This window comes from Klebsiella terrigena, from assembly GCF_012029655.1.
GTDB classification, from domain to species: Bacteria; Pseudomonadota; Gammaproteobacteria; order Enterobacterales; family Enterobacteriaceae; genus Klebsiella; species Klebsiella terrigena.
In genome coordinates, this window is the sequence record NZ_CP050508.1 from 1938315 (window position 1) to 2053657 (window position 115343).

Sequence of the window (115343 nt, forward strand, 5' to 3'; positions counted from 1 at the left end):
TTTGGTATCAAGCGGTCTCGTACAACGGGTACAACGCTTAAACCCTAAATGTAAGTGGATCCGCTCGCAGTTGCTGCATTGCCAATAGGGATCGCCTGGTTTGGCTACCTTGAGATATAATTTACCAATATTGAATAAACCAGCTGAATGCCCTCGCATAGCAAAATTATTTAAGATTTGTGTTAAATTTTCTAGGTAATTATTCTCGCCAAATATAGCTCTAGCTATACGCTTTACTTTCTCTTTAGTTACATCTTTTCCTGTATTCCATTCGACAGCATTTTCGGGATCAAAATATTTATTTTCTTTGACGCGATAAATACCAGCAAATACTCTTAACCAAGCATCAAGCTCGGTTGTATCCTCTCTATCTGAAATGCATGGATACGCTAATCCCGTCTCTTCCAACGCGAAGAAGGTATTGGCAAAAATAACGTCATCAATTAATTCAGACTGAGTATCAAGTATCTTCTTTTTGAGATCCAATCGTGCAGATGAAGAAAGCTTCTCATGATATTTAACGATATTTTTCTCTTTTATAAAATTGGCATACCAGATGTCGCTGCCATCCCCATCAGCGTTTGGGTGATATTTGTAAGGCGATATTCCCAGCCCAGCCAGTTCGGAGGATACTCTTCCGATGGAATCGCCTTCTGGTTCCAGCAATTTATCGATTTTTACTCGCCTGTACTTACATAGATCAGCAATGCCCGCTTGGTTTTGTTTGAGTTCATGTAAGCGAACATACTCAATCATGTCTTTAACTTGTAGGGCTAAATCCATTTTCTCATCGATACTGTCTTCAGAAATATACTTGTTTTCAGCCTCTCGGATCATCTCTCTGGCGGCTGAGACCAAAATTTCCCTGCGCAGATCGCGTAAATGCAATCGTTCGATTTCCAGCGCCATCGATGCCGCATCCTGTCGACTATCGGAAAAAACAATACTCTTGGCTTCTGCACCGATCGAATGCAGCAATTCAAATAACTCTGTCGCCACAAGTTGTGATGACTTAGTCACACCAGTACGAAATGCGCGAATGGGGGTTCTGGAACGATTGCTGGCTGGTCGACTGGAATAATCGATACCGCAGTTCGGGCAACAAAAAGGCTGTGCGGAAGGTTTTTCCGATGGTTCGCCTTTTTTGCTCGGGGCCGGTTTCTGGAAATAAAGATATCCTCGAACCAAATCGGCATTCGTCGCTGATGTGTCTTGTCCGACAGTCACAATTCCGGTGATAGGATTAAGCGCTGCCTTTTCCCATACATCCCAATTTTTTTCGCTGCTTGCTGGATTTTCATCAACTATATCGACAGGCCAGAAAACCGCAAACTCATCCAGCGCCATATCATCGTAATATTCAGCGCCGGGGCGTTCCGGAAGATTTTCCAGATTGGTCGCTGATGGCAGTAGTTCAACCGTCGAGCCTTCATTTTTTCCCTTCTGACCGCCGAGCAGCAAGTCGCCACACGCTTCACAATACAGCATTTCGAACAAACGGCGACCACGTTTTCCGTCTGGTGTTGATGGCGTATGCGACATGCCTCGTTCCAGGCAAAAATCGGCGAATTTCGCCTTTTTGTCTCCCGGAGATACGGAAGCGAAGAAACCCTCGATATTTCTGACGAATGTATGCACACGAAAGGCTGGCGTAACATTGGCTGGCTTCTCGCAATCAATCCCGGACTCCGGCAGCGCGCGCGCCAGCATTAATCCACGTAGTGCCAATTCCGACTCATCTGGCTTACCCGGATCTTCCCTCAAAAATATCTTATCAATGATCAGTCCAGGTGGCATTGCTCGAGGCAATTCGCCGTCATTTTCAATGCAGGCGTTTGTCAGTAACGCGGCGGCGATTTCCGCCGCTTGTTTGATGCCTTGTGTGACATTTTGCTCTTTCACGCCGAGAGCCTGGAATATATCAAGTAACGCCTGTTTCAGCTCGTCCGTCATGTTCAGATTACGGACGACATTGCCTTGATCTGCAAGGGCAGCCCGCATTAATGCGGCAAAAGGCTGTACGGCGATTTTTCCGGATGGCTTCGACGGAATGAAAGGTTTTCCCTGAACGACGCAGTTACGCCAGAAATCTGGTTCGACGCAGCCAGGATCCAGAGAGTCTCGGCAAGTGCCGAAGGGGGCGAAGAGATCCCGCAGGTACTTCCGCGATTGCTCTCCATCCGTGCCGTCCATCGGTAGCGATGCGGAAGACGCTAGCAAACGCAGCTTGTAACGGTGTTTCGGTGCGTCAAGTCCGAGCTGAACAATTAGTGATTTAATCAGCATAGCGGTTTCCGTACCTGCGGAACCGCGCATTAAATGCAGTTCATCGAACACCAGATAGAAGTAAGCGTCGTCATTGTTCATCAGCCATTCGCGCGTAGCTTCAAAAATATTATTCTCGACTTCGCGCGAAAGCATTGCTCCCAGCATTGAGGCGTTGGTGACGAGAACATCAGGCGGGGTAGATTGCATATCCCAGCGAGAAACCATCTCCGCGCCGTCTGTCGAAGGGAATATATACCGAGTCTTTTCCGAAGAAGTTTCTTTTTCGTCGAATATGCGTGCGGCCTGTTGATCGTTATCAATTCGGTTCAACGCCTTACGCAATTTTTCAAGATTACGGGCACGACGACTTTTTTCCGAACTGGTGCTGGAAAGACGGGGATGGCTGGCGTAGCCGGTAACCGGTGTGGCGCTGGTATACTGCCCAAAGAAGATCCTGTTTCCGGCGAAACGCTGCTCCATAACCTCTCGCGCATCATCTGAATCCAATGTTTTACGCAAGCGCGCCATTTGATCTTCAACCAGAGCGTTCATCGGATAAAGCACCAGCGCCCTGACCGCCGCCGGGCGTTTTTCTCCTTCGCGACGAGAAACCCAGTTCTTTTCTGCGCCGTTCCACCATCGGTTTTGTAGATAGCCTCCGTGAGGCATGGTCCAGTTGACAGCCTCATTTGATAATGCTGCCAGAATAGGCAGCATAAAACTTTCCGTTTTTCCCGAACCTGTACCTGACGTCACTATGCCGGGACTGCCGGGACGCAGACCGCGTCCCAGCATTTGAGTCTGGTGGCTATAAGGCGCATGGACTGAACGACGCTGCCAGGTTGCATCGCCGGGTTGCGAATCGAACAGACCAGATAATGCCAGTTCGACGAACGCCTTTCGGCCTTCAGGAGACAGGCTATTCAGCGGCCCGCCGTCGATATCGACCAGATCTTCAAGCATTTTATCCGACGATTCATACCGTAAAACGGGTTCAATATAAGGTTCTGCAGCGAATTCCCCGCTACTGTTCAAAAGATTGCGTCTTGAAATCGCGACAAAAGGGTCGGCGATCCGGAAGTTGGTTTCTATGTATGAAATGAAGAAGTCTTGGATGCGGCGAAAACCGCCAATGGGATCTAACATGATTTCCCTCTCCTGTAATCTATTGGGCGCATATCTCGTTATTCTGTAAATCAGCGTATAAATCGACTAACCGCTTCTGAAGCATCACTTTGTTATCATCGTCGAGCAACCCGACTTCATGCGCAGTTCTCATCGCCTGTAGCGTGTTTGCCAGATTTAGACGCCCGGCTGACATTTTATTCGCGATTACGAGTTTGTCCGAGATCTCACTCAGCGGTGCCGCGCCAGGATTCAGCTCGCTATGATTTTCTGGGGAAAGATGCAGGGGAGACAACGCAATTGCATTTTGAATGACGACATTTTCCATCCGTAGACGAAGATGCCTCTCTTTCACTTTTTCCACTTCTTCGCAATCTTCATTTTCAATGGTACCGCAAATCAGAAAGCGTCGGGGCACATCACCGTCACGCACACTGCCTTTCAGCGCCGGTAACCAGAAACGCGCGCCGGAACATTCGACACGCTCAATAACGGCGAAAATCGTTCGAGGACGGGAGGCACCACTCAGTAATAATCCCTGGTAAAGCGGCGTTGCCAGATGATTTCCCGCGCGAACCCAAAGATCCTCGCTTGAAATCATCGTCGGATCGGCAACCAGTCGAATGGAGCGGCCTGAAGAAATCAGTGATTCGGCAATAGCAAGGAAGTCTTGTGTTTCCGGGCCATATAGCAACGGACACTCGCCGGCCAACATCAACGCCAGAAATTGCGTCATGAGTATCTTTCCGTCGGGCGTCAGCAACTTGTTCTCTCTGACGGTATGACCGAATTCTTCGCAGGATACGACTCTCGCTTGCGCCGGGAGGCGTACTTCGGGGATCGCTGAGTAAGTCATGCGACGAGCCTTCTCAGCAATAGCGATATCCATTTTTTCGAGTTCATTTTGCGCCTGAGTAGTACGTTCTTCGACATTTGTTAAAGATGCCAAACACACTTCACGCTCGCAGGTCAAGGAAGCCAGTATTTGATGCTGATTTTCGTTCTGAGCACATAAAACAGCGGTAGCGTCTTTCAGACGGCTAATTTCGCTTTCGAGATACGCTTTTTCCTGTTTGAGCGTTCGTTCTATATCCGCTTGCTTTTCTGCAAAATCAATCTGTAATTTTTCTTCTTCGAGAAGCCGTAATTGTGCGATCTCCTCTTCGATCTCGCTTTTCCTTGTCTTCTCAAAAACGGCCATTTCCGTTTCAATAGCTTCACGGCGTCGCAGTCGTTCAGTAGAAAACTCTTGATCGAGCGCCTTATGCTGTTCGACGCGCAACGCGACTCGCTCTTCTTCCGCAATGTTTTGTATCTGATGGTCGAGAAGGTGGGCGATATGCTGGTCCTTCAACACCGCTTCGGTAAACTGACGAGTCAGCGAATCCTCTTCCTCCAGTTTCTTAGCCAGCTCTCCTGCCCGGAGCGTTTGAGCAGCAGCCAGAAGAGCATCGACACCGGAAGCTAATTTCCCGTTTTGCTCATTTGTATGCACCCGAAGCCATGAAGCAATTGCGGCAGTCGAATCAGCGCAGGAAAGGAGTTGAATGACGTTTTCGATGTACTGCTTATCCGGCGTCCAGTCATGGATCCTGGTAGGTGACGCATCGACATCGGGCATATAAAACGATTTTCCCCTTTCAGATATGCCTGATACGGAAATAACGCCATATTCATGGAAATCATATTCATAAACGTTCTGGCTTTTGGACAGGATCAGATAACCTGATTTCAACTCAACCAAATTCGCCAGAATTAGACCATCCGGCCCAAAACGGATTGCCCATAATCCCGCTTCGCCATCTGTCGTTATGCCATCGAAACTCAATTGGCGACGCACTTCCAGCAGCGACTGGCCGGCAGATAAATCATAATAAGGATAAATACGGCGGGCATGTTTCGCCTGCGCTCTGTTGCGTATGCCGGGCCCAACATGAAAAGCGGCCCATTCGCCCTTACGAAGCGGCAAAGCATCAGCATCGTTAAACTCAACTTCTCCCGTAGGAGGGAACAGTTTCTTAGGGTTTTCGAGCGTACGCCAACCATCAGGCGTTTCCTGAGCGATGGCTTTGAGGTAAGACTGATAATTTCTGCGATCAAATTGACCAAGATACCAAGGGATTTTGCTCATCTTAATTTTCCTTATAATCCCGGAGTCAGCGTTAGCCGACCATTTCGCCATATCAGACGTATTTTTCCGCCGGAATGACGACTGGCGGAAACTAAGCGGCTTATATCGCCTTCGTCTTCTGGCAAGAGGGAATAGAAACATCCCGGAAGCAGTGATTCTAGCCAGAGGAAAGCGGCATCATCGACAGGATAGGCGAAGCCGGAGTCTATTGGGCCTCCGTTTCTTAGCGCTTGACGCCGTATTCCCGCGGCAAGCGCGTCGGGCAGGCCGCAATCCTTAATAAGGCATAGCAAATTATTTTTGGCCACGCGTTCAAACACGGGTTCCCGGTTTTTCGCGCTTGCGGCGATAATAGCGGCGGTTCGGGAAAGATAATTCATCGTTTTTCGTCCGGAAATGACCCGATAGATATCATGATCTCGCCCACCAGGATGAATATGAAGTGACAGGGACGCTGATTCTTTCTCTAGGGAACCATACTGCTGAAATCTTCCTGAACGCCAGTTCCAGACCGCCGCTGGCTCGTGTAGTTCAGCTGCGCGTTCCGTCGAGACCAGTGAAAGTGGTGTTGTATCGGATGACGACGGTGCTTCGATAAGCGGCCATCCCATACGTTGGGATAACGCAATAGGATTAGCTAGTACTGACCCAAATACAGGTGGCGACCAGGGGCTTACGCCGCAGCGACGAAAACTTTTTCCGCCCAGCCCGGCGACCGCTTTTTGAAAATCATCAATCAGACTGGCGCAGACTGCACCTTCCACAATAATCAGACTATTTTCTCCATTGCGAACATAAAGCAACGAAGGTTTAACGAGCGTCCATACCCGACCTTTCCACCCAGGGCGCAAACGTGGCTGAATCAGACCCGCATGATGTAAACAACGAATCAAATGCCATATGTTGATGCTGCCATCCACATGCTTGAGAAGCGCGAATAACTCTGCTTCTTCCCAGCCGCTGGCTCCGCTGGCGTAAATCGCCTCCAGAAGATGATCGCAACATGCTTCGCTATCTTCCCACTGTAACAGTTCTTCGAAATTAAACATCGGTGCCTTTGGTGAAGGCGTCGACCAGTCGCAAAGAGGTTCAAACCGGTATCTTGCGCTTTCGCCTAAAGTTGGGTGTGGTACGGCGCGGGTAAAAAAACGCGCGCGACGCCGCCATGGCGGCGTTTTTTCCCCCACTTCAAGCATCGGCTCGATGAAGAACTCACCACTAAGCGACACAAAAGAAATCAGACGACCATCTATTATAGAAACGTTAGTTCCTGCTCCATCATTCCGGGATGAATATATTTTGTAGCGTCGCGTATCTGACTCAACAGAAGGCAAAAACGCTGGTAATCCCAGCCATCCGCCAGCTACTCGTATTCCACCGTATAACTGAGGGCGCGTAACGTCATCATCCTGAATACTCAAACAGGATCTTAGTGAGCGAAATATATCCATCGCTGAAACTTGGTTCAGCGGCTGAGCCGTTAAAATCCAATCGGCCTCTGCAATATAACCGTTGAGGCGCTTGCTCATCTGTACGGAATGTTTACTGGATAAGGCGATATGAAACCGTTGCGAGTATACGTCGGGAGACGGTTTCGCTCTCCAGCGCCCGTGCCCAATCTCATAAAAAAATAGTAAACCGGCCTGCGTCGCCTTCCCCAGATTTTCGCTGCTCCCGGCGTCCCGGGCGTTAAGGGCTTTGGATAACGTAGGATGAAAAACGCTTTCGTCTCTCTCGCCTGCACTACTGAAATAACATCGCGAACCGTCGAAGTCGACATACATATCAATGATGGTCTGATGCTTCGTTATACAGGACGATATCCCGACCGCCCGTTGACGCAGGCGCCAGAAAGGCATATCGAACAGCGCGCGGCGCCCCAAAAACCACGCGTCTCTGAATTCGGCGAAAGCCTCTTTCAGCGCATGAGAAACGCTTTGTCTTTGAATAACAATCTGAAAGTATTCGATTAACTGGCGTGGGTTATCGGCGGCTTGCGGATAGCTTTCGAGACATTCGCTCATCAGGCGCAGATCTGCTTTATTCGGGAATGCAAACCGCAAGGTGTGACCGATCTGAACCCAGCGATCCCGCGGCGGAAGGATAAGACGCCTATAGGACTCGCCTTCCTGAATACGTTGGTTAAGCCATTCTGCTAATGCCTCCCACATCGCGTTGACGCCGGATAAGTTCTGAAAGCTATGCCCGGTTCGCAACCAGTTCTGTAGCTTCAGACGAAACTCATTACGTTCTTCCTGAGCGTCGAATTGACTGCTAATAAGCAAGGTCATGACAAGATAAGTAAAATATCCGGGCGATCGACGAGTCGACTTTTCCATCATGCCGCCTTCAAGGCGCTGCGGCAGATCCCGTATTTTTGACATACAGGTTCGAAACGCTTCTTCAATTTCATACGCGCTAACGCCGCTGTCGGCGAATGCCGCCGCGAGCGTCTCCGGCGTAACTTCAAACCAGCGAATATCCTGCGCATCGCCGTCGGTGCCGAACCGGAGAAAATAATCGATCAGTTTACTTTCCCAGCCATCTGGCGTAACGAGCGACGTCCAGTTCATTCGCGAATATCCTCCGTCCGGTGGGTATTAATTCGGATGGCCATAGCCAGTGGCTCCAGAATACGTTCGGCCAGAAAACGTACGGAAGGAACGGCGAGGCCGTCACCGATCACTTTAAACGCCGACTGATACGCCTCCGGGAGAATAAAATCATCCGGCAACCCCATTAACGCTGCCGCTTCTTTGACCGACAACAAGCGCGTTTTCACCTGATTGCCTTTGACAACGATAATGCGAGGACGAGAAGCCCCGCCTTTTGGCGTCCTAAGGCAACCAAGAACGGCCGAGAACGTAATTTCGGTCCGTTGCCGGTTGACGCCTCTTTCTTTGCGCATGCGTAAATAAAGGCTGCCTGTTATTGACTTGCCGGAGGCCTGCGCGTTTGCCAGGCGCACCAAGTTCGCCGGTGCCATCATACTGATAAGCCGTTGTGTCTCATCGACAGAATGCCATAGCGCGTTTTCGTCTTCAAAATCGATTAAGTCGTCCAGCTCCTTCGTTCTGGTGTCTGGCATATTGCCAGGCGACCACCAGATCCAGTCATTGCGAGCATCCTTCGCCAGCGCATCACAGGCGCGAAGGAGCGAAGGTGAATGCCATTGCGAGATAGGTTCTTCTGAAACCAAGCATTCGGGAATGGAAACATTGCGACTAATCGCCACAAGAAATACACGGGGCCTAGACTGTGGAAGAAAGTGCTTTGCATCAATAATTATTGCGCCATATCGGTAGCCCGTTTTACTTAACTGATGGCATATCGCGGCGAAATGACTCCCTTGATCCAGCGTCAGTAACCCAAGAACATTTTCAAGAACAAGAATCGGCGGTTTACGGTTTTCCTCACCTAGCCTGCTTATTAAATCGAGAAACGGCCATACCGCGCCGGAACGCGTGGTTTCATCCGCGCTGGAATCTCTTTCGCCAATTCCCAGGCCATTGCCAGCCAGCGATAAATCCTGGCATGGAAATGAGGCCCAGCTTAAATCAGCGTGGAGCGGCAGTTCATCGGGGGCAACTTCGCGTACATCGCGTATGTCGAAATGTTCGTCGCTCCAGTTTTCGATGTAGGTCGATGCTTTTATGGGGTCCATATCGTTGGCGAAAAGGCATTGCCACTGTTTACCCAGCCCAGCCCTGGCCATACCGCCGCCCGCGAAAAACTCATAGAAAGTGAATCCCGCCTCGTGAGGTTCCATTAAATTATTGTCGTTAGTGACGGCTTTAGTGCTCATGACCTGACCATAAAATAGTATTGCTGAATCGGGGCATCGATCAATTTCCTGAAAGGGATATTCTTAACTGGATATTCTATAAAATCATGAAGATAATATCTATATGGATAAATGTACGGGCTGTGTAGAAAAGTACAGAAACTGACTGAAAAAAAAGATAAATTTTTGCCTTCAGCAAGTGAGGCTGTTGATACGAATACGAAAAAATGCAAACAGTCAGCACCTGCGCTGTAAATTGTTTTTTTTTAAAAAAATTCACTACTGGAGCGGATAGCTAAAATGTCGTTTACCATTCTCCCCTGGTCTGAGCTAGCACCACGATACGATGGGACTATTTTACTGGGCAACGGCGCAAGCATCGCCGTCAGTCCTCGCTTTGCATATGGATCTCTGTTTGAAAACGTCACGCAAAGAGAGAGTCTGGAGGCAGATGTACGAAGACTTTTTGGCTTTTTTAAAACTAAAGATTTCGAACTTATTCTGCGTATTGTTTGGCAGGCGTCTAACGTCAATAAATCTTTAGAAATTGAAGATGCTCGCACCCATGAGGCCTACCTCCGAATCCGCGAATGCCTTATTCAGGCTGTACGAGATGTGCATCCTGAGCATGATGAAGTTGATGAACAACTGCCATACATTTACGAGTTTCTGAAAAGATTCAAAACGGTTATTTCGCTTAACTATGATCTGATCGTTTACTGGACAATGACATATGGTCTGGATATCAACGATCATCATCGATTTAAGGACTGCTTTCTTGCCAGAGGTCTTTTTGAGCAGGATTGGCAACGGTTAAGAGGAATGCTTGGAAATGAACAATCTAATACGCTTGTTTTTTATCCACACGGCAGCCTTATACTATGTCGAAACCGTGTTGAACAGGAACATAAAATCCATATCCGAGGATCTGGCTTACTCGAATCAATTCTGGAACGTTGGCAAAGCGAGGAAGTTGTTCCGCTATTTGTCAGCGAAGGAACGTATGAGCAGAAGGTTAGTTCTATTCAGAGTAGCTATTATCTTTCAACAGTTTACCGTGAAGTTCTCACCGAATCGCGTGAAAATCTGGTGATTTTAGGTTGGGGGATGGGTGAGCATGACGTACATCTGCTAAAACGTATGGCGAAAACAAGAATTCAACGCGTCGCCTTATCTGTTTTTCGGGGGGATCAGGCTTATTGCACCAGAGTTAACCAATTAATCAGAGATAATCTGGGACCACATGTCCGCATCGAGTTTTTCGACAGCGAAAGTCCGGGCTGCTGGAATCAGCCACCAGAAAATCTGATGCCGGGGGGCTAACTGATAACGGGGCATGGCTGAGGCGGCACGTTACCAGAGCCCAGCACCGTACAGCAATGCTTCTACAACGGAACTGTGATCAATCGAATCTGGCAGTCAACTCTGCGGCAGATGCGGACATTGCCACGCTGTATTCAGCAATATATTTTATTATATTTTTCATGTAAATACATTGATTTTTCATTACGAAAATCCCAACGCCGCATGGGAACTAACTTCACCTTTGCTTTCCTCTGAACGATCGTAATAAGTCGGTCACCATTATGTTCAGCATCGCAAGGTCATTAACGGGATGTTTTAGGTACTTGGTTCATGGAAAACTGCTTACGTACTATTCAACAGGTGCTGTAATCGGGAATTATTAATCTTAATTTCAACAACACGGAATCGTGGATAACCTCCTTTTATGAATATCTGAGCAAAATGGTCATTTAAGGATCTCTATCTCCCTTTAACAACATTACTGATCGCTATCAGCTATATTCCAATCCAAGCTCAAACCCTTTCACCGCTGTGGTCTAAGGGGCGCTACGCCCGAGTATGCAGGGGCATTTTTTTCTCCCGCGTGATTTCCATTCTCGTATCTGCTTCCGGTTAATCGTTTCCCAGCACAACCCTTCCCGCAAGGGTAAATGGCACGCATTCTGCGCCCTTGCTGGCCGGAACGATGCCGGGAAAACGAACCGTCAGGCGATACGAAGACGAAATTCACACCACTGACGGAGAAAAAACCATGACGATTTCCCTGCATACCCAGACTAGCGCCCCTAACACCGCAGCGGCGACCAGCGTATCCCCGCTGGACCCGTCAGGCTCCTCAAAAACGAAATTTTCGCAAACCAGAACCGACATTTATCAGACCGTTACTGACAGCATCATTTCTGCGCTAGAAGCCGGTGTAAAACCGTGGTCTTGCCCGTGGCAACGTGTAGATGGCATGTCTGGTCTGCCTTCTAATTACGCCACTGGTGTGGCTTATAGTGGCATGAATATCATGTTGCTGTGGTGCAGCGCATCTAAACAGGGTTTCAGCGATTCCCGCTGGATGACTTACAAACAGGCGCAAGTGGAAGGCGGGCAGGTGCGTAAAGGCGAACATGGCACAACAGCCATTTTCTATACGACCCTGGAAAAGGAAAATGACGACGGAGAAACTGACTTTATCCCGATGCTGAAGACGTTCACCGTGTTTAATGTTGAGCAAATTGATGGTTTGCCGCTGAGTGACGAAGCCGTTTTCCCGGCAGAGACCTTTGAGCCGTTACCGCAGGTGGAAGCGCTTTTCCGTAACAGTGGTGCAACCATCATTGAGAAGGGACAAAACGCCTTTTTTGCACCGTCAACCGATGAAATCCGTTTACCTGAACGTTGTCTTTTTACCGATGCCGCCAATTTCTACGCCACCGGACTGCATGAGCTGGTTCACTGGAGCGGGGCAAAAAGCCGGCTGAACCGTGAAATGAAAGGAAAGTTTGGCAGTGAGAATTATGCTTTTGAGGAGCTGATCGCCGAGCTGGGAAGCGCGTTCCTGATGGCGGATCTGGGGATTGTCGGAGAGGTCCAGCATGAAAGCTATATCGCTTCCTGGCTGAAAGCACTGAAGAACGACAAACGCTATATTTTCAAGGCCGCTAGCGCAGCCTCGAAAGCGCATCGTTATTTAATGGATAATATCTAAGCAGGAAAGAGCCGCAAAGGAATGCGGCTATAGGCTTAACCAGTAACGCAGTAGAGACATGAGTGAGGCGGAGCGCAGCCAGGCGAGCACCGAACAGTTCTGTCTCTACAGTGGAATAAAGCAAGTCACACAGATAGGACTGAATGGGCAGCTATTCTCTGTTACCAGCAACTGCCTGGAGCGTCTGCAGCCGCTGTTCCAGATTATCCAATCTTTCTTCGAGATCATGGCTCCGCTGCTCAATATCTTCCAGTGTTTCTGACAGAACATCACGCAGCAGCACAAAATTTGCGTGCAGGGCATAGACAAAATCGTGGCCGCGAACCAGTAATGCTTCGCGCGGTATGTCCTGTAATGCCGATTGCGTCATCCATGTCACCAGCGCTTTTGCGCTCATTTCGGTCAGTACGTCCGAAAGTCGGTCAGTTTCTCTGTTCATTCTGGAGTCCTGTCTATTCTGATGGTGGGGGAGTATTTCGAGGGGTATTATTTCAGGCAGTTGCACTGCTGGTTGGGTGGGTTGGGGCAGTAAGTGATAGAGAAGAACTATATGCCGTGGTCTACATCGAGCCGTTGCAGCTCGTCGAGCGTATAGATGCGGAAGACATTCCGGTGGCGGGTTTCCAGCGGGATGTGCTGGTGGTTAACGATGACGTGCCTGATGCTGTCAAAGAGCCGTTCAAGGCCGCGCTTTTTCTGCGGATCCGGCACAATATAAAAAACGTAAATCCAGTCTTTACGGGTTCGGGCAAGCAAATGACTGGCGATGATCGACTGATAACGGGCTTTGGTTTTAAGACGGCGCTCGGTCTCAATGGCGATCACGGTGCCGCCGGGGAGGGTGATCAACCCGTCCGGGCGGTGACTGACCTGATAACGATTGAGGAAGGTCGTGCGATCGCCGTTTACCCACCCGGATGCGCCTTTTTGCTCAAGGATAATCCGGGCCGCCTGATTATCAAGGTGATGCTCCAGCGTCCAGCCGGTGATTTTTGAAGGCTCAAACCGCGCCGGAAAAAGCACATCGTCGGGGGTTAACACAACGGCCAGTCCGTCACTGGTTATGCCCCACAATGAAATTTTCATGGTGCGCGATACCAGGACGTGCTTTTGTATTAAGCCCATGCCCTCGACTTTTGAAAGCAGGGAATACAGTGATTTATGATCCCGGAAGCCGAACAGCAGCATCAGCGTTTTAAAGTCACTGTACGTTTCTTCCTTCAGGAAATTCAGCAGTCGTTGTATTTTTTCGCGGTGTCGCGTCTGGCGTTCGCGGTATGCGGTGATGAGCATCATTTCCCCTTTAAAAATCCAGCCATGACGGGTTTTCTTCTTTGTTGGTATTCGGTGTTGTCGTGTTTTTTTCGCCCATCTCATCAAAAAAAAGATCGGGCCGCGTTGTGGTGATCTCCGGCATTGATACGGATACGGAGGATGTTTCCTCCTCGCTAAAATCCAATACGATGTTTATTGTTGCTGCGTTGGCGGCAATCGCGGGCGGCACGGCACAGATCTCCAGTTCGCGTTTCTTCACCCTGATGGGCGAAATCAGCGAAGCAGAGGGGAGAGTTTTTGTCGTGAAGATGAAGCTGACAAAATCGGGTAGGTTCAGGATCATATTGCTGTCGGTAAAGAAACGCTCGGCCTGCCTGATGGTGCGTTCACTGTCGATAGTCTCTGTCAGCACGGCGTCGGTTTTCGCTTTGCGGACCTCATCATCGACTAATATAGTGCCTGACATCCTCGCCACCCATTCAGCGGTATCCGGGTCCATAACGCGATAAACCAGTTTGAATTTGGCATTTTCAACGACCGCGCCGACAACGGCGTCGCCTTTCAAATCTGCCGGGCAGTCTTTTAAATCGGCAATCGACTGATGGTCCATAATAATATGCACGCCTTTATCGCGCGCCGCGCCTAAGCCTTCCAGCGCGGGCCTGGATAAATGGTATTTCAGTTCGGAAAGATAAATAGCAATGGGGCGGGGCACGTCTTTCACTCGCTCGCGCCTTTCTGCCAGCTGGTACAGGCGAACCAGTAGCATGCGCTGCGCGGTAATGATTTTGCTGTTGCGCATTGAGCCAATCACATAACAGCAACCGCCTTCCTCAAATATCGTATTAAGCGAAAATCCAGTGGGGGCATTAATGGCATTGAGTAAAGCCAGTTCTTCAATTTTCCCGAAGAAGGCTTTTATCTTATCGGCAATACCCTGAACGTAGTCGCCGTTATAAACATCCCGAATGGTTGAGGAAGTATTACGGTTGACAAACTGCGCGGCTATCCGGGCCGCTTTCCGGTCGTCAATGCGATAAAAGTCCGACTCCTGACCTTTCTCTGCCAGACTGAAACCGGCAACAAAAAGCTCTTCCAACTCATCGGCATTAATCTCTTCAATCAGGTTTAACTGGTATTGGGGTTTTCGCAGGTCAATTAAGGCAAAGGGTTTGCCTGCATCCTCGCAGGCTTTACGGTAAAGGTGGGGGGCCCATTCATCATCCTTGGGGTCCATAACAAATACCCCTTCACCGGCCAGGATACTTTGATAAAGTAATATCCCGGTGGCAACGCCCTTACCAGCTCCTGTGGTGCCGATAATATCCGCGTGTTGTTTTTGCCAGTCTTTTAACGGCAGATACATCGGCTGAACATCGCGGTCCATGCCGATAAATAACCCTTTGTTCAGGTCGATATAATCCAGCGGATTATAATGCAGTGTTTCCGGCAGCAGTGATTTCACCGTACGGACATCGGTGCGTAATTCCCGTTCAAGCGTGGTTTTTCTGACGAGGCGTTTCTTTATTTTGTCTAACTCAGGTGTTAATACCCTGCGCAGCAGAATATGCAAAATAAAACCCGTTACGGTAAAGGCAATCAGCACCGGCCATGCCAGAACGGGAATGCTGGTGACTACACGGCCTTTATAAAGCCGCTGGAAAATCCAGATAACAACCGGGGCCATCGTACCGCAAAGAAAACACAGCAGGGAAAAAGCAATAATCAGCTTTTGCCACAACGGGGCTTTTTGCCGTTCATCGCTTTTCATCGACGCGAAAAACGGCATCGTCAGCCCCGATAACAGCGCCAGCATCAGCTGATGCTGTTGCATAAAAGCAATGAAGCTCAGCGCGCCATTCACTATCGGCGACAGTGAAACGGCCAGCTTATTCAAAATCACGTTGCCTCCTTCGTCAGCGGTTCGCCCCATGACATCGCCCCGTCAGTTCGCCCCGTGGTGTCGGGCGAAAAGGCGGGGCGAACGTCCGGGACGAAGAAGGTGGCCGCATTGCGGCCATGTGCCGGAAAGCAAGCTTCCCGGTACGAAACGGCGTGCGCCAGTTCATGCGGGCTGGACGCCCTTATGAACTGGCGCATGGGGGTAATGTCGCGGCTGGACGCCACGCCAAAACCCCCAGGGTCAAAGGCGGCACACCGTCGCTCGCTACGCGCGACCACCCCCTTTAAGACGGTCGCTTTCGCCTTTTTCTTCCCTTTGCTCGTTCCTCGCAGCGGGAATAAAAGGGAAGCTGACCTTTAAAGAGGGTGGTCGCGCCACGCTACCGGCTTTTGGCCGGAGACTTAGCCGCGACGGTGTGCGGGGCTTACGCCCCCCAAATAAAGCGCTGTCGTGGGCGACAGCTTTTCGCTCGCTGGGGCGGCGAAATTTATTCGGCTCCCCCCGGCCGGCAAAATCCGCGTGGGCGCGGCTGTTTGCCGGTGAGGCGCGGTGCCTGAACTATTTTCGCTCCTTAACCCGCGAAAATAATTCTGTCCGCTGCCTCATTTTTACAGCCCGCATTTCTTCACGCCTTAATCCGCGAAAAATGTGCCGGGCCGTAAAAACCTGAAAACAGCCACGCCTTAAGCCTGATTCGGCTGAAATATTTTGGCGCTATAGGGGACCTGCGAATAAAATTAATACAGGGATTAATAGTGGCTCTCACGGACTTCCCTGATGATGTCGGAATAACACTGACGACTTTCTTTAATGCTGGTTTCATCCAGCGTAAAGCCACGTAGGTTAGCTTCCTCTGTCAGCGTTATTCTGTCGGTGGCGTTCAGCGTTTGCAGCAACTGCAATAACCTGCAGACAACCCGGTAGTGATAAATTTCATAATAAAGGCCGCATCCGTGCATCGCCTCATTTTCAATGTGCTCAATAACACAGGCTGCGCGCATGGAATCCCCGCGCTGATGTGTCCTGGGATGCTGAATAAAACCCGGTTTTGTCATGATGACTACCTCCGTTAATTAACCACGCATGCGGCCAAATTTACTGATTATCTGGCTGATAATTGCCGGGTCTGCCGAATCACACTCAAGTAAGAACGATTTTCTGGCATCGGCAGTGTGGTCCGGCAGAAAACCGTGCTTGTTCTTTTTGACGATATTAAAGAATGTGCGTTCAGCAGAATGGCATTCGTTGCCGCCGCCGTTCCCGGTGGCTTTACCGTACATGCATAACACCACTTCACAGGCGTCAGCGGCCATGCCGAAGGTTGAATATGACGCCATAATGCAGAATAATAATGCGGAGGGTATTACTTTTTTCATTTCGGTCACCTTCATATTTAAACGAGGGTTGTGTGTTTCGATATGTTATTTATTGAAGCCCTTTACTGAATATACCTTTCATGCCATTGAGATTAAGGGGTTTAAAATAAACATCACTCATGCGACGTATGTCACCGTGAATATCAATGCTGACTATCACATCAATGCTCTTAAGCACCTTGCGTAACAGCACGTCGAAAGGCATGTTCCGGCAGTCAGGGTTTTCATAGCAGCGGTCAATGAGCCCTTCAATGCATTCTTCCGGGCTGCCCGCATGCAGGGAGGTCATTAATCCCTCATGTCCGGAACCAACGATTTTCAGCGCATCCCAGGCTTCCCGACCGCGAATTTCTGCCAGTAATATCCGGTCAGGGTTCATACGATAATTGGCGCGTATCAGTCTGCCGGGCGTGACAATGGCATTATCCCCGGCATCCGCCGGATAAAAGAGATGGACATAATTGGTGTGGTGATAGAAGCGGATTTCGGGACTATCCTCGATGGTGGTCAGCCTGAGGTGCCGGGGAATATGGTGCAGCAGCGATTTCATATAGGTGGTTTTACCGGATCCGGTTTCACCGACGATAAAAATCGTCTTGCCGTATTCCACCGCTTTTTCCATAAAGCGGGAAATTTCCCCACCTTGAAAATAGCGGGTCAGTTCAACATCTTTGCCTTCCGTTCGCTCCTTACCGCTTACCCGGTTATAAAATCCCGCATCAATCCATGACTGATGCGTTTTCTGCCCGAATGAGGGTTTGCGCAGCGTAATAGACACGGTATTACGCTCACAGGCCGGGGGAATGATGGCCTGAATGCGCTCGCCTGATTCAAGCGTGGCGGAAAGGATCGGCGAGGTGTCGTCGATATTATCGTCCTGCCACGACGCCAGTGCTCTGGCAAAGGCGTAACACTGACGCAGCGTAACCGGGGAATCATGTTTTTGCCATTTCCCCCGGATTTTGGTATGGAGTTCACCCGGCCGGTTAACGGCAATTTCCGTCAGGCCGTCCTGCGCAATAAACTCACCAAACAGCTGGTTTTTCATAAAATCCAGCGACAGGTTTTCAGCGTTCATACCACCTCTTTTTCAGTCGCAGCTGCCAGACGGATGAGAAATCAATGTCGGTGCCGGTCATGATCCCGATGACATCACCCTGATTCAGGTACAGGGTGGGCGGGATATTGATGCTGTTGTCCAGCGTCGTTTTCGCCATTTCCGCCGTGGCTGCGCGGGTGTTTTCGGTGTAGTCGGTATTGCGGTCTTTCCCCGGGGCAGCATCCGACGCCGCCGCAACCACGTCCTGCACGGTACTGAGCATCAGGGCATTGCCGAAGCGCTCCCAGAAATGGTTGTCGATCCAGCCTGAGATCCCCGCTTCGCCGAGCGGGCCGCTGGCCTGCGTATCAGTTAGCGGGATTTGCAGGCTGCCGGGCTCAGGCGTGCGCAGCTCCGTCCACAGCACAAACATCCGGCTGCGTCCGTGTTGCAGCGCCCCGGTGCGGTAGATGCCACGGGCGACCGTTCCCGCCGGGATCAGCGTCACATGGTTGCTGGCGCTGTAAACATCTTCACTGACCAGGCAGGAAATATGCCCCCCGGCATCGGACACGAAGCGCCACATCATCGAACACGGGATATAGCGGTCCACCGGGATATAGAGATCAGGATCGAGACCCAACCGTCTGACGCCAGTGACTCGGGCGACGCCCGGATTGCCGTTGTTACCCGTTTCCGGCACGGCAGTATCCGTGCAGCGAAGGCTGCCATCCTTTCCTCGGGTCAGTACTGACGGGCAGGATGTGTACGTCGTGGATGATGACCCACTGTCGGATGTTTCTGCGTGGCTGCGCGTTTCACCCGGGGACGTGCGTGCATTATCACCCGGCATTGTTCGGGCGTTGTTCAGCCCGTCAGCCAGCGCGGCTGCCTTGTTCAGGGCGGGTGGGGCCGGTGGCAGGGTGGGTGCGGGAGTGACGGTCTGGCTGGCAGGGGCAGTGGCTTTCTGTCTTTCCGGCCCGAACAGGCCAAACGGGTTACTGTCCATGCCCAGATTTTTACGCTCCTGCTGCGCAGCCCCGGCAGAGTGTGGCGGCGCGGTGTCGGCTTCTTTCTCATTACCCCCTTTCAATGCACTGAAAATCCGATCGCCGCCGGATGCCAGGGCGATCACCAGCGCCAGACTCAGCAGGCTGACGATCAGCGTACGGCGACCGGATGCCTTACGAAAACGGCTCACTTCCGGCTGGCCGGGTGGTGTTTTCTGCTCCGGCTCCTGATACGCCATTGTCGCACGGGCGCGTTCGCGGGCTTCCGCTTCCCGCTCTGCGGTGGTTTTTTCCGGTTCATCCGGGACAGGTTTATCGGTCATTTCGCCTCCAGCGTAACGGACGGTGAAACAGTGTCGCTGCGGGTTATCGGGATGCGCCCGAATCCGTCGTTTTCGATCCCCACCACCGAGGTGCCGTAACGCAACACCAGTTGTGGCGCTGCCGGAACCACCATCACGGTGTAATTACCCTGCTTAACTGTCCGGGGCGTGACTGCCTGCTCCCGTCCGTTAACCACCCGGAAAACGGAAGGCAGGGTTCTGATGGGGGAAAAACCGATATAAGCAAAACGACCGTCGTCCCAGGCAAAATCCGGCGCGATGGAGGTCGAACCGGCGGCGACCCGTTTGGTGTAGCGCCAGTTGCGCGGCGTGCTGGGCTGTCCGAATGCTGCCGCTATCTGCTGCTTTTCCCGTCTTTCACGCTGCTGCGTCTGACGCGCGGCGCTGGCGGCGGCGGATTGCTGGAGAACCTCGGCCGGATAGTGGTAACGAATAACAAATGCCTGCGCGGGGGAATCGTGGTCCAGCACGTTCAGCTCCAGGCTGTAATCACGCTTTGAGGTCACCACGAAGAGGTTGGTCTTCCAGTCCTTTGCCGTGGGCAGGAACACCTGGCTGACGTTATTGCCGCTGGCGTCCGTCACCGGCTGGGTGATGGGGTTCGGGCTGACGCCTACCCGGTTATCACTCTTCGTTACCGTCCAGCCTTTGGGAAAACCCGCTTGCGCATCAATCACAGCTTCATCGTCGTCAAACAGCAGTGTGGTGACGTAGCCAGGGCGGGTATTCACCACGGTGGCGTTCTGGCTGTTATACGATACGTTCTGCATCCGGCTGTCATAGCCACTGCCACGCGGGGTGGCGGCACTCCATGCCGCGCATGATGCCAGTAAGCCTGTCAGGAGCAGGATGTTTTTCAGCATCATTCGTTCCTCAGTTCTTTATCGCGCTGGTAGCTGGTGACGATAAAGCCCAGCGGGTTCACTTCACGCTGGCTGTCCGTCAGTTGCTGATGCGGGACATAACGATAAGTGAGTCGGATATTCCAGAAGTCCGTTTTCACTGAATTATCAGAAATACGGCGAAGGGTACGCTTGATACGCAGGGTTGCCAGGTTATCCTGCCCGGTGGCAGGCGCGTGCACATTGGAAATAATGTCGATATAGACGACATATTCGGCTTTATTAAAAATAACGTCCGGAGCCTGGTCGCCGTTAAACCCATCCAGATAATCCCGGTTCACGTTGTCGCTGTTAAATAGCTGTACGTCGTCATAATCACGCTGGAGGGCGAAATAGTTATACCCTTCGCGGAGTCTGACATAGTGTGCCGCCAGTGAATGGGCCAGCGCTTTTTCAGACGCCATATCCCGCTCTTTAAGGCGGGTCATATACTCATAACGACCGGTCTGTTTGTCCACCGACCATAATTCAATGTCAGTGGTTTTCAGCGGCAGCAGAATAAGAATGGCCGTAATTGCCAGTGCAGCCAGAATCAGCCCGGCAGCGGCCACCCGCCAGGCAGTTTTGCGGGAACGCTCTTCTTTTTCCAGCAGGATGGATTCAAAAGAGCGCGAGACATTAATGATGTGCTGAATATCAGACATGGTGAGTCAGCTCCTGGATCATGGCGGGGGAATTCACCGGCTGGGGATCGCCGGACACCGGCGGAAGGTCGCCCTGATGCTGCGCACAGCCCGTAAGCGCGCACAGCACCAGAAGCAAGATGCTGAATTTCATGGAAGCCTCTTATCGGATTAATGCAGGAAGGCCTCACGGCTGGCAGAGGCCACGGCGTGACGGAGAAAAGAAATTAGCGGTCGGGAGGATTAACGATGGCGCTGCTGATTCTGGCGTTTCATGCTTTCAATGGCGGTGGCACGTTTCTGCCAGGCGCTCACGGTTTTGCCCGCCCCTGCGGCAATGAACCTGCCGGTTGTCGCTGCTGCGGCCATGCCACCTTTGGCGGTCAGTCGGCCCCCGGCCTTTATGCCGGGTCTGGCGACGTCGGCAGATTTGCCCGCCAGTCCGTTCAGTCCGCTCATGGCGGCACCCTGTAACACGGCCTGCACGGCGGCACCGCTCAGCGCAGTGGCTATTTTCGCTGAAAAATACACCACGACGCCTGCGGCAATCCCGGCCAGCAAACATTGCGCCGCCAGGGTGACCATATTGCTTTCAGCAGACGTTGCTGTGGCGGCATCCAGTATTTTATTCAGGTAGTTGATGGCGATCCGGACAGACAGGGCAGAGAACATGATCGTTAAGATTGCGGTAAATAGTGTTTTCAGCCAGTTATCAAACATGGGTTTAAGAAAACCGTACAGCAGGCAGAAAATAAAGAGTGGGGCGGTGGTGGTCATTAACAGAATGGTGATTTCGGCGAGCAGATTGACAAAGGTTGCAGCGAGTAACAGAACGATTGCACCGGCCCAGACCAACACCTCGGCAAAGCCGCCATTCACTTTAACGTAGGTGGCGGTATCGAGATTAAACAGCGTTTGCCCCAGCGCTTGTGCCTTTTCCCACACCGTATCGAGCAGTGCCCAGACATTATCATCGCCACTGATGCCGTCCTTAAGCCCTTCAATGGCCGCAATGATGGCATCCAGCCAGCCATCGCGGTTTAAAACAAAGGTGGTGATCAGCAACATGCGCCCCACATCCCAGACAACATCTTCAACCGGTGTCTGGAGTTTGCCGCCAAGCGTCTGATACCCGCGATACGTAATAAACAGGGTGAAGGAACTGACGATAATCGCACTGATCAGGGTGCCGTAGGTAGAAGACTGACCTTCTAACACGGCGTTAAGTCCATCCATGATGTTTTTGTCCATACCAACAAAAATACCACCGGACATGGTGCCTCTCATTAGTCAGGAACAGACAGGGGATAAAACAGGGAAGGATCCCTGTTTTTGTTGGCGGGGATCTTACTGAGTGACGGATTTTCTTTTTTGGGCTTCCTGCTGAAACAGTGTCTCGAATTTTTCCCTGATGCCGGGTTTTCCTGCCTGGGCAAACATGAGTGCTGCCCGGTGCGCAAACTCGCAGTTGTCGCTTGCCTCGCCATCCCTGAGGCATTGCGTATAGACCTTATAGGTGTCATCGGGATGTTCTTTATACCAGGCTTCTGATTTCGTCTCTTTACAACCGGATAAGACGAGAATGCCTGACATGACGCACAAGATTAATACGGGCTTTAACATGTTAACCTCCCTATAGAGAGTTCAGATCGGCAACGGGCGCAGTTAATTGCTGTTGCTCAAAGGCCTTCTGTTTTTGCTGCTCCAGCAGCGTTGTTCGCTGTTCAGCCTGTTTGACAGACATCTCCCACTGGCTGGTCAGCGCATTCAATTGTACGCTTTTGGCCGCGATGGCGTTAGCCAGGTCCTGTGACTCTTTCGAATCCTGCGCATTAGCAATACGGTCTGATAAATCTGATATATCACCGAGCGTGCCCGTGATCTTGTTTTCAACCTCGGACGTATTTTCTATTGCTACGGCTTGATTCAGGATCATCTGTTTGCAGCTGTCCAGATAGCGTTGTGAAGCGCTGGACGGGTTACAGGTATCGAACGTTTTATATTTGTTATACAAGCTATTCAGTTCAGACGAATATGACCCGCTTTGGTTGCTCAGCAGGTCATCCAGTGAAATACCGTTTTGACGAAGATTATCAATATCGGTTTTCAGACTTTTGGCCTCGCGGAGAAATGCCTGAACGTCCCGCACGCCCGTTGCCGTGGCTAATTGCTGCTTGTAGGCATCAAGTTCACTTCTGTAATGGGTGACGGTTTCCTGCCACTGCTGGAGTTTCTGGATCCACTGATTCATGGATTCGGTATTCTGTACGGCGTCGAATACCGGTATTCCGGCGCTCATCGCCTGGGTGGAAATAAACAACGATAATGCCAGTATGATATTTCTGAACCGCATTTTCATTACCTCCGTCATGAATATTACAGGGCTTGTTCAAGGAAGGCGGCTTTCCAGTCATCAGGCGGCATACCTTCCTGATACAGGGTGTCGAACAGCTTCAGGTTGTCTTCGCTCCCGCTCAGCATTTTGGTAAGTTTCCCGAGACCCGCTAAATCCATTTTCGCCATCGCCACAAAAGGCCGGGTTTCACCTCCGCGTAACGGCGTTTTCAGAACCACCATATAGCGCTCACCCGGATCGAGGTTTCTGACGATGTCGTACACGCTTTCCGGCACTTTCATCTTTTCCACGTAATCTGCCCGGCTGGCCTTCGGGTTGGCGAGAAAAATCTGCGTGCTGCACTGCTCGATAATCGCCGGGGCAATAGGGTGTTTGACGATTTCGTCAGGTGACTGGGTGGCGGGGACGAAGATGCCGTTCAGCTTGCGGATCACCTTCAGCATATTGAGCGAGAAGCGGGAAAATTCGACATCGGCCAGCCATTTCCAGAACTCGTCCATGAACATCACCAGCCGGCGGCCGTCCAGCAGGCTGGTGACGCGGTAAAGCAGATAAAACGTGATGGGGCCGCGAATATCGTCATCATCGAGAAATTCCGTACCGTCGATACCCACGTTATCAATGTTGCTGATGTTGAAGGTGTCCTCCTCATTGTCGAATACCCAGCCGAACTCGCCGCCCTGCGCCCACTGTTTAAGGCGAATACGTAGCCCGTTGAGGCGGGCGTCGGCGGTTGGCGGCTCCGGCAGGACTTCCAGCAGCCGGGTGATCCCGAACTTGCGGTATTCCGGCGGGTAGTCGAGCATAATGGTATCCACGGCGGCACTGATGCGCTCCTCATCGCGCGGATCGAGCGGCTTGCCGTTGCGGCGGCACAGCATGCGTACCAGTCGTTTGATAAAGCTGATATTCCGCCGGGTTGGGGCCAGCGAAAACGGGTTGAAACCGGTAGGCACGCCGGTGCGAATACGAAAATAACGCCCGCCCATCTGACGTATCGCCATCTCCGCTGCCCGGTCCTTGTCGAAATACACCGTGGTGAACCGCTGAATTGTGGCTGAGGCGCTGAACGTCGCCGGATTGCGGTACTTCTGCATCAGTTGCTGCATCATGGTCATCAGCATCGTTTTCCCTGAGCCGGTTTTCCCGATAATCGCCGTATTACCCGGCGTTTTTTCGTTGAAGTCATCCCGTCCGCTCTGGCTGTCGTGCAGGTTCAGGTAATACCCGCCACCGCCAGGGGATTTGAGGATGGCGATGGCATCGCCCCAGGGATTGCCGTTTCGTTTATGAGGATGAAAATTGTGCAGGCTCGCCAGGTCGGCAAAGTTCTGGCTGCTGACGGCCACCAGTCGGGGACGCAGCGTATAGATACCCGGCAGTTGCGCCAGGTACGCGGCGGGCAGCGACAGCGTGGACAGCGTCGTCATGATGCCGAGGTCGGCGAAAGGCTGCGCCAGCGCGTTGGTATCCTTCACCACCTGCTCGGGGCTGTCTGAAGATACCAGCAGGGAGAAGTGGTATTTCCCGCAGGACACATGCCCGGACTGGAGCAGGTCACGCAGGACAATCAGCTCTTCCCGCTGTGAAGTGGCGTCGTCATCCGCCGAATTCAGGCGCTTTTCCGCCAGGCGAATATGCTTCTGCGCCTCATCGCGGGCCATGCAGGTGAAGGATTGCGTCAGCACATACTCGCTTTCGGCATACAGCAGCGCGTCCAGCAGGCCGGTCGCGGTCTCCGGCGAGTAATCTTTGATTTCCAGACTGCGGAAAAAACGGGAGCTGCCGACGGTCTGGCACTCGGCGGTGTCGGTGGTAAAAAAGATATCCGGCGTGCTTAATGTTTCATAAAACGGCGCAGGCGTGACCGCCACCTTTTGCCACTGGCCGGTGAGCAGACGGTGATAAAAGGACAGCTGGGCGGAATACACCCGCCCGTTATCTTCATACATCCCCAGCGGCGTCGCCGTATAGCGGGACAGCGCCGAAGCCAGCGCATCCCGGTATTCCAGCATCACTTTCAGGGCATCATCCAGCGCCGCTTTGCGTTTACCGGACGGCTGCGCCTTCATGGCCTTTTTCTCCAGCGGAGAGAAGGCTACATAGCAGACGGTGAAAAACAGCCGGTGCCGCCAGAACGGCTTTTCGTTGATCGGCTGGGAATACAGCCGGGTCACTTCATCAGAAAAGGGAATACCTGAATTTGCATCAAAGGCATCGTGGTATTTTTCCCGGATACGGTGAAGATAGAAAGTGACTGGCAGGCCTTCATATGCACGAATCACGTTATTGAGATGCGTCGCCATTAACGTCAGGTGATGTTCGTCCTCGCATTCAAAAACGGAGCCCTCCAGCTCCCAGCTGGCAACCAAATCACCCTGGCGGTTTCTTATTACCTGGGGATGGATATGGGAGGAGTAGGGAATATGCTTATCCAGCGTAACGCGCTCGTTTAACTTCATCTTTTCAATAAACTCCGAAACGTCGACGGCGTCATAGCGGTTTGCCAGCAGGGCGTTGGCACCAAAATGTTTATTGGTGCCAAACCGGCCACGGGTTTTAAAGGCCAGCCAGAGCAGCCCGAAATAGTGAATATCGGTCCTGGCCTTTGCCTACATCTCCAGCCAGGCAGGAATAAGCAGTAATATCAGGTAATAGCTGACATAGACCGCCAGCAGGACGATGGTCCCGCTGACCATCACGAACGGCACGAGGGGAATACCGGCTATGGCGGCAGGCCGCGTCAGCGCTTTGTTCAGCGTACCCATCGTTACCTCCCTTATGACGCCCAGTAAGCACCGAAACCTGACGCACCGACGATAAGGATGGCGCCAATGATGACGTTGCGCATGTCATGCAGGCTCTTGCCGTCAAACAAGACTTTGTATCCCACCCACATGGTGGCCAGCGTGATGGTGACGGCGGCCAGTCCGAGCAGGCCGGTGGAGGTGTTGCTCAGCGTCTCATTGGCTTTATTAAATCCGCTGTCTGCTGCCAGCACCGGGCTTGCCATTAACAAGGAAGAGAGGACGGGCAAGTCAGTCTGTTTTCGTTTCATCATTGTTCCTCCTGGGGGCCGGGAATGGGTAACGCGCCGCGTATCACGGCGTTGGGGTAGCGCAGGGATGTCAGAACTGGCGTGGCGTTATCGGTAAGCTCGCCACGCATGACGGCGGTGGGGTAATGGATTTCAGGCACGAGCTTTTCGGTGGGAGGTCGCTGCCGGTCTTCCCGCGTTGACGGCACGGTGTAGCCGATGCGCTGGATGTAGCTGGTCTGGTTAAACGCGGATTCCGCTCGCTGACCGGTCGTGAAATTTCCTGAGTAATAGCAACTGAGCGCACGCTTGAGGGAACCGCCGCGGCGGTAGCAGTCGGTGAGGATGTGCTCAAACACGGACAGGTTGGTACAGGGGTCAAGAAGGTCACTGGCGGTCACGCCGTAATGACGGAAATTGGTGCTGGTGATTTGCATCAGCCCGACCGAATAACGTCGGCCCTTTGCCGCCAGCCGTCCGGTTAGACTGACGGCCTCATCCTTGCTTGTGGGGAAATGTGAAGTCACGCCTTTGCCACCGGGCAGAATTTCAGCGATGGCATACGGATTCAAACCGGATTCGACCCGCGCCACATCAAGTGCCGTCGACGGGTGAACGCTGGCGGAGCACTGCATCGACAGCGTAAGAAAGGCTGTGGTGGATAGCATGGTGGTCTCTTAACAGTCAGCCCGGCGGGTATAGACCAAGCCTCTGCCGGGGGAAGGATAAAAGCGGGTTAAGCGGAGGCGGTATCCTGCGAAATGTCGTTCTCTTCTCTGGGCTCAAGCAACACCAGCTTTCCGGAAACGGCAATGCCGGGCGTCAGTACCACATTCAGGCCGGGTTTACCGTGATGGGCAAAAGCCACACCGACTTTCGTCCACCAGGTGTTTATTTCACCCTGTGGGTCGGACTGACTTTCATGGGTGACAAATACGTGATAAATGGGTTTTCTCATGGAATATCCTTTAATTAAAATAACAGTGCATGAAATAAATAGGTCACATTCCAATTCTGCATTCCGGTTTTAACGGGTCAGCGAGAACATTCAGCGGCACCCTGAATTGTGGTTTCATGACAGCCCGAACCTTATTTTTAAAGAGCAGTGCCCGAACCAGGCGAATTAACGTCAATACGGGTAACTATTATGTAATGAGGTTTTCAGGATCAGATATCCGGGGCGGTATATGAACGATAAATTCAAAGTTAAAATGAGAGAGATAAATTAGCGGTGGAGGGGGATAAGCTTTGGGGTAAATAAAAGGAAGTGAAATATCTAATAAAGACGACTGTGGATTTATAGTTAATGATAGAGACATGCAGGGAAAATATTCCTGCATGTCTCTGTGACCATTATTAACGTCTTCGGCGTTCAAGTTTTTCCTGACATTCCGTGCAGGTGGTTATGCCCGGCAGTGCCAGCCGTCGCTTTTCAGGAATGGGCTTACCGCATACACGACAATGGAATAATGATGGCGTAGGCCCTGGCTTAAAACGACTCTGTTCAATCATCTCCTCCAGCCGTTGTTCATTAAATTCCTGATCGCGGTCGATCTCATCCGGCATGTGCGGCCCTCCGGTCTGACGCCTCCCGCTCGCAAAGTGCGATACGCTTCCAGACGATGGTCAGTGACAATCCTTCGACTTTCGCCAGCAGGGTTTGCGTTACCTGCATCATGGCGGCCAGCGCATCGGTCGATTCCAGGTTGGCCACCCGGCATTGTTGCCATTGCCGCCAGATGGCCGCATCCGTATCTTCGTCCGGCTCTGGCGTCCGGCCATAAGGCACACGGACGCCCAGTAACCGGCGGCGAAGGCAAACTTCGTTGGAGGTGAGGCCAAAATACTTGTTGAGTAGCGCAATTGACCCCCCAAGCCGGATGGCATGATTGATACGCTGTTGCTGCAGCACCTCCTCACGGGATTTCTCCAGAAGCAGGCGTAACGCGTCGTGATGAACCGTCACAGTCAAAAACTGCGCAGACTCCCGACTGATGATAAAAAGTTCGTCTAGTGATAATTGGTTGAGGGCATTCATTTCATCGAAAGTGAATCCTAGCGATTCGCAGTAACGAATGTTGCCATCCTTCAAGGCATGCAGGGCATCGGTTAATACGGCGTAATTCAGTGATGGGATAATCATGGTATTTTCTCCCTTCAGCCTATTGAGCGGCGGACTAATTTAATATTGATCCATTCGTCAATTTCCGATTCGAGCCAGGCGACACTGGCCGGGCCAATCTTTATTGAGCGTGGGAAGGTACCGTCTTTCATATACAGATAGATTTGAGAGCGCTTCAAGCCCGTTTTTTCTTCAACCTGTTTCAGACGTAATAACTGATGAGATGTCACGGTATTCTCCTGTGGCAGATATAACGCTAGCCGGGAGATAACACGACAACACAAAGTCGTGGTGTGGAGAAAGTTGATGAGCCCGTATTACGGAAAATACAATCCTTAATACGGACTTACACAGAAAAGGGACATCATCTTATTTTTGTGCCGATATGGAAGAGGGTGAGCCGCGTTCAAGGGCAGTCTTCAGTGTGTCACCACTCAACCGATCGGTAATGCCCTCGTCTGACGCCCACTGCTCGAAAATTGACAAAAGTTTATATGGTTGTGTGATTAATGGAGAAATTGTCCCATTATACTTACAGGCAAGCCAGAATAAACGGGACAACGGTGTAGATATGCGGGGTGAGCATATGGGTAACTTTTTGTTTTTAGTACATATGTTAACTAGTTTATCAAGTTCAGCATGCCGGATAACAAAACAAGCATCCGGAGGTAAGTCATAAACAGGGAAATATTCTTTATGATAAATATCATCTATGTATTTTGAAAAAACGTTCTCATTAAGATATTGTGTGATATTGTTAGGTAATCGCATTATTTGATTTTTTATTCTTTCTTCCCATGTAATCTTTTCGAATATTTGGAAGATCTCACCTAAGTAGATAACAGAAACACCAAAATTTATATCATTTGCTCCTTTTACAGGCAATGGGATGTTAAGTGAGTGAGATAATAATCGCTGAATTTCTATATACTCATACCCTGTCAAATTTGTATCGATAATCCTCTCTGTAGGTGAGATATATTCGCCTTCGGTACTGATAATTAAGCTATTTCCACTCAGGAAGCATTTGTTTTCGACTAAGCATAGCCTATGAATTGATGAATTTTTAACATGATGTAGTGTTATTTTATTGTGGGATATTTTAACTTTTCGAAGAATGATAGGTGATTGGAAATAAATGGAAAGACAGATATTCCCATACAAGGCGTGGCGGTAAATGTCGCTATCTTTAATGTTTAAATTTGTTTCTTTATTTGCTATTTGGACAGCTTCCTCTATGGTAATCCAGTCCTGCATATGATTTTTGGAATTCAAAAATAAATTATATTTTCGCATGGCACCATCTCCTTATTAATAATGAATCCCCCTGTTAAAATATTTAAATTTTACTGTAATTTAAGTTGATATTTTAGTTATAAAAATGGATGTGTAGTATGTAATTAAGCATGTGCTGAGGTGTTTTAGGAACTAAAGGTCATCTTAAAATGAACAATCCACATATGAATGGATTAGTTAATCAATTTAAATAAAATATTTTTCCTGAGGTGAGGTGTCTAATATAGAGGGCGGTTGATAAGTAGAGCTAATAAAAAATCGATCAAAGTGAAGGAGTACTATGACGTGGTTTGCTAGACGAAGCAGTGTGTGGCCTGAATGCATCTGCATAATCTGATAGGATGTAATGGTGACGCAGATATTGAGACCTTGGAAGAATAAAACTCGCCACTATAGATATTAACTGCATCATGATAATAACATATTCATGAGTGTGTTATTATGACCATATTTATGAATGTCTTGGTATGGAAAATTAATTATAAAGCCGATGCTTGACTGGGACTTAACGAGTAAAGTAACTAAATGGAATGACGGTATGGTGGCCGTTAGACTGCATCGGAATATAACCCTCTAGTTTAATTGTTTTTTACTGTAAATGTGATATGGAAGTCACACTTATTATAGGTTTAATTGATTTGTTGATTGATCAGAAACCGATCATTGCATTCATATTTTCTGATTAAATGCACCATTCTTATAACGTACAATGTCAGCCATGACAGCTAAGGCAATCTCAGCTGGTGTTTTACTGGCTATAGACATGCCGATCGGAGCATGAATTCGATTTAGTTGTTCTTCTGATAACTCTGCAATATCGCGTAACCTTTCAATCCTACGCTTACTATTACGCAATGAACCCATTGCACCAATATAAAAGGCTTTTGTATTTACAGCTTCCATCAAGGTTAGGTCATCAATACGTGGATCGTGTGTCAGAGAGACAATTGCAGTGCCTGGGTGGCAACCTTCTTTCTCAAGATAAATGGCTGGGAAAATACGTAACAGTTTGACGCCTGACTCGAGCCCATCGGTAAAATTAGCTAACAAGTCTTCGCGACTTTCACAAACCAATGTTTCAAAACCTAGGGCAAGAGCAAAATTAGCGCAATATATAGCAACAACGGAGAGACCTGCAATAATTATTCGTGGAGGTGAGGCGAGTGTCAGAGTAACAGTATTTTCATCGTAAAATGCCAGGGTGTTGCTGGCATACGGGCGAGTAAGGAGTAGAGAACAAGCATGTGGCAAACTGATTTTTTTTTCCAGAGTTTCCGCACCGCTGATGGCATTTAGCATACGGCGCAAATAAGCAATGCTTATTTGACCAAAGGGGAGTTTCTCTACCAAAATATCGAGGATACCCCCACAAGGCAGCGCACGATCAGGAACTAACCCACCATCACCATAACGTATTACCTGTGTGGCGAGGAGAATTTCATTGCGTGCAATTCGGCTGATGAAATCTTCTTCTATACAGCCACCCGAGAGCGACCCCTGATAGCGACCATCAGATTTAATGACCATCATCGTACCTGGTGGACGTGGTGATGAACCATAGGTGCTTAGTACTGTACATAACCAAATATCGTCTTGCTCTGCCCATTCGGCGGCCATGCTAAGTACATGAATATCAATATTTTGCACAATGACCATTTCCTATTGTAAGTATTATCTAGTGCCAATTTTTTCATTTAATTATAAACTACCCTGCCGAACGACAGGATATATAGTCCAACATTTAGTTGACGCTGATGATGTTAAAATAATGAAGTGTGTCGCAAATCGACTGATGATATCCCAACATTGCCAGCTAAAAGTAAATTGTCCTATAGTATTTTAATTTCAAGATGGACATTGAACTTTTTATGTAAAGCTCCTTGGCTAAACTATATCATTTATAGCTGTATTATGGGCGTGTTTAAACATATTCTGAACTTCTGAACTTCTGAACTTCTGAACTTCTGAACTTCTGAACTTCTGAACTTCTGAACGATGAAGTTGGCATTTTTTTTTCTGTTTGATACTGGTGTCAGAACTGAAATCACTACTGAAATTTACATTGTTTTTTAAAGAAATCATAGGGTGAGTTTTTAACAAATATAATTTATTATAAATCATATACCAACTTTCACGTTTATGAAAGGTTATGTAATTAAAAACAGTTATGAATAAAACTAATAACACATTATTTATGACGCTACGCTCACCAAAGATTATTAATCTAAATTACTCATATCTGATATGTATTCACCGCACTTAAAATGAGGGTTTAACTGAGTTAAAATTGTTAACCCAAGACTATTTTAAGCTGCTTTATCTATTGCTGTACAAACAGAAAATTGTTTTTCTGCGGCAATAAGCAAGCCACCGGCGGGCCAAGGTTACTGCTGCTCTCAGACGGTGCACATCACAATATTCGCCTGAAAAATATAAACGTTCTAAGAACGTACTGGAGGATTATGGAACTGCAAATCAATAACCAGATCTTTAAGGTTGATGCTGAGGGCGACACCCCTTTACTTTGGGTGCTTCGGGATGAACTGGCGATGACAGGTACCAAGTACGGTTGCGGTTTGTCGCAATGTGGCGCCTGTTCGGTAATGATTGACGGGAGAGTTGTGCGTTCCTGTGTCACTCCGATCGATACACTGGATGGCAAGAAAATCACTACGATTGAAGCAATTGAGGCAGATGATGTCGGAAAACGGGTTGTTGCTAGTTGGGTGAAACATCAGGTGCCACAATGCGGTTACTGCCAGTCTGGTCAGGTTATGGCGGCAACTTCGTTGTTAAAACAAGTCCCAAATCCTACAGATAAAGATATTGCGGATGCAATGGTGAACCTTTGTCGCTGCGGTACCTATAACGCCATTAGTGCAGCGATTCACGATCTGGCTGATGAAGGGATAAAAGGATGAAAATAAAGATGAATGGTGATCAGGAAAGCGAACTGCCTTTTCCAATGCTTACGCCCGTAAACCTTTCCCGTCGCAAATTTTTACTAGCATCAGTTGGTACTGCAACTGGTGCATTTGTTCTGGGTTGTGGGTTGCCTCTGGGCAAAGCCCGAGCTGCGCAAGTGGAGTTAAAACCAGGCACACGGGTCCCTGCATTTCTTGAAATTCGCTCTGATAATACGATCCGTTTCCAATGCCCATTTATTGAGGGGGGACAGGGGATCTTTACTGCGATGGCGCAAATCGTTGGCGAAGAACTAGATGCCGATCCATCGACGTTTATTGTCGAAAATGCCCCAGCTGGGACAGATTATAAAGTACTTGATATCGGCGCCCGTATTACGGGTGGAAGCATGTCGGTTCGACTGAGCTATACCACGATGCGTCGCCTTGGGGCGCTTGCACGACAGATGTTGCTTCAGACGGCGGCCAGAGCTCTGAATGTAGATATGTCTGCTCTCATTACAGAGCCAGGACGTGTGATACATCCTCCGAGCTCCCGTGAATTGACCTACGGTCAGCTAGCCCCACTGGCGATGGATTTGCCGGTACCCGATCCTGAAAGTGTACCTTTGAAGGATCCTACCCAGTTCCGATGGATCGGTAAGTCTATTCCTCGTCTGGATATGCATGGAAAATCGACCGGCCAGGTAATCTATTCCATTGATTGCCGTGTTGATGGCATGTTACAAGCTGCTGTTCAGCATGCGCCGCGCATAGGGCTGACCCCTGGTGATATTTATAACGAAGATCGTGTCAAAGAGATGAAAGGTGTCCATTCTGTACACCGTCTACCTGGGGCGGTAGCGGTAGTGGCAGAGCGCTGGTGGACGGCGAAACGTGCAGCGGAGGCGCTACAGGTCGAGTGGCGTGAGCCTGGTCCGGATGAAAACATGCGTTATATGCCAGCAGACTTTTCTTCCGAAGCCTTTGCCGCTGAACTGGCCGCCACTCAGGGGCCGGGGGAAACGGCGGAAGCAAAGGGTGATACCACAAAAGCATTGCTAGAGGCTGCCAGCACACTTGGTGCGACCTATCATAGCCAATATCTGAATCATGCGCAGTTGGAACCCCCTTCAGCAATCGCGCGTTTTAATGCTGACGGCACACTCGAGTTGTGGTTGCCCAACCAGGCACCGGAAATGTTCCAGGCGGATGCAGCCACAAGAACTGGACTCGAACCGAGTAAAATCATAATTCACTCCCCGCTGCTTGGCGGTTTTTTTGGTCGTCATTTCGTTTATGACACTGCGATGGTCTATCCACAAGCGATCCTGCTCGCGAAAGCTACAGGTCGCCCAGTCAAGGTTATCTGGAGTAGGGAAGAAGAGTTTCTACGTGATACGCGTCGACCAATGGCAGCGGTGCGTTTTCGAGCAGGACTGGATGCTGAAGGTTATCCACTAGCCATTGAAGCGATCAGTATTTGTGAAGGTCCAACGGAAGGCATTGCAGGCAAGCGTGGAGAAAAAATCGACGATACGGCGCTTGAGGGGCTAACCGGTAAAGTTTATGCCATTCCAAATACTCGTATCGCTCAGATTTACAAAAAAGGTCCAGTGATGCTTGGTTATTGGCGTTCAGTGGGCAACTCAATGAATGACTTTCTTTATGAGTCTTTCCTTGATGAAATTGCCGATAAGGGTGGGAAAGACCCATTAGAATTGCGTATGCGTTTGCTTCAGGGCAATGCGAGATTAACCCGACTTTTACAAGCGGTCGTTGATCTGTCTGGAGGCTGGAAAGCCGGCCCCTTTACAGCAGAGGATGGTAGCGTTCGCGCCCGTGGTGTGGCGATGGCCACAGCTTTTGGAACGGAAGCCGCAGCGATCGCTGAAGTCTCGATTGAGAATGGTCTGGTGAAAGTGCATGACATCTGGGAGGCCATAGATCCCGGTAGCATTGTTAATCCGGCGATTATCGAATCTCAGGTCAATGGTGCTGTAGCCCTCGGACTCTCTCAAGTACTGCTTGAAGAAAGTGTATTCGAACACGGTCAGCCGATGGCTCGTAATTACGATATGTATCCCATCCTTACGCTGACGCGTATGGCGAGGGTTCATGTCCGAATTATTGAAAGTGGTGAAAAGATGGGAGGTATTGGTGAACCGCCGCTGCCAGCAATTCCTCCTGCTGTCGCCAATGCGGTATCCAAGCTGACCGGACAACGTATCCGCAGTATGCCGCTATCGCGATACACTTTTTCATAACCAGTGGATTCTAATCTCGGGGAAAACTATGACGAAGAAAAGGATGGGGATCGTTCTTGTCGTACTGCTACTGGCCTGCATAGGTACGACGTTGTTTGTTATGCGGACACCCTCGTCACCTTTTGATGGTCAGCACGATGTGTCCGAACCATCGACTGAACTTATCCGGCAGGGGGAGTATGCGGCCAGGGTGAGTGACTGTGTAGCCTGCCACAGCACACCTAAAAGTGCCCCTTTCGCAGGTGGTCTGAAAATGGCCACGCCGGTTGGGGTTATTTATACCACCAATATTACGCCTGATCGCGCAACTGGGATTGGTGACTATTCATTGGCGGATTTTGACCGAGCAGTGCGGCATGGTGTTGCCAGAGATGGCCATCGCATGTATCCGGCCATGCCTTATCCCTCGTATGTCAAACTGAGCGATGAGGATATTACTGCACTATACGCCTGGTTTATGCATGGTGTCCGGCCAGTGAAGCAGGAGAACACGGCGAGTGAAATTCCATGGCCGTTGAATATGCGCTGGCCGCTAGCGTTTTGGAATAGTGTTTTTGTGCCTTCTCGAGACTTGCAACAAAAAAGTAGTAAAGATGCACTGTGGAATCGAGGTGCTTATCTCGTTGAAGGTCCGGGGCACTGCGGAAGCTGTCACACGCCGCGCGGATTGGCGTTTAATGAGAAGGGACTTGATGCTGACAGCCCACATTTCCTAGCTGGCGCTCTCCTGGATGGCTGGTATGCACCTAGCCTGCGTGGGGATGCTAACACAGGGCTTGCACGCTGGAGCGAAGAAGATATTGTAACCTTCCTGAAAACGGGCAGAAACAAACATTCAGTAGTCTTTGGCTCTATGACTGAGGCTTTTAATAACTCCACGCAGTTTATAAACAATGGAGATCTGCGAGCGATTGCGCATTATCTTAAATCATTGCCCCCTGGTAGTAATAATCAGGAGGTAGCATGGAGCTATCAGGATACGCCGGAAGAAGTTCTTTCAATCGGATCACGGCGGAATATTCCTGGGGCACAGACCTATATGACGCGTTGCGCAAGTTGTCACGGTGATAATGGTCGTGGTAAAGCACCGTGGATCCCTCCGCTAGCTGGAGCAACATCGATGATGGTGGATCCTGCATCGGCGATTAATGTGACGCTTAACGGTTCAGGTCGTGTAGTGGAGGATAGTGTTCCTGACGCATATCGCATGCCATCCTTCCGCAAACAGCTTTCTGATAAAGAACTTGCGGATGTTTTGACCTTTATTCGCGGTTCTTGGGGAAATAATGGCGATCCAGTAACGGCAAAAGAGGTCAGTGATATGCGCCCGCGAACCGATCCAGCGAGCAGTGATGTCATCATTTTGCAAATGCGATAAAGAGTAAATCCCATAAGAGGCCCGTTCAGAGTTAGAAGGGCCTCTTTTTTCTGAAGGAAACAATAGCTCATTATGTCTTACGGTATTCTTATTCTTGCTGCGGGGGAAGGCAGACGTTACCGACAAAGCGGAGGAAAGGGAGATAAATTGCTCGCCTGCTATCCTGATATACACGGACAAAGAGTACCCCTTCTGCAGTTAACGCTAAATAACGCCCTGAGTACAAACCTGCCTGTAATGGTCGTCTGCCGTCCAGAAGCTCAATCTGTTTACCGATTGGCCGAAAAATTCGAAGTGAACATCACTCAAATAGCCAGTTGTGGAAGTGGTGAGACAATCGCTACTGGCGTCCGGGCTACAATGCACTGGTCTGGTTGGCTGATTGTGCCGGGAGATATGGGATGGGTCAGGGCGGAGGATTATCAAAAAGTTGTTGTTGGTCTTCAACGGGGTTATCAGCAGGTTCGTCTATCGTGGAAAAAAGAACCGGGCCATCCGGTTGGTTTTTCTCACCACAACAGAGAAGCTCTATCTAATCTTCAAGGAGATACGGGGGCAAGAAGCCTGTTGCAACCCAACCTTCTGGTTACGTTTCAGGCTTCAGCAAGAGTTGTTCAAGATGCGGATTTTCCAATTTAATCGTTCGTTTCCATAAAATGCATAGGTAATTAATAAGCCTACATTATAACTTCTATTCCATTTAAGACAAAGTCAACTGGGACATTGTGACTTATCATGACACAAAAATGATAACCAATTGCTGTATCGGATTCGTATGCATTTCCGATAAATAGTGTTTCCAAGACAGGAGTTAGTCTTATTGGCCCGCGAAAATCTTAATGATCTTGCAGTGTTTGTTGTTGTTGCGCGTGAAAAAAACTTCACTAAAGCGGCGGCTCAGCTCGGTGTCTCGCAATCTGCGCTCAGTCATTGTATTCGTACTCTGGAAGGCCGCCTAGGCATAAAATTGCTAGTGCGAACTACGCGTAGTGTTTCGCTTACGGAAGTCGGAGATAAGCTGCTCAACGAATTAGGTCCCTATATTGATGGTATTCAGGACAAACTACAGTCGCTGAAAGATTCGAGCGATGAACCATCGGGTACAATTCGTATTTCTACTACTGATTATGCTATTAAAACAGTGATTTGGCCAAAGGTTCGCCAAATGCTAAAAGATTATCCAAAAATCCAGTTGGAATTAATTGATGAATATGCACTGACGGATATCGTATCTGGCCGGTATGACGCGGGCGTCCGTTTTGGTGAGCAGGTCTCAAATGGTATGGTATCAGTTCGCATTGGTCCTAACGTACGGTTCGCTGTTGTTGGTTCGCCAGACTATTTTAAAGGTCGTATGGTACCCCATCATCCCAGTGATCTGATGAAACACAATTGCATAAATCTGCGATTTCCTACATATGGGAACATTTATGCATGGGAATTTGAGAAAGATGGAAAAAGTTTGAATGTTAAGGTTAATGGGCAGTTAATTTTCAGCAGAATATATCAGATACTCAATGCTTCACTCGAAGGATATGGGTTAGCCCATGTTCCGCATGATATTGCTGAAGATTATATTTCCAGTGGAGAACTCGTCAGTGTGTTGGAGGACTGGTGTCCGAAGTGGGAAGGTTACTATCTATATTATCCTGACAGACGGCAACTTTCAAAACCATTTAAATTGCTACTCGAAGCACTTCGCTACTATAAATAAAAATCGAATAAATCGAAAATGGTGGACAGGGGGTTTTTGTTATTAATACGATGGATTAATACATTTATTTGTTCTTTGGTGCTATAACATAAGAAGTCAGCTTAGAGTGCTAAGGTTTTTTTGACTCTTTTTGATTATATATCGCTAAGAGTCATTTTTACTTAACTACACGCCAAATATTTTCTTTAACTAATAGCAATCTAAATGGCTCACGATTGTTTTCATTTTTATTTTAAATCCCATTGTTTGATATCTATAAGATGATAAAATTTACACGATTGTGGGGTTTTTAGAGGAAATATCAAGCCTTTCTTCTTAAGGCATCTACAACTAATGAAAAGGCCGGCGATGGTTGTTTTCTACTTGGGTAATAGAGGTAATACCCTGGGAAAGGTATACACCATTCATCAAGTACGCGAATAAGTTTCCCCTCTGAAATGTTGGATCCAAACTCTTCCTCAGGGAGAAAAGCAATCCCCAACCCGGCAAGTGCAGCATCAATCATATGAGCCGAAGTATTAAATGTCAGTTGCCCTTCAACCCGAACGTTTACCGGCCCTTTTTTATTATCAAACTCCCACACATATATTCCACCTGAGCTAGTCATTCGCATATTAATACAGTTATGATGAACTAAATCTTTAGGCGACAGAGGTTTAGGATTGGCGGAGAAATATTCCGGCGAGGCAACTGCTGCCATTCTTAACGGTGGTCCAATAGGGATGGCAATCATATCTTTATCTATCGTGTCACCCAACCGTACTCCTGCATCATACCTGTCGGCAACAATATTTCGAAAACCATGATTAGCATCAAATTCTAGTTTGATATCCGGGTATTCTCTTAATATTGGTGCCAATTTCGGTAAGAGAGTCATATGTAGCACACTTGGTCCACAGGTTATACGTACTGTACCTGCGGGTTTATCCCGGAGCTCCGTCACCATATCTAATTCTGTTTCAATTTCATCGAAACGTGTGCCAATTGTAAGTAGCAAGCGCTCTCCTGCACTAGTCAGTGAAACGCTACGTGTAGTACGTGTCAGTAACCGGATTCTCATGCGATTTTCCAGACCGGTAATTACCTGACTCAGTGCTGGCTGTGTCACACCTAGCCTAGCGGCCGCACGCGTGAAACTCCCTTCTCGCGCAACCGTAATAAATGAGAACAGATCATTAAAGTTACGTTTCATCAAGCCCCACTCGGTTATGATTGATAAGTAATACTTATAACTACTTTAAGTATCCATTAGCTCAAAGGATACCCTATCCCGTTACGTTTCATCAAGCGCCACCCCGTTAAGATTGATAAGTAGTGCTTATAACCATATTAAGTATTCATTAGCTTGTAAGCATATCCCATACATGTAGACTAATTACCAAAGTATTACATCAGAGTTGTCATTTTTTTCCTGAAGTTTCTTCAGGGACGCTGACAATCTTTAATTTAATCACACAATCTCTGCATCCTAATCCTATTAATCGGGGGGGGGGTGTTCTTCGCTAATACTTATCTCTTAATGAGGGTAACAACATGAGGATATCAACCATGCTATTAGGGCTGATAATTACTACATTCACTGCAACAGGCGCAGATATGTCAAAAGGCGCAGATAATTTTTACAAGAGTGATAAGGTGACCACAGAAAAGGTCTCTTTCAACAATCAGTATAAAATGAAAATCGTCGGCAACCTGTTCATCCCCAAGAACATGAACAGAAACGCCAAAAACCCGGCGATCATTGTTGGTCATCCGATGGGGGCGGTGAAGGAGCAGAGCTCCAATCTGTATGCTCAGAAACTGGCCGAGCAAGGGTTTGTGACACTGGCAATCGACCAGTCATTCTGGGGAGAAAGTGAAGGGCAACCACGTAACGCCGTAGCGCCAGACATTTATGCCGAAGCCTTCAGCGCTGCGGTAGACTACCTGGGCACTCAGTCTTTCGTGGACCGTGAGCGTATCGGCGTACTTGGCATCTGCGGCAGCGGCAGCTTCGTGATCAGCGCGGCCAAGATCGACCCGCGTATGAAGGCCATCGCCACGGTCAGCATGTACGATATGGGGGCTGCCAATCGTAATGCACTGAACCATTCACTGACGCTGGAACAGCGTAAGCAAATTATCGCCCAGGCTGCGCAACAGCGCTATGTTGAGTTCACTGGCGGAAAAACTGAATATACCAGCGGTACTGTGCATAAAATCGATGAAAATTCTCACCCTATCGAGAAAGAATTCTACGATTTCTACCGCACACCGCGTGGTGAGTTTACGCCTGAGGGCTCTTCACCTCAGTTGACAACGCATCCGACGCTGACCAGCAACGTGAAGTTTATGAACTTCTATCCGTTCAATGATATCGAAACGATCTCGCCACGCCCGATGCTGTTCATCACGGGTGACCAGGCGCACTCGAAGGAGTTCAGTGAGGAAGCCTACAAGCTAGCAGGTGAACCCAAGGAGCTCTATGTTGTAAAAGGAGCTGGTCATGTGGATTTGTATGACCGGACGGATCTCATTCCGTTCTCCAAATTGACAAGCTTCTTCCAAGCCAATTTGAAATAATTTTCATACTCTCAAGTCGTCAAGAAGGGCCATGCTAAGGCGTGGCCTTTCTGATTGCAGCAATGTAGCCCTCCGAGCTAAAAGGTGAAAATGGCGGACTATAAGTTGTAATGCCATACTCAGCACTACCAATTCAATGTAAAAAGCTGCTGTATTACCCTTCAAAATCAATCTGTATTTCGGTGAATTGTGGCTTTTCATCTGTACAACCTCCGTTTTGGGAAGTATTTATCATGCCGGAATTTTTTCTGAATGGCAGGGCTTTGGGTAATGATCAATTAACAACGTTTTTTTATTTTTAAAAAGTATTCAGTGTCAGGATAGGTAAAGTTTATTTGTTGGATTGTCAGTGCGCCTTCATATATTGCCTCAGAACCGCATTCCTGCGCATTGATGAGATTTCTTCATTATTATTTTAAATGAGGTGGGATAATCAATAGGCAATAACTGTGTTAATATATCTTTGCATTAACACTCTCTTTTTAGTTGTTCGCTTAAAAATATAATTCATCTGTAAGGACTAGATCATGTCAAAAAAAATTATTTTAACTTTTTTATTAGTAGCATTCGCTCAGTCGTCATTCGCTGCTCAAGAAACATCGGTTTGCAGTGATAAGGAAAAGCTTGGGTTTGTATCAATTACGGGGGCAAGTAATCTTAGTGATGTCACTCAGCAACTGAATACTAAAGCGGATAACGTTGGTGCTTCAAGTTTTCGTATTATTTCTGCTGGGGGTAAAAATCGTATGTATGGTGTTGCAGAGATTTATAAATAATCCTTAAGATACTTCTCATTATCATCTATGAAGTAGCAGCGGCAGCAGGTTAATTCAGATGATTCACCCGTTATGCTGAAAAGTTTAAAGTAATATCATGAATAGTATTCTAATAATCCTTCCTGTGAAAAAGGGTGGTACCCAATAATACAACTGCACGTGCCAAAGGGAAAGTTGAGCATAATTTCTGGACGGTGACAGCGGCTCATGAACCCTTTTTATCATTTTAGAAACCGGAAACAGTGCTGTGGGGCAATGCTGACTCTAGAAGTATCTGCTCTGCTATAACTCCCAGCGTCACCACGGTGAGAAATACTCACGTCTGTAGGACTGGTTGCCCAAGTACCGATGTATCACTAGTGGGGCTGCTGGAAGTCCGCAGATCTCAAGAAACGTTTTGTCGGAGCGATTCTGGCATTCGCGTTTACGATGAATATCTAGGAATATTTAATGCGAAATCTCACCATCATTATTGGTTCTGTCTTTCATTTGCTTCTAGCCATGCCATCTTCTGCGCAGCCTACTGCGCAAAGGGCCCCGGTACTTGTCGCGGTTCAGGAGAACATCGTTGCCCCGGCCGGGACTAAGATTCCGCGCTTTGCCGTTGATGCTGCGTGGCCGCAGATGCCGGAGACTATGCTATGGGGAGAGGTCAGTGGCGTGGCGGTCGACAGTGATGACAGCGTCTGGCTGGTGCACAGACCCGACTCGCTCACCCAAACCGATAACGGTCTCGCCCAATCTCCTTCCATCGCGCTTTGTTGCCGTGCGGCTCCGCCGGTAGTGCATTTTAGTTCGGACGGAAGGTTTCTAGGCGGATTCGGTAACCCTGAGTCCGCGCCGACCATCGACGGCGTCAACCAGTGGCCTATCAGTCTCCACGGTATCTCCGTCGACAGCGATGGAACTCTCTGGTTCGCCGGCATCGGCCGTGGCGACCATGTGGTGGTAAACTACACGCGCGATGGCAAGTTTATTCGGCAGATCGGGCGTAGGGAGCAGACTGGTGGAAACGCCGATGACGAGCACCTTGGCAATCCATCCGATGTGAGTCACATCGGCAGTAGGGTGATTGTTGCCGATGGCTACATCAACCGTCGCTTCCTCGGATTTGATGAGTCCAGCGGAAAAGCTTTCGGTATCTGGGGAGCCTACGGCGCTACGCCTACATCCCAGACGCGTCAGGGCAACTTCGATCAGAGTCAGGCTACAGCGGGCAGCGGCCCCGATCCTGAATCGCGTGAGTTCGGCACGATCATCCACTGCGCTGTGCCGACCGGTGATGGACAGATCTATGTGTGCGATCGACAGAACAACCGTGCCCAACTGTTCGACCTGGGTGTGGACGGCACGATGACTTTCGTGCGCAATATCGTGATCGAAGGGAAGACTGGCGGACTTGGTACCGTTACTGATGTGGCTCTCTCACCGGACAAGAAGTATCTCTACGTCGGTGACATGATGAACGGAAGAATCTGGATCCTGCTGCGCTCGACCCATCAGGTGCTAGGCTCATTCGGTCGTATCGGCCGGCAGGTTGGTCAGTTCACCTGGATGCACTCGATCGACACCGACAGCCAAGGCAATCTGTACGTCACTGAAGTCGGAACCGGACGCCGTGTACAGAAATTCGTGCTTACCGGCTTGCGATGATCGTTTGGAAATCGGCTGGGTGGCTCAATCACCGAGCCGATCGTGCCACGGAGTCGACCGAGGCATGCTCTACCCATCTCGATGATGCGGTGCTCATATCACCGTGCTGTGTAGGGCAATGCGACTTTATTAGGAACGTTACCTGGGATCCAAGCGCATCACTCGGATACGGAAGTCTTCGCTGACCAGCCCTGTGTGGAAAACGGCACTAGGGAATCTTCGTTGATCCGCGTGTGTGTCTTGGCACGCAGTAGACGTATAGCAGTTCGCCGTCGTTGAGTTCGATAGAGCTGTAGCCAGGTGGTACCCACTTTGGAAACTGATGAACACGTATGCCACAGCTGTGGGTTATGTCTTTGTAGAAGCTATCGCCTAAATATATGCTGGTGCGGAAGAAGCAATTGAGGTCGCTTGTAGCATTATGCAAACCTCATGTATGGATTACTAATTAGTGTGGCTTATAAGGATTATAAGAACTCATTAGCTAGTCATGAGCGCAGGGATGCGCGATGATTAGACATATGAATAAGCTAACCGATTAACACTTCGCGGGGCTAAACCACTATTTTCTATATGTAAGTATCCAAATATTCATTGTTTGGCTGAGTGAAGGTTGAATCGAAATGATGACATTTATGAATATGTCAGTACCGATTTTTTTACGCAGATTAAGAGGTAATAGCCTCTCTCTAATCGCTGGTTCGCTGCTAAGTGTGATGGCATGCGCAATTGGTGCCGCCTACGCTGAGCCTGCATTGGAGTCCACCATGAAAATTCGTCTAAATGTCGATGGACAGATTGCTACGGCTGTTCTGTATGACAACGCCAGTACCCGTGCTTTTGTTGCACAGTTGCCATTGTCTTTGACGTTGACCGACTATGCACAAATCGAACGTATTGCATATCTTCCTCGTAAGCTGCCGAAGGGAAATATCGATACTACGTTGCCTGTCAAGGCAGGTGATATCGCCTATTACGCGCCTTGGGGCAATCTAGCGATCTTTGCTGAGGATGGTAGCGGCAACTATTCGGGCGATCTGATGAGGTTGGGTTCCGTTGATACAGGGTTGACCGTCCTGCAGCATCATGGGCCGTTACAGGTTCGTATCGAGCGAATAACAGACTGAGTCTTTGCAACGCCCTCAGCCACCCCGTTACTTTAATTTGAAGGTATCGATTGGCAAGGGCTAAGTCTGACTAATGGTATCCGATGTTAACCTCAACATCTGTTCGTATTTTGTCCACTCCGAACAGAACGTGGAATTTAAATACACGACATATCCCGTGGCTCCAATGTCAGAGTACGGAAGCAGTTATGCCTGTCTCATTGTGGGGGGTTATGGCAACGTTTGGTAGTTATCGGCAGCTTAAAACAATGTGTGCTGCAATCGTTCTGCTCACCATTCCGCTATTGAGTCAGGGAGGTGAGCCAGAAATGACCAAAGCAGTGAGTTCGAATAATTTACTGGATTTTTTGTTAATAAAGGAAAATCCAGTGAAGTCGGATAAAGCAACCGGATTGCTCAAGGTCCAGCTGATCTTTAAAGGGGGCGAAGCTGTTGTAGATCTCTATGACAATCCATCAAGTCGCGACCTTGCATCGTTATTACCACTGACCTTGATGTTTAGTGATTATAATAATGTTGAGAAGGTGGCGTATCCACCGAGAAAAATTATAACCGAAAATGCTCCATTCGGATTGACACCTACTACTGGAGATTTCGCACTGTACGCGCCATGGGGAAATCTGGTTGTATATTACAGGGGATATCGCCACTCAAACGACTTAATACCTTTGGGGCATTTTGTCTCGGGCCTTCAGCAATTGGCTGCAATAAATGGGAAGTTTAGCGTGCGTATCGAAAAGTTTGAGGATTAGCAGTAATCACTTCTTTATTACTTTTACGTGATTATCGGTATTTTATCATGGTGTTTTTTTTGGGCGTAAAACATTTCCCCTAGATGGAATGATTCGTCTGTATATTTCACTGTCCAATATAACTTAATTAGCAGCTCGCAATCTGACATTATTCGGCCACAACCCACCGCGACATTCATTGGGCATGAATAAGAATAGTTATGGGGCTTCGGCAATGCTAACCGGTATGGAACCCGAATTCATGAATTGGTGAGGTAATTCGGTTCCAGGTTATCGACGATGACTGTTGGGCAAATACCTTCGGGTCATTAAGGCGCAATACCATCAGGTAGATTTTTCATTATTTAACAGGACACAAAAAGATTTCATGACTTCGCATACGTCGGACGCTTCTGGCGCCAAAAAACATGGCCGTAATGAAACAGAAAATCAACCAGCTTATTGGAGTGGTGTTTTTGCAATGACCATGTGTGTCTTTGCACTGGTGGCTTCTGAGTTCATGCCGGTGAGTTTGCTGACTCCCATAGCTTCAGACCTCCTGGTGACAGAAGGAAAGGTAGGGCAGGGCATCGCTATTTCCGGTGCATTTGCAGTTCTGACCAGCTTGTCAATTACCTCGGTTGTAGGAAGCATGGATCGCAAAAAGTTATTGCTGATACTGACTGTATTGATGGCTATATCCGGTGCTGTCGTGGCAATGGCGCCGAATTATCCGACCTACATGGCAGGTCGCGCGCTTATCGGAGTGGTTATTGGAGGATTTTGGTCCATGTCAGCCGCTATGGCCCTTCGATTGGTTCCCACACGTCAGGTGCCGCGTGCTCTGGCCATTTTTAACGGTGGTAATGCACTGGCGACTGTGGTAGCTGCCCCGCTGGGTAGCTACCTGGGGTCAGTCATCGGCTGGCGTGGCGCCTTTTTCGGTTTGGTGCCCGTGGCAATAATCGCGCTTGTTTGGCAATGGGTAGCTTTACCTTCCATGAAGCCAGAAGCACAAACATCTGGCTCCGGCAATGTCTTTAGGTTGTTCAGGAGTCGAACTGTCCTTTTGGGTATGGCTGGCTGCGGCGCCTTTTTCATGGGGCAATTTGCACTGTTCACTTACCTTCGGCCGTTCCTTGAAACGGTAACGCACGTAAATGTTTCAATGCTGTCGTTAATCCTGCTCGTGATTGGTATTGCAGGTTTCATCGGAACCACCATCATTGGCACTTTTCTCAAACGTGGCCTATACGGACCGTTGATTGTCATTCCGTTTTTGATGGCGGCGATTGCTTTTGCATTAATCTCATTTGGGGAAAGTGTTGTTCCTGTGGCGATACTGCTGGGCCTGTGGGGGTTAGTGGCAACTGCGGCGCCAGTGGGGTGGTGGAGCTGGGTTGCCCAAACAATGCCAAAGAATGCAGAAACCGGCGGTGGGCTTATGGTCGCAGTTGTCCAGTTGTCAATTGCATTGGGCTCGACTGTTGGCGGGTTGTTGTTTGATGCCCAGGGTTATCAAAGTACTTTCGTAGCGAGTGCCGCTGTGCTTGTGCTGGCGGCCGTCTTGACCTTCCTGACTGCGCGTTCACAAGCATCAAGAGGGAGGCAGCCTGAGTAGGCTATGAGCTCGTAACGGAGCCTGGGTTGATGATTATTTTGAATATGTATGAGGGCATTCTGAGCCGAGCCAATGTGATGTTAGCCAAGGAACCATGAGAAAAATATACCGTTACTTATGCTTTTTTTAGCAACCGGAGTGGTCATTTTTCATGGGGCTGACAATCATCACCGTAAGTAACTTAATGAATCTAAATAGAGCCAGTTCCAAGATGAAGAATGTGATTTTAATCGGTGCCAATGGGCACACCGCTAAGGCAATTATTCCGCTCTTATTGGAGCAGAGCGATGTGCGGTTGACACTTTTTTTGCGCCGTGCGGCTCGAGTGAATGACCGCAAAAATGATCGTGTAAATATTGTTGAGGGGGATGCCACAAATATGGCGGATCTCAGGAATGCTATCAGCGAACAGGATATTGTTATCAGCACCTTGGGTGGTCCTGATCTCGATCTCAAAACAGCCAATATTGTTAGTGTGATGAAGGACCTGGGTACCAAGCGCATTATCGCCATCAGCGCGGGAGGTATTTATGATGAATTACCTGAACCTTTCAATTCCTGGGACAAGAGCATTGTCGGCCATTATCGCCCTTCTGGTCTGAAAACGGCAGAGGTGGTCGAGCAATCATCACTGACCTATACCGTATTGCGGCCGGTTTGGCTGACGGACAAACCGACTGAGGAATTTGAGTTGACGAAAAAGGGAGAAGTTTACAAGGGCACAGAGACATCGCGTGCAAGTATTGCTCGGTTTGTCGCTGAGGTTGTCGAAAACCCTGATCGCTATGCGAATGAGAATCTGGGAATAAGTCAACCCAATACTGATGGCATCAAACCCGCAGCATACCGTTAGTTTCACTGTTGATGTAGATAGAGCTGAGCGTATTTATGGGATGAGCATCATGACGTTCAGCCTCGTTACCTTAGGTTTTTCCTCCGGTGAGGCAATCCCGCCTGCTCTACATATTTAACTGCAGTCGTAGCAAACGCTTCGTGATCGGCCTTGGCGGCAATATCAATTCACAGGAGATATTCATGCATATGACTTACGATTTCAAAAAGCACTCAGCTCTGGCTATGTATTGGCGTGTGGGTGCCATGCTGACCAGAAGTGCGCAGGCAATTATCGGGATTATATGTCTTGTTACTATAGCAGATACCGCCATGGCAGCCCCTGCTTCACAGCCGACTGCCCCTGTAAACCTAGCCTATGATGCTCAAACTCAGGGGGCGGAACCGATCCCACAGTCAGAGAGGAACCTTCAAACAGTGCTGGCAAATCCCTGGTTCACGGCCTCTAACGAAGGTTTTATTTTTGAGGGGGCAATCTTTGATCGCAACGGTAACCTGCAATCGACCAGCCTGAAGCTCCGTCCTGACACGAACGGCCTTGATTCGATGACCAGCGACGGTGCGACGGTTTTCCATGCCGGTGCCTTCGCTCATGAACTGCCGCAGGAGTCGACGAAATGATCTTCCGTCTCGCCAAAATTATCACAATCCTCGTCGTGCTCAGTGCGCTATGTATCGTGGTGTACCTGCAGCACCCCCTGTTTGGTGCACTGCCGCACGGCGATAGACTTGCCCGTATAGAGCATTCGTCGAATCAATCCGGGGGCACGTTCAGCAACCAGATAGACACGCCGATGTTGACCACGGACGAGTCGCAGGTATCGCTTATGCTGAACAATGCCTTTACCAGTACGGGGCAACCGACTCCGCCCGGCGCGATACCGATCGTCAAAACCGATCTTAACGCGCTGGACGTCTCTCAGGACCTGGTGATATGGCTCGGCCACTCTTCTTTCTACGTACAACTGGCGGGGCGACGTATCCTGATCGACCCGGTTTTCAGCACTAACGCATCGCCCGTGCCAATGACAAACGTGGCCTTTGAGGGTTCCAGTGTTTATACGGCAGATGACATGCCGGAGATTGACTTCCTGCTGATCAGCCACGACCACTACGACCATTTGGATTATCCGAGCATTCTTGCCTTGCAGCCGAAGGTCAGGCAAGTGGTGGCCCCTCTTGGGGTAGGCGCGCATTTTGAAGCATGGGGTTACGACATGCGGCGCGTGCAAGAGGCCGACTGGTACGAAACCATCGGGCGGGCACCCGACCTGCAAATCCACGTCACCCCTGCTCGACACTTCTCGGGACGTACTTTCACCAAGGACAAATCCCTGTGGGCGGGGTTCGCATTGGTATCCAAGCAGCATCGGCTCTTCTTCAGCGGGGACTCAGGGTATGCGCCGCACTTCGCCGAGATAGCAAGGCGCTATGGCCCGTTTGACTGGGTCACGCTCGACACCGGCCAGTACGACCCGCGATGGGCTAATGTCCACATGAATCCTGAACAGGCCGCCCAGGCAGCCGAGGATCTGCGGGCGCATGTCCTCATGCCTGGGCACGTTGGGCGGTTCTCCATCGCGCCACACGATTGGGACGATCCCTTCAAACGCATTGTCACGGCCAGCCGTGGGCGCAGTTACACCCTCTGGACACCAGAGATAGGTCAGCCTGCGTATCTCGATGGCCAGGCACAGGTATTTACTCCATGGTGGGAGGCCGTTAGGTCTGACGCTGCCCAAAAGGTAACAAACGATCATGAATCTTAAATCGATGACACGACGTCAATTCACGTTGCTGGGAGCTGCAACCATGCTTGCCGGTAAGCTGGCCATGGCGCAGGAATTACCTGGTACCCGCACTCAGGCATTGCGTACTGTTCGCCTGCCGGATGGAAGCTTTGCTCCAGCTCTGGGCATGGGATCGTGGCGTCTTGCCCAGGGGCGACGTCCTGTGCTCCAGGAAGAGGAAGCCATGCGTCTCGGGCTTTCGCTCGGGATGACGCTCATCGATACCGCTGAGATGTATGGCAACGGTGCTTCGGAGCAAATGATTGGCCGGGTCATCGGCGGTCGACGCGCAGACGTATTTCTGGTTTCCAAGGTGCTGCCTTCCAATGCCACCACGCGAGCGGGGATCGTGGAGGCCTGCACGCGCAGCCTGCGCAACCTCGGCACTGACTACCTGGATCTTTATCTGCTGCACTGGCGTGGTCAGGTGAGAGACCTGGAGCTGGTTGTGGACACTTTCGAAACGCTTAAAAGGGAAGGCCACATTCGCCGATGGGGCGTATCGAGTTTTGGCGTCAATGATATGGAAGAACTGTTCCGAGTTGAGTCAGGCAAGTCCTGCGCCGTCAACCAGGTGCTCTATAATTTGTCCGAGCGCGGGATTGAGCGTGACCTCATTCCCTGGAGCCGCGATCACGGGGTTCCGCTCATGGCGTATTCGCCCCTGGGCACGGGCGGAGTTCTGCTTAGGGATCCTGTATTGGCGGAAGTCGCCGGCAAGCATGGTGTGAGCCCGGCTGCCGTCGCCATCGCCTGGACACTGCGCAACGGAATAACGATCGCGATCCCTGAATCTGGCTCGGTCAATCACATCCGCGAGAACGCGCGTGCCATGTCGATATCGCTGGATGCGCAGGATCTTGCGCAACTGAACAAGGCGTTTCCTGTATGACAGGGGGAGGGGTAAATCGGCAGTTGTCGATCCGGCTGCAACGCCTGACGGGTGTGCAGAACGATGAGGCGCCTGCGGTCGTGTGGTCGCTGCTATACGTCATTGCGCTCTTCCTGGCTTACTACGTTCTGCGTCCTATCAGGGATGAGCTGGGCGTGGCAAGTGGCGTTGCTAACCTCCCGTGGCTTTTTACCGGAACGCTGATTGTGATGCTGGTGGTCAGCCCGCTGTTCGCGCTGGCAGTACGCAATCTGCCTCGCAGGCAATTTATTGCCTTGACCTACCGATTCTTCGCGGTGAACCTGGTCGTGTTTGCACTGCTGTTGCACTTTGCCGGACCGGATTGGCAGGTGTGGGTGGGGCGTGCCTTCTTCATTTGGGTCTCTGTCTTCAACCTCTTCGTCGTTTCTGTGTTCTGGTCTTTTATCGTCGATATCTTCGACAGCGAGCAGGGTAAACGGCTCTTTGGTCTGCTGGCAGCCGGCGCAACAGTGGGAGGACTTCTGGGTTCTGCGCTCACCTCTGTGCTTGTCGAGAATATTGGTCGCTCTTGGCTTATTGCCTTCGCCATCGTGTTTTTGGAAGTGGCTGTGCTGGCCTCGCGCAGACTGACATTCGTTGCAAAGTTCTTCGAACATCCTGCTCGTGACGGCGATACGAGCAAACCGCTGGGCGGAGGCATTTTTACTGGGTTAATCCACACCATTCGTTCTCCATACCTGGCCGGTCTTGCACTATTCATCCTGTTGTATTCCCTAACCTCGACATTTCTGTATTTCCAGCAGGCAAACATTGCTCAGGAATACTTTTCTGATCGCGCAGCAAGAATGGCTTTTTTCGCCAATATTGACCTTATGGTCAACGCCATGACGCTAGCCCTGCAGTTGTTCGTGACCGGCAGGCTGATCGGCTATCTGGGCGTAGCGGTAACGCTGTGTATCCTACCCGTGATTAGCGTGGCGGGTTTTGCAGCCTTGGCAGCAAGCCCGACTACGACGGTGCTGGTCATTGCTCAGGTCGGGCGAAGAGCCGCTAACTTCGCACTGGCGAGACCGGCGCGCGAAATCCTGTTTACTTCCAGTGTTCGTGAAGATCGCTACAAGGCGAAAAATTTCATCGACACTGTCGTATATCGCGGGGGAGACCAGGTCGCGAGCTGGGGCTATGCCGGTCTAATGGGTCTGGGATTAGGGCTGACGCAAATGGCTGTGATCGCTGTGCCCTTATCGGTCTTCTGGCTGGTATTGAGCATTTGGCTGGGCCGTTCGCACCAGCGGCAAGAAACGCTGGCGGTGTCGTCCGGCGAGGTTAAGCCACTGCTGTGTGCAGGGTCTAAATCACCACTGACAAAGAGGACACTCAAATGACATTCTCCCGACGTTCAATACTAAAATCACTCGGCGTAATGGTCACTGTTCCGTGGATACTTCCTCACATTGCTCGCGCCGGGTCGCCGACCCGGATTGGTGTGATCGGCTCAGGTTCACTGGGCGGGACAGTGGGCCGTCTCTGGATCAAAGCAGGCCATGAGGTCATGTTCTCGTCGCGTCATCCTGAGGAGCTTGAGTCGATGGTCCGCGAACTTGGCCCTCGTGCCTCTGTAGGTTTACCCGCTCAAGCGGCGGAGTTCGGATCCATCTTGCTGCTTGCAGTGCCTTTCGAGGCGCTGCCGCAAGTAGGGCGAGATTTGCACAGTTCATATAAGGGCAAGATTGTGTTGGATTCGACTAATCCGTGGGGGGAAAGCAGCAGCGATCTGTATCGCGAAGCCAGGGAGAATGGTGTGGCTCAAACGGTCGCCAAGTATCTGCCAGATGCTCGCCTGGTACGTGCTTTCAGTTGCGTTGATGCCTACATCGTGGAATCTTCTGGAACTCGGGCAGGTGGTAGGATTGGTATGCCGATATCCAGTGACGATGCTCAGGCTATACAGGTCGCGGTGGATCTTGTGCGCGATACAGGGTGTGACCCTGTGGTCGTCGGGGATCTGGCGTCGGCGGTTGCATTCCAGCCTGGCGGGCCTGGCTGGCGTGTTCATTTGACTGCGCCGGAGTTGCGTCGTCGACTCGGACTTCCCACAAAGGGGTGATTGAAAATCCATTTTTCCTGACTTGGGGTGCTTTTGATTTCCCTCAATCAAAGAGCTTAGCTTTGACTGAACGAAAGTAAGCGACTTTAGCCTTAAAGGTTAATATTTCAATATCCATCCTGCAGGCTACTATTTACAGTGGATACCGACAATAATGCAGAAATGGTTACATCAACTCGCAAGGCCTGAACGGCTTTACCACGTCTGTGGCCGGTTCATTCCCTGGTTCGGGATTGTGGGGCTTGCCTGCCTGCTGATTGGCTGGGTATGGGGTTTTGGCTATGCACCGCCGGATTACCAGCAAGGTAACAGTTACCGGATTATGTATATTCATGTCCCGGCGGCCATCTGGTCGATGGGGATTTACAGCGGGATGGCGATTGCGGCATTTATCGGCCTGGTGTGGCAGATGAAAATGTCCGATCTGGCGGTGGCGGCAATGGCACTGGTCGGCGCTGTTTTCACCTTTATCGCGCTGGTCACCGGCTCAGCATGGGGCAAACCGATGTGGGGCACCTGGTGGGTGTGGGACGCGCGTCTGACCTCCGAACTGGTGTTACTGTTTCTGTATCTCGGTGTAATAGCGCTGTACAACGCCTTTGACGACCGGCGCCTGGCCGGGCGTGCCGCCGGTATTCTGGTGCTGGTCGGCGTGGTGAATATTCCCATCATCCATTACTCCGTGCAGTGGTGGAATACGCTGCATCAGGGTTCCACCAACATGCAACAAACCATCGACCCGAGCATGCGTTATCCGCTGCGCTGGGCGATTTTCGGTTACCTGTTCTTCTTTATTACCCTGACGCTGATGCGTTTACGTAACCTGATTTTGGTGCAGGAACGTCTGCGCCCGTGGGTGGCCGGTCTTGTGAATAAGGAGCGTCGCGGATGAGTCCTGCATTCTCAAGCTGGCATGATTTCTTTGCGATGGGCGGTTACGCCTTTTATGTCTGGCTGTCGGTCGCTGCAACGCTGCTCTCGCTGATTGTGCTGGTCGCACATACCCTGATTCAGCACCGGCAGATCCTCGGCGAAGTCCGTCGTCGTCAGGCACGCGAAAAACGCATCAGTCAGTCTCAGTCTAAAAAACAGCCAGGCGCACAGACGTCACCGCTGGAACCGGACGCATCCCCGGAGAAGTTATTGTGAATCCACGTCGTAAAAAGCGGCTGTCGCTGGCGCTGGGGGTGCTGATCGGCCTTGGTCTGAGCATTTCACTGGTGATGTACGCGCTACGCTCGAATATTGATTTGTTCTATACACCCGGTGAAATCCTGCAGGGCAAAGGCGAGGACCACGAACTGCCGACGGTGGGCCAGCGCCTGCGTATCGGCGGCATGGTGATGCCCGGCTCCGTGAAACGTGACCCGAAAAGTTTGCAGGTGAGCTTTAAAATTTATGATGCGCGTGGCGCGATTGCCGTGACCTACAACGGCATCCTTCCCGACCTGTTCCGTGAAGGGCAGGGCTTGGTGGCGCAGGGTGTGATGGAACCGGGGAATGTGGTGAATGCCATTCAGGTTCTGGCAAAACACGACGAAAAATATGTGCCGCCGGAAGTTGCCGACGCCATGAAAGAAAACCACACAGGACCGGCTTCGGCCTACGTGGGTAACGATAAAGGAAACGACCGCTCATGATGCCGGAACTGGGAACATTTGCACTCTGTCTGGCATTAGGGCTGGCGGTATTGCTGAGTATTTATCCGCAGTGGGGCGCCGCACGCCAGGACGGCCGGATGATGGCGATGGCGCGCCCGTTGTCTTACGGCATGTTTGCCTGCATCGCGCTGGCGTTCATTATTCTGGTGCATGCGTTTGTGGTGAATGATTTCACCGTCGCCTATGTTGCTAATAATTCCAACACCCACCTGCCGGTGTATTACCGCGTGGCGGCGACGTGGGGAGCGCACGAAGGTTCGCTGCTGCTGTGGGTGTTATTACTCAGTTGCTGGACGCTTGCCGTGGCGCTGTTCAGCCGCCGTATGCCGCAGGATGCGGTGTCGCGCGTGCTGGCGGTGATGGGCATGATCACCGGCGGTTTCCTGCTGTTTATTCTGCTGACATCCAACCCGTTCATCCGCTCGTTGCCGAATTTCCCGGTGGACGGCAGCGACCTGAATCCGGTGTTACAGGACATCGGCCTGATATTCCATCCGCCATTGCTGTACATGGGGTATGTCGGTTTCTCTGTGGCCTTTGCTTTCGCGATTGCTTCGCTGATGGCAGGGCGTCTGGATACCGCGTGGGCGCGCTGGTCGCGTCCGTGGACACAAGCCGCCTGGGTGTTCCTGACCATCGGTATCGTGCTCGGATCGGCGTGGGCATATTACGAATTAGGCTGGGGCGGCTGGTGGTTCTGGGATCCGGTTGAAAACGCCTCCTTTATGCCGTGGCTGGCGGGTACGGCGCTGATCCACTCGCTCGCCGTCACCGAAAAACGCGGGACGTTCAAAGCCTGGACGGTGCTGCTGGCCATCACTGCGTTCTCGCTGTGTCTGCTCGGGACTTTCCTGGTGCGTTCCGGCGTGCTGGTTTCGGTTCACTCGTTTGCCTCAGATCCGGCGCGCGGCATGTTTATCCTGGCTTACTTAGTGATTGTGATCGGTGGTTCGCTGCTGCTGTACGCCTTTAAAGGTAACTCGGTGCGCGCACCAAGCCGTCATGAACTGCACTCCCGCGAAAGTTATTTGCTGGGCAATAACGTATTGCTGGTGGCGGCGATGCTGGTGGTGCTGCTCGGTACGCTGCTGCCGCTTATCCACAAACAACTCGGGCTGGGCAGTATTTCTATCGGTGAACCCTTCTTTAATACGATGTTTACCTGGCTGATGGCGCCGCTGGCGCTGTTGTTAGGCATCGGACCACTGGTGCGCTGGCGTCGTGATGAGCCCAGTAAACTGTGGCGTCGTCTGGGCGTGGCGCTGGTCGTCACGCTGGTCTTGTCGATTCTTCTGCCGTGGTTGTTGCAGGATAAAATCGTCGGTATGACCGTGGTGGGGATGCTGATGTCGGTGTGGGTGATTGTACTGACGCTGATGGAACTGCACGAACGCGCCACCCATCGTCATTCATTCTGGCGCGGTCTGACCAAACTTTCACGCAGTCACTGGGGCATGGTGCTCGGCCATCTCGGCGTGGCGGTGACGGTGATCGGCATCGCGTTTAGCCAGAATTACAGCGTTGAACGTGATGTGCGCATGAAGTCCGGCGATACCGTGGATATTCATGATTATCACTTTATCTTCCGCGACGTTCGCGACATCACCGGCCCGAACTATACCGGCGGTGAGGCGAATATTGATGTGACGCAGAACGGCAAGCAAGTCACCACGCTGCACGCCGAAAAACGCTTCTACAGCGTGGCACGCAGCATGATGACCGAAGCGGCCATCGACGGCAATCTGGCGCGTGACCTGTATGCGGCGCTCGGCGAAGAGATGGACGATGGCTCGTGGGCGGTGCGTTTGTACTACAAACCGTTCGTCCGCTGGATCTGGCTCGGTGGCCTGTTTATGGCGGCCGGTGGCGTGCTGTGTATTCTCGACCCGCGTTATCGCATGAGTAAAAAGCTTAAGAAGCAAGGTCTGACGGAGGCTGAAGAAGCATGAACCGTAAACTCCTCTTTATTCCGCTGATTTTGTTCCTGGCGCTGGCTGCGGCTTTTCTGGTGCAACTGACCCGCAATGCCAACGGCGATGATCCGACGCTGCTGGAATCAGCCCTGATTGGCAAACCGGTGCCGGTGTTCAAACTGGAATCGCTGGCGCAGGCGGGCAAAACCTACGATCAGTCGGTGCTGCGCGATGGCAAACCGATGCTGCTCAACGTCTGGGCGACGTGGTGTCCGACCTGCCGCGCCGAACATGATTATCTCAATACGCTGGCGGCGAAAGGTGTCCGTGTGGTCGGCCTGAACTACAAAGACGACCGGCAGAAAGCGGTCAACTGGCTGAACACGCTGGGCAATCCTTACATGCTGAGTCTTTACGACGGCGACGGCATGCTGGGGTTAGATCTGGGTGTTTATGGCGCGCCGGAAACCTTCCTGATCGACGGACAGGGCATTATCCGCTATCGCCATGCCGGTGACTTAAATGAAAAAGTCTGGCAGACCGAAGTTCTGCCGCTGTACAAAAAATACGGAGGCAATGTATGAGGCTGATTTCATCGCTGCCTGCGTTGTTGCTGGGCATGCTGCTGAGTGTCAGCGCGTTCGCCTCCATCGACACGTATCAGTTCAAATCGCCGGAACAGGAACAGGCTTACCGGGAGATCACGGCGCAGTTGCGTTGCCCGAAATGTCAGAACACCAATATTGCCGCGTCGGATTCGATTATCGCCGCCGATATGCGTACCAAGGTGTTTCAGTTGCTTAATGAAGGGCAGGACAGACAGCAAATCGTCGCGTATATGGTGGCGCGTTATGGCAATTTCGTGACTTACGAACCGCCGGTCACGCCCTCTACCTTTATTTTGTGGCTCGGGCCGGTGCTGGTCATTGTTATCGGCGCAGGCATGATTTTTATGCGTTCCCGCCGGGGTGCTGCGCGCACTGAAAACACGGCCACATCAATGTCAGAACAAGAGAGACAGCGCCTGGCGCAGTTACTTAAAGACAGCGACAGGAAAGGATCATGAGCATTTTTTGGCTGTGCATTGTAGTGATGCTGGTTATCGCACTGGCGCTGTTTATCGTGCCGGTTATTCGTGGCGACCGCGCGGAACACACTTCCCGCGATGCGCTGAATAAAGCGTTTTATCATCACCGTTTGACTGAGCTGGAAGAAGACGAAGAGCAGGGCGTGGTGGACGAACGTCCGGCGCATATTCAGGAATTGCAGGAAAACTTACTGACCGATATTCCGGCGGGTCAGGTGCCCGCCGCCATTCAGCCGATTGGTCGCTGGACGCTGGTGCCCGGTGCTATTTTGCTGGTGCTCATCACGCTGGGTTTGTATCTGTACGCCGGTGGTCTGGGGCAGGTGAGTGCGTGGAATCAGGTCATGCAGCGTATGCCCGATTTACGCCATCGCATTGCTGATGACCACGGCGCGCCGCTGACTGCCACCGACGTGCAGGATTTAGGGCTCGGATTGCGTACCGATTTGCAGGCAAATCCGCATAATATCCAGGACTGGGCGATGCTTGGCCGTGTAGGGATGGCGCTCAATAATGCCGCCACCGCCACGCAGGCTTATGCCCACGCTTATCAGCTCGCGCCGGATGATATGTCAGTCAAACTCGGTTATGCCGAAGTGTTAACCCGTTCGTCCGATCCGCAGGATAACCTTACCGGCGGCAACCTTTTGCGCAGTATGCTGGAAAAATCTCAGGGTGATCTGCGTGTATTAAGTCTGCTGGCCTATAATGAATATGAACAGGGACACTACCCGCAAGCCATTGGCGCGTGGGAAGTTATGCAGAAAATCCTGCCAGCCGGTGACAAACGCCTGGAAATGGTCAACGCCAGCATTGCGCAGGCAAAACAAAAAGCGGGGCTGGATCAGGTTAAACTGGCGGTCAATGTCACGCTTTCTGCTGAGGCTCAGGTGAAACTTCCGCAGAATGGTACGGTCTTTATTTCCGTGACAGATGGCAGCAGTCCGGTGCCGGTTGCGGTGAAAAAGCTGCCGCTGAGCCGCTTCCCGCTGGCGATCACCGTCGATGACAGTAACGCAATGATGCCGGAACGCTTGCTTTCTTCGCTGCATCAATTAAAAGTACGCGTTCGTATTTCACAAAATGGTCTGGCAACGCCAGCCTCAGGTGACTGGTACGGCGACAGTCCGCTGACTGATTTTTCCGGCAACGGTCAGGTCAGCATTGAGATTAATCAGCAGGTTCCTTAATCAGGACCGACGATCAAAAACAGGGAGATATCCATGAACTTACGCCTGACTGGGCTGGCGTTTGCGACAACTATGCTTTTAAGTAGACCCGTTTTAGCTCCATCCACTTTTTGAGCTTTATGGATTTTGATCCCTTCTCAATATTGATGCCAGGATAAATCACAGATCCGGGTCTGTTTGCAGGCTTCGGACAAATTCTTCCGGAGTCTGGTTATTTAATGAGGAATGTGGCCGGTACTGGTTATATTCCTGCCGCCAGTGCTCGATCTTCTCCTGAGCATCTTCCAGTGACAGGAACCAGTGCACATTCAAACACTCATCGCGCAGGCTCCCGTTGAATGACTCGACCAGAGCATTATCTGTCGGTCTGCCGGGCCGTGAGAAGTCCATTGTCACCTTATTTTCGTATGCCCATCGGTCAAGCGCTTTAGAGATAAATTCGCTGCCATTATCCGTCTGCAACCGGTGTGGTATACGGTGCTGCATTTGTTTCAGGCGCTCCATAACAGCCACCACATCCTCTCCACGCAGCCCCTGACCAACTTCGATCGCCAGGCATTCACGACTAAAATTATCCACTACAGTTAGGGCACGTATCCGACGCCCGTTGAACAGATTATCAGCAACAAAGTCCATGCTCCAGCACGGATCTAATGCGGTCACTTCTGGACGGGCGTGTCGGTGCCTGGCTGTAACATGCCTGAGTGGGCGTTTTGCTCGCAGATTCAGTCCTTCCTGGCAGTAAATTCGGTGGGTTTTCTTGTGGTTGACTAACCAGCCTTCCCTGCGCAAAAGAATATGAATGCGCGGGCAACCATAGCGGATCCGTGTCTCCGCAATTTCTCTTATCCGGTGAGTCAGGGCCCTGTCATCACGACAACTGCGATAGAGGTATACCGTGCGACTCTGCATCATTAAACGGCAACCACGACGCAGCCCGATACGATAGGCGTCCAGCAGGTAAGTCACCGCTTCACGCTTCTGAATGGGCCTCAGAACTTTTTTCGAATGACATCCTGGAGCATTTCCTTATCCAGACTGAGGTCCGCCACCAGACGCTTAAGCCGTTGGTTTTCGTCCTCAAGCTGCCGCAAACGGCGCAGTTCTGTTACGCCCATACCGCCAAATTTTTTCTTCCAGTTATAAAAAGTGGCTTCAGAAATACCCATCTTTCTGCACACTTCCTCCACCCGAGTGCCTGTTTCGGCCTGTTTAAGGGCGAATGCTATCTGTTCTTCGGTATAACGGGTCTTTTTCATGGTTGATATGCCTCTCAGTGAGATGAAAGAAAGACCGGATACTTTAGTTTAGGCTGGCACTGTTTTCAGGGAGGAGATCAGGATTCATACAAAGCAGACACCAGAGGCTGGATAATGAGAGTTTTAATCTTTGGCGCATCCGGGATGGTCGGCCAGGGCGTATTGCGCGAGTGCATGGAAGCAAAAGATGTCGAAACTGTAACCGTTATCGTTCGTTCACCATTGCCTGAATGCCATAACCGCCTTAATCAGGTAGTTACAGATGACGTAATCGCACCGCTGGCTGACTTAAATGCAGCGGAGAAATGGGATGCCTGTTTTTTTTGTCTGGGCGTGAGCGCATCCGGTCTGCCAGAGGAAGAATACGGTCGTATTACTTTTAAACTGACACTTGATGTTGCCTCACACCTGGTACAGTTAGATCCGGATATAACCTTTATCTATGTCTCGGGGGCAGGGACAGACAGCTCTGAAGAGGTAAAAAGCATGTGGGCAAGAGTTAAGGGTAAAACAGAAAATAGCCTGCTCAGGCTTGGCTTCACTTCGGCACAGATGTTTCGTCCTGCAGTAATATGGCCTCTTGACGGTATTCGCTCCAAGACTACAGTTTACAGGGTTTTTTACACCATACTGTCACCATTCTTTCCTCTATTAAAACGCCTCTTTCCCGACAGCATTGTTACCACTAAAGAAATGGGCAAAGCCATGCTGAATGCCGTACGTTATGGTTGCGTTAAGTCTGTCCTCGAAAAAGAAGCTATCTGCCTGCTTGCCAAAAAATAATAACAGGCACTGTTTGTTCTTACTTAAAAATGTCCGCTTCTCACTCAATGCGTCCCATTAGTTAAGTTAGCGTTGCATCGACTCGTTGAACACACAACGCGTTGCCAACTTGGGTTTAGTTCAGGTAGGAGGCCGCGGTATCAATCAGGCGATAAACCGTATTGATGGCATCCGTAATGGCGCGCTCGCATTCGGCGACATCCGTCATCTGAAAAACACCAAAGCCCAGTAGGGGCATGTCGATACCGTTGTTCAGTTTTACCGTTTGCATGAGGTTATCCTTCAGCTGTTGAGTCGGAAAAGCATAACGCAGAGTGATTTATTTGATCGGGTGTGGTAATTCGCTTGGGTTTATTAGGTGGATTCATTAATTTAGAGGGAGTGATTGTCGTCTTTGTGCTGCGAGTTTAAACCCGGTAAGAAGGCGGAGGGAACCGACTTCCTTTGTTACCCATTCTGATAACTTAAGAGGTTGTTCGGGTGTGGCAATATTTCGGTATTCATGGGTTTACGCCTTTATCTGACAGAGGTACTTTTGAGTTACCTGTTTTACCTGACAACCTTCACGATCGCAGCGTGCCTGTGCGGTGTGGTGCGTCAACTGACACACGAAAACACCGTCTCTATGGGTTCTGGTTTTAAAAGTCATCCACCACTACGGAAATTCAATATGCTGCAGTCTTCATCCCTTCGCTTCAGGGTGGCGGTTATCCTCCGGGCCTGCATGGCACTCACCACTGCTGCCATTGTGGCCATCAGCGCAGGTTCCCCACTGGGCACCTTCCGTGAAATCATGTCCAGTCCGGGGTTATACATTGATCTCTTCTTCCTGCTGCTCCTGATTTTTACCTTGTGGAATGTTGCCTGTGTTTTCGTTGACGGAGGTCCCCTGAGCGGAGCGATTAACGGCCTCATACTCTGGATCGCTGCAGGCGCATTCGATGTGATGGATGAAATAGTCAGTCAACCGCGATGGGTGGGCTACTTCTGCGAAGATTTGTTAAAGCTGTCCGGAATGCTTCTCACCGTTATTAGCGTCTATTGCATCATCATGCGGATGAATTCACGTTTTTCCGTGGTGCAGACCAGCGCCCTGCATGATGAACTCACCCGGCTTCCGAATCGGCGTTATTTTGTGGAAACCCTCAGCAGCACGACCAGTACACAGCTGTCCATGATGATCATCGATATTGATTTTTTCAAGCACATCAATGACCGGTGGGGGCATGATGCCGGTGATGGTGTTTTGTCCAGATTCGGCGGACAGCTGGCGGGTATCAGTGGGTCTGCACTGAAAGTTTTCCGTATCGGTGGAGAGGAGTTTGCGGTAATCGGCGAGGGGCTTTCCCGGTATGAGGTGATTCGCTATGCAGAATCCATCTGCAGGAATGCACGGAACATCAGACTGGATGATGGTCAGGGTATCTCCGTCAGTATCGGGGTTGCTTTCCTGAAAGTTGGGGAAAGCCAGCAGTCGTTAATGAAATAAACCGACATGGCGCTCTACCGGGCAAAGGAAAACGGGCGAAACAGAATTGAGTTGGCCGGCAATGAAAGGTCTGTATCTTAACCCTGTTCAGATATCCTCCTGACATTAAGGTAATTTCCACCCTTTCGCAGCCTGTCAGTGTCAGTCGTAAGATACACAGGAATATAGTAATCGAAGAGTTTTGCATTAGATAAAAATGTGATTTACATGACAAGTAAACTCTCTATAATCGCCGAAAATTAAGCTATCCGATTCGACGGCAGGGATGAGATGTCACCCTGCCGTTTTTTTATGTGCCACAGCGATTTATCGCTGATGTGCAGCGCCAGGCCACAGCACCAAGATATCGTTGTGGCCAGCGTACAGAGGGTCAAATGGCTTCTGCGGACGCCGAGACTGACGCTGCAACCCATGAACCCTCCTGGTCGCCGATTCATGTCTAATGAGATGTATACGCGCGACTCTCTCAATACGTTTAACGCCGAGCCGGCAAGGTCAAAAGACTCCGCAGCGCTGATCGGCGCGATGAAAAAGCATTACCCTAAGAGGCACTGCCCGCGTCAATTGAGCTCAGGGCCAGGTTCGCTTTATGCTCAGATCGGACCTTTTGCCCAGTGAGTCAGTCAGCTCCGTGCCAGAGGCGGACATTGCTAACAACACGTTGTATTCATCAATTAATAGCGGCCGATTCACTATCGCTATTTATGCATCAGCCTGGTCAGCATCTCGCAGAAGGCCTCGCTTGCTGGATTAAAGCGGTGTTTATTCAGGCGTAGCAGGCAATCAACCGACGGCAGAGGCATCAATTTTTCAAGTTCATACACGTTACAAATCGCTTTCTCAACGCTGTATTGATTGAGTATTCCCACCCCCAGACCCGTGGTTATCGCCGCAAGCATACCTGCTACTGAAGGACACTCCAGCATCACAGAAAATGGAATTTTTGCCTGCCGAAGTTTCTCCTCAGCCAGGTTACGGTAATAGCAATCCGGTCCCCAGGTAATAAGCTTCAGGCTCTTATGCGATTCATGCCGCCAGGCAGGTGTTGCGTACCAGTATAATTTTTCACTCCACAATACCTTATCTTCCGGCGATGCCGTGCCCGTGAAATCCTGATGTAAGATGATGTCCAGGCTTCCTTCAGAAAAATGCTGACGCAGGAGATGACTTTGTTCCACCACCAGTTGTATATCCACCTCGGGATGATGGTGAGTGAAGGTTGAAATGACCCCGCATACTTCGGTCATTGAGATATGTTCAGTGACCCCAATTCGCAGCTTGCCACGTAGTTCCGAAGGCGAAAAATAAGCCACGGCATGATCGTGTTCAGTGAGTATTTTTTCCGCATGGCGTAGCAGAACGCTGCCCTTTTCTGTCGGAACGGCTTTTCCGGCGATGCGCGTAAGTAGCTGGCATTGAAGTTGATCTTCAAGCCGTCTGAGCTTCCAGCTTACTGCGGACTGGCTCAGATTAAGAAGTAATGCAGCCTTACTCATATTGCCCGTTTGCACCACGGTTCTGAATACTCTGAGTGCATCAACAGAGAGTCGTTTATTCATTTTTGTATGACAAAAGTGGGTTTACGGCTGGAAATAATGTCACTGGTGTCATATTCAGTCAACGGATAGCCTGACAGAAACAAGCACAACGGAGAAAGTTAATGCCCGATAACAACCCATTACTGAATGAAGACGTTTTGATAAAAGGTTGTCGTATTGCGACCGGGGTCCATGGTTCAGGTACACCTCTGGTGCTGGTTCATGGCACTCCCGCACACTCGGTGATCTGGCAGTCACTAGTGCCGGTATTTGTCGATGCGGGTTTTCATGTTCACCTGTATGATCTGCCAGGGTTTGGCGCATCAGAGCGCCCGTTGACGGCTGATACCTCGGTTGCCGCACAAGTCGGTTTTCTGTTGAAACTTCTTGAACACTGGCAGCTCGAAAAAATACATCTTTTTGGTCACGATATCGGCGGGGCAATTTCACTCAGACTGGCATTCGACAACCCATCCCTGCTGAAGACGCTTACGATTGCCGATATTCCGAGTTACAACTCCTGGCCTTCGCCCACATGGAAAGATATGCGGGATAACTATGCGGATTATGCGCTGATCCCTGCCACTGAGCATTATCGCGCGATGTCTCGCCAGTTAAAGATGGCTGTTTTTAATAAGCATCTTATGACAGAGCAGCGGCTGGAAAGTTATCTCGCGCCGCTTTGTGGCGTGGTGGGACAGCCCTCATTTTATCAGCATCAGGTTGTGCATTATAATGCCTGTTACACCAGCGACTTTGCAGAAAAATTGCCGCAACTTCAGCTGCCTGTACAGGTTTTATGGGGCGCCGAAGATGAATGGCAACCCGTTGAGTATGCAAGGCGTTTGCAGCGCGACATCGTCTCCTCCACGCTGCATATCTATAAACAGGCCGGACACTTTTTAATGGAAGATGCCCCCTTGCCTGTCGCCGCACAGGTAATTGATTTTGTTAATCAACATAATATGAGGTAGAGCCATGATCCTGATCGGAATGCTGGATTCACCCTATGTCAGACGGGTTGCTATTTACATGAAAGTATTGGGTATTAAATTCGAGCAACGGACTCTTTCGGTGTTCAACGATTTTGATGCGTTAACAAAAATCAATCCAACCGTTAAAGTTCCAACGCTTATCACAGATGATAATCAGGTGCTGATCGACTCAACATTAATCATTAATTACCTTGAAAAGTATTCCGGTCATTCGCCTGCACCCACTTCAGCGTCCAGAGCGGAAGAACTAAGGGATCTGCATCTTACCGGATTCGCCCTGGCAGCCTGTGAAAAAGCGGTGCAGATTGTGTACGAACAGCGTCTCAGGCCGGAAGAAAAACAGCATCAGCCCTGGTTGGATCGGGTAACTCAACAACTTCATGGTGCCTGGCAGACGCTGGAGAACGGGCTGCGGGAAAGTCATCCTGATATTCTGTCCGTGGCAGGTATCAGTATCGCAGTAGCCTGGAGTTTTACAGAATTGATGCTGCCGGATACCGTCAGCCGCACGCTGTATCCGGAAGTAACCGGGTATACATTGCAGGCCGAACAGCGGCAGGAATTTTTGGCAACACCTTTGAGTTAGAGAGGGTGGGTAGCGTCTCACTGATGCAGTATCGGTGTAAGCGAAACACTGACTGCATTAGAATCAGGCTCTTGCAAAAGGTGACTTTATGGACACCAATCAAATTTTTATAGATAAGACTAATAACCCTTAATAACCAAATAAAGGACGCTAAACCTTAACATCTGCTTTTTGCTCATAATGGGCTATGCCCTGCGCACATGTCTGCTCTTTGCAAAAAGAGGACGAAGGATTTCTTCCGGGCAGCCACACTCCCCAGAAGATCAGAAGATACCTATATTAATCAATGAATTATAGACGTTTTAGCAGAGCATGGCTTGTTTGATCCTGAATAGATTTGCGGCATGATTCAGTTCAAATGAGCCTTAAGAGCGGCCAAAGAGAAATTTAAAAGTCTTGCATAAGATCTGACACGATTTCTGCGGCCGGACGGACTGATTTGATTACTGAAATCCCCGTACCAGTGGACACTACGCCTTGATCAAAATTTCCGAGCCTCATGGCTTGCCACAAAGAATGGTATCCGTTCATTGCCTTAAACATGGTTTCACGATCGGTATCCTGCGCTTCTAATTCCTCTAGTGTGGGACTTAAATCAGTGGGTAAGGTGCGATAATAAGCAGGCAGCGTACGAAAAAGCAGTAGATCTTCAGCGCTTGACTCTACAATCAGGCGTTTGACTTTCTCATCGGCAGGATTTTCAAGCGCCGTCAAAAAGAGACTGCCAACATATACACCTTCCGCCCCTAACGCGATTGCGGCACGTACACCGCGCACATCACTTATACCGCCAGCTGCGATAACCGGAATTTTCACACAGTCCACAATCATTGGCACTATGCTGAATGTACCAATCACACGGGTTGGTACAGTCCCACCTTCGTCAAAACCTGTTGCAATGATGATGTCGGCGCCTAATTTCTCGGCCTCTTTTGAATTAGAGACGGTGGGCGTCAGGGCGCGGTAAAGCATTTTTATGCGGTTGTGTTTGAAAAAATCAAATATTTCGGCATCCAGCACTTCGTTGATAAGCACCACCTCCACGCCTTCCTCAACGAACATTTCCGCAGTTGGTCGCCAGAAGCTCATATCAGGCCCGTTAATTAACGTTACTGCAAAAGGATTATCCGTTAACTGTTTTACTTTTCTGATCTCCTGGCGCATACGGTCCAGAGCTGTATAACGCGAGCCCGGAAGGCTATCTTGCCCGGCATGCGGCCCCAGAGTGCCCATGCCTCCGGCATTTGAAACGGCAGCGACGAGTTCAGCATTGGTAAGAAAATAAAGTGGAGCCTGTATGAGTGGGTAGCGGATATGTAAGAGTTCAGTGATGCGATTATTCATTTCACGTTCCTGCGCAAATAAGATGGGAAAAATTTTATCCTTTGCAAAATGGAATGGAATCACCAAAAATAAACAGATGATGCCCAAATATGGAAAGTAAAGTGGATTTCAACGCAACGAAACTGTTCATCTCGGTGGTTAATGCAGGAAGTTTTTCTGCAGCCAGTGAAAAAATGGGAATGCCGATCTCAACTCTGAGTCGAAAAATTAATGAGCTGGAGCAGGCGTTGAACGTGCAACTCCTGGATCGCTCACGACAGGGGGTTAAGCCAACTTATAAAGGACTACAGTTCTTTGAACAGGCTCGTCTGGGTGTCGAGTTGCTGGAGGATGCACAAAAATCTGTAACCTCAGCCCATAAGTTACAGGGCAAACTCCGTCTGTCTGTGCCTCCTAATTTCTCACTATGGTGGGATTTACTGCTCGAGTTTCAGCAGCGTTATCCCGATATCCAAGTATTTTGTCATTCGAGCGAAAGAGTCGTTGATTTGTTTGAGGATGGCGTCGATGTTGCGCTAAGAATGGGCAGCTTAAATACGGACGATGTGATTGCTAAAACTATTATGAGAGTGGAAACATTGTTTGTGGCAAGTCCCAAATTATTAGCGCGTTACGGCACACCAACGACCCTGGCTGAAATGGCCCGGCTTCCCGTTGCTGCCTGGGAAACGCTGAATCATGGTTTTTTTGAATGGGATTCTGGCTCAGAAAAAGTCAAGTACGAGCCATTTTTTTCCACCAATAATATTCATGGATTAATTCATTATGCTCTGAGTGGTATGGGCGTTACCCGGCTGATGGATTTCTCAGCCAGGCCCTGGCTGGAAAGCGGCGAACTGGTACAGCTTTTGCCCGGAATCGCCAGACAAACCATGCCGCTGAACCTTGTTTACGCTCATCGTAAACATCCTTCAGCGCTCGTGCGGGCTTATCTGGATTTTTGTACTGAATGGGTGGGAAAGCTGAAGTAGTACTTCCACAACAAGGCCCGCTTTTCGCTCATAACAGGCCTAATCCTTTTCCGTGGATACTTCTGTATGAGAAGCCGACCTCACACTTTCGATTTATGCAGAACCGTTTACCTGAAGATGCTCATGTACGGTTTAACAATTTCTCCGAATTGAAGCCAGAAAAATGCCGTACCAGTACAGATTGATACGGCTATTTTTGTGGTTTAATTTGTCAGAGGGGTTATCCCATTGTGCAACTGATTTCCTTCCCACAAATATAAGGTGGGGCATACGCTTTCCGGCACATATCCAGATAATCCGACCACCACTGCATCATCGCTTTACGTGCATCGAGATATTCTGCTTTATGGATGTAAGCCGCTCGAACGCTATTGCGTTCCTGGTGACTCATCTGCCGTTCAACCGCATCCTGTGCCCACAGGCCAGACTCCATCAGGGCACTACAGGCCATTGCCCGAAACCCGTGGCCGCAGATTTCATCTTTTGTGTCATAGCCCATCAGGCGTAGCGCCTTGTTGACAGTGTTTTCACACATCGGTTTATACGGATTGTGATCGCCGGGGAATACCAGCACCTGATGACCGGATATTTCCCGTATCTGTTTCAGGATGGTGATGGCCTGACGGGAGAGTGGAACGATATGTGGAGTACGCATTTTTGCACCTCGCTCGGAGTAGCGGACACCGGGGATGGTGTCGCGAGTGGCAGGAATGGTCCAGATTCTATTTTTGAAATCGATCTCGGACCAACGGGCGAAACGCAGTTCGCTGGAACGGATGAAAAGGTGCAGGGTGAGTGATACAGCCAGGCGGGTTAACTCTCGTCCTTGCTGGTAGTCCTCAATGCGAATCAACAGTTCCGGCAATCGCTCCAGCGGAAGGGCAGGGTAGTGGCGTTTAATGGGAGGGGCGATGATACCGTCCAGATTTGCTGCCGGATTGTGCTCTATCAACTCCTGATGTACGGCATGACGCATGATGTTGCACATATGCTGCCGGGTACGTGCTGCGACTTCCAGCAGACCTTTTTTCTCAATCCCTTTCAGAAGGTCGATAAAGTGACGAGGTTTCAGTTCAGCTATCGGCAGGTGTCCAATCACAGGAAATATATGATTGTTCATGCTGGCAAGCAGACGGGAGGCGTGGTTCTCTGACCATGTACGGTTGCTTTTATGCCAGTCCAGTGCCACATACTTGAAAGTTTTTCCTGGCGAGGTAGTGGCTCTTCCAGCAGAGCGCTGTTGTGCTGGATTGATATTCTGCGCCAGCAATTTACGGATGCCGTCACGCTGTTGACGAGCATCAGCCAAAGACACGTCAGGGTAGGCGCCTAAGCCAAGGCGAGATTCTTTTCTATTGATACGATATTTGAGATACCAGAGACGTGAACCGCCTGGATTAACCAACAGGTACAGACCATGGGAATCGGAAATTTTGAAGGGTTTAGCGGATGGTTTTAAGCTGCGGATTTTTGTGTCGTTAAGAGACATTTGGGGGTCACTCCGTCATCGAACCAACATGACCCCAAATCTGACCACCAAATTCTCCCGATGCGGAGGGAAAACTAAAAATGCATCGGGAATATTTTTCACACTAACTTGTTGAATCTAAATCGTATAAAGATTCGTGAAGATGCATGAAAACATAAATTTGGCTCCTCTGACTGGACTCGAACCAGTGACATACGGATTAACAGTCCGCCGTTCTACCGACTGAACTACAGAGGAATCGTGTGAACGAGGCGCATACTACTGGCCCCGCATTTTTGTGTCAATACTAAATTTAACTAACTGATTCAGATGGCTAAATTTAGCTCAACTCGTTGTTTTAGTGCACAGTGCGCGCGTCGTCCGCATCCTGGCGTTCATTATCACGTAATCTCTGCAGCGGGTCCTGGCGGTAAAACTGACAAAAACGCTGCCAAAGCGCTGGAAAACGCGGGGCGAACAGCTCGGGTGCGCTAAAGAAATATTCTGACAGAACGGCAAAACATTCCGCCGGGTCGGTCGCGGCGTAGGCATCAATACTGGCGGCGCTCTCGCCGACCAGGTCAATCTCATCCTGAATGTTGTTCATCGCCGCGTGGAGATCGTGTTCCCAGCCGGCAACCTCGCGTAAAGGTATTAGCGGCACGCCGCTGGCGCGATCGCCGTTGCGGGTATCAAGCTTATGCGCCACTTCGTGCACCACGAGGTTAAAACCCGATGCATCGAAGGAGTCCTGAATATCCAGCCAGTTAAGAATAATGGGCCCCTGCTGCCAGCTTTGTCCGGATTGCACGACCCGCTGGTTATGGACCAGGCCAATATCATCCTCCCACTCATCGTCGACGACGAACGGGGCAGGGTAGATAAGCACCTCGTGGAAACCGTCCAGCCATTCGATGCCGAGCTCGAGAACCGGCAGGCAAAATAGCATCGCGATGCGCGCGCTTTGCAGCGGAGTCAGCTCCAGCCCCTGCAGGGCAACCAGGCGTTTTTGCTGTAAAAAGCGCGCCGACATCTGCACAAGCTGCTGCTGCTCCTGTGCGGACAGGTTGGCTAAAACGGGGATGGCAAGCGCCTGCTCCCAGGGGATTTCCACACTGCCGGACTCTTCGTTTGCTTTCCAGGGCCATTTAAACATCATATTGCTCGCAAAGTCGTCACTTGAACGTAATTAAAGAGACAGGAACTATTAAAATGCCAAAGAACCTGGCATTATAGCAACCACTACAGCGGAGAGATGCCGGAGCGGCTGAACGGACTAGTCTCGAAAACTAGAGTAGGGGCAACTCTACCGGGGGTTCAAATCCCCCTCTCTCCGCCACTTCATCTTTCTATCTACCTGATTCAAAATCCTTTAATTAAATCCCTGCTGTTCAGAATACCGTTACCTGTGCCATCTGATGCCGGCGTTTGCTGGACGGAATTGAACGTTTATCAGGTGCTCATAAGCTATCACTTAGCGATTGTTCAAGGTAGCAGTTTGCCAGTATCTCCTTCATTTTGTGAACTAAGTCGTGTGGCGCCCGCCAGGGCAGCACTCATTTAAAAATGTGCCACCACCGGCGATTGCGCATTAGGTTATCTCTGAATTTACTCTCGGTCGGCTGCTCACAAAAAAGCCCGCGCAAGGCGGGCTTAGGTGAGTGAAATCGCATCAGAACTGATAGATGATGCCGAGCGCGAACTGGTTGTCAGTCGCCGCGCCGGTGACAGCGCGATCTTTCTCGTCGAGAAGGTTGAACTTATAGGCGGTGTAGACGTTGAAGTTTTTGTTGAAATAGTACCAGGTACCGAGCTCAACGTAGTTCATGATCTCTGCATTGCCGCGCCCGTCGTTACCGAGATCCTGACCTTTCGCGTAGACGTAGCCCAGGGAAGGGCGCAGACCGAATTCGAGCTGGTACTGAACGACGGCTTCAATGCTCTGCGTTTTATTGGCGATGAGGCTATTTTCCATCGGCAGCATATTGCGGGATTCGGCATACATCATGGCAGCATAGAGGCTATTGGCATCATATTTCGCCGCGATGCTCCAGACTTCAGCCGTTTCGCCTTTGCCGTCGGCGGCCTGTTCGTCAGTTCGGTCGGAATTACCGTAGGCGGCGGCAAAGCCAAATCCGTCGAGGCTGTACTCAACGGACGCGCTGTAGCCGTCGCCGTTGGCTTTCAGACGATTGCGGTTGGTATTTTTACCCTGGTACTGAAGAGCAAAGTTCAGCCCATCTGACAGGCCGAAAAAGTCAGTATTGCGGTAGGTGGCAACGCCGTTGGCGCGGCCGGTCATAAAGTTATCGGTATGCACCAGACCGTCGCCGCCCCACTCAACCAGCATATCCGTGTAGCCTGCGGCGTCGTATACCGCTCCGTAGTTGCGGCCATAATCAAATGAACCGTAGCTGGCATATTTTAAGCCGGCAAAGGCCAGACGGGTCGCGCTGCCCTGGTCGCCCTCTGGTCTGTTAGCTTTCATATTATATTCAAACTGACCATAGCCGGTCAGCTCGCGGTTGATCTGCGTTTCACCCTTAACGCCGAACCGCGCGTAGGAGGTATCTTCAGAGTTGCGGTTGCCTTCGTCGGTATCGGTCATAATATGTTCGCCGACCATTTTGCCGTAGAAATCGACTTTATTACCGCTTTTATTATAGATTTCCGCTGCGCTCGCGGCTCCAGCCATTAATAAGGACGGCACCAGAATTGCCAGTACTTTTCTTTTCATTATATATTCCCTTTTATTTATAATTAATGTGAATGTCAAAAAATCTTTCTTAATGCAAAATAAATACTATCTGCGAAGGTTCATTTTTATTTAAATTTAAAATGTAAGTAAATTATATCTAATATTACAAAATGTTTCTTATTGATTCTTTATATTAATAAATTATCGGTTGTCGGTAAGCTATATTTCCGGGTTATTGTCTTTTATAACAATGTATTATTAGAGTGTGTGGGTGAATTCATGCTCGTGATGAAATTTCTAATGTTGATGTTTGGGCGTTACTGATGTGTTCGGCCGATAAATATCGTTTCTGTGCACAAAATAATTGCGCAAAGAGAGAAGCGGTAACGGGGAAATATTAAATCGGCGGTTAACGGGAATACCAGGGCAGGCGCGAGGGGCCATATTATTTACCGGCAGCTGGTGAGAGACGATGCGGGCGACTTCGATTGCTCGCTGAACCTCTCCGGACGTTACGGATGCCTGACGGCAAACTTCACTGTATAATGTGACTGAAATCACATTTTTGTTTCAGGTGACGTTTCGTTCCTGAGGAAAGGAGGGCAGTTAAATGGAAGAGAAAGCGAAACGGAGTCCCGGGGGCAAGCTGGCGCTATGGGCTTTTTACGCCTTCTGTGGCTATTTCCTGTGGGCGATGGTGCGCTACTGGTGGGTTGTCGGGCATATTCAGAGCGTCCCCGGAGCGGGTATTGACGGGGATCTGGGTTCAACGGCGGGCAAATGGCTGGGTGCGCTGCTGGGCTTTCTTGTCCTCGGCGTCGTCGGGTTACTCCTTGGGACAATCGCCTGGTATACGCGGCCTGATGCTGGTAGCTATGAACATCAGGATTAAAGTTGCTATGCTCGCAGCCTACCTTCTCTCAGAGGAAAGCGCATGGAACTGGTTGACTGGCAGCAACGATTTGAAGCCTGGCTGATAGGGCATCACCCGCAGGGCGACTCCGCTCACGACATTTCGCATTTTCGTCGCGTGTGGGGCACCGCCCAGCGGCTGGCCGCCAACCGGCAGGTTGACCACCTGGTGATCCTCACCGCCTGTTACTTTCATGACATTGTCAGCCTGGCAAAAAACCACCCCGACCGCAGCCGCTCGTCGGTGATGGCGGCGCAAAAGACGCAGAGTATTCTGCACTCCTCTTTTGCCGATTTTCCCGTCGACCGCTATCCTGCCGTACTCCACGCCATTGAGGCGCATAGCTTTAGCGCCGCTATTCCTCCGCTGAGCGAAGAGGCGAAGATTGTCCAGGATGCCGACCGGCTCGAGTCCCTGGGGGCGATTGGTCTGGCGCGCGTTTTCGCGGTCTCCGGGGCGCTGAATAATATCCTGTTTGATGCTGACGATCCTTTTGCCGATAGGCGCGAGCTGGATGACCGCACCTACGCGCTGGACCATTTCCAGTGCAAGCTGCTGCGCCTGCCTAAAACCATGCAAACCGCTGAAGGGAGAGCGATGGCGGAACACAACGCCCGCTTCCTGGTGCAGTTTATGGCGAAGCTCAGTTCAGAGCTGCAGGGGGACCCTACCGCGCTGGATGAGGCGGTTTTGCGCCGCTTTGACCCACAGGCTTAAAACTGCCTGCGCTATTTGTGGTAATCTCTGCGAAAATTGTCCAGCTGGTTGAGGTTATGCCGCAAAATTTATCTAAGGAAAATCCCCCGTCTTTGCCGGTAACGCAGGCCGGGGAAGACGCGCAGGCGTTATTGCGCCAGCTGATGGCAATATATGATGTGAAAACGCTGGTGGCGCAGCTGGTTGCCGTTGGGGAACAGCACTGGAGCCCGGCGATACTCAAGCGCGTCGCCACGGTGCCCCGGGCGGCCAGCCGCTTAGGCCATCGGGAGCGCGCGCATCTGGCATCGCTGCTGCCGCGGCCGCCGGCACACCATCCGAATTATGCTTTCCGCTTTGTCGATCTGTTTGCCGGTATCGGCGGCATCCGCAACGGCTTTGAAGCCATCAACGGGCAGTGCGTTTTCACCAGCGAATGGAATAAGCACGCGGTGCGCACCTACAAAGCGAACTGGTATTGCGACCCCGAGCAGCATCGCTTCAATGCCGATATCCGTGATATCACCCTCAGCCATCGTCTTGATATCAGCGATGAAGACGCCGCGCGGCACATTCGCGACACGATTCCTCAGCATGATGTGCTGCTGGCCGGCTTTCCCTGCCAGCCTTTTTCCCTCGCCGGGGTATCGAAGAAGAACGCCCTCGGACGCGCCCACGGCTTTGCCTGTGAGACGCAGGGCACGCTGTTTTTCGATGTCGTCAGGATTATAGCGGCCCGGCGGCCGCCAATCTTTGTGCTGGAGAACGTCAAAAACCTGAAGAGCCACGACAAGGGGCGAACGTTCAGCATCATCATGCAAACCCTCGACGAACTCGGCTATGAGGTCTCTGATGCCGGGCATAGCGGGGCGGACGATCCCAAGGTTATCGATGGCCGCAACTTCCTGCCACAGCACCGCGAACGCATCGTGCTGGTTGGCTTTCGTCGCGACCTGCAGCTGCACGAGGGGTTTACCCTGCGCGATATCTCCGGGCTTTACCCGGCCCAGCGCCCGACGTTTGGCGAGCTGCTCGAGCCGACGGTGGATGCCAAATTTATTCTTACTCCGGTGCTGTGGAAATACCTGTATCGCTACGCGCGTAAACACCAGGCGCTGGGCAACGGTTTCGGCTATGGGCTAGTCGACCCGCGCAACCCGCATAGCGTGGCGCGTACGCTGTCGGCTCGCTACTACAAGGATGGCGCCGAAATTCTGATCGACCGCGGCTGGGATCGCCCGCTGGGCGAGAAGGACTTTGACGATCCGCAAAACCAGCAGCGCCGTCCGCGCCGCCTCACGCCACGCGAATGCGCGCGCCTGATGGGCTTTGAGTCCCCGCAGGGATACCGCTTCCGCATTCCCGTCTCCGATACTCAGGCGTACCGCCAGTTCGGTAACTCGGTGGTGGTGCCGGTGTTTGCCGCCGTCGCCAGGCTGCTGCAGCCGCGAATTGCGCAGGCGGTGGCCCGCCGCGATCCCGAGGATGATGATGATGGACGTTCACGATAAAGCCACCCGCAGTAAAAATATGCGCGCCATCGGCACATTCGATACGGCGATAGAAAAACGACTGGCCGGACTGCTCACGCAGGCCGGTTTTTCTTTTACCGCTCAGGAGGCCACGCTGCCGGGGCGCCCGGATTTTGTGGTCAACGATTACCGCTGCGCTATCTTTACCCACGGCTGCTTCTGGCATCATCATGACTGCTACCTGTTCAAGGTGCCGGCAACCCGCACGGCGTTCTGGCTGAATAAAATCGACGGCAACGTGACGCGAGACCGGCGGGACGAGGCGCTGCTGCTTGAGCGGGGATGGCGGGTGCTGATCGTCTGGGAGTGCGCGCTACGCGGGAAGAAAAAGCTCAGCGATGAAGCGCTTAGCGAACGCCTGGAGGAGTGGATCTGCGGCGGCGGCCACCGCGCGCAGATTGATACTCAGGGAATCGGGCCGTAGCCTACTTTTCAACCTCGCAGGGCGTGGCTTCGCTGCGGGCGGGGAACAGATACTTGCCGAGCGTCACCAGCACCACCGCAAAAATAATAACGCCGAGCGCCGTCCACTCGGTCAGCGACAGGCTCTCCCCGGCGAACCCGGTGCCTAATAACACCGCGACCACCGGGTTAACGTAGGCATAGCTGGTGGCAACGGCGGGGGTGACGTTACGGATCAGGTACATGTAAGCATTAATCGCAATCAGCGAGCCGAAGATGGCCAGGTAGGCGACGGCAATAATCCCCGACCATGAGGGCATCTGCGTCAGCTTTTCCCCGGTCAGGGTAGAGGCGACCATCAGCACAATTCCCGCCGCGAGCATCTCAACCGCGCCGGCCATCATGCCGGTGGGCAGCTCAATTCTCGAGCCATAGACTGAGCCAAACGCCCAGCTCATGGAGCCGATCAGGATCAGCAGCGCGCCCCAGGGATTGCCGCTTAAATTACCGCCGCTGTTGAGCAGGATAATACCCGCCAGGCCGATGGCGATGCCCAGCCACTCGATTTTACGCGTGGCGATGCCGAAAAAGCGGCTAAAGCACAGGGTAAATAGCGGGACGGTGGCGACCATCACCGCCGCAATACCGGAAGGCACGTGCTGATGCTCTGCCAGGGTGACGAAGCCGTTGCCAACGGCAAGCAGTAGAATGCCGATCAGCGCCGCGTTAAGCAGCGGTCTGCGCGCCGGGAGCCTGTGGCCGGTAGCCAGCAGATAGACGATGAGCAGCCCTCCGGCAGAAAGGAAGCGAATACCGGCCATCATCAGCGGGGGCCAGCTGGCAACGCCAATGGCGATAGCAAAGTAGGTGGATCCCCAGATGATATACAGCGCAAACAGCGCCCCGATAAGCGGTAATAACTGGCGGGTAGACATACGTCCTCACGACGGTACAAAAATAGGAAGGGGGCATATAGTAAACGTGAAAACTACCTCGCTGGCGAGCGCTTTAATTACCCGGTGATTGTTAATTTTTTGTTGACTATTTGCTTTGCTGGGCGAGACGCGAATTTTGCCCCATACTCTATGTTTAATAACCATAAAATGAAGGAATGGTATTTTGGCGGGAAGTAGTCTTTTAACCTTGTTGGACGATATTGCCACGCTGCTCGACGATATCTCGGTGATGGGTAAGCTGGCGGCGAAGAAGACGGCGGGCGTGCTCGGGGACGATCTTTCCCTCAATGCCCAGCAGGTGTCCGGCGTGCGGGCGAACCGCGAGCTGCCGGTGGTGTGGGGGGTGGCGAAGGGGTCGCTGGTCAATAAGGTGATCCTGGTTCCGCTGGCGCTTTTAATTAGCGCATTCATTCCGTGGGCGATTACGCCGCTGCTGATGTTTGGCGGGGCCTTCCTCTGTTTTGAAGGCGTCGAGAAGGTGCTGCATAGCCTGCAGGCCCGCAAACACAAAGAGGACCCGCAGGCCCGGCAACAGCGTCTGGCGGCGCTGGCCGAACGCGACCCGCTGGCATTTGAGCGCGATAAGGTGAAAGGCGCCATTCGTACGGACTTTATTCTCTCCGCCGAAATTGTCGCGATTACCCTCGGTATCGTGGCGGATGCGCCGCTGCTAAACCAGATAATGATCCTTTCCGGGATTGCCCTGCTGGTGACCGTTGGCGTATACGGCCTGGTCGGCATTATCGTGAAGCTGGACGATATGGGCTACTGGCTGGTGGAGAAAAGCAGCGTGCTGGCCCGCGGGGTCGGCAAAGCTTTGCTGGCGGTGGCGCCTCGGCTGATGAAAGTGCTGTCGATTGTCGGGACGCTGGCGATGTTCCTGGTCGGTGGCGGCATCGTGGTCCACGGCATTACTCCGCTGCACCACGCGGTGGAAAATCTGGCCAGCGGCATGTCCGGGTTCACCGCTTCGCTGCTGCCGACGGGCGTAAACCTGGTGCTGGGCTTCATCATTGGCGCCGTGGTAGTGGCGGGCGTGAAGGCCATTTCCTCGCTTCGTCGTGCGGTAAAGTAAATCCGTCGGCGGTTATGCAAAATGTCTCAGCTTCGTCTAAGGTGAAACAGTTTCTCCCGGATTACGGAGCGAAAAATGGTATGGTTCATCAGCGATGAAGTCAGGCGGAAAAGCGGCGGGCCGCGCATGGTTGTGACCGGTTTTGCCAACGGCATGGTTGAATGCCGGTGGTATGACGGCTATGCCGTTAAGCGAGAGGCGTTCCGTGAAGATGAGTTGGTTCGTGGGGGAGGGGGCGCGGAATAGCTCTCCTGATCCCAGTAACGCCCGGTCTATACCGGGCGTTTTGTCATTGTATGGCCTGGCTTTCCGACAGGGAGCGTTGATGGCGTTTGTTTCTATGATGGTACTGCGAGAGCACAATGAATAAGTCGCTGTGGGGGAGAAAACTTCGCCGCCTTTCGAGCCCGGGACACGTGGTAAATTTTTGCTTTGTTGTGGTGCTATTTTTTTCTACCCTGCTGATATGGCGAGAAATAATGGTGCTGGAGGAGGCGTATGTCGATAACCAGCACAACAATCTCGAAAACGTCGCCCATGAAATGGACGGCCTGCTGCAGTTTAATACCGACCGAATGATCTTTTTCCGCAACGGGATGCAGTCGGCGCTGGAAACGCCGCTAGATTTTATGATCCTGCGTAAGGCCGAGCAGGAGTACATCAGCAAGCGCCATGAAGCGATATGGTCGGTGGCGTTACACAATCGGCGTACGCTGCCGGTCTACGGCGTGTCCGATGCTTTCATCGACAAAGATCCGACCCTGTCCCGTGACAATACCCTTTCCGGCAACGAGCTGATGGCTACGCTAGAGCTGGGCTATCTGCTGCGCCTGACCAACAATAACCGCGGCTTCACCGAGCGCATGCTGTACGTATCGCGCAGCGGCTTCTTTGTTAGCACCGAAGCGCTAACAAACACCACCCAGGCGCTGGCGCTTTATAGTGCTGCCACCCGCTCCCCGTGGTTTACCCGTCAGGCCCAGCGAACGAATCCCGGACGCGGCGTAGTCTGGCAAACCTTTCCCGAGGAGGGCGCGCTGCGCGATGCCCAGGTGGTGACCGCCTCCGTACCGCTGGACTTCCGCCACTACTGGCACGGCGTGCTGGCGATGGACTTTTCGGTTCGCGAAATGAAGACTTTTCTGGTAAACGCGGCGAAGGGCGGACAGGACGGCGAGTATCAGCTGTACGATAACCGGCTGAACCTGATTGCCTCTTCCGCACCGGGCAATGTGCTCACTCTGCTCTCGCCCCGCGAGCAGGAGACGCTGAGCTACGCCTTCTCGCACGATAACAAGGGCGGCATTCGCCTGTTAACTCGCTACATCAGCTGGGAAAAACTGAATAATTTTGATGGCGTCCTGCTGCGTATCCACACCTTGCAGGAAGGGGTCCGCGGTGAGTTTGGATCGATTACCATCGCCCTGATGCTGATGTGGCTGCTGTTTACCTCAATGTTGATTATCTCCTGGCTGGTTATCCTGCGCATGGTGCGCAATATGAGCGAGCTGCAAACGTCGCTGGAGTGGCGGGCCTGGCACGACGCATTAACGCGGCTGCTAAACCGCGGTGGGCTATTTGAAAGAGCCATTGCCGCTGCCGGAGAGTGCGAGCGCGGGAAGCGCCCGTTCGCGGTGATCCAGCTCGATCTGGACTTCTTCAAGCGGGTGAACGACCTGCACGGTCATCAGTCCGGCGATCGGGTGCTGTCGCTGGTTGCCAGCACGATAGCCAGCAACATCCGCGAAGGCGATCTCGCCGGGCGCGTGGGCGGGGAGGAGTTTTGCGTGGTCATGCCGAATACCACCCTGCAGGAGGCCACTGCGATAGCGGAGCGTATCCGCGTTCGCATCAACAGCCGCGAAATACTGCTCTGCAACAACACGAGCCTGCGCATCAGCGCCTCGCTGGGCGTCAGCAGCAGCGAGGATCGCGCGGAGGTTAACTTTGAAAACCTGCAGTCGATAGCCGATCGGCGGCTCTATCTTGCGAAACAGAGTGGCCGCAACCGGGTCTGTTCTACGGGATAAGCGCCCGAAGCTGGCCGTCTTCATCCGTTCAGCGCGGCGTGACAAAGTGCTGATATGAGATTTATCTTAAAAGATGGCGGGAGTGAAACACGATTTATAGCGCAGCGGCATCAACGAAGCCTTCTGCCACCTGGGTTATCCAGGGGCCCGGCGTCAGTGACTATGTGTCTCAATTATTTTCTTCATCAATAGCTCTTGTCATGCAAAATAATTGAGGATAATGTTTTCCACGCATCGGATCTCCCGGTGTAACGAATTTTCAAGTGCTTCTTGCATTAGCAAGTTTCATCCCGACTCCTGCGAGTCGGGATTTTTTTCGCCTGCGCCTAGCGGTTGACTTCGGTGACGCTAAAGTCGTGGATATCGAGCTCAAAGGCTTCCGCTAGCTCACGCCAGGTATGGTAATCGCGACCATCAATGCTCACGTGATGGGGATCGTCGCGGGTGCGCTGCACTTCGCTTTCGCTAATCTCATTAATTGCCGCCAGCAGGGCGTCAACATTGACGCTACCCCCGCTGCTACCCGAACTGCTCTCTTTGGCGGATTTCATCATCGCTACCTCGCTTGGCTCCGACAGTGCCTCTTCAAGTATAGACGGTCTATAAAAACAGCGCTCATCGGGCGGGACGCTGCGCATCCGGCGGTTTTGTTCTACACTGGCTCAAAAATAGAGGAGACGAGTTATGCAGGTGAACGATCGTGTCACGGTGAAGACCGACGGTGGCCCACGTCGATCGGGGGTAGTACTGGCAATAGAGTCGTTTAGCGAAGGAACAATGTATCTGGTTTCGCTGGAAGACTATCCGCTGGGGATCTGGTTTTTCAACGAGAAAGGGCATCCGGACGGTGTCTTTGTTGAGAAGGTCGACTAGTCTGTCTGCGATCAAAACTGGCGGTTGCTGCCGCCAGTTCTTTCATCGCATGTTGACGTAAATCCCTGAGGTAATGTTTTCCGTCAGACGGACAATATGGTAAATCACCTGTTTATTGTGGGTCTGGATTTTCTTTTTAATATTGCCTTTGTGCGACGAAACTGTCTTAGCCTTGATGTTCATCTGCGTCGATATTTGCGATGTCCCGTGCCCGGCCATCCACATTTGCAGCATATTTGATTCGGCCCGGCTTAATGACAGCGTGGGTATATTGATGCGTCCGGCGCTGAAGCGATCGTATTTCAGGTGATTACCCAGAATATCATCAAGGTCTTTTGGCGTAAGCGACTTTGAGCTAATAAGTAAGTTTTTGCGTACCAGCAGATAGTGGTCAAAATGAACGTTAGCCAGCGCCATAAAGATCACAAATAGCGTACCGGGATAATCCGTAATGATTTGTCGGATAAGCTGATTACTATCTTCGCGATGAATAAAGCAATCTTCGTTGAGAAACACCACCGCCGGGCGGGACGATTCGCAGCTCTCTTTCAGGCTTGCCGCCGTTTGCACTTCGCTGATGTCACGCTTTCTTATTCCTCTGCTTGTCAGATACCCGGTTAATCCCAGTCGGGTATAGCTGCACAAATCCATGATAATCGTTGACATGACCCATCCTCAATCAACACGTAACGATAATTCATCCTTCGCCGGTGAGCGCGATGAAGTCCATTTAAGTGGGTAATAAAACAAGGTACAGTGTGGAAACCATTAAGTAACCTGAACTATTCCGTAATATTGCCTATAATTTGCCAGGAATACTCCCAAAGTAAAGGCGTGCATCATGTTACGTCGGGGAATTAAAAGCAAAAACTTCCAGTTACAGATATGGTTGCCGGCCGGGAGTTATTCTCTTTTCGGATTTTCCTTATACTGGCTGGATAAATTCTCACCTCACCAATATGGCCGTTTCATCAAAAACATTAATTAATAGCCGAATAAGCCGAAGGCCATTTAGCGCTACTGGCGACTGGCCTGGATTCATGGCCGCTGGGCGCCGTTTTTCGCCCGCTGCAAGAGAGGTGGCAGGCTTAACGCTTTAATGCCACAATACTTTTTTATCGGTGTGTGGGATGAATGATGAAAAAGATAGTAATTGCTGGCGCGCTGTTGACTCTCGCCGGATGCGTGCAGGTAGATAATTACAACGAGGTTGTCAAAGCGCCAGCGCCCGCCGGGTTAGAGGGATACTGGCAATCAAAAGGTCCGCAGAGCGAAATGATGAGCCCGGATGCGATTGCCAGCCTGATTGTTACCAAAAATGGCGATACGCTCGATTGTCGTCAGTGGCAGCGGGTTATCGTCACGCAGGGTAAATTAATGCAGCGTGACGATCGGGTTTACAACGTGACGTCAGCTCTGGATATCTATCCTGTCGAACGCACCGGCAATACCCTGGAGTATGACCGCATGACCCTGACCCGCGTCGACCGCCTCACTCCTGAGTGCGAGCAGGCGTGGAATAAAGCCGCCGCCGCGACGAAAAGCGCGCACTAGGGCACCGACGGGCTGGCAGCGCGTCCAGCCCGCGATATTCACCTGATTTATAACGTCTCTTCGATAACCCACACGCTGACGCTCCCGCCGCGGCAGGTAAACGTCGCGCAGCCTTCGTCGTCGGTTTCCACCGCCTCCTGCTGGTTGCCGAGAAAATCTTTCCAGCGCTTATTGCCATAATTGGCGCCAAGGGTTAGCGATTTCTCACCGTCATCACCGTTCGACAACACCACTACGCATCCCGGATCGTCATCGGTGCCGCTGCGGCTGAAGGCGATACAGTTCGGATGATCGAACCACAGCGTCTGCACGCCGTGAGCAAAGCGCTGGCGGGCATCAATCAGCTCGTGCAGCTGTTCGATAACCGGCATCTCGATAGCGTAAGTCTGGCCATCTCCGCCGGTATCTTCATAGCTGGCACCGAAAAGATCGGCATAAAAGACCGATGGAACGCCGTTCTCGCGCAGCAGAATAAGCGCATAGGCCAGCGGCTTAAACCACGGCTCAACCGGCGCTTCCAGCGCCTGCAGCGGCTGCGTATCGTGGTTGGTCACCAGGGTGACGGCGTGGAACGGATCGGCTTCAACCAGCGTACCGCTAAAGATCTGGCTCATATCGTAATCGCGGCCCTGGCGCGAGGCCTCGTGAAACTTCATCTGCAGGGGCGCGTCGAACAGCAGCGTATTGCCATCCACCATCGCGATATACTGCTGCAGCTTTTCAACTTCATGCGACCAGTATTCCGCTACGATAAACAGCGGCTTTGTCGCCACTTCCTGGACGTGATCGATCCACTCCTTATAAAACCAGGCCGGAATATGCTTCACCGCGTCGAGGCGAAAACCGTCGCAGCCGGTCTGCTCCATCGCCCAGCGTGCCCAGTACTTGAGCTCTTCGGTAACCGCATGATTGCGGAAATCGATATTCTCGCCCATCAGGTAGTCGAAGTTGCCCATCTCATCATCGACCTGATCGTTCCAGCCTTCGCCGGTATAGTCGTTAACGATTTTAAAAACGCCGTCTTCGTCCGGGTTCTCAATATGATCGATGCCGCTAAAGCATTTATAATCCCAGACGAACTGCGAATATTTACCTTCACGGGCGGGGAAGTCGTAGCGGGTCCAGGCCTCGCACTCCACCACCTCTTCGGCAATTTGTGTACGATCCTGCTCGTCCACGCGCTGAACGCGGATGCTCTCTTTTTTATCGGCACCCATTTTGTGGTTGACCACCACATCCAGCAGGACGGCGATATCGTGCTGTCGCAGCGCGGCGATGGCCGCCAGCAGCTGCGCCTTGTCGCCGTATTTGGTGGCGATGGAGCCCTTTTGGTCGAATTCGCCAAGGTCAAAAAGATCGTAGCTGTCGTAGCCGACGGAGTAGCCGCCGGAAGCGCCTTTATACGCGGGAGGGAGCCAAATCATATTGACGCCGATTTCGTTCAGGTTAGGTGCCAGCGCCTCAACTTCACGCCATAACTCGCCGCCGGTGGGGTAATACCAATGAAAGCACTGCAATAACGTGGGGTTTTTCATCTTCCGTGCTCCAGACGTCATCAAGCTGACTCTTGCAGTATGAGAGATCTCCAGCAAATACGATCAATTTTGCGCGCGTTTTTCACTATGCCATAAACGGTATCGTATATAATAAATTGGAATAAGATGTAGCGGATAGATGTTGGTCCATCCGCATAAACGCCTTACACTACAAAAAAATATCACTCTGTGGGGTCTCTATGAAATTAGCACTTCTGGGCCGCCAGGCGCTGATGGGCGCAATGGCTGTGGTTTTGATGACTGGCGTTAGCGTAAAAACGTTTGCAGCAGAAAACCTGTTTAACCAAATTAAAGAGCGCGGCACGCTGCGCGTGGGCCTGGAAGGCACCTATCCTCCGTTCAGCTATCAGGGTGATGACGGCAAGCTGGCCGGTTTTGAGGTCGACTTTGCCAACGAGCTGGCGAAGCATCTGGGAGTGAAGGCCGATCTGAAACCGACCAAATGGGACGGAATGCTGGCCTCGCTGGATTCTAAACGCATCGACGTGGTGATTAACCAGGTCACCATTTCCGACCAGCGTAAGAAAAAATATGACTTCTCCACGCCGTACACCGTCTCTGGCGTGCAGGCGCTGGTGAAAAAGGGCAATGAAGGCGTTATCAAAACGGCGGCCGACCTGAAAGGCAAGAAAGTCGGCGTGGGTCTGGGCACCAACTACGAAGAGTGGCTGCGTCAGAACGTGCAGGGCGTGGATATCCGCACCTATGATGACGACCCGACTAAATATCAGGATCTGCGCGTAGGCCGCATCGATGCCATTCTGGTCGATCGTCTGGCGGCGCTGGATCTGGTGAAGAAAACCGGCAATACCCTGGCCGTCACCGGCGAAGCGTTCTCGCGTCAGGAGTCTGGCGTGGCGCTGCGTAAAGGTAACGAAGACCTGCTGAAAGCGGTGGATGGTGCCATTGCCGACATGCAAAAAGACGGCAGCCTGAAAGCGCTGTCGGAAAAATGGTTTGGCGCTGACGTGACGAAATAACGGCCGGCGGTGAAAAAAGGCGCTCATGGAAGCGCCTTTTTTTATTTCGTCGGCAACTACGTGCATAATAAAAACAAAGGGCCTGTTTCATCAGGCTATTTTATGGGCCAGTTTGCCTGGAATAATAACGCCTGAGGGATTGGCTCTCAGTCAGGAGATATCATGTCACTGCAAAATTTAACGCGTTTCCCGCGCCTGGAGCTGATTGGCGCTCCGACGCCGCTGGAATACCTGCCGCGCCTGTCGGATCATCTCGGTCGCGAAATTTTTATCAAACGCGACGACGTGACCCCGCTTGCTATGGGCGGCAATAAGCTGCGCAAGCTGGAGTTCCTGGCGGCCGATGCGCTGCGGGAAGGTGCTGATACGCTGATCACCGCCGGCGCGATTCAATCTAACCACGTTCGTCAAACCGCGGCGGTGGCGGCTAAGCTTGGCCTGCACTGCGTGGCCCTGCTGGAAAACCCGATTGGCACCCGCGCGGAGAACTACCTGACTAACGGCAACCGCCTGCTGCTGGATCTGTTCAATACCCAGGTCGAGATGTGCGATGCGCTGACCGACCCCAATGCGCAGCTGGAAGAGCTGGCGACGCGTATCGAGGCTCAGGGCTATCGTCCGTATGTTATCCCGGTCGGCGGCTCCAGCGCGCTGGGTGCGCTAGGCTATGTTGAAAGCGCGCTGGAAATTGCCCAGCAGTGCGAAGGCGCGGTAGAGCTGTCGTCCGTGGTGGTGGCATCCGGCAGCGCCGGCACCCATGCCGGCCTGGCGGTGGGTCTGGAACAGCTGATGCCGGGAGCCGAACTGATTGGCGTCACCGTGTCGCGCAAGGTGGCGGACCAGCTGCCGAAAGTCGTTGCCCTGCAGCAGGCGGTAGCGAACAGCCTCGAGCTGCAGGCAAAAGCCGGGATTACGCTGTGGGACGACTATTTCGCACCAGGCTACGGCACGCCGAATGACGAAGGAATGGAAGCGGTAAAACTGTTGGCACAGCTTGAGGGTATCCTGCTGGATCCGGTCTATACCGGGAAGGCGATGGCCGGGCTGATTGACGGTATTCAGCAGAAACGCTTTAAGGATGAAGGGCCAATCTTATTTATACACACCGGCGGAGCGCCGGCGCTGTTTGCCTACCATCCTCATATCTAAAGCAGAACAAACAGAATGCAAGAGAGTATCCAACTGGTTTTTGATTCCGCACCTTTTCTCCTCAAGGGGGCGGTATTTACGCTGCAGCTGAGCATCGGCGGCATGTTCTTTGGCCTGCTGCTGGGCTTTATCCTTGCGCTGATGCGGATGTCACCCCTCTGGCCGGTAAAGTGGCTGGCGCGGGTCTACATTTCTATTTTCCGCGGTACGCCGCTGATCGCCCAGCTGTTTATGATTTACTACGGCCTGCCGCAGTTTGGCATTGAGCTGGATCCCATTCCGGCGGCGATGATTGGCCTGTCGCTGAACACCGCGGCGTATGCCGCCGAAACGCTGCGCGCGGCGATTGCCTCTATTGATAAAGGGCAGTGGGAAGCGGCGGCAAGTATCGGGATGACGCCGTGGCAGACTTTGCGTCGGGCGGTTTTGCCGCAGGCCGCGCGCGTCGCGCTGCCGCCGCTCTCTAACAGCTTTATCAGCCTGGTGAAAGATACGTCGCTGGCGGCGACTATCCAGGTACCGGAACTGTTCCGCCAGGCGCAGCTTATTACCTCCCGTACGCTGGAAGTTTTCACCATGTATCTGGCTGCATCGCTGATTTACTGGGTGATGGCGACGGTGCTGTCGACGCTGCAAAACTATTTTGAAAATCAGCTGAATCGCCAGGAGCGTGATCCAAAATGAGTGCCATTGAAGTCAAGAACCTGGTGAAAAAGTTCCACGGACAGACGGTACTGCACGGTATTGACCTGGAGGTGGCGGAGGGCGAAGTGGTGGCGATTATCGGCCCCAGCGGCTCCGGCAAAACGACCCTTCTGCGCAGCATCAACCTGCTGGAACAGCCGGAGAGCGGCACCATTCGGGTGGGCGACGTCACTATCGATACCGCGCGCAGCCTGAGCCAGCAGAAGGGGCTGATTCGCCGACTGCGCCAGCACGTCGGCTTCGTTTTCCAGAACTTCAACCTGTTCCCGCACCGCACGGTGATGGAGAACATTATTGAAGGGCCGGTTATCGTTAAGGGTGAAGATAAAAACGAATCGATCGTCCGGGCGCGCGAGCTGCTGGCGAAGGTTGGGCTAAACGGGAAAGAGAATAGCTACCCGCGCCGTCTCTCCGGCGGCCAGCAGCAGCGCGTGGCGATTGCCCGCGCGCTGGCGATGCGTCCGGACGTTATTTTGTTTGATGAACCCACGTCCGCTCTGGATCCTGAGCTGGTGGGCGAAGTGCTGAATACCATTCGCCAGCTGGCGCAGGAGAAGCGCACCATGGTTATCGTGACCCATGAAATGAGCTTTGCCCGCGACGTGGCCGACCGGGCTATCTTTATGGATCAGGGACGTATCGTCGAGCAGGGTGAGGCTAAGGCGCTGTTTGCCAATCCGCAGCAGCCGCGCACGCGCCAGTTCCTCGAAAAATTCCTGATGCAGTAACGGCTACCCGACTGCGGTCGTGGGATCCGGTGAAAAGGGCGGGGCGGCGAGGCTACCGGCGTTCCCGCCAGCCGCAGAGAACGGTGCAGGCGTTTGGCCAGCCCGAACGCCTGGGCCGCGAAGTGGAAACCTTTCTGGACGATAGCTGCTGAACGATAGCGCCGTGTGAGAGAGCAGGACTATTAAACGCTGCTTATCGATTGGTATTTTTATATTCAGCCGCACGCGGCGTTTTCCCGAAACAATCCCTTTTCCGCCGTCGCTGGAGGCCAGCCTGCCGAAACGATACGTCGTATCTTATCGCTGAGGGTAAAACAGCGGCGCTTGAGAGAAGGCAATATCGGCAGCAGGATTAGCGCTAAACTCCTCCCACAGTTGAGAATATATCGTCGGCAGAGATAAATGATGCGACATTCTCTTCTCCCGTCTGCGCTGAATAGCACCAGTAACGATCTAATATGTGCGGTGTATACGATATTTTATACATATAAATAAGATTTATGTGTTAGTTTTTGTATTTGTAATAATGATAATTACTCAGGAGTTATTTGGTCGGTTATGAGGGACAATGATTTTTTCAGCTGGCGGCGGGAAATGCTGCAACAATTTCAGGCAATTTCGGCGGGAGAGGAGGTTTATAATCTCCTGCAGCAGCAGGCGGAAGAGCTGGAATACGATTATTTTGCTCTCTGCGTGCGGCATCCCGTGCCCTTTACGCGCCCTAAGGTGACGCTGCAGACGACCTATCCGCAGGCGTGGATGGCGCATTATCAAGCCGAGAACTATTTCGCCATCGATCCGGTGCTGCGACCGGAAAATTTTCTTCGTGGTCACCTGCCGTGGAACGACGGGCTATTCCGTGACGCCCCGCAGCTCTGGGACGGCGCGCGCGATCACGGGCTGGTGAAGGGGATAACTCAGTGCCTCACCTTACCCAATCACGCGCAGGGCTTTCTCTCGGTCTCAGGGCAGAATCGTAGCGCCGGGCCCTATCCGGCAGACGAGCTGGAAATGCGTTTGAGAATGCTGATTGAGCTCAGCCTGTTGACGCTGTTACGTCTGCAGGACGCGATGGTGATGCCGCCGGAAATGAAGTTCAGCCGGCGTGAACTGGAGATTTTGAAATGGACTGCGGAAGGGAAGACCTCGGCAGAGGTCGCGATAATTCTGTCTATCTCAGAAAATACCGTCAATTTTCATCAGAAAAATATGCAACGAAAATTCAACGCACCGAATAAAACGCAAATAGCCTGCTATGCGGTCGCCACCGGCTTAATTTGAGCTAGCCCATCGTTCTGCGTGCCAGGCGTGAAACCGGCTGTCAGTTATACTTTCAGCCGGTTTATTGTTACTGACGGTAAGCCTGTTTAATTTGCTTAACGGTGCTGGAGAATACGGCAGCCTGAGCCTCATCTTCCATCTGCGTGATTTGCCTTTCCATCTTAATAATCACCCGACCCGCATCGGCCTGGCCCATGGCCTGGAGCATCAGCGTCAGCAGCGTTTTCAGGCAGGTCACTTCCTGCGCCAGTTCTTGATTATTTTCTGCAGTGGAAAAATCTGGTGTGCTCATCGATATCCTCGTTTGCTATCGGCGCTTTTGCGCAATACTAAATCTTAAAGCGGCGCAGTATACCACAAGCGGCAGAAAAAAAAGGAGCGCGTAATTTGCGTTCTCTGATCGGAGCTGTGAAGGGTTTAATTGCCTGAATAAAGCCCGCTTCGGCGCCTGCAAATTGTTAATTTTTGGTATGATTTTTAGAGTTAATTATTGTTACATATTTTCTTTCGTATTTATCAACTACGTATTGTGTTGTGTTTATTACGTTTTCTGTATGACGAATGTTAAAAATACGACCTTATACAACTCTCTGTTATGTATGGGTTTCCACCAGGTGTGCAAACAACTTGCCATAAAGGACAGATAAATCCTCTGAAGAACACTTTTGGCTTTTAAAATTACGCCAAAACCCGGTAATATGGGTTCGATAAACTATCCGTTGTGTTATCCCTAATTCTGGAGATTATTCCTTTGATCAACGTCCTTCTTGTTGATGACCACGAACTGGTGCGCGCAGGGATACGACGCATTCTGGAAGATATAAAAGGGATTAACGTCGTGGGCGAATGTTGCTGCGGCGAGGATGCCGTTAAATGGTGTCGGGCTAATCCCGTTGACGTTGTCCTGATGGACATGAATATGCCCGGGATCGGCGGTCTTGAGGCAACGCGTAAAATTGCGCGCGCCATTGTCGATACCAAAGTCATTATGCTCACCGTGCATACCGAAAACCCGCTGCCGGCGAAGGTGATGCAGGCAGGCGCTGCGGGCTACCTGAGTAAAGGCGCCGCGCCGCAGGAAGTGGTCAATGCGATTCGCTGCGTGGCATCAGGTCAGCGCTATATCGCTTCGGATATCGCCCAGCAGATGGCGCTCAGCCAGATCGAGCCGGAAAAAACGGAATCGCCGTTTGCCAGTTTGTCTGAACGAGAATTGCAGATTATGCTGATGATCACTAAAGGTCAGAAGGTCAATGAGATCTCAGAGCAGCTGAATCTGAGTCCCAAGACGGTGAACAGCTATCGCTATCGGATGTTCAGTAAATTAAACATCCACGGTGACGTTGAGCTGACCCACCTGGCAATCCGCCATGGCCTGTGTAATGCGGAGTCGTTAGCAAGTCTGTGAGTGATGTTTTTGATGCTAAAGCTTTCCTGAAGACAGTAACCAGCCAGCCGGGCGTCTATCGGATGTACGATGCTGGCGGTATCGTTATTTACGTTGGTAAAGCAAAAGACCTGAAAAAGCGGCTAAGCAGCTATTTTCGCAGCAACCTGGCTTCGCGTAAAACCGAAGCCCTGGTGGCGCTGATAGCGCAAATAGACGTGACGGTAACCCATACCGAAACGGAAGCCCTGCTGCTTGAACATAACTATATCAAGCTGTATCAGCCGCGCTATAACGTGCTGCTGCGCGATGACAAATCCTATCCCTTTATTTTTCTCAGCGCCGATACCCATCCGCGGCTGGCGACCCATCGCGGCGCTAAGCACGCTAAAGGGGAATATTTCGGTCCTTTCCCGAACGGCTATGCGGTTCGCGAAACCTTAGCGCTGCTGCAAAAAATCTTCCCCGTTCGCCAGTGCGAAAATAGCGTCTATCGCAACCGCTCGCGTCCGTGTCTGCAGTATCAGATTGGCCGCTGCCTCGGCCCTTGCGTGGCGGGGCTGGTTAGCGAGGAGGAGTATGCCCAGCAGGTTGAATACGTGCGGCTGTTCCTTGCCGGCAAAGACGATCAGGTCCTGACGCAGCTTATTGCCCGCATGGAGAAGGCCAGCCAGGCGCTGGAGTTTGAAGAGGCGGCGCGCATTCGCGATCAGATCCAGGCCGTGCGTCGGGTGACGGAGAAGCAGTTTGTCTCAAATAATGGCGACGATATGGACGTTATTGGCGTCGCCTTTGATTCGGGCATGGCTTGCGTTCACGTGCTGTTTATTCGCCAGGGGAAAGTGCTGGGTAGCCGCAGCTATTTCCCTAAGGTCCCCGGCGGCACCGAGCTTGGGGAAGTGGTGGAGACCTTCGTCGGTCAGTTCTACCTGCAGGGGAGCCAGATGCGCACCCTGCCGGGGGAAATTCTGCTCGACTTTAACCTTGGCGACAAAACCCTGCTCGCCGACTCGCTCTCAGAGCTGGCGGGGCGGCGCGTGAATGTGCAGACGAAACCCCGCGGCGATCGCGCGCGCTATCTTAAGCTGGCGCGCACCAATGCCGCGACGGCGCTGACGACCAAGCTGTCCCAGCAGTCCACCATCCATCAGCGCCTGCAGGCGCTGGCGACGCTGCTCAAGCTGCCGGCGGTGAAGCGCATGGAGTGCTTTGATATCAGCCACACGATGGGCGAACAGACCGTCGCCTCGTGCGTGGTGTTTGACAGCAACGGGCCGCTGCGCGCCGAGTATCGCCGCTACAATATTACCGGGATCACGCCGGGGGATGACTATGCGGCGATGAATCAGGTTCTGCGCCGGCGCTACGGTAAAGCTATCGAAGAGAACAAGATCCCCGACGTTATCCTGATAGATGGCGGTAAAGGGCAGCTTGGGCAGGCGAAAAGCGTGTTTGCCGAGCTGGACGTGGCCTGGGACAAACATCATCCTCTATTATTAGGGGTAGCAAAAGGTAGCGATCGTAAGGCGGGCCTGGAAACGCTATTCTTTGAGCCTGAGGGCGAAGGCTTTAGCCTGCCGCCGGACTCTCCCGCGCTGCACGTCATTCAGCATATCCGCGATGAGTCGCACGATCATGCCATCGCCGGGCATCGTAAAAAGCGGGCAAAAGTGAAAAGTACCAGCACGCTGGAGACTATCGAAGGAGTGGGGCCGAAGCGTCGGCAGATGCTGCTGAAGTATATGGGCGGTCTGCAGGGGCTACAGCAAGCCAGCGTCGAAGAGATAGCCAAAGTACCGGGTATATCTCACGGTCTGGCAGAAAAGATCTTCTACTCGTTGAAACATTAGGGGCTCTGTAGCAACATAGGGCTAATTTTTACTTCTAACAGATAGTTACCCGTCACTATGCAATTTAATATCCCTACATTGCTTACTCTGTTTCGCGTCATCCTGATACCGTTTTTTGTGCTGGCGTTTTACCTTCCCGTGGTATGGGCACCGTTTGCCTGTGCGCTGATCTTCTTTGTCGCCGCGGTAACCGACTGGTTTGATGGTTATCTGGCGCGCCGCTGGAATCAGAGCACTCGTTTTGGCGCGTTTCTCGACCCGGTAGCAGATAAGGTCATGGTGGCAATTGCGATGGTGCTGGTTGCCGAGCATTACCACACCTGGTGGGTCACTCTGCCGGCGGCGACGATGATCGCCCGTGAAATCATTATCTCTGCCCTGCGCGAATGGATGGCCGAGCTGGGTAAACGCAGCAGCGTAGCGGTTTCCTGGATCGGTAAAGTCAAAACGACGGCGCAAATGACGGCGCTGGTGTGGATGCTGTGGCGGCCAAATGAGTGGGTTGAAGGGGCAGGGATCGTGCTGTTCCTCGTTGCGGCGGTGCTGACGCTGTGGTCGATGCTGCAATATTTGAACGCGGCGCGCGGCGATTTGCTTGATCAGTGATCGTTTCGGCGTAAATTTCAGCAAACGACGCAAGGTTTTAAAAAATATCGTTGACTCATTGCGCCAGGTAAGTAGAATGCAACGCATCGAACGGCAGCACGGCTTGCCAGACGATAACAAAATCAAGTGATTAGCAAATTAGCTTGATAATGCGGGAATAGCTCAGTTGGTAGAGCACGACCTTGCCAAGGTCGGGGTCGCGAGTTCGAGTCTCGTTTCCCGCTCCAGTTTAAAAACATCGGCAGTTGCGGGTGTTGCAGCATCAAAGGCGCGTTAGCAAAGCGGTTATGTAGCGGATTGCAAATCCGTCTAGTCCGGTTCGACTCCGGAACGCGCCTCCAATTTACATCCCGAGCCCGGATGGTGGAATCGGTAGACACAAGGGATTTAAAATCCCTCGGCCATAGGCTGTACGAGTTCAAGTCTCGTTCCGGGTACCATTGGGATAAAAGCAGAATAATCAAAGCAATAAGCAGTGTCGTGAAACCACCTACGGGTGGTTTTTTCATGTCTGCAGCACGCCATTCATAGTATCACTTCATCATATTATCCTTCCTTTCAGCCGGTTCCCTTGTCGCGCGGGGCTTCGCCCGGCAACCCTGTTACTATCCGTAAGCTCGCACTTACTAAAAAGCACAAGGAATTCTGATGCCCGCTTCAGGCCAGACTAAGAGCCGCAAAATATTTATTGGTGATATTCATGGCCAGTACGGCAAGCTTTCTGCCCTGCTGGCCCATCTGCGATCCCGGGAGGAGCGGGATCGCAGCCTGCTGATTTTTGTCGGCGATCTTATTGATAATCAGCCGGCGAGCCACATCGACCATCAGTCCGTGCTGGAGCAGGTGAGGGGAGAGGTTGCCGCAGGGCGCGCCATTTGCCTGATGGGCAATCATGAATTTAACGCCGTTGGCTGGCTGATGCGCCATCCGCAGACGGCTCAGCCCCTGCGCCCGCATACGGCGAATAACCGCCGTCAGCATCAGGCCTTCCTCAACGACGTCACGGAAGATAGCGCTCAGCACCTGCTGTGGGTCGAGTGGTTTAAAACCCTGCCGCTGTTCGTTGATTTTGGCGATATCCGTGCGGTGCACGCGTGCTGGGACGAGCGCGCTATCGCCCGGCTTCGCCCGTGGCTCGACGAAGAGAACCGGCTAAAGCCGGAGAGCTGGGTACACGCCTTCGATAAACAGCACGTCCTGTTCCACCTGCTGGAGACGATACTCAAGGGGCCAGAGCTGGCGCTGCCTGCGGGCTACAGCTTCGAGGATAAAACCGGGATCGAGCGGCGCCATATTCGCATCCGCTGGTGGCTTAACGAGGCAACAACCTACCGGCAGATTGCCCAGGTTCAGCCCGAGATGGTTAGCAGCATCCCGGATATCGCGCTGGAAAAAAACGCTTACGTTTTGCCCGAGGTTCCGGTGGTCGTTGGGCACTACACCCTATCTGGCGAACCGGCGGCGCTGAGCGAGCGGGTCGTGTGCGTTGACTATAATGCGGCAAAAGCGAGCCATCCGCTGCGGGCGTGGATTTATGACGCCGGCGAGACGGAGGTGACAAACGGGCGCTTCGTCAGCGTTTGAGGCTGATATTCCGCTTAAGGACAGAGCTATAGTGATGCCCTCCGGCGGTCAAGCCCTCAGTTTTCTCCGGCACATTTCGGGCAAACTGCGGTAAAATAGCGCTCCGGCGCGCGCCTGCGGCCGGATAAACCGCCTTTGGGACAATATGCCGTCACGGCAATAATAATTATTTTTAATGAGGGATCTTATGGCCACGTTGCTTGAAAGCTACGGGAACTGTTTTCGCAAATATGCCACCTTTCGCGGCCGCTCGGCGCGTAAAGAGTACGCCGTATTTACCGTCGCTAACTTTGTGCTGTCCGCGGTACTGGGGCTGATCCCGGTTATCGGCGGGCTGTTTAGCCTGATTATTATTATTCCGGGTATTGCGGTGGCGGTACGACGCCTGCACGATCTGAACAAATCCGGCTGGTGGCTGCTGGCGCCTTTCCTGATCCTGATTATCGGCCTGATTGGCGTTGCCGGCACCGTAGAAGACGGTGGGGCGGCGGTATGGGTATGGCTGATGGTCGCTGGCGGAATCATGTCGCTGGCGATGTCTATCTGGCTACTGTTTGCCCGAGGCACCGACGGAGTTAACCGCTTTGGCGACGTTCAGCAGGATAACGGCGACAGCGCACCTCCCGGCGCGCAGAGCGCCCCGGTTTCTTCCGCCGAAGATGTCAGAGAGCGCCTGGCCCAGGCAACAAAGATGCGCGATGACGGTACGATCAGCGAAAGTGAATATGAAACGATGCGCTCAAGCATTATTAAGGATATTTAACCCGCGCAGAATGGCCGCGCCGGGTGGTTTTCTCCCGGCATTTCCGCTACTGTATGCGCCATTTTTCTAAGACGACGAGCCTGTTTATGAAAACCGGACCCCTGAACGAAAGCGAACTTGAATGGTTGGACGATATCCTGTCGAAATACGCCACCGACGGCGCCATCCTTGATGTCTCCGAGCTTGATGGCCTGCTGACGGCGATCCTCTCCGGGCCAGCCGAGATTGAGCCCGCCCAGTGGCTGCTGGCTATCTGGGGCGGTGCCGACAACGTACCGCGCTGGGCCAACGATCGCGAGCGCGACCGCTTCGTTAACCTCACCCTGCAGCATATGAGCGATGTTGCCGAGCGCCTGGACGATTATCCGGAGCAGTTCGAGCCGCTGTTTGGCACGCGGGAAGAGGAAGGCCAGGAGCTGACTATCGTTGGCGAGTGGTGCTTTGGCTATATGCGCGGCGTCGGCCTGGGCAGCTGGCCCGCTTTACCGGCGGAGCTGCAGGCCGAGCTCGATATCATCGCTTTGCACGGGACGGAAGCGCAGTTCCCGGCGGTTGAAGCGCTCTCTGTTGATGATTTTCTCGCCAGCGTAGAGCGTATTAAACCCGCGGCGCTGGCGCTTTATCAATACTGGACGGAGCATGCGCAGCCGGCAGAGGTGCCGCAGCCGATCAGAAATGATGCCAAAGTTGGACGTAACGATCCCTGCCCGTGCGGCAGCGGTAAGAAATATAAGCAGTGCTGCTTAGCGAAATAAAATAAGGGGCCGACAGGCCCCTTACTCTTTTATCCGACGGCAGGTAACACGCCGATCGCGATACAAAACTGAATCAACACGATAGCGATACCACACAGCAGGACCAGCCACAGCGCCGGCGTTCCGCCGATAACCCGCCACGTCGCGTGCGGATGCTGCTGACGACTCTTCATGACCAGCAGCGCAGGCAGCATCAGCGCCAGCACGGCGAGGGCAACGCCCGCATAGCCCAGCGCCATGACGAAGCCGCGAGGGTAGAACAGCGAGAAGGCCAGCGGCGGCACAAAGGTGATGACGCCGCTTTGCACGCGCCCGCCCGGCGTATTTTTACGCTGAAACAGGTCGGCGAGATAATCGAACAATCCCAACGCGACGCCGAGGAACGACGTGGCCAGCGCCAGATCGGCAAACAGATGCACCGCCAGCTCAACGTGCGGTGAGGCGACGACCTCTCTGATAGCTTCCAGCAGGCCGTTCAGGCCCGCGTGCTGTCCCAGAAGGGCGGCAAAGGTCGGAGAGCTAATGCTGCCCAGCGTCGCCAGCTGCCAGAAAATATAGGCTACCAGTGGGATAAAGCTGCCGATGATAAACACCCGCCGCAGCTTACGAATATCGCCGTTAAGGTAGCTGACGATGCTCGGCACGCTGCCGTGAAAACCAAAAGAGGTAAAGATAACCGGGATCGCCGAGAGCGCCAGCCCCTGCTGAAGCGGTAGGGTCAGCAGGTTTATCTGATGAATGTGCGGCAGCAGCAGGGCCAGCATAATGGCGAGAAAAATGATCTTGGCGCTGAATAAAAAGCGGTTGAACAGATCGACCAGCGAGGTCCCGAGGCAAACCACCGCCCCGCCAATGCCGGTAAACAGCAGCACCCCGCCTGCCGGCGGAAGATCCCACTGCAGCCACTGGTTCAGGCTGGAGGCCAATAGCTCTCCCGCGCCGCTGATGTAGGCGGCGGTCAGGGCGTACATCAGGAACAGCATGCAACAACCGGTGACCCACTGTCCGTAGCGCCCGAGGTAGCGGGCGGCGAGCGAGCCCAGCCCCATGTCCGCCGGCACGTGCTGATAGACCTCCAGCAGCAGCAGCGCGGTATAGCACATCAAAGCCCACAGGGCGATCAGCAGCCCGAGCGTGACGCCGAAACCAACCCCAGCGGATGCCAGAGGCATGGCCAGCATCCCTGCGCCAATAGTGGTCCCTGCCACGATTAAAATACTACCTAGAGTGCGGTTCTTCACGTTTCTCTCTATCCATGAAGGAATTAACAATAAAATATGTCGCGCAGAGTATGTGAAATCGGCAGATTCGTCAAATGAGGGTTACAGTGCTTGTCAGTAAATGTTTACAGCCTGAGAGCCGCGCTAATGCTGCGCTGGCGCAAAGCCTGAAGCCATAAGGTGGTTTATCGTGGAGGCTTTACAGGAGGAGTTATGCAATCTATTCACGGTCATGAAGTACTGCAGATGATGATCGCTTCGGGCGAAGCCTACAGCGTTGCCAGCCTGGAAGCGGCGATAGTCGCTCGCTTTGGCGACGAGGCCCGTTTTCACACCTGTTCGGCGGAAAATCTAACCGCTGGGGAGCTGGTGATATTTCTACAGAATAAAGGCAAGTTTATTGCCGCAGACGCCGGGTTTAATACCAGCGAAAGCAAAATTTGTCAGCATTAACCGGGCGACAATGCCGGAGCATCGTCGCCGGTATAATTATTCCTGCGTATCGAGCGTTGCCAGCTCTTTATCAATGAAGTACAGACCTTCGCCGCTTTTACCGGCGAGGGTCAGTTTATCAATAACGGATTTAAACAGTTTCTCTTCTTCGTGCTGCTCGGCAACATACCACTGCAGGAAATTAAAGGTCGGATAATCCTGCGCAGACATCGCGGCGTGGGCCAGGGCGTTAATTTGCTGCGTAATCAGCTGTTCGTGTTCGTAGGTAACGCGGAACAGTTCATCCAACGACGCGTACTCGGCAAACGGCGAGGCAATGGCGTTGATGCATGGCAGGCTGCCGGTGTCGGTCAGGTAGTCGAACAGGCGCTGCATATGGGTCATCTCTTCCTGAGCGTGACGACGAAGAAACGCCGCCGCACCTTCGAAGCTATGATAGCTGCACCACGCGCTCATTTGCTGATAAAGCAAAGAAGAATAGAGTTCAAGGTTCATTTGCTCATTGAGCTTATCGATCATTTCTGTTTTCAGCATAGCGCGCGCTCCGAAAATATAGGTAATTAAGATTATTGTGCGCTCACTATAATTTGTTATTTATTTATTTGCAAAAAGTAAATTAAAAACTTCATTTATTAAAAATGCAAATGGGAATAAAACGCATTGGCAATTTAATAATTAATGAGAATGGTTTTAATTGATATTTAATAAATAGCGTCGAGCCAGATAAATATGCGCATCCAAATGACGAGCGGCTGAGGGCCTCGCGCGGATTTTGCCGATCGGGGAGCGGCAGGGAGGCGGAGGCGCAAAGAGCGGGGGACGGGGTTGGAGGGCAAAAGTGTGAAGCGCTACGTAATTTATAAAACAACTTTTCATAAAATTTGAAAGTGCGTTTGTTAAGTAGTAATGTCATACCAACGTTAACGACCTATCGCGGAAGTACCCGCAAAGCATTCAGGAGAGTAAAGCATGAAAATTGCACTGATGATGGAAAACAGCCAGGCAAACAAAAATGCCATCATCCTCAACGAGCTCAACGCCGTTGCCGACGAGAAAGGCTTCCCGGTTTACAACGTGGGTATGAGCGATGAGCACGATCATCACCTGACCTATATTCATCTGGGCATCATGGCCAGCATTCTGCTGAATTCCAAAGCGGTGGACTTCGTGGTTACCGGCTGCGGCACCGGCCAGGGCGCGCTGATGTCTTTGAATATCCATCCGGGCGTGGTGTGCGGCTACTGTATCGATCCTGCCGACGCTTTCCTGTTTGCCCAGATCAACAACGGCAACGCGCTCTCTCTGCCGTTTGCGAAAGGTTTCGGCTGGGGCGCAGAGCTGAACGTGCGCTTTATTTTCGAAAAAGCGTTCACCGGCCGCAACGGGGAAGGCTATCCGCCGGAGCGTAAAGAGCCGCAGGTGCGCAATGCCGGTATTCTGAATACGGTGAAAGCGGCGGTGGTGAAAGAGAATTACCTCGACACGCTGCGCGCTATCGACCCGGAACTGGTTAAAACCGCCGTCTCAGGTCCGCGCTTCCAGCAGTGCTTCTTCGAGAATTGCCAGGACAAAGAGATCGAAGCCTTCGTTCGCCACATCGTCGGTTAATCATCGGTAAGGCCAGCCGCGGCTGGCCTTACTTTCGCCTACGCTTCCTTGTTCGACACGCTGCTTCCGGCATCCGCCTTCAGCTTCAGGCTATCCACCATTCCCACCAGACAAATCAGCGCAATAAACACAAATGAGAGTCGAAAGCTGATGCCGGGCAGCGTCGACAGGCTTAGCCATTCGCTCAGCTTTTCCCCAATACGAATACCTATCGCGCCAAGCGTTATCCCTAAGCCAACCGCCAGCTGCGAGGCGGTGCTGAACAAGGTGTTGGCGTAGCTCATCTGCGGGGAGGGCACATCGGCAAAGGCCAGTGTGCTGATGCCGGTGAACTGAATCGATCGGAAAACGCCGCCGAGGAACAGGATCAGCAGGATTAACCACACCGGCGTTTGCGGAGTCAAAAATGCGCAGGCCAGCAGCGACAGAACGTTGAGCGCGCCGTTAATCAGCAGCAGGCGGCGGAAGCCGAGCCAGCGGATAAGCGGCGTGGTGGCGGGTTTAATCGTGAAGTTACCGACGAACACGGCGAGCACCAGCAGCCCCGAGTGGAACGGATCCATGCCGAATCCCACCTGGAACAGCAGCGGCAGCAGGAAAGGCACGGCGCTGATGGAGGCGCGAAACAGCGAGCCGCCGTACATGGTGACCCTGAATGTGGGGACCCGCAGCGCATCGAGGCGTACCATGGGCCAGGCGGCGCGGCGGAAGTGGCGCAGGGAGAAGAGCATGCAGCCGATCCCAAGCCCCAGCAGCGCCAGGGTCTTCCAGCCCTCGGGCCGGTTATCGCCGAGGATCTCCATGGCGCTGACCAGGCTGACCATGGCAACCGAGGTGGCCAGGAAGCCGGGAAGGTCGAACGGGCGCCGCTCCTCTTCGCGAATATCGGGAATAATGCGCAGCGACAGCGCCATCGCCGCGAGACCCAGCGGGACGTTAATAAAGAAAATCCAGTGCCAGCTGGCGTAGCTGGTAATAAAGCCGCCGAGCGGCGGGCCAATAATCGGCGCCACCAGCGCGGGCCAGGTCAGCGTCGCAATGGCCTTAATCAGCTGGTGCTTCGGGGTGGTACGCAGTACCGCCAGACGGCCGACCGGGACCATCAGCGCGCCGCCCATTCCCTGCAGAATACGCATGGCAAAGAAGGTATCGACATTGCTGGAAAGGCCGCAAAACACCGAGGCAAGGGTAAAAATCGCCAGCGCGAGGGTGAAGACCCTGCGGGCGCCAAAACGATCGGCTATCCAGCCGCTGGCCGGGATCAATACCGCCAGCGTAATCAGATAGGCGCTGATCCCGATATTGAGATCCACCGCCGCCACGCCAAAATCTTGCGCCATGTCCGGTAGCGCGGTGGCGATCACCGTTCCGTCGAGAAACTCCATAAAAAAGGCCCCGGCGACCAGCAGCGCTGGCGCCGAGAACGCCCGGTCTTCCCGGGCGGAGATGTTTGTCGTCATTATGTTGTTGCCATAGCCTGCTGAGATCGCGGGCAGGAGAGGGGGAACGCTCCGGCTCCGTTCGCTTTTTGTTAAATTTAAAATTCAGTCTGCAATTATTTTTGTGATTTGGCGCACATTTAAATTGATTTTTGTGATGGCGGTCATATTATAGTCGGACAAGCATTAACACCTGCATAACAAAAACGGAGTGACGCCATGAAGCTGCGCAAGATCCTGAAAAGCATTTTTGACACCTACTGCAAGACCTTCAAAGATGTGCCGCCAGCCGGCATGTTCTGATAAAAAAACCTGCTGCGGCAGGTTTTTTTATCTCAGCTGATTTAGGGTACTATTACGCTCCTGCAAAAAGGAGCAAAAAATGTCTCAACACCTTACCGAACAAGACGAGCTGGTTTCCGACGTGGTTGCCTGTCAGCTGGTTATCAAACAGATCCTCGATGTCATTGACGTTATCGCCCCTGTAGAGGTGCGCGAAAAGATGGCAACTCAGCTTAAAGCGATTGATTTTTCAAGCCATCCTTCATCGTCCGACCCGGTTACGATGCGTGCGGTGCAAAAAGCGATTGCCCTGATTGAGCTGAAGTTCACCCCGCAAAGCGAAGCTCACTAATTGGTTCTACCCCGCCACACGTGGTGGCGGGGTATCCATCAGGCCTGGTGGGAGACTGCGGAACGGGCCGGGGTCGCCTCTTCACCCCTAAACAGCTTGCTGTTACCCCAGCACTCTTCGTAGCGATGGCCGACGAGATCCTCAACGACAACCCGTACCTCCGGCGCGATATCGCCGATTTTGCCTCCCGCTTTAATCCGCGCAACCTCCTGTAAGACCACCATATGGGCTTTGCGATCCAGCTTCATCTGCTTGCTGAAGACGATCGCGGCCAGAGCCAGCAGCACCACTCCGCTACAGAACACCACGGCAATCGCCGTAACCGCGCTTTCCGGCTGGGTATGCGCCTTCGACTGGAAGCCGTAGAAGCTGAGAATAGCCCCCATGGTGAAGACGATGATCGAGCGTAGTATTTTCCCGGAGAAGGTCATGGCGCCAGCATAAATTCCCTCGCGACGGCGGCCGGTGTAAATCTCATCCACATCGGCAAGGAAGGTATAAACCGTCCACGGGATGTAATACACGCCGCCGGTTCCGAGGCCAAACAGGACGGTGATCCCGAACATCAGCACGGTAGCGAGGTGCGCCGGCAGATGGAAAAACCACAGCGAGGTGTAGAGCAGTACCGAGAAGATAACCACGCTCAGCGCGAGGATATAGGGCTTGCTGAAGCCTTTTTTCACGCACAGGCCGATGAACAGCGCGGTAGAGACCAGCTGCAGAATTGAGTTCAGGCTGTTCAGCCCGGCAACCATCGCCGGATCGTGCTGCAGAACGAAGATAACAAAATAGGTAAAGATGGAGGCGAACAGCCATTCCGCGCCGAAGCCACACAGGTACATGCCGAGATGTTTGCGGAAGACGCGTAAATAAAAGGTCGAGCGCATATCTTTAGCCAGCAGCAGCAGCGTATTGAGCAGCCCTCTCTTCTCGCTGACGCTGCTCTCCTCTTCCCGCGGACGCTCCCAGCTGCAGTACCACAGGCAGGAGATAGCGACGATCAGAATGATGCCGTAGGTCAGGCCGGTCAGGAAGAACGGGGTAGCGGAATCCTTGCCGTACAGCAGGATGAACTGGCCCGGAATAAAGGCCGCGAGGAAGTTTGCCAGCTTGCCAAAAATGGCTTTATAACCGGTGAGCTTAGACCGTAATGAGAAATCGTCGGTCATTTCGGTGGCCAACGTTTCGTAAGGCACCATGATTGAGGTATAAATGATTTCGAAGATCACGTAGGTGCTGAGGTAGTACCAAAAGCCGAGCCCTTCTACCCATAGCAGCGGATAAAACATCATCAGCGGAATGCCGATGAGCAAAAAGAAGCGCCGCCGGCCAAAGCGCCTGCCGAGCCGGGTTTTACCGAAGTTATCCGTAAGATAGCCCATTAACGGGTTACTGATGGCGTCGATAATGCTGGCGATCGAGAAAATTAACGAGGCCTCGATCAGCGTCAGCCCGCAAAATGTCGTATAAAAATAGAGTAACCAGGCGCCGCTGATTGCCAGCGCGCCGCTCCCCAGTAAGTTGCCGCCACCGTAGGCGAGCTGATGGCGTAACAAAATCGGTCTTCCCTGCAGCCCTTGCGAGGCTGAAGCCGCGTATCTTGCCATTAATATAAACCTCTTGTTTTAAATTTTTGAAACAGTGTTTTTATATTATTAACTCACGGTTTAGAAAGTGATCCCCGTCACTAATCATCGGTCAGGCGATTTAGCTGCGCAGTAATGCGATCGGCTTAAAAGTTTTTAATGCTTTTTAGGAATAACAAACGGCTGCGGAGCGCCAAAATATCAGGGCGGGGGAGCGTGTGGGCTATGTGCGAGGAGGCCTGAAGCGATGCCCAAGGCTGGTCGCTGGGCTCTCAGACGAGACTGGCAAGGGCGCTGGCGGAACGAAGCGGGAGGTGAATTATCGGGCACCTTTCATTAATAGCCTGAACGGTGCCCTGGAGCGGTGGTTCCCGCTGACTTTAGCCAGCCTGAAGGCGCGGCTGATGCGGCGTTTGTCTAAGCCGGATTAATGGCGCTGCTGCGCCACCAGATCCATCAGACGGCGGTCGGTTTGCTGCAGACAAAGACCGGCTTTATCGGCGCTACGCACTTCATCGAGAACGGTTTGCAGGAGCATGCCGTCCTGCTGCTGCTCTTTCTCTAAGAGGGTCAAAAAGCGCCAGGTGGAATCATCGCTTTGCGCTTTAGCTTCTTCTGCCAGACCGGCGAGCAGGCTGCTGCGCTGTTCATAGTCGGCAAGAGTCTGGGTAAACAGATCCTCGAGGGAGCTGCACTCCTGATGATAGGTGCCTTCGGCCTTCACGATAGGCCACTCGCCGCCCTTTTTCATAAATTCGAACACCCGCATCATCAGCGTGACGCTGGACTGCGCCTGGGTGCGGAGAAACGTCGCGGAGCCGTTCAGGCGCTGCTGTGCGCACCACTCGCTCAGATGCAGATACGAGTTCGACGCGCGGAACTCAAGATTCATCTGGTTATTCAGCTTTTGAGCCATTCCTGCAACTACCATAAAATATCCTTATTAATCTGGAAGGGGGCCTTCGCGGGTTAAGAGCTTTCGCCCCCAACAGCTTCATTACGAGACCTTCACACGAAACTTTACTGGCGGAATAATATAATTCCGCGCTCTCCATGAGTGGCCGGAAATGATATTTCCGATGTCCACAAATATAGAATACTCTCAGAACTTACTTAAGAAAACTCTTAACCGGAGGGATTTACGTTTAGTTACACCATCCGCTGATAGCAGGCCATTGATTAGCATTTTCATTAAATTGAATGTCATTTAACGCCTTGATTATATTTTATTTTTATCGTTGTATTCGTCAGTTTTATCAAAGCCTTCACTCATATTACGTAGTTGTATGATGTTTACATGAGCAGCGCTTAATTAAAATAACCGCGTCGTATGTTTAATAGCAGCATTTAATTGTCACGATTCTGCTGGCGCAACATTGCGCTGGATCATTTTTTAATTTTTACGGCTGACTGCCGGGAAATAATATTTCAGGGCGATGACGATTGTGTCAATAAAGCGTGATGTCGGGCGTAGCGCCTGGCATCGCCGGGAGGAGGGGGCCAGGGGGAGGGCAACCGCTAGCGCCGATTGCGGGTCCGCATGCCGGGCGCGCTGCGCTAAATGCGTCACAGGGATAACTCTGCTGGTGATATGGATAATACGGCTTATGCCTGCGCTAATTGTCTGACAATTGGCGCTTTTTTTATGTCATTTTTCGCTGAATTTATGCACTCAATTACTGTAATTCCGCGATGTGATAATGCTCTCGTATGGAGAATTGATTTCCGGCTATTACTATTTCAACAACGGCATCGTTGGATGAGATTTTTCTAATACCTTGTTTTAAGTCTGATAAAAATTTTTAGATCCGATATTTCCCTACATAAAAGCGAATTTAAGCTGGAGTTTACCATGCACAAATTTACTAAAGCGCTGGCGGCGATTGGTCTCGCTGCGGTTATGTCACAATCAGCTATGGCGGAAACGCTTAAGCTCGGTTTTCTGGTCAAGCAGCCGGAAGAGCCGTGGTTTCAAACTGAATGGAAATTTGCCGATAAGGCCGGCAAAGATTTAGGTTTTGAGGTGATTAAAATCGCCGTTCCGGACGGTGAAAAAACGCTTAATGCGATCGACAGCCTGGCCGCCAGCGGCGCGAAGGGGTTTGTTATTTGTACGCCGGATCCGAAGCTCGGAGCGGCGATTGTCGCCAAAGCTCGCGGCTATGACATGAAGGTGATCACCGTCGACGATCAGTTCGTCAACGCCAAAGGCAAACCGATGGAGAGCGTTCCGCTGGTGATGATGGCGGCCAGCGAGATTGGCGCTCGTCAGGGCCAGGAGCTCTATAAAGAGATGCAAAAACGCGGCTGGGACGTGAAGGATACCGGGGTGATGGCGATTACCGCCGATGAGCTCGATACCGCGCGTCGCCGCACCACCGGTTCGCTGGATGCGCTGAAAGCCGCCGGCTTCCCGGATAAACAGATTTACCGCGTGCCGACGAAATCCAACGATATCCCCGGCGCCTTCGATGCCGGCAACTCGATGCTGGTCCAGCACCCGCAGGTCAAACACTGGCTGATCGTCGGGATGAACGATAACACCGTCCTGGGCGGCGTTCGCGCAACTGAAGGGCAGGGCTTCAAGGCTCCGGATGTGATTGGTATTGGTATTAACGGCGTGGATGCGGTCAACGAGCTCTCCAAGGCGCAGGCCACCGGCTTCTACGGCTCTCTGCTGCCGAGCCCGGATATTCACGGCTACAAAACCAGCGAGATGCTCTACAACTGGGTAACCAAGGGCGCCGAACCGCCGAAGTTCACGGCGGTCACCGACGTGGTGTTGATTACCCGCGATAACTTCAAAGAAGAGCTGGCGAAAAAAGGGCTGTAAGGCCTGCTAACCATGCCTCCCGCAGCGGCGGGAGGCTGAGCGCAGTAGAGCGGAGTCGTTATGCAACAGTCTACCCCTTATCTCTCATTTCGCGGCATCACCATGACTTTCCCGGGCGTTAAAGCGCTGTCCGATATTAGCTTTGACTGCTATGCCGGCCAGGTTCACGCCCTGATGGGAGAAAACGGCGCCGGGAAATCCACGCTGCTGAAGATCCTCAGCGGCAACTATATACCGACCGCGGGCAGCCTGGAGGTGCGCGGCCAGCAGATGGCGTTTAGCAACACCACCGAGGCGCTTAACGCCGGGATCGCCATTATTTACCAGGAGCTGCACCTGATACCGGAAATGACCGTCGCGGAAAATATCTACCTCGGCCAGCTTCCGCACAAATACGGCATGGTGGACCGCAAGCTTCTTAACTACGAAGCGCGGCTGCAGCTGGAGCATCTGGGGCTGGATATCGATCCGCAAACGCCGCTGAAGTACCTCTCCATCGGCCAATGGCAGATGGTGGAGATCGCCAAGGCGCTGACGCGCAACGCCAAGGTCATCGCCTTTGACGAGCCGACCAGCTCCCTTTCTGCCCGTGAAATCGACAACCTGTTCCGGGTTATTCGCGAGCTGCGTGAGGAGGGGCGGGTCATTATTTACGTCTCGCACCGCATGGAGGAGATCTTTGCCCTGAGCGACGCGATCACCGTCTTCAAGGATGGCCGCTATGTGCGCACCTTCGACGATATGCAGACGGTAAGCCACGATGCGCTGGTGCAGGCGATGGTGGGGCGCGATTTAGGGGACGTCTACGGCTGGAAGCCGCGCGAGTACGGCAGCGAGCGCCTGCGCCTGGAGCAGGTAAAAGCGCCGGGCGTAAGAACGCCGGTGAGCCTGGCGGTGCGCAGCGGAGAAATCGTCGGCCTCTTTGGCCTGGTGGGCGCCGGGCGCAGCGAGCTGATGAAGGGTCTGTTTGGCGGAACCCGCATCACCGGCGGCCAGGTCTACATCGACGGGGAAGCTATCGATATTCGGAAACCGGCGCAGGCCATACAGGCCGGGATGATGCTGTGTCCGGAGGATCGCAAAGCCGAAGGCATTATTCCGGTGCACTCGGTGCGCGACAATATCAACATCAGCGCCCGACGTAAGCATATTCACGCCGGCTGCCTGATTAACAACGGCTGGGAGGCGCAGAACGCCGACCGCCATATTCAGTCCCTTAATATTAAAACGCCGGGACCCGAGCAGCTGATTATGAACCTCTCCGGCGGTAATCAGCAGAAGGCGATTTTGGGGCGCTGGCTCTCCGAGGAGATGAAGGTGATCCTGCTCGATGAGCCGACTCGCGGGATAGACGTCGGAGCCAAGCATGAAATTTACAACGTCATCTACGCGCTGGCGGCATCCGGCGTGGCCGTCGTCTTTGCCTCCAGCGATTTACCCGAAGTGCTTGGCGTTGCGGACCGCATCGTCGTGATGCGCGAAGGGGAAGTGGCGGGTGAGCTGCTGCATGAAGATGCGAATGAACAGCAGGCGTTAAGCCTTGCGATGCCAAAAGTGAGCCAGGCGGTCGCCTGAGTAAAGGAGTCTATGATGTCCTCTGTTACCACCTCAAATACCCGTCGATCCGCCTTCAGCTTTGCCCGTATCTGGGATCAGTTTGGAATGCTGGTCGTCTTTGCCGTGCTGTTTATCGGCTGCGTGATTTTTGTGCCGAACTTTGCCTCTTTCATCAATATGAAAGGCCTCGGACTGGCGATTTCGATGTCCGGAATGGTGGCCTGCGGGATGCTGTTTTGCCTGGCATCCGGCGATTTCGATCTCTCGGTTGCGTCGGTTATCGCCTGCGCGGGCGTGACCACCGCGGTGGTCATCAACCTCACCGAAAGCATGTGGATCGGCATTGCCGCCGGCCTGCTGCTGGGGGCGCTAAGCGGCCTGGTCAACGGTTTTGTTATCGCCCGGCTGAAAATCAACGCCCTGATAACCACCCTTGCGACGATGCAGATTGTGCGCGGGCTGGCCTATATTATCTCCGATGGCAAAGCGGTGGGCATTGAAGATGAGCGCTTCTTCACCCTCGGCTACGCCAACTGGTTCGGCCTGCCGGCGCCGATTTGGCTGACCGTGGGCTGCCTGATAATCTTTGGTCTGCTGCTGAACAAAACCACCTTTGGCCGTAATACTCTGGCAATCGGCGGCAATGAAGAGGCGGCGCGTCTGGCAGGGGTGCCGGTCGTGCGCACCAAGATTATTATCTTCGTTATCTCCGGTCTGGTTTCTGCTGCGGCGGGGATTATTCTGGCATCGCGAATGACCAGCGGTCAGCCGATGACCTCGATTGGCTATGAGCTGATTGTGATCTCCGCCTGCGTGCTGGGCGGCGTGTCGCTAAAAGGGGGGATCGGCAAGATTTCGTACGTGATCGCCGGGATCCTGATCCTCGGCACCGTCGAGAATGCGATGAACCTGCTCAATATCTCGCCTTTCTCGCAGTACGTGGTGCGCGGCGTGATCCTGCTGGCGGCGGTTATCTTCGATCGCTACAAGCAGAAGGCAAAGCGTAGCGTGTAAATACTCCAACCTTTCAGTTTAATCCTGGAATATCACCGGCGCCCGCTGCGCTGGTGATAACTATCAAAAATGGCGAGCTCCGTCACACTGTCTATACTTACATGGCTAACAATTCGTTAACAGCCAGCGAAACGCTGGCCATGAAAGGAGGAATTCAGGGTGGCTGACCAGATATCTGTACCGCCTGTACCAACCGAAAATTGCGCATTTTTCTTTGACCTCGACGGTACTCTTGCCGATATCAAACCTCATCCCGATCAGGTTGTTATCCCGGTTAACGCGCTTCAGGCGCTGCGGCAGCTCGTGCAGCAGCAGAGTGGGGCGGTGGCATTGATTTCAGGGCGCTCAATGGCTGAGCTCGATGAGCTTACCCGTCCTCACCGGCTGCCGCTGGCCGGTGTCCACGGAGCTGAGCGCCGTGATATCAATGGGAATACGCATATCGTTTCCCTACCGGATGCGCTGCAGAAGGAGCTTCACGGGCGGCTGGCGCTGGCGCTTGAGGCGTTGCCAGGCTGTGAGCTTGAGCATAAAGGGATGGCTTTTGCGCTGCACTACCGTCAGGCGCCGCAGCATCAAAGCGCGGTGCTGACGCTGGCCCAGGAGGTGGTGAAGAGCTATCCGCTGCTGGCGCTGCAGCTGGGCAAGTGCGTGGTCGAGATAAAACCGCGCGGCGTGAACAAAGGCGAGGCGATCGCCGCCTTTATGCAGGAGGCGCCGTTCGCGGGGCGCAGGCCGGTATTTGTCGGTGACGACTTAACCGATGAAGCGGGTTTTGGCATCGTTAACCAGCTGGGCGGCGTTTCGGTAAAAGTCGGCAGCGGCGACACCCAGGCGCGCTGGCGTTTGACGGACGTCTCGGCGGTGCACCAGTGGCTAAATAATATTGCGAATAATGGACATCAACCAGACGCGCTAACCGACAGGAGAGATGGCTATGAGTCGCTTAGTCGTAGTATCTAATCGTATTGCTCCCCCGGATGATAAAAAGGCCAGCGCCGGTGGCCTGGCCGTGGGGATTATGGGGGCCTTAAAAGCGGCCGGTGGGCTGTGGTTCGGCTGGAGCGGGGAAATTGGCGACGATAGTCAGCCGTTGAAAAAGGTCACTCAGGGAAACATTACCTGGGCCTCCTTTAACCTTAGCGAGCAGGACCACGATGAGTACTACAACCGCTTTTCCAACGCGGTGCTGTGGCCCGCGTTTCACTATCGTCTCGATCTGGTCGATTTTCAGCGCGAAGCCTGGGAGGGCTATCAGCGCGTAAACGCGACGCTGGCGGATAAGCTGCTGCCGCTGATTGAGCCGGACGACATCGTGTGGATCCACGATTATCATCTGCTGCCCCTGGCGCACGAGCTGCGCCAGCGCGGGGTTAATAATCGGGTCGGCTTCTTTTTACATATTCCCTTCCCGACCCCGGAAATATTTAACGCGCTGCCGCCGCACGCCGAGCTGCTTGAACAGCTCTGCGACTACGATCTGCTGGGCTTCCAGACCGAGAGTGACCGGCAGGCGTTTCTTGACTGCATCGCGGTGCAGACCCGCCTGACCACCCGAAGCGGAAACGCTCATGTCGCCTGGGGCAAACCGTTCCAGACCGAGGTCTACCCGATTGGCATCGACCCCGATGAGATCGCGCGTAGCGCAAAAGGGCCGCTGCCGCCGAAGCTGGCGCAGCTCAAAAGCGAACTCAAGAGCGTGCAGAATATCTTTTCCGTAGAGCGGCTGGACTACTCGAAAGGGCTGCCGGAGCGCTTCCTGGCCTATGAGGCCTTGCTGGAGAAATATCCCCAGCATCACGGCAAGATTCGCTACACCCAGATTGCCCCGACCTCGCGCGGTGATGTCCAGGCCTACCAGGATATCCGTCACCAGCTGGAAACCGCCGCCGGGCGCATTAACGGCCAGTATGGTCAGCTGGGCTGGACGCCGCTCTACTATCTGAATCAGCATTTTGAACGCAAGCTGCTGATGAAAATCTTCCGCTATTCCGACGTTGGGCTGGTGACGCCGCTGCGCGATGGGATGAATCTGGTGGCGAAGGAGTTTGTTGCCGCCCAGGATCCGCAGAGCCCCGGCGTTCTGGTGCTGTCGCAGTTTGCCGGCGCGGCAAACGAGCTGCCGACGGCGCTCATCGTCAATCCCTACGATCGCGATGAGGTCGCCGCGGCGTTGGACACCGCGCTCACCATGCCGCTGGCCGAACGCATCGCGCGCCATTCGGCGATGCTGGCGGTGGTCAAGGACAATGATATCCACCGCTGGCAGGAGCGGTTTATCGCCGACCTAAAGCGGATAGAAGCGAGAAATGAGGAGAGTCACCTGCAGCGTAAGGTGGCGACCTTCCCCAAACTGGCCTAGTTCGGCCCTCAGGCTGGCGCTTCGGCGCTAGCCTTTCTCCAGCGATACCAGCAGCACGTCAACGCCGCTGCTGCCGACGATACTTTTAGCCGAGCAGGTGGCGCGGGAAAACAGGCTGTGGTTGTGGTTGCCGCAAATCACCAGATCCACCCGATGCTGCTGGCAAAAATCCTTCACGTGATGGCCAAGTTCGCCGCTGGCGATGGTGATTTTTTCAATCGGATAGCCGGCATCCTGAGCCAGTCCGTTGAGAAAGTCGCGGGTTTCTTCATACATCAGATCCCGCAGGTTCTCTAACATCGGCGCCGCAAACTGGTTATACATTTCCGGGTCCGTTGCCAGCGTTATCAGGCTAATTTTGGCCTCAAGCGGGCGCGCGATAGAGACCGCCTTGTTGATAAGCGTCCGACTTTCCGGCGTTGGGGCAACGGCTACAAGCAGATGTGAGTAGGGCATCAAGCCTCCTTAAGATACGCAAAATAACCCTTCTTCTTTTCTTTACTCCGATTTCCCTGTTCCCGCAAGGGCTATTGTTTGCTGCAAAGCCCGCCGCTGCGCGGGGCGCGAAATAGCGATTTTGGCAGCCTCCTCGCAAAAATGGTCTTTGGTTTTGCCATAAAAGAAAAGCTGTTTTATAAATCGGTGATGCGCGTTCACCCTCTCTTTGCGTTTTTGCCATTGCCGGGTCAGGGCTGGCAAAAATGAAAAGGTAACCCCGTTTCCATCCTTTTACTGTAGCCAGGTACCTACTCCCTTTTGGCCTGGCCAGAAAGATTGTCGGAGTTCACTAAAAATAACGACACAGGATTTACGGCGATGAAAACACGTAAAATCGGTTTGGCTAATTATCTTGCCTATGGATCGGGCGATTTCCTCGGCGCGGGAACCACGGCGCTCACCGCAGCATGGCTGCTCTATTTTTACACCACCTTTTGCGGCCTGTCTCCGATTCAGGCAACCCTTATCTTTGCCACCGCCAGGGTGCTGGATGCGGTAATTAGCCCGCTGATGGGCTTCCTGACCGATAACTTTGGCACCACCCGGCTCGGCAAACGCTTCGGCAGACGAAAGTTTTTTATCCTGCTGGGTATCCCCTGCGTATTCAGCTACTCAATGATGTGGGTCGGCGATATGGGGTTCTGGTACTACCTCCTCACCTATCTGCTGTTTGATATTGTCTACACCATGATTCTGGTGCCGTACGAAACCCTGGTCCCGGAAATGACCGATGATTTTAAACAGAAAACGAAATTCTCCGGGGCGCGTATTTCGATGGCGCAAATGTCGGCAATCCTCGCCTCATTCCTGCCGGGCGTGCTGCTTACCCACTTTGGTAAGGACAATGCGGTCTCCTTCTTTTACGCAAGCCTGGTGTTCTCGGTCCTCTGCGCGGTGATGCTGACGTTCGTCTGGTTCTTTACCTGGGAGCGCGCGCGCGAAGCGTGGTCGGAGACGGCGCTGCGGGCCGAGGAGGAGAAGCGTAATCTCTCGCTGGCGCAGAGCCTCAATCGTCTGTTTATCGAGCTCACCTCGACGCTGCGCATTAAAATCTTCCGCCAGCATCTGGGCATGTATCTTGGCGGCTATATTGCTCAGGACGTGTTTAACGCCGTCTTCACCTACTACGTCGTCTTTGTGCTGATGCAGGAAGCCGCAGTGGCATCCAACCTGCTCGGCACCATGGCCATCTTCCAGTTTATTGCGGTCATTGCCATGATCCCGCTGTGCATCCGCTTTGGGCCGGCGCCGTCCTATCGGATGGTGGTTATCCTGTTTGGCCTCGGCTCGCTCTCCTATGCGCTGCTTTACTACGCCGGGCTGAGCGACGTTTATTCGCTGCTGCTGCTGGTTTCCGCCATTGCCGGCCTCGGCCGCGGTGGGATCAACTATGTTCCATGGAACACCTACACCTATATTGCCGACGTCGATGAGGCGATCACCGGCCAGCGTCGGGAGGGCATTTTCGCCGGCATCATGACGCTGACCCGCAAGGCCTCTCAGGCGGGAGCGGTAATGCTGGTGGGCATCATTATGCAGCTCTCCGGCTTTGTCTCCGGGCAGAAAACGCAGCCCGATGAGGTCAGCCATACCATCCTGCTCATTCTGAGCGTGGGCACGCTGGTGGTGCTGGCCTGCGGGTTCCTCGTCTCCCTGCGCTTTAAGCTCAACCTCGAGACCCACGGCGTGCTGCAGGCCGAAACGCGAAAAATGCGCCAATCGGGTCGGGCGCAGCCGGAGCTTGCCCGCGCCGAGGATCGGGCGGTGGTGGAGATGCTGGCCGGTATGCCTTACGCATGCCTGTGGGGAAATAACAACATTGGCTATCTGAATCGTAATAAGCCTGCCGCGCCGTCCCTCAGGCAGGGTGCTGAAATGAATTCGACATTGAACAGAGGTTAATAATATGAAGGTTTGGCCTGTTAAACAGAGTCCTTTACTGCGTCAGCCGGAGCACTTTATTGCGCGCAACGAGCTGCAGGCGCTTATCGAGAAAGTGACCGACAATCTGGTCAATATTCGGGATGAAACGGGCGCGTTTCTGCTACGGCTGGACGATGGGCGGGTCATTGATACCAAAGGGTGGGCCGGCTGGGAGTGGACCCACGGCGTCGGTTTATACGGTATCTATCAGTATTATCAGCAGACCGGAGATATCGCGATGCGCGATATTATCGACAGCTGGTTTGCGGACCGCTTCGCTGAAGGCGCGACCAGCAAAAACGTCAACACCATGGCGCCATTCCTGACCCTGGCCTGGCGCTATGAGGAGACCGGCAGGCAGGAGTATCTGCCGTGGCTCGACAGCTGGGCCGAATGGGCAATGCACGAGATGCCGCGCACCCGTCACGGCGGGATGCAGCACATCACCCTGGCGGAGGAGAACCACCAGCAGATGTGGGATGACACGCTGATGATGACCGTGCTGCCGCTGGCGAAAATCGGCAAATTACTCAACCGGCCGCAGTATGTGGAAGAGGCGACATACCAGTTTTTACTCCACGTGCAGAACCTGATGGACCGCGAGAGCGGGCTGTGGTTCCACGGCTGGAGCTATGAGGGCCAGCATAATTTCGCCCGGGCCCGCTGGGCGCGCGGCAACAGCTGGCTGACGATGGCGATCCCGGACTTTCTTGAGCTGGTGGACTTCCCCGAGCATAGCGCGGTGCGGCGCTATCTGCTTCAGGTGCTGAATGCGCAAATTGCGGCGCTGGCAGAGTGCCAGCACGAGAGCGGTCTGTGGCATACGCTGCTGGACGATCCGGATTCGTATCTTGAGGCGTCGGCAACCGCCGGCTTTGCCTACGGTATCCTGAAGGCGGTACGTAAACGCTACGTGAGCCGGGAGTATGAGCGCGTCGCGGAGAAGGCCATGCGTGGGATCGTGCAAAATATCTCCCCGCAGGGGGAGCTGCTGCAAACCTCGTTCGGCACCGGAATGGGCTCGAATCTCGACTTCTATCGCCAGATCCCGCTCACCTCGATGCCCTACGGGCAGGCGATGGCGATCCTGTGCATGACGGAATATCTGCGCCGGTATTTCTGACGGCGAACTTTATCGGCTCTGCGCCGCGCGGCCGGAGGAGGGCGCAAAAAAAGAAACCGGCATAAGCCGGTTTCTTTATCGCTTATCAGAGCGGTATTACATCCGCTCGACGGTTTCAATACCTAAGGTATCCAGACCGGTTTTCAGGGTTTTGGCGGTCAGCTGCGCCAGCTTCAGGCGGCTGTTGCGCGTCTCTTCGCTCTCCGCGGAGAGGATCGGGCAGTGCTCGTAGAAGCCGGAGAACAGGCCGGCCAGATCGTACAGGTAGGCGCACATGACGTGCGGGGTCCCTTCGCGCGCAACGACGGTCAGCGTCTCTTCAAACTGCAGCAGACGTGCGGCCAGCTGCGCTTCGCGATCTTCGGTGATGATGACCGGCGCCGCGGCCAGCGCGCGCTCGTCAATCTCCGCTTTACGGAACACCGACAGCACGCGGGTATAGGCATACTGCATGTAAGGCGCGGTGTTGCCTTCAAACGCCAGCATGTTGTCCCAGTCGAAGATGTAGTCGGTGGTGCGGTTCTTGGACAGATCCGCATATTTTACCGCTCCGATACCGACCGCGTTAGCCAGCTTCTCCAGCTCGTCGGCAGGCATATCCGGGTTTTTCTCGGCAACCAGGCGACGCGCGCGTTCCAGCGCTTCGTCCAGCAGGTCGGCAAGCTTCACGGTACCGCCGGCGCGGGTTTTAAACGGCTTACCGTCTTTACCGAGCATCATGCCAAACATATGGTGCTCCAGCGGGACGGAACCCGGCACGTAGCCCGCTTTACGCACGATGGTCCACGCCTGCATCAGGTGCTGGTGCTGGCGGGAATCGATGTAGTAGAGCACGCGATCGGCGTGCAGGGTTTCGTAACGGTATTTTGCGCAGGCGATATCGGTGGTGGTGTAGAGATAGCCGCCATCCTTTTTCTGGATGATAACGCCCATCGGTTCGCCTTCCTTGTTTTTGTACTCATCAAGGAATACTACGGTGGCGCCTTCGCTCTCAACGGCCAGGCCCTGTGCTTTCAGATCGGCAACGATACCCGGCAGCATCGGGTTGTACAGGCTTTCACCCATTACGTCGTCGCGAGTCAGGGTCACGTTCAGGCGGTCATAGGTAATCTGGTTTTGCGACATGGTAATGTCGACCAGCTGGCGCCACATCTGGCGGAAGTACTCGTCGCCACCCTGCAGTTTAACCACGTAGCTGCGCGCGCGCTCGGCGAAGGCTTCGTCTTCGTCGTAGTGCTTTTTCGCTTCACGGTAAAAGCCTTCGAGGTCCGCCAGCGCCATTTCGCCGGCATTTTCCTGCTGCTGCTTTTCGAGCCAGGCGATCAGCATCCCAAACTGGGTACCCCAGTCGCCGACGTGGTTAGCGCGAATCACCTTGTGGCCGAGGAACTCGAGGGTACGAACCGCGGCGTCACCAATGATGGTGGAGCGCAGGTGGCCGACGTGCATCTCTTTTGCCACGTTGGGCGCCGAATAGTCGACGACGATAGTCTGCGCCTGCGGCTGGGCAACGCCAAGGCGCTCTGCGGACAGCGCCTGGCTAACGTTGGCGGCTAAAAACGCCGGGTCGAGGAAAATATTGATGAAGCCAGGCCCGGCGATTTCGACCTTGTTGGCAATGCCGTTCAGATCGAGATGAGACAGCACCTGCTCTGCCAGTTGTCGCGGTGCCATACCCAGTTTTTTAGCGACTGCCATCACGCCGTTGGCCTGATAGTCACCGAACTGGATTTTTGCTGACTGGCGGACCTGCGGTTCGCAATCGGCAGGGGCGCCTGCCGCGATCAGGGCGTGGCTGACTTTTTCTGAGAGAAGAGCCTGAATATTCACCGGAATACCTTACTTTTAAGGCGCCGTAACCCCTGCTGGGTGGCGCCGGAATGTGGACAAATTAGGGCAGGAGTATACTGCATTTGCACCCCTGCGTCAGCCCTGCGCGCGCGTTGCCGGGCGGCGTGCTTAACGAATAACCAGCGCGGACAGGATAAAGAAGATTGCAGGTTGGTCGCCGCCGGGAAACGCGATAAATTAGCCCCTTTAGCGAGCGTCGAGGTCAAGAATGGCGAACTGGCAGCAAATTGATGAACTTCAGGATATTACCGCGGATCTGCCGCGCTTCACCGAGGCGTTAGGCCAACTGGCCGCGCGGCTCGGGCTGGATATTGCGCCCCTGTCTGCGGACCACATCTCTCTGCGCTGTCATCAGAATACAACCGCGGCGCGCTGGCGGCTCGGGCTTGAGCAGTGCGGCACGCTGCTCTCAGAAAGCACCATTAACGGTCGGCCTATCTGCCTGTTTAAGCTGGATGAACCTGTGATCGTGGCGCACTGGCGCTTTAGCGTGGTTGAGCTGCCGTGGCCCGGGGAAAAGCGCTACCCGCACGAGGGCTGGGAGCACGTTGAGATTGTGCTCGCCGGTGAGCCGGAAACGCTTAATGCCCGCGCGCTGGCGCTGCTCTCCGACGACGGCCTCAGCCAGCCGGGGATATTCGTCAAAACCAGCTCGCCGAAAGGGCAGCACGAACGCCTGGCAAATCCGACGCTGGCGGTGACGGACGGGAGCGTGACGATCAAGTTTCATCCATGGTCCATCGAGCAAATTATCGCCAGTGAAAAAACGGATGCGTAACAGTGTGAAGCTACGCGGTTTCTGAACCGAAAAATCGTGACATGCTGTGTTGCCCGCGGCGTGAATGGAGAATGGAATGACGCTACTGGAAGTATGCTGTTACAGCACGGAGTGCGCCGAAGAGGCGCAGCGACGCGGTGCAGACCGCATCGAACTGTGC

108 protein-coding genes, 5 tRNA genes and 3 pseudogenes (2 of these 116 cut by a window edge) are annotated in these 115343 nt (G+C 52.4%); 69 read left to right on the plus strand and 47 right to left on the minus strand.

The window, feature by feature from the left end; all coding sequences use genetic code 11:
* The 4 genes in view from HCK03_RS09080 to HCK03_RS09095 are tightly spaced (at most 19 nt apart) and all read right to left on the minus strand, a layout consistent with a single transcriptional unit that may run on beyond the window.
* Positions 1–3414, minus strand: the 5' portion of a protein-coding gene (locus HCK03_RS09080; RefSeq protein WP_167691435.1) for a DEAD/DEAH box helicase. Its footprint begins 2427 nt before the window's first position; the window shows 3414 of its 5841 coding nt (coding positions 1–3414); the start codon lies at positions 3412–3414; its stop codon lies off the left edge, out of view.
* A gap of 19 nt (positions 3415–3433) precedes the next feature.
* Complete coding sequence (locus HCK03_RS09085) at positions 3434–5524, minus strand: hypothetical protein (protein ID WP_167691436.1); 2091 nt, start codon at positions 5522–5524, stop codon at positions 3434–3436.
* An 11-nt stretch (positions 5525–5535) separates the two neighbouring features.
* Positions 5536–8097, minus strand: coding sequence for a hypothetical protein (locus HCK03_RS09090; RefSeq protein WP_167691437.1), 2562 nt, complete (start codon positions 8095–8097; stop codon positions 5536–5538).
* Positions 8094–9329, minus strand: a complete 1236-nt coding sequence (locus HCK03_RS09095; protein ID WP_167691438.1) for a DNA cytosine methyltransferase — start codon at positions 9327–9329, stop codon at positions 8094–8096. Before HCK03_RS09095 ends, HCK03_RS09090 begins: the two co-directional genes overlap by 4 nt.
* Positions 9330–9608: 279 nt before the next feature.
* Here HCK03_RS09095 and HCK03_RS09100 point away from each other — a divergent pair, with 279 nt between their 5' ends.
* Positions 9609–10631, plus strand: coding sequence for a DUF4917 family protein (locus HCK03_RS09100; RefSeq protein ID WP_167691439.1), 1023 nt, complete (start codon positions 9609–9611; stop codon positions 10629–10631).
* 733 nt (positions 10632–11364) lie between these two features.
* On the plus strand, positions 11365–12309 hold the full coding sequence (locus HCK03_RS09105) for an ArdC family protein (protein WP_167691440.1): 945 nt from the start codon (positions 11365–11367) through the stop codon (positions 12307–12309).
* 151 nt (positions 12310–12460) lie between these two features.
* On the opposite strand, the gene HCK03_RS09110 is transcribed toward HCK03_RS09105, so the two are convergent.
* The 22 genes and pseudogenes from HCK03_RS09110 to HCK03_RS09215 form a co-directional block, all read right to left on the minus strand.
* The gene (locus tag HCK03_RS09110; protein WP_167691441.1) at positions 12461–12748 is read right to left on the minus strand and encodes a hypothetical protein; all 288 of its coding nucleotides are present in this window, start codon (positions 12746–12748) and stop codon (positions 12461–12463) included.
* 107 nt (positions 12749–12855) lie between these two features.
* Positions 12856–13602 (minus strand): MobC family replication-relaxation protein, encoded by a 747-nt coding sequence (gene mobC, locus HCK03_RS09115; protein ID WP_167691442.1) that lies wholly within the window; start codon positions 13600–13602, stop codon positions 12856–12858.
* A gap of 10 nt (positions 13603–13612) precedes the next feature.
* On the minus strand, positions 13613–15487 hold the full coding sequence (locus tag HCK03_RS09120; protein WP_167692410.1) for a type IV secretion system DNA-binding domain-containing protein: 1875 nt from the start codon (positions 15485–15487) through the stop codon (positions 13613–13615).
* A gap of 749 nt (positions 15488–16236) precedes the next feature.
* Positions 16237–16542, minus strand: a complete 306-nt coding sequence (locus HCK03_RS09125) for a hypothetical protein (RefSeq protein ID WP_167691443.1) — start codon at positions 16540–16542, stop codon at positions 16237–16239.
* Between the two features lie 18 nt (positions 16543–16560).
* Entirely contained in the window at positions 16561–16863 is a 303-nt protein-coding gene (locus tag HCK03_RS09130) for a TrbM/KikA/MpfK family conjugal transfer protein (protein ID WP_167692411.1), read from the minus strand.
* Positions 16864–16912: 49 nt separating this feature from the next.
* Positions 16913–17941, minus strand: a complete 1029-nt coding sequence (gene virB11, locus HCK03_RS09135) for a P-type DNA transfer ATPase VirB11 (RefSeq protein WP_167691444.1) — start codon at positions 17939–17941, stop codon at positions 16913–16915.
* The gene (locus HCK03_RS09140) at positions 17931–19235 is read right to left on the minus strand and encodes a TrbI/VirB10 family protein (protein ID WP_167691445.1); all 1305 of its coding nucleotides are present in this window, start codon (positions 19233–19235) and stop codon (positions 17931–17933) included. The genes virB11 and HCK03_RS09140 overlap by 11 nt, the downstream gene beginning before the upstream one ends.
* On the minus strand, positions 19232–20119 hold the full coding sequence (virB9, locus tag HCK03_RS09145; protein WP_167691446.1) for a P-type conjugative transfer protein VirB9: 888 nt from the start codon (positions 20117–20119) through the stop codon (positions 19232–19234). The genes HCK03_RS09140 and virB9 overlap by 4 nt, the downstream gene beginning before the upstream one ends.
* A complete protein-coding gene (locus HCK03_RS09150) occupies positions 20119–20802 on the minus strand; it encodes a VirB8 family type IV secretion system protein (protein WP_167691447.1) in 684 nt (227 codons plus the stop codon). Before HCK03_RS09150 ends, virB9 begins: the two co-directional genes overlap by 1 nt.
* Positions 20795–20935 (minus strand): hypothetical protein, encoded by a 141-nt coding sequence (locus HCK03_RS09155; RefSeq protein WP_009635182.1) that lies wholly within the window; start codon positions 20933–20935, stop codon positions 20795–20797. The genes HCK03_RS09150 and HCK03_RS09155 overlap by 8 nt, the downstream gene beginning before the upstream one ends.
* Positions 20936–21024: 89 nt before the next feature.
* Positions 21025–22056 (minus strand): TrbL/VirB6 family protein, encoded by a 1032-nt coding sequence (locus tag HCK03_RS09160; RefSeq protein ID WP_167691448.1) that lies wholly within the window; start codon positions 22054–22056, stop codon positions 21025–21027.
* A gap of 72 nt (positions 22057–22128) precedes the next feature.
* A complete protein-coding gene (locus HCK03_RS09165; protein WP_167691449.1) occupies positions 22129–22404 on the minus strand; it encodes an EexN family lipoprotein in 276 nt (91 codons plus the stop codon).
* 10 nt (positions 22405–22414) lie between these two features.
* A complete protein-coding gene (locus tag HCK03_RS09170) occupies positions 22415–23134 on the minus strand; it encodes a TrbJ/VirB5 family protein (protein WP_167692412.1) in 720 nt (239 codons plus the stop codon).
* A gap of 23 nt (positions 23135–23157) precedes the next feature.
* Positions 23158–25905: pseudogene (locus HCK03_RS09175) on the minus strand (VirB4 family type IV secretion/conjugal transfer ATPase).
* Positions 25906–25916: 11 nt separating this feature from the next.
* Positions 25917–26195, minus strand: coding sequence for a TrbC/VirB2 family protein (locus HCK03_RS09180; protein WP_167692413.1), 279 nt, complete (start codon positions 26193–26195; stop codon positions 25917–25919).
* Positions 26195–26842, minus strand: coding sequence for a lytic transglycosylase domain-containing protein (locus HCK03_RS09185; RefSeq protein ID WP_167691450.1), 648 nt, complete (start codon positions 26840–26842; stop codon positions 26195–26197). The genes HCK03_RS09180 and HCK03_RS09185 overlap by 1 nt, the downstream gene beginning before the upstream one ends.
* Before the next feature lie 68 nt (positions 26843–26910).
* On the minus strand, positions 26911–27132 hold the full coding sequence (locus tag HCK03_RS09190) for a hypothetical protein (protein WP_167691451.1): 222 nt from the start codon (positions 27130–27132) through the stop codon (positions 26911–26913).
* A 398-nt stretch (positions 27133–27530) separates the two neighbouring features.
* Positions 27531–27740, minus strand: coding sequence for a TraR/DksA family transcriptional regulator (locus tag HCK03_RS09195; RefSeq protein WP_015689816.1), 210 nt, complete (start codon positions 27738–27740; stop codon positions 27531–27533).
* Positions 27730–28317 carry a DUF2857 domain-containing protein gene (locus HCK03_RS09200; protein WP_167691452.1) on the minus strand — a complete coding sequence of 196 codons (588 nt, stop codon included), beginning with the start codon at positions 28315–28317 and terminating at the stop codon, positions 27730–27732. The genes HCK03_RS09195 and HCK03_RS09200 overlap by 11 nt, the downstream gene beginning before the upstream one ends.
* Positions 28318–28331: 14 nt before the next feature.
* Complete coding sequence (locus HCK03_RS09205; protein WP_009635172.1) at positions 28332–28526, minus strand: AlpA family transcriptional regulator; 195 nt, start codon at positions 28524–28526, stop codon at positions 28332–28334.
* 139 nt (positions 28527–28665) lie between these two features.
* Positions 28666–29592 (minus strand): hypothetical protein, encoded by a 927-nt coding sequence (locus HCK03_RS09210; protein WP_167691453.1) that lies wholly within the window; start codon positions 29590–29592, stop codon positions 28666–28668.
* 669 nt (positions 29593–30261) lie between these two features.
* Positions 30262–31239, minus strand: coding sequence for an XdhC family protein (locus tag HCK03_RS09215; RefSeq protein WP_167691454.1), 978 nt, complete (start codon positions 31237–31239; stop codon positions 30262–30264).
* Positions 31240–32051: 812 nt separating this feature from the next.
* Between HCK03_RS09215 and HCK03_RS09220 the strand changes: the two genes are divergently transcribed.
* From HCK03_RS09220 to HCK03_RS09240, 5 genes are all read left to right on the plus strand, one after another.
* Positions 32052–32513 carry a (2Fe-2S)-binding protein gene (locus tag HCK03_RS09220; protein WP_206110949.1) on the plus strand — a complete coding sequence of 154 codons (462 nt, stop codon included), beginning with the start codon at positions 32052–32054 and terminating at the stop codon, positions 32511–32513.
* On the plus strand, positions 32510–34762 hold the full coding sequence (locus HCK03_RS09225; RefSeq protein WP_167691456.1) for a xanthine dehydrogenase family protein molybdopterin-binding subunit: 2253 nt from the start codon (positions 32510–32512) through the stop codon (positions 34760–34762). Before HCK03_RS09220 ends, HCK03_RS09225 begins: the two co-directional genes overlap by 4 nt.
* Positions 34763–35015: 253 nt before the next feature.
* Entirely contained in the window at positions 35016–36140 is a 1125-nt protein-coding gene (locus tag HCK03_RS09230) for a c-type cytochrome (RefSeq protein ID WP_228283768.1), read from the plus strand.
* 72 nt (positions 36141–36212) lie between these two features.
* Positions 36213–36779 carry an NTP transferase domain-containing protein gene (locus HCK03_RS09235; RefSeq protein ID WP_167691458.1) on the plus strand — a complete coding sequence of 189 codons (567 nt, stop codon included), beginning with the start codon at positions 36213–36215 and terminating at the stop codon, positions 36777–36779.
* 181 nt (positions 36780–36960) lie between these two features.
* Positions 36961–37854 (plus strand): LysR family transcriptional regulator, encoded by an 894-nt coding sequence (locus HCK03_RS09240; protein ID WP_167691459.1) that lies wholly within the window; start codon positions 36961–36963, stop codon positions 37852–37854.
* Between the two features lie 301 nt (positions 37855–38155).
* On the opposite strand, the gene HCK03_RS09245 is transcribed toward HCK03_RS09240, so the two are convergent.
* Entirely contained in the window at positions 38156–39046 is an 891-nt protein-coding gene (locus HCK03_RS09245) for a LysR family transcriptional regulator (RefSeq protein ID WP_167691460.1), read from the minus strand.
* Positions 39047–39387: 341 nt separating this feature from the next.
* Here HCK03_RS09245 and HCK03_RS09250 point away from each other — a divergent pair, with 341 nt between their 5' ends.
* The 19 genes from HCK03_RS09250 to ccmI all read left to right on the plus strand — a co-directional run bounded on the left by HCK03_RS09250 (position 39388) and on the right by ccmI (position 57798).
* Positions 39388–40416 carry an alpha/beta hydrolase gene (locus tag HCK03_RS09250; protein WP_167691461.1) on the plus strand — a complete coding sequence of 343 codons (1029 nt, stop codon included), beginning with the start codon at positions 39388–39390 and terminating at the stop codon, positions 40414–40416.
* 527 nt (positions 40417–40943) lie between these two features.
* Positions 40944–41192, plus strand: coding sequence for a YdgH/BhsA/McbA-like domain containing protein (locus tag HCK03_RS09255; RefSeq protein ID WP_167691462.1), 249 nt, complete (start codon positions 40944–40946; stop codon positions 41190–41192).
* Positions 41193–41642: 450 nt separating this feature from the next.
* Positions 41643–42845, plus strand: a complete 1203-nt coding sequence (locus tag HCK03_RS09260; RefSeq protein WP_206110938.1) for an NHL repeat-containing protein — start codon at positions 41643–41645, stop codon at positions 42843–42845.
* A gap of 623 nt (positions 42846–43468) precedes the next feature.
* A complete protein-coding gene (locus HCK03_RS09265) occupies positions 43469–43972 on the plus strand; it encodes a cyclophilin-like fold protein (RefSeq protein WP_228283769.1) in 504 nt (167 codons plus the stop codon).
* Positions 43973–44184: 212 nt separating this feature from the next.
* A complete protein-coding gene (locus tag HCK03_RS09270; protein ID WP_206110939.1) occupies positions 44185–44724 on the plus strand; it encodes a cyclophilin-like fold protein in 540 nt (179 codons plus the stop codon).
* A gap of 460 nt (positions 44725–45184) precedes the next feature.
* Positions 45185–46324 carry an MFS transporter gene (locus tag HCK03_RS09275; protein WP_206110951.1) on the plus strand — a complete coding sequence of 380 codons (1140 nt, stop codon included), beginning with the start codon at positions 45185–45187 and terminating at the stop codon, positions 46322–46324.
* 151 nt (positions 46325–46475) lie between these two features.
* Positions 46476–47177 (plus strand): SDR family oxidoreductase, encoded by a 702-nt coding sequence (locus tag HCK03_RS09280; RefSeq protein WP_206110940.1) that lies wholly within the window; start codon positions 46476–46478, stop codon positions 47175–47177.
* Positions 47178–47359: 182 nt separating this feature from the next.
* The gene (locus tag HCK03_RS26230) at positions 47360–47797 is read left to right on the plus strand and encodes a hypothetical protein (protein WP_206110941.1); all 438 of its coding nucleotides are present in this window, start codon (positions 47360–47362) and stop codon (positions 47795–47797) included.
* Entirely contained in the window at positions 47794–48945 is a 1152-nt protein-coding gene (locus HCK03_RS09290) for an MBL fold metallo-hydrolase (protein WP_167691463.1), read from the plus strand. The genes HCK03_RS26230 and HCK03_RS09290 overlap by 4 nt, the downstream gene beginning before the upstream one ends.
* Positions 48935–49858, plus strand: a complete 924-nt coding sequence (locus HCK03_RS09295) for an aldo/keto reductase (protein WP_228283770.1) — start codon at positions 48935–48937, stop codon at positions 49856–49858. Before HCK03_RS09290 ends, HCK03_RS09295 begins: the two co-directional genes overlap by 11 nt.
* Positions 49859–49881: 23 nt before the next feature.
* Positions 49882–51225 carry an NTP/NDP exchange transporter gene (locus tag HCK03_RS09300; RefSeq protein WP_206110942.1) on the plus strand — a complete coding sequence of 448 codons (1344 nt, stop codon included), beginning with the start codon at positions 49882–49884 and terminating at the stop codon, positions 51223–51225.
* Entirely contained in the window at positions 51222–51947 is a 726-nt protein-coding gene (locus tag HCK03_RS09305; protein ID WP_167691464.1) for an NADPH-dependent F420 reductase, read from the plus strand. Before HCK03_RS09300 ends, HCK03_RS09305 begins: the two co-directional genes overlap by 4 nt.
* Positions 51948–52101: 154 nt before the next feature.
* The gene (locus HCK03_RS09310) at positions 52102–52839 is read left to right on the plus strand and encodes a heme ABC transporter permease (RefSeq protein WP_167691465.1); all 738 of its coding nucleotides are present in this window, start codon (positions 52102–52104) and stop codon (positions 52837–52839) included.
* Positions 52836–53096: a heme exporter protein CcmD gene (ccmD, locus tag HCK03_RS09315; RefSeq protein WP_167691466.1), complete on the plus strand. Its 261-nt coding sequence runs from the start codon at positions 52836–52838 to the stop codon at positions 53094–53096. The genes HCK03_RS09310 and ccmD overlap by 4 nt, the downstream gene beginning before the upstream one ends.
* The gene (ccmE, locus tag HCK03_RS09320) at positions 53093–53587 is read left to right on the plus strand and encodes a cytochrome c maturation protein CcmE (RefSeq protein WP_167691467.1); all 495 of its coding nucleotides are present in this window, start codon (positions 53093–53095) and stop codon (positions 53585–53587) included. Before ccmD ends, ccmE begins: the two co-directional genes overlap by 4 nt.
* Positions 53584–55557, plus strand: a complete 1974-nt coding sequence (locus tag HCK03_RS09325) for a heme lyase CcmF/NrfE family subunit (RefSeq protein WP_013574527.1) — start codon at positions 53584–53586, stop codon at positions 55555–55557. The genes ccmE and HCK03_RS09325 overlap by 4 nt, the downstream gene beginning before the upstream one ends.
* The gene (locus HCK03_RS09330; protein ID WP_013574528.1) at positions 55554–56105 is read left to right on the plus strand and encodes a DsbE family thiol:disulfide interchange protein; all 552 of its coding nucleotides are present in this window, start codon (positions 55554–55556) and stop codon (positions 56103–56105) included. Before HCK03_RS09325 ends, HCK03_RS09330 begins: the two co-directional genes overlap by 4 nt.
* Positions 56102–56587 carry a cytochrome c-type biogenesis protein gene (locus HCK03_RS09335; protein WP_167691468.1) on the plus strand — a complete coding sequence of 162 codons (486 nt, stop codon included), beginning with the start codon at positions 56102–56104 and terminating at the stop codon, positions 56585–56587. Before HCK03_RS09330 ends, HCK03_RS09335 begins: the two co-directional genes overlap by 4 nt.
* Complete coding sequence (gene ccmI, locus HCK03_RS09340; protein ID WP_167691469.1) at positions 56584–57798, plus strand: c-type cytochrome biogenesis protein CcmI; 1215 nt, start codon at positions 56584–56586, stop codon at positions 57796–57798. The genes HCK03_RS09335 and ccmI overlap by 4 nt, the downstream gene beginning before the upstream one ends.
* Positions 57799–57957: 159 nt before the next feature.
* Here the strand turns inward: ccmI and HCK03_RS09345 are convergent.
* Positions 57958–59057, minus strand: a protein-coding gene (locus HCK03_RS09345; RefSeq protein ID WP_167691470.1) for an IS3 family transposase whose coding sequence is annotated in 2 segments (ribosomal slippage) — positions 57958–58796 and positions 58796–59057 — 1101 coding nt in all. Because the reading frame shifts where the segments join, the coding sequence is not laid out codon by codon here.
* Between the two features lie 114 nt (positions 59058–59171).
* Here HCK03_RS09345 and HCK03_RS09350 point away from each other — a divergent pair.
* A complete protein-coding gene (locus HCK03_RS09350; protein ID WP_167691471.1) occupies positions 59172–59840 on the plus strand; it encodes an NAD-dependent epimerase/dehydratase family protein in 669 nt (222 codons plus the stop codon).
* 118 nt (positions 59841–59958) lie between these two features.
* Here the strand turns inward: HCK03_RS09350 and HCK03_RS09355 are convergent.
* Positions 59959–60111, minus strand: a pseudogene (locus HCK03_RS09355) (aldo/keto reductase); the annotation flags it as partial.
* Between the two features lie 264 nt (positions 60112–60375).
* Between HCK03_RS09355 and HCK03_RS09360 the strand changes: the two are divergent.
* On the plus strand, positions 60376–61329 hold the full coding sequence (locus HCK03_RS09360) for a GGDEF domain-containing protein (protein WP_228283771.1): 954 nt from the start codon (positions 60376–60378) through the stop codon (positions 61327–61329).
* A gap of 321 nt (positions 61330–61650) precedes the next feature.
* A pseudogene (locus HCK03_RS26540) lies at positions 61651–61766 on the plus strand (peptidase); the annotation flags it as partial.
* Between the two features lie 261 nt (positions 61767–62027).
* Here the strand turns inward: HCK03_RS26540 and HCK03_RS09365 are convergent.
* Positions 62028–62888: a LysR family transcriptional regulator gene (locus tag HCK03_RS09365; protein WP_167691472.1), complete on the minus strand. Its 861-nt coding sequence runs from the start codon at positions 62886–62888 to the stop codon at positions 62028–62030.
* Between the two features lie 101 nt (positions 62889–62989).
* Here HCK03_RS09365 and HCK03_RS09370 point away from each other — a divergent pair, with 101 nt between their 5' ends.
* Both HCK03_RS09370 and HCK03_RS09375 read left to right on the plus strand, forming a co-directional pair.
* Positions 62990–63841: an alpha/beta fold hydrolase gene (locus HCK03_RS09370; protein WP_228283772.1), complete on the plus strand. Its 852-nt coding sequence runs from the start codon at positions 62990–62992 to the stop codon at positions 63839–63841.
* A 4-nt stretch (positions 63842–63845) separates the two neighbouring features.
* Positions 63846–64448 carry a glutathione S-transferase gene (locus HCK03_RS09375; protein ID WP_167691473.1) on the plus strand — a complete coding sequence of 201 codons (603 nt, stop codon included), beginning with the start codon at positions 63846–63848 and terminating at the stop codon, positions 64446–64448.
* A gap of 387 nt (positions 64449–64835) precedes the next feature.
* On the opposite strand, the gene HCK03_RS09380 is transcribed toward HCK03_RS09375, so the two are convergent.
* The gene (locus tag HCK03_RS09380; protein ID WP_167691474.1) at positions 64836–65792 is read right to left on the minus strand and encodes an NAD(P)H-dependent flavin oxidoreductase; all 957 of its coding nucleotides are present in this window, start codon (positions 65790–65792) and stop codon (positions 64836–64838) included.
* 89 nt (positions 65793–65881) lie between these two features.
* Here HCK03_RS09380 and HCK03_RS09385 point away from each other — a divergent pair, with 89 nt between their 5' ends.
* Positions 65882–66763, plus strand: a complete 882-nt coding sequence (locus tag HCK03_RS09385) for a LysR family transcriptional regulator (RefSeq protein WP_228283773.1) — start codon at positions 65882–65884, stop codon at positions 66761–66763.
* A 220-nt stretch (positions 66764–66983) separates the two neighbouring features.
* Here HCK03_RS09385 and HCK03_RS09390 read toward each other — a convergent pair whose 3' ends face one another.
* From HCK03_RS09390 to mtfA, 3 genes are all read right to left on the minus strand, one after another.
* On the minus strand, positions 66984–68252 hold the full coding sequence (locus HCK03_RS09390) for a tyrosine-type recombinase/integrase (RefSeq protein WP_167691475.1): 1269 nt from the start codon (positions 68250–68252) through the stop codon (positions 66984–66986).
* Between the two features lie 161 nt (positions 68253–68413).
* A tRNA-Asn gene (locus HCK03_RS09395) sits at positions 68414–68489 on the minus strand.
* A 100-nt stretch (positions 68490–68589) separates the two neighbouring features.
* Entirely contained in the window at positions 68590–69390 is an 801-nt protein-coding gene (gene mtfA, locus HCK03_RS09400) for a DgsA anti-repressor MtfA (protein ID WP_166793740.1), read from the minus strand.
* Between the two features lie 90 nt (positions 69391–69480).
* Between mtfA and HCK03_RS09405 the strand changes: the two genes are divergently transcribed.
* A tRNA-Ser gene (locus tag HCK03_RS09405) sits at positions 69481–69570 on the plus strand.
* A gap of 333 nt (positions 69571–69903) precedes the next feature.
* Here the strand turns inward: HCK03_RS09405 and HCK03_RS09410 are convergent.
* Positions 69904–70968 (minus strand): porin, encoded by a 1065-nt coding sequence (locus tag HCK03_RS09410; RefSeq protein ID WP_115192362.1) that lies wholly within the window; start codon positions 70966–70968, stop codon positions 69904–69906.
* 571 nt (positions 70969–71539) lie between these two features.
* On the opposite strand from HCK03_RS09410, the gene drpB reads away from it, so the two are divergent.
* Genes drpB through HCK03_RS09430 form a run of 4 tightly spaced genes read left to right on the plus strand, consistent with a single transcriptional unit; the run spans position 71540 to position 74494 of the window.
* Positions 71540–71821: a cell division protein DrpB gene (gene drpB / locus HCK03_RS09415; RefSeq protein WP_041146287.1), complete on the plus strand. Its 282-nt coding sequence runs from the start codon at positions 71540–71542 to the stop codon at positions 71819–71821.
* 42 nt (positions 71822–71863) lie between these two features.
* Positions 71864–72559, plus strand: coding sequence for a phosphohydrolase (locus HCK03_RS09420; RefSeq protein ID WP_041146286.1), 696 nt, complete (start codon positions 71864–71866; stop codon positions 72557–72559).
* 56 nt (positions 72560–72615) lie between these two features.
* Complete coding sequence (locus HCK03_RS09425; RefSeq protein WP_123551855.1) at positions 72616–74049, plus strand: DNA cytosine methyltransferase; 1434 nt, start codon at positions 72616–72618, stop codon at positions 74047–74049.
* A complete protein-coding gene (locus tag HCK03_RS09430) occupies positions 74030–74494 on the plus strand; it encodes a very short patch repair endonuclease (protein ID WP_143716200.1) in 465 nt (154 codons plus the stop codon). The genes HCK03_RS09425 and HCK03_RS09430 overlap by 20 nt, the downstream gene beginning before the upstream one ends.
* A 1-nt stretch (position 74495) precedes the next feature.
* On the opposite strand, the gene yedA is transcribed toward HCK03_RS09430, so the two are convergent.
* Positions 74496–75407 (minus strand): drug/metabolite exporter YedA, encoded by a 912-nt coding sequence (yedA, locus tag HCK03_RS09435; protein ID WP_041146285.1) that lies wholly within the window; start codon positions 75405–75407, stop codon positions 74496–74498.
* Positions 75408–75591: 184 nt separating this feature from the next.
* Between yedA and HCK03_RS09440 the strand changes: the two genes are divergently transcribed.
* The 3 genes from HCK03_RS09440 to dgcQ all read left to right on the plus strand — a co-directional run bounded on the left by HCK03_RS09440 (position 75592) and on the right by dgcQ (position 78533).
* Positions 75592–76503: a DUF808 domain-containing protein gene (locus HCK03_RS09440; RefSeq protein WP_167691476.1), complete on the plus strand. Its 912-nt coding sequence runs from the start codon at positions 75592–75594 to the stop codon at positions 76501–76503.
* Positions 76504–76578: 75 nt separating this feature from the next.
* Positions 76579–76749, plus strand: a complete 171-nt coding sequence (locus tag HCK03_RS09445; RefSeq protein WP_071844949.1) for a YodC family protein — start codon at positions 76579–76581, stop codon at positions 76747–76749.
* Between the two features lie 116 nt (positions 76750–76865).
* Positions 76866–78533: a cellulose biosynthesis regulator diguanylate cyclase DgcQ gene (dgcQ, locus tag HCK03_RS09450; RefSeq protein ID WP_041146283.1), complete on the plus strand. Its 1668-nt coding sequence runs from the start codon at positions 76866–76868 to the stop codon at positions 78531–78533.
* Positions 78534–78859: 326 nt separating this feature from the next.
* Here dgcQ and yodD read toward each other — a convergent pair whose 3' ends face one another.
* Positions 78860–79084, minus strand: coding sequence for a YodD family peroxide/acid resistance protein (gene yodD / locus HCK03_RS09455; RefSeq protein WP_041146282.1), 225 nt, complete (start codon positions 79082–79084; stop codon positions 78860–78862).
* 133 nt (positions 79085–79217) lie between these two features.
* Between yodD and dsrB the strand changes: the two genes are divergently transcribed.
* Positions 79218–79406: a protein DsrB gene (gene dsrB, locus HCK03_RS09460; protein WP_041146281.1), complete on the plus strand. Its 189-nt coding sequence runs from the start codon at positions 79218–79220 to the stop codon at positions 79404–79406.
* Between the two features lie 42 nt (positions 79407–79448).
* Here dsrB and rcsA read toward each other — a convergent pair whose 3' ends face one another.
* Entirely contained in the window at positions 79449–80072 is a 624-nt protein-coding gene (gene rcsA, locus HCK03_RS09465; protein ID WP_041146280.1) for a transcriptional regulator RcsA, read from the minus strand.
* 468 nt (positions 80073–80540) lie between these two features.
* Between rcsA and yedD the strand changes: the two genes are divergently transcribed.
* Positions 80541–80960, plus strand: a complete 420-nt coding sequence (yedD, locus tag HCK03_RS09470) for a lipoprotein YedD (protein WP_167691477.1) — start codon at positions 80541–80543, stop codon at positions 80958–80960.
* Between the two features lie 47 nt (positions 80961–81007).
* On the opposite strand, the gene amyA is transcribed toward yedD, so the two are convergent.
* On the minus strand, positions 81008–82495 hold the full coding sequence (amyA, locus tag HCK03_RS09475) for an alpha-amylase (RefSeq protein ID WP_123551626.1): 1488 nt from the start codon (positions 82493–82495) through the stop codon (positions 81008–81010).
* Between the two features lie 200 nt (positions 82496–82695).
* Between amyA and tcyJ the strand changes: the two genes are divergently transcribed.
* From tcyJ to sdiA, 5 genes are all read left to right on the plus strand, one after another.
* Positions 82696–83496 (plus strand): cystine ABC transporter substrate-binding protein, encoded by an 801-nt coding sequence (tcyJ, locus tag HCK03_RS09480; protein WP_041146277.1) that lies wholly within the window; start codon positions 82696–82698, stop codon positions 83494–83496.
* 162 nt (positions 83497–83658) lie between these two features.
* A complete protein-coding gene (dcyD, locus tag HCK03_RS09485) occupies positions 83659–84645 on the plus strand; it encodes a D-cysteine desulfhydrase (RefSeq protein ID WP_041146276.1) in 987 nt (328 codons plus the stop codon).
* Between the two features lie 15 nt (positions 84646–84660).
* A complete protein-coding gene (tcyL, locus tag HCK03_RS09490) occupies positions 84661–85329 on the plus strand; it encodes a cystine ABC transporter permease (protein WP_041146275.1) in 669 nt (222 codons plus the stop codon).
* A complete protein-coding gene (gene tcyN, locus HCK03_RS09495; RefSeq protein WP_041146274.1) occupies positions 85326–86078 on the plus strand; it encodes an L-cystine ABC transporter ATP-binding protein TcyN in 753 nt (250 codons plus the stop codon). The genes tcyL and tcyN overlap by 4 nt, the downstream gene beginning before the upstream one ends.
* Before the next feature lie 558 nt (positions 86079–86636).
* On the plus strand, positions 86637–87359 hold the full coding sequence (gene sdiA, locus HCK03_RS09500; protein WP_041146273.1) for a transcriptional regulator SdiA: 723 nt from the start codon (positions 86637–86639) through the stop codon (positions 87357–87359).
* Between the two features lie 67 nt (positions 87360–87426).
* Here the strand turns inward: sdiA and HCK03_RS09505 are convergent, their stop codons facing one another.
* Positions 87427–87651, minus strand: a complete 225-nt coding sequence (locus tag HCK03_RS09505) for a DUF2594 family protein (RefSeq protein ID WP_041146272.1) — start codon at positions 87649–87651, stop codon at positions 87427–87429.
* A gap of 459 nt (positions 87652–88110) precedes the next feature.
* Between HCK03_RS09505 and uvrY the strand changes: the two genes are divergently transcribed.
* The 9 genes from uvrY (at position 88111) to HCK03_RS09550 (ending at position 94304) form a co-directional block, all read left to right on the plus strand.
* A complete protein-coding gene (uvrY, locus tag HCK03_RS09510; protein WP_041146271.1) occupies positions 88111–88767 on the plus strand; it encodes a UvrY/SirA/GacA family response regulator transcription factor in 657 nt (218 codons plus the stop codon).
* Positions 88764–90596, plus strand: coding sequence for an excinuclease ABC subunit UvrC (gene uvrC, locus HCK03_RS09515; protein ID WP_076947303.1), 1833 nt, complete (start codon positions 88764–88766; stop codon positions 90594–90596). Before uvrY ends, uvrC begins: the two co-directional genes overlap by 4 nt.
* 57 nt (positions 90597–90653) lie before the next feature.
* Positions 90654–91202, plus strand: coding sequence for a CDP-diacylglycerol--glycerol-3-phosphate 3-phosphatidyltransferase (gene pgsA / locus HCK03_RS09520; RefSeq protein ID WP_041146269.1), 549 nt, complete (start codon positions 90654–90656; stop codon positions 91200–91202).
* A gap of 151 nt (positions 91203–91353) precedes the next feature.
* Positions 91354–91429 (plus strand) — tRNA-Gly (locus tag HCK03_RS09525).
* Between the two features lie 40 nt (positions 91430–91469).
* A tRNA-Cys gene (locus HCK03_RS09530) sits at positions 91470–91543 on the plus strand.
* A gap of 13 nt (positions 91544–91556) precedes the next feature.
* Positions 91557–91642, plus strand: a tRNA-Leu gene (locus HCK03_RS09535).
* Between the two features lie 208 nt (positions 91643–91850).
* Positions 91851–92786, plus strand: a complete 936-nt coding sequence (locus tag HCK03_RS09540) for a metallophosphoesterase (RefSeq protein WP_167691478.1) — start codon at positions 91851–91853, stop codon at positions 92784–92786.
* A 187-nt stretch (positions 92787–92973) separates the two neighbouring features.
* Positions 92974–93549, plus strand: coding sequence for a DUF805 domain-containing protein (locus tag HCK03_RS09545; RefSeq protein WP_041146268.1), 576 nt, complete (start codon positions 92974–92976; stop codon positions 93547–93549).
* A gap of 86 nt (positions 93550–93635) precedes the next feature.
* Complete coding sequence (locus HCK03_RS09550; RefSeq protein ID WP_041147683.1) at positions 93636–94304, plus strand: YecA/YgfB family protein; 669 nt, start codon at positions 93636–93638, stop codon at positions 94302–94304.
* 29 nt (positions 94305–94333) lie between these two features.
* Here HCK03_RS09550 and tyrP read toward each other — a convergent pair whose 3' ends face one another.
* Positions 94334–95545 (minus strand): tyrosine transporter TyrP, encoded by a 1212-nt coding sequence (gene tyrP / locus HCK03_RS09555; RefSeq protein WP_041146267.1) that lies wholly within the window; start codon positions 95543–95545, stop codon positions 94334–94336.
* A gap of 192 nt (positions 95546–95737) precedes the next feature.
* Here tyrP and HCK03_RS09560 point away from each other — a divergent pair, with 192 nt between their 5' ends.
* The gene (locus HCK03_RS09560) at positions 95738–95977 is read left to right on the plus strand and encodes a YecH family metal-binding protein (RefSeq protein WP_167691479.1); all 240 of its coding nucleotides are present in this window, start codon (positions 95738–95740) and stop codon (positions 95975–95977) included.
* A 36-nt stretch (positions 95978–96013) separates the two neighbouring features.
* Here the strand turns inward: HCK03_RS09560 and ftnA are convergent, their stop codons facing one another.
* The gene (gene ftnA / locus HCK03_RS09565; RefSeq protein ID WP_167691480.1) at positions 96014–96511 is read right to left on the minus strand and encodes a non-heme ferritin; all 498 of its coding nucleotides are present in this window, start codon (positions 96509–96511) and stop codon (positions 96014–96016) included.
* Positions 96512–96946: 435 nt separating this feature from the next.
* Between ftnA and HCK03_RS09570 the strand changes: the two genes are divergently transcribed.
* Complete coding sequence (locus HCK03_RS09570; protein WP_041146264.1) at positions 96947–97585, plus strand: RpiB/LacA/LacB family sugar-phosphate isomerase; 639 nt, start codon at positions 96947–96949, stop codon at positions 97583–97585.
* A 38-nt stretch (positions 97586–97623) separates the two neighbouring features.
* On the opposite strand, the gene HCK03_RS09575 is transcribed toward HCK03_RS09570, so the two are convergent.
* Complete coding sequence (locus tag HCK03_RS09575) at positions 97624–99045, minus strand: MFS transporter (protein ID WP_167691481.1); 1422 nt, start codon at positions 99043–99045, stop codon at positions 97624–97626.
* Between the two features lie 198 nt (positions 99046–99243).
* Between HCK03_RS09575 and azuC the strand changes: the two genes are divergently transcribed.
* Both azuC and HCK03_RS09585 read left to right on the plus strand, forming a co-directional pair.
* Positions 99244–99327: a stress response protein AzuC gene (gene azuC / locus HCK03_RS09580; protein ID WP_113771133.1), complete on the plus strand. Its 84-nt coding sequence runs from the start codon at positions 99244–99246 to the stop codon at positions 99325–99327.
* Positions 99328–99406: 79 nt separating this feature from the next.
* Positions 99407–99658 carry a DUF2766 family protein gene (locus HCK03_RS09585; protein ID WP_041146262.1) on the plus strand — a complete coding sequence of 84 codons (252 nt, stop codon included), beginning with the start codon at positions 99407–99409 and terminating at the stop codon, positions 99656–99658.
* A 38-nt stretch (positions 99659–99696) separates the two neighbouring features.
* Here HCK03_RS09585 and HCK03_RS09590 read toward each other — a convergent pair whose 3' ends face one another.
* Together HCK03_RS09590 and HCK03_RS09595 are read right to left on the minus strand one after the other, a co-directional pair.
* Positions 99697–101214 carry an MFS transporter gene (locus HCK03_RS09590; RefSeq protein WP_167692423.1) on the minus strand — a complete coding sequence of 506 codons (1518 nt, stop codon included), beginning with the start codon at positions 101212–101214 and terminating at the stop codon, positions 99697–99699.
* A 457-nt stretch (positions 101215–101671) separates the two neighbouring features.
* Entirely contained in the window at positions 101672–102175 is a 504-nt protein-coding gene (locus HCK03_RS09595) for a non-heme ferritin-like protein (RefSeq protein WP_123551619.1), read from the minus strand.
* A gap of 921 nt (positions 102176–103096) precedes the next feature.
* Between HCK03_RS09595 and HCK03_RS09600 the strand changes: the two genes are divergently transcribed.
* The 5 genes from HCK03_RS09600 to otsA all read left to right on the plus strand — a co-directional run bounded on the left by HCK03_RS09600 (position 103097) and on the right by otsA (position 109010).
* Complete coding sequence (locus HCK03_RS09600; RefSeq protein WP_041146259.1) at positions 103097–104077, plus strand: arabinose ABC transporter substrate-binding protein; 981 nt, start codon at positions 103097–103099, stop codon at positions 104075–104077.
* Between the two features lie 60 nt (positions 104078–104137).
* Positions 104138–105652: an L-arabinose ABC transporter ATP-binding protein AraG gene (gene araG, locus HCK03_RS09605; RefSeq protein WP_045859261.1), complete on the plus strand. Its 1515-nt coding sequence runs from the start codon at positions 104138–104140 to the stop codon at positions 105650–105652.
* A gap of 15 nt (positions 105653–105667) precedes the next feature.
* On the plus strand, positions 105668–106648 hold the full coding sequence (gene araH / locus HCK03_RS09610) for an L-arabinose ABC transporter permease AraH (RefSeq protein ID WP_041146257.1): 981 nt from the start codon (positions 105668–105670) through the stop codon (positions 106646–106648).
* 159 nt (positions 106649–106807) lie between these two features.
* Positions 106808–107611 (plus strand): trehalose-phosphatase, encoded by an 804-nt coding sequence (gene otsB / locus HCK03_RS09615; protein WP_167691482.1) that lies wholly within the window; start codon positions 106808–106810, stop codon positions 107609–107611.
* Positions 107586–109010 carry an alpha,alpha-trehalose-phosphate synthase gene (otsA, locus tag HCK03_RS09620; RefSeq protein ID WP_167691483.1) on the plus strand — a complete coding sequence of 475 codons (1425 nt, stop codon included), beginning with the start codon at positions 107586–107588 and terminating at the stop codon, positions 109008–109010. Before otsB ends, otsA begins: the two co-directional genes overlap by 26 nt.
* 27 nt (positions 109011–109037) lie before the next feature.
* Here the strand turns inward: otsA and uspC are convergent, their stop codons facing one another.
* Positions 109038–109466, minus strand: coding sequence for a universal stress protein UspC (gene uspC, locus HCK03_RS09625; RefSeq protein WP_167691484.1), 429 nt, complete (start codon positions 109464–109466; stop codon positions 109038–109040).
* 360 nt (positions 109467–109826) lie between these two features.
* On the opposite strand from uspC, the gene HCK03_RS09630 reads away from it, so the two are divergent.
* Positions 109827–111410: an MFS transporter gene (locus HCK03_RS09630; RefSeq protein WP_041146253.1), complete on the plus strand. Its 1584-nt coding sequence runs from the start codon at positions 109827–109829 to the stop codon at positions 111408–111410.
* 4 nt (positions 111411–111414) lie between these two features.
* Entirely contained in the window at positions 111415–112554 is a 1140-nt protein-coding gene (gene bglB, locus HCK03_RS09635; RefSeq protein WP_167691485.1) for a beta-galactosidase BglB, read from the plus strand.
* A 96-nt stretch (positions 112555–112650) separates the two neighbouring features.
* Here bglB and argS read toward each other — a convergent pair whose 3' ends face one another.
* Positions 112651–114384: an arginine--tRNA ligase gene (gene argS, locus HCK03_RS09640; RefSeq protein WP_041146251.1), complete on the minus strand. Its 1734-nt coding sequence runs from the start codon at positions 114382–114384 to the stop codon at positions 112651–112653.
* A 229-nt stretch (positions 114385–114613) separates the two neighbouring features.
* On the opposite strand from argS, the gene HCK03_RS09645 reads away from it, so the two are divergent.
* Together HCK03_RS09645 and cutC are read left to right on the plus strand one after the other, a co-directional pair.
* Entirely contained in the window at positions 114614–115183 is a 570-nt protein-coding gene (locus tag HCK03_RS09645) for a VOC family protein (protein ID WP_167691486.1), read from the plus strand.
* A gap of 76 nt (positions 115184–115259) precedes the next feature.
* On the plus strand, positions 115260–115343 hold the 5' portion of the coding sequence (gene cutC / locus HCK03_RS09650; protein ID WP_167691487.1) for a copper homeostasis protein CutC. Its footprint extends 651 nt past the window's final position; only the first 84 of its 735 coding nucleotides appear in the window; its start codon is at positions 115260–115262; its stop codon lies beyond the right edge, outside the window.

Excerpts from the sequence above, each read along its gene's own strand:
- HCK03_RS09085 (WP_167691436.1), bottom strand. The coding sequence starts at position 5,524 with ATGAGCAAAATCCCTTGGTATCTTGGTCAATTTGATCGCAGAAATTAT.
- HCK03_RS09090 (WP_167691437.1), bottom strand. The coding sequence starts at position 8,097 with ATGAACTGGACGTCGCTCGTTACGCCAGATGGCTGGGAAAGTAAACTG.
- HCK03_RS09095 (WP_167691438.1), bottom strand. The coding sequence starts at position 9,329 with ATGAGCACTAAAGCCGTCACTAACGACAATAATTTAATGGAACCTCAC.
- HCK03_RS09100 (WP_167691439.1), top strand. The coding sequence starts at position 9,609 with ATGTCGTTTACCATTCTCCCCTGGTCTGAGCTAGCACCACGATACGAT.
- HCK03_RS09105 (WP_167691440.1), top strand. The coding sequence starts at position 11,365 with ATGACGATTTCCCTGCATACCCAGACTAGCGCCCCTAACACCGCAGCG.
- HCK03_RS09110 (WP_167691441.1), bottom strand. The coding sequence starts at position 12,748 with ATGAACAGAGAAACTGACCGACTTTCGGACGTACTGACCGAAATGAGC.
- mobC (WP_167691442.1), bottom strand. The coding sequence starts at position 13,602 with ATGCTCATCACCGCATACCGCGAACGCCAGACGCGACACCGCGAAAAA.
- HCK03_RS09125 (WP_167691443.1), bottom strand. The coding sequence starts at position 16,542 with ATGACAAAACCGGGTTTTATTCAGCATCCCAGGACACATCAGCGCGGG.
- HCK03_RS09130 (WP_167692411.1), bottom strand. The coding sequence starts at position 16,863 with ATGAAAAAAGTAATACCCTCCGCATTATTATTCTGCATTATGGCGTCA.
- virB11 (WP_167691444.1), bottom strand. The coding sequence starts at position 17,941 with ATGAACGCTGAAAACCTGTCGCTGGATTTTATGAAAAACCAGCTGTTT.
- HCK03_RS09140 (WP_167691445.1), bottom strand. The coding sequence starts at position 19,235 with ATGACCGATAAACCTGTCCCGGATGAACCGGAAAAAACCACCGCAGAG.
- virB9 (WP_167691446.1), bottom strand. The coding sequence starts at position 20,119 with ATGCTGAAAAACATCCTGCTCCTGACAGGCTTACTGGCATCATGCGCG.
- HCK03_RS09150 (WP_167691447.1), bottom strand. The coding sequence starts at position 20,802 with ATGTCTGATATTCAGCACATCATTAATGTCTCGCGCTCTTTTGAATCC.
- HCK03_RS09155 (WP_009635182.1), bottom strand. The coding sequence starts at position 20,935 with ATGAAATTCAGCATCTTGCTTCTGGTGCTGTGCGCGCTTACGGGCTGT.
- HCK03_RS09160 (WP_167691448.1), bottom strand. The coding sequence starts at position 22,056 with ATGTCCGGTGGTATTTTTGTTGGTATGGACAAAAACATCATGGATGGA.
- HCK03_RS09165 (WP_167691449.1), bottom strand. The coding sequence starts at position 22,404 with ATGTTAAAGCCCGTATTAATCTTGTGCGTCATGTCAGGCATTCTCGTC.
- HCK03_RS09170 (WP_167692412.1), bottom strand. The coding sequence starts at position 23,134 with ATGCGGTTCAGAAATATCATACTGGCATTATCGTTGTTTATTTCCACC.
- HCK03_RS09180 (WP_167692413.1), bottom strand. The coding sequence starts at position 26,195 with ATGAAACGAAAACAGACTGACTTGCCCGTCCTCTCTTCCTTGTTAATG.
- HCK03_RS09185 (WP_167691450.1), bottom strand. The coding sequence starts at position 26,842 with ATGCTATCCACCACAGCCTTTCTTACGCTGTCGATGCAGTGCTCCGCC.
- HCK03_RS09190 (WP_167691451.1), bottom strand. The coding sequence starts at position 27,132 with ATGAGAAAACCCATTTATCACGTATTTGTCACCCATGAAAGTCAGTCC.
- HCK03_RS09195 (WP_015689816.1), bottom strand. The coding sequence starts at position 27,740 with ATGCCGGATGAGATCGACCGCGATCAGGAATTTAATGAACAACGGCTG.
- HCK03_RS09200 (WP_167691452.1), bottom strand. The coding sequence starts at position 28,317 with ATGATTATCCCATCACTGAATTACGCCGTATTAACCGATGCCCTGCAT.
- HCK03_RS09210 (WP_167691453.1), bottom strand. The coding sequence starts at position 29,592 with ATGCGAAAATATAATTTATTTTTGAATTCCAAAAATCATATGCAGGAC.
- HCK03_RS09225 (WP_167691456.1), top strand. The coding sequence starts at position 32,510 with ATGAAAATAAAGATGAATGGTGATCAGGAAAGCGAACTGCCTTTTCCA.
- HCK03_RS09230 (WP_228283768.1), top strand. The coding sequence starts at position 35,016 with ATGGCCACGCCGGTTGGGGTTATTTATACCACCAATATTACGCCTGAT.
- HCK03_RS09235 (WP_167691458.1), top strand. The coding sequence starts at position 36,213 with ATGTCTTACGGTATTCTTATTCTTGCTGCGGGGGAAGGCAGACGTTAC.
- HCK03_RS09245 (WP_167691460.1), bottom strand. The coding sequence starts at position 39,046 with ATGAAACGTAACTTTAATGATCTGTTCTCATTTATTACGGTTGCGCGA.
- HCK03_RS09250 (WP_167691461.1), top strand. The coding sequence starts at position 39,388 with ATGAGGATATCAACCATGCTATTAGGGCTGATAATTACTACATTCACT.
- HCK03_RS09255 (WP_167691462.1), top strand. The coding sequence starts at position 40,944 with ATGTCAAAAAAAATTATTTTAACTTTTTTATTAGTAGCATTCGCTCAG.
- HCK03_RS09260 (WP_206110938.1), top strand. The coding sequence starts at position 41,643 with ATGCGAAATCTCACCATCATTATTGGTTCTGTCTTTCATTTGCTTCTA.
- HCK03_RS09265 (WP_228283769.1), top strand. The coding sequence starts at position 43,469 with ATGATGACATTTATGAATATGTCAGTACCGATTTTTTTACGCAGATTA.
- HCK03_RS09270 (WP_206110939.1), top strand. The coding sequence starts at position 44,185 with ATGGCAACGTTTGGTAGTTATCGGCAGCTTAAAACAATGTGTGCTGCA.
- HCK03_RS09275 (WP_206110951.1), top strand. The coding sequence starts at position 45,185 with ATGACCATGTGTGTCTTTGCACTGGTGGCTTCTGAGTTCATGCCGGTG.
- HCK03_RS09280 (WP_206110940.1), top strand. The coding sequence starts at position 46,476 with ATGGGGCTGACAATCATCACCGTAAGTAACTTAATGAATCTAAATAGA.
- HCK03_RS26230 (WP_206110941.1), top strand. The coding sequence starts at position 47,360 with ATGCATATGACTTACGATTTCAAAAAGCACTCAGCTCTGGCTATGTAT.
- HCK03_RS09290 (WP_167691463.1), top strand. The coding sequence starts at position 47,794 with ATGATCTTCCGTCTCGCCAAAATTATCACAATCCTCGTCGTGCTCAGT.
- HCK03_RS09295 (WP_228283770.1), top strand. The coding sequence starts at position 48,935 with ATGAATCTTAAATCGATGACACGACGTCAATTCACGTTGCTGGGAGCT.
- HCK03_RS09305 (WP_167691464.1), top strand. The coding sequence starts at position 51,222 with ATGACATTCTCCCGACGTTCAATACTAAAATCACTCGGCGTAATGGTC.
- HCK03_RS09310 (WP_167691465.1), top strand. The coding sequence starts at position 52,102 with ATGCAGAAATGGTTACATCAACTCGCAAGGCCTGAACGGCTTTACCAC.
- ccmD (WP_167691466.1), top strand. The coding sequence starts at position 52,836 with ATGAGTCCTGCATTCTCAAGCTGGCATGATTTCTTTGCGATGGGCGGT.
- HCK03_RS09325 (WP_013574527.1), top strand. The coding sequence starts at position 53,584 with ATGATGCCGGAACTGGGAACATTTGCACTCTGTCTGGCATTAGGGCTG.
- HCK03_RS09330 (WP_013574528.1), top strand. The coding sequence starts at position 55,554 with ATGAACCGTAAACTCCTCTTTATTCCGCTGATTTTGTTCCTGGCGCTG.
- HCK03_RS09335 (WP_167691468.1), top strand. The coding sequence starts at position 56,102 with ATGAGGCTGATTTCATCGCTGCCTGCGTTGTTGCTGGGCATGCTGCTG.
- ccmI (WP_167691469.1), top strand. The coding sequence starts at position 56,584 with ATGAGCATTTTTTGGCTGTGCATTGTAGTGATGCTGGTTATCGCACTG.
- HCK03_RS09350 (WP_167691471.1), top strand. The coding sequence starts at position 59,172 with ATGAGAGTTTTAATCTTTGGCGCATCCGGGATGGTCGGCCAGGGCGTA.
- HCK03_RS09365 (WP_167691472.1), bottom strand. The coding sequence starts at position 62,888 with ATGAATAAACGACTCTCTGTTGATGCACTCAGAGTATTCAGAACCGTG.
- HCK03_RS09370 (WP_228283772.1), top strand. The coding sequence starts at position 62,990 with ATGCCCGATAACAACCCATTACTGAATGAAGACGTTTTGATAAAAGGT.
- HCK03_RS09375 (WP_167691473.1), top strand. The coding sequence starts at position 63,846 with ATGATCCTGATCGGAATGCTGGATTCACCCTATGTCAGACGGGTTGCT.
- HCK03_RS09380 (WP_167691474.1), bottom strand. The coding sequence starts at position 65,792 with ATGAATAATCGCATCACTGAACTCTTACATATCCGCTACCCACTCATA.
- HCK03_RS09385 (WP_228283773.1), top strand. The coding sequence starts at position 65,882 with ATGGAAAGTAAAGTGGATTTCAACGCAACGAAACTGTTCATCTCGGTG.
- HCK03_RS09390 (WP_167691475.1), bottom strand. The coding sequence starts at position 68,252 with ATGTCTCTTAACGACACAAAAATCCGCAGCTTAAAACCATCCGCTAAA.
- mtfA (WP_166793740.1), bottom strand. The coding sequence starts at position 69,390 with ATGATGTTTAAATGGCCCTGGAAAGCAAACGAAGAGTCCGGCAGTGTG.
- HCK03_RS09410 (WP_115192362.1), bottom strand. The coding sequence starts at position 70,968 with ATGAAAAGAAAAGTACTGGCAATTCTGGTGCCGTCCTTATTAATGGCT.
- drpB (WP_041146287.1), top strand. The coding sequence starts at position 71,540 with ATGGAAGAGAAAGCGAAACGGAGTCCCGGGGGCAAGCTGGCGCTATGG.
- HCK03_RS09420 (WP_041146286.1), top strand. The coding sequence starts at position 71,864 with ATGGAACTGGTTGACTGGCAGCAACGATTTGAAGCCTGGCTGATAGGG.
- HCK03_RS09425 (WP_123551855.1), top strand. The coding sequence starts at position 72,616 with ATGCCGCAAAATTTATCTAAGGAAAATCCCCCGTCTTTGCCGGTAACG.
- HCK03_RS09430 (WP_143716200.1), top strand. The coding sequence starts at position 74,030 with ATGATGGACGTTCACGATAAAGCCACCCGCAGTAAAAATATGCGCGCC.
- yedA (WP_041146285.1), bottom strand. The coding sequence starts at position 75,407 with ATGTCTACCCGCCAGTTATTACCGCTTATCGGGGCGCTGTTTGCGCTG.
- HCK03_RS09445 (WP_071844949.1), top strand. The coding sequence starts at position 76,579 with ATGGTATGGTTCATCAGCGATGAAGTCAGGCGGAAAAGCGGCGGGCCG.
- dgcQ (WP_041146283.1), top strand. The coding sequence starts at position 76,866 with ATGAATAAGTCGCTGTGGGGGAGAAAACTTCGCCGCCTTTCGAGCCCG.
- yodD (WP_041146282.1), bottom strand. The coding sequence starts at position 79,084 with ATGAAATCCGCCAAAGAGAGCAGTTCGGGTAGCAGCGGGGGTAGCGTC.
- dsrB (WP_041146281.1), top strand. The coding sequence starts at position 79,218 with ATGCAGGTGAACGATCGTGTCACGGTGAAGACCGACGGTGGCCCACGT.
- rcsA (WP_041146280.1), bottom strand. The coding sequence starts at position 80,072 with ATGTCAACGATTATCATGGATTTGTGCAGCTATACCCGACTGGGATTA.
- yedD (WP_167691477.1), top strand. The coding sequence starts at position 80,541 with ATGATGAAAAAGATAGTAATTGCTGGCGCGCTGTTGACTCTCGCCGGA.
- amyA (WP_123551626.1), bottom strand. The coding sequence starts at position 82,495 with ATGAAAAACCCCACGTTATTGCAGTGCTTTCATTGGTATTACCCCACC.
- tcyJ (WP_041146277.1), top strand. The coding sequence starts at position 82,696 with ATGAAATTAGCACTTCTGGGCCGCCAGGCGCTGATGGGCGCAATGGCT.
- dcyD (WP_041146276.1), top strand. The coding sequence starts at position 83,659 with ATGTCACTGCAAAATTTAACGCGTTTCCCGCGCCTGGAGCTGATTGGC.
- tcyL (WP_041146275.1), top strand. The coding sequence starts at position 84,661 with ATGCAAGAGAGTATCCAACTGGTTTTTGATTCCGCACCTTTTCTCCTC.
- tcyN (WP_041146274.1), top strand. The coding sequence starts at position 85,326 with ATGAGTGCCATTGAAGTCAAGAACCTGGTGAAAAAGTTCCACGGACAG.
- sdiA (WP_041146273.1), top strand. The coding sequence starts at position 86,637 with ATGAGGGACAATGATTTTTTCAGCTGGCGGCGGGAAATGCTGCAACAA.
- HCK03_RS09505 (WP_041146272.1), bottom strand. The coding sequence starts at position 87,651 with ATGAGCACACCAGATTTTTCCACTGCAGAAAATAATCAAGAACTGGCG.
- pgsA (WP_041146269.1), top strand. The coding sequence starts at position 90,654 with ATGCAATTTAATATCCCTACATTGCTTACTCTGTTTCGCGTCATCCTG.
- HCK03_RS09540 (WP_167691478.1), top strand. The coding sequence starts at position 91,851 with ATGCCCGCTTCAGGCCAGACTAAGAGCCGCAAAATATTTATTGGTGAT.
- HCK03_RS09545 (WP_041146268.1), top strand. The coding sequence starts at position 92,974 with ATGGCCACGTTGCTTGAAAGCTACGGGAACTGTTTTCGCAAATATGCC.
- HCK03_RS09550 (WP_041147683.1), top strand. The coding sequence starts at position 93,636 with ATGAAAACCGGACCCCTGAACGAAAGCGAACTTGAATGGTTGGACGAT.
- HCK03_RS09560 (WP_167691479.1), top strand. The coding sequence starts at position 95,738 with ATGCAATCTATTCACGGTCATGAAGTACTGCAGATGATGATCGCTTCG.
- ftnA (WP_167691480.1), bottom strand. The coding sequence starts at position 96,511 with ATGCTGAAAACAGAAATGATCGATAAGCTCAATGAGCAAATGAACCTT.
- HCK03_RS09570 (WP_041146264.1), top strand. The coding sequence starts at position 96,947 with ATGAAAATTGCACTGATGATGGAAAACAGCCAGGCAAACAAAAATGCC.
- HCK03_RS09575 (WP_167691481.1), bottom strand. The coding sequence starts at position 99,045 with ATGACGACAAACATCTCCGCCCGGGAAGACCGGGCGTTCTCGGCGCCA.
- azuC (WP_113771133.1), top strand. The coding sequence starts at position 99,244 with ATGAAGCTGCGCAAGATCCTGAAAAGCATTTTTGACACCTACTGCAAG.
- HCK03_RS09585 (WP_041146262.1), top strand. The coding sequence starts at position 99,407 with ATGTCTCAACACCTTACCGAACAAGACGAGCTGGTTTCCGACGTGGTT.
- HCK03_RS09595 (WP_123551619.1), bottom strand. The coding sequence starts at position 102,175 with ATGGTAGTTGCAGGAATGGCTCAAAAGCTGAATAACCAGATGAATCTT.
- HCK03_RS09600 (WP_041146259.1), top strand. The coding sequence starts at position 103,097 with ATGCACAAATTTACTAAAGCGCTGGCGGCGATTGGTCTCGCTGCGGTT.
- araG (WP_045859261.1), top strand. The coding sequence starts at position 104,138 with ATGCAACAGTCTACCCCTTATCTCTCATTTCGCGGCATCACCATGACT.
- araH (WP_041146257.1), top strand. The coding sequence starts at position 105,668 with ATGTCCTCTGTTACCACCTCAAATACCCGTCGATCCGCCTTCAGCTTT.
- otsA (WP_167691483.1), top strand. The coding sequence starts at position 107,586 with ATGAGTCGCTTAGTCGTAGTATCTAATCGTATTGCTCCCCCGGATGAT.
- uspC (WP_167691484.1), bottom strand. The coding sequence starts at position 109,466 with ATGCCCTACTCACATCTGCTTGTAGCCGTTGCCCCAACGCCGGAAAGT.
- HCK03_RS09630 (WP_041146253.1), top strand. The coding sequence starts at position 109,827 with ATGAAAACACGTAAAATCGGTTTGGCTAATTATCTTGCCTATGGATCG.
- bglB (WP_167691485.1), top strand. The coding sequence starts at position 111,415 with ATGAAGGTTTGGCCTGTTAAACAGAGTCCTTTACTGCGTCAGCCGGAG.
- HCK03_RS09645 (WP_167691486.1), top strand. The coding sequence starts at position 114,614 with ATGGCGAACTGGCAGCAAATTGATGAACTTCAGGATATTACCGCGGAT.